A 115343-nucleotide genomic window follows, 5' to 3' on the forward strand; every position below is an offset into this window, starting at 1 on the left:
TGTTGTAGCTTCTTGTTTTGGCTGTTGTGTTTGCTCAGTTTGTGGCGCAGCTTGTTGAACTGGTTGTTCAGTTGATGCTTGCTCAGTTTGTTGTGGTTGTTCTACATTAGTAGATTGTTCTGATGAAACGTCATTTGAACTAGAACCTTCACCATAGCTCCAAGACCAAGTTTGACCATTAGATTCAAAATTATAGTTTAAACCATTTTGATTAAAGTTATAGCTATATGAACCTTCATGTACTGGTGAAGCATTTAATTGTTCTGGATTAGATTGTGCTAATTGAGCTAATTGTGCTTTGTCTACACCTTGTTCAGCTGCGTCTGCTGAGTTTCCTGCTGCAAATCCTGTTACACCTAATCCTACTGCTAATGTTGATGCTACTACTGTTTTTTTCATTTTTAAATAAGTCCTCCTACAAGTTAATTTTTATATTTTTAAGAATTTATTTTCGCATGATATTGAAATCCAACTTTTGTAAAAAACAATGTTGTTTCAACCAATTTCCAGTAAATACTATAACATCTATAAAATACTTGTAGGTTACAATGAAATTAAAAAAACCTTATCCGTTTTACATACTAATTACATTAAATTGTATTTTAAAACAAAACGTTTCTTTGAAAAATCCCATTGCAAAAGTCAACAAAGATATTTTTGTATGTATACACTCTGTAATATAAATGTAATTAGTGTGACAACTATCTCCAATTAAAAAATATATATTCAATTAATTTTACCTTGTACATTTCAATTTACTTATTATAACGCTCTCTCTAAAATATATTTTGGCACATAAAAACATCACTCAAATAATTATATTTGAGTGATAACATAACTCCCTTTAATTTGATAATGCTATTTTAATATGTGCTAAATGATGTGCTTCATGCCATGCTAACTTAGCAATCTGTTCGGAAACTTGATTCTTACCTTCTCCTTTAAGCGTAAATGTACGTTTCAAATCATCAGTAGTTAAAGTATGACCAACAGCTACAATACGTTCATTGATACCTTCCATTATTCTAAGTGAACATTCCACTGGAAGGTTATTATCTTCCAACTCGACCCATTCATCTTGTATAAAAGGCTCCACCATTGGATTATTATCTGTTAAAGATAGTTTTAACCGTTGATACATATTTATTTGTGAATCAGCAATGTGGTGAACAAGTTGACGTACTGTCCAACTTCCCTCACGATATTGCTTGCTTAATTCTGATTCATTTAAATCATCTACAACTTGTCTTAAACGGTGTACATACCCTTCAATGTCTCCCAGCCATTCTTGAACATCTTCTAATGTCACATTATTAGGTAATTCTAATTCACCAATAGGAAATCTAACATTCATATTTATCACCTTTTTTAATTTTAAATATTTCTATAGCAACATTACTCTTTTTCACCATTAGTATTGCTATTACCTTTTCAACAATATTTAAACTTGATTCTTTATATGGTTATCTTAGTATCAGTTTATTCGAGTGAAATTTTATCTATTTCTATATTAGATATAAAGTATCTATTCATATCCAAAAATATTATTTCAAATTATATGATCAATTCTGCTTTTTCAAACAAGTATGTGCTACAGAAGTAAACTCAATGCATCAAAATTGTAGTTAAAAGGAAATGTTTCGTTGTTAATAAAACCCTATTTATTTACATGCAGAAATTCACAGTATTAGTATGGGGTTGTATCTTAAATAAGAGAGGATGTCTGTCATGACAAATAAATCATTTTTCTTATCAAGTAATAGTGGCAAAGGTATATATCATTATTTTAACAATGAAGCTCAATCATTAAATTATATATACATTTTAAAAGGTGTGCCTGGAAATGGTAAATCTGAAGTATTAAAAAATATTGCAAATTACCTTGAGGGAGAACAAAGACCTATAGAACTCATTTATAGTTCATTTGATTTTAAAACGCTAGATGGACTTATTGTTTTAGATAGAAATATAGGTGTTTTTGACGGTAATTATCCTTATCCTATGGAACCAGCGCTGCCTTATATTTCAGGTGAAACCGTAGATTTAGCCACTGCAGTAGACCATTCAAAACTTCAAAACGATTTAAAAGATATCAAAAGTCTGTTTAATGAAAAAGAACAATTATTAGAAAATTATGCTACTCACATTAAAAAATCAAGACAATTACATGACAATGTAGAATTCTATTTCAGTACTTCCATTGATATTGAAAAAGCACAAGCGCTTAACAATCAAATTTTAGAAAATATTTTCGGAAAATCTTATCAAGAGAAAGAAAGTATTGTTAAACACAGATTCTTTGATACCATTACTGAAAATGGTAATTTTGATTTTGTACAAAACCTAACAAGTAATCTAACCAAACGTTTCTTTATTAAAGGTCGCCCAGGTTCAGGTAAATCCACGTTGCTTAAACAAATTGTGTCTCAAGCTATTGAAAATGGCTTTGATATCGAGCTATATCATTGTGACTTTGATCCTGATAGTTTAGATATGATTATTATACCCGAATTAAGTGTTGCTGCCTTTGATAGTACAGCACCACATAATTATGACCCTGAACGTTCTGGAGACGAAATCGTAGATACTTACCAATCAATTATAGATAATCAGATAGATGAAAAATACGCAAATGAAATCGCTGAAGGTACTAAGCAATGGCAAGATGCTTGGAAAGAAGCCGCTCATTTTCTAAAAGAAGCTAAAGAAAAGCATAAAGCTATCACTAATCTCTATAAACAAACCATTGACGATGAAGAAATTAAAAATAAAGAAAAACACATTATTGAAAGTTTATAAAAACTTCAACTATTTCTTTGTGCTAAATTTTATATTAATGACAGGCGTAATAAATAATTATATATAAATAAGTACGATGTTATAAATGATAAATTCTAAAGTATAATCACTGATTCTCTATTTTTTATTTCACTTTAATTTTGATAATTAGATATCATTCAAAAATATCATAATAAGCTTAGGATATAAATATAAGGCTAGAACGTTCATGTTCTAGCCTTATATTTATATTAACCATAGATGCCTAAATTAAAAATAACCTTACAATAAAATTTTTAAAACCTTTTAAATTGGCATCACAGTACACTATAAAATAACGTATGATTATTCATTTTCATTATTAAACTTATTTTGGTAATGCTTATTACTTACTGGCCTCTTCGTAATTTTATTAATATAATTATCAATTACTGTTACTCAACTTGAAAAATTTTGCTTCTCCTGGTCACTTCCTAACACCAACATCCTATTTTCTAAATAACTTTACTATCTAATCAACATTTGTTAGCCAATCTGAGTTAACTTATTATCCTACAATTACTAGCACCCCACGTTGTCTAATACTTATGTTCGGTCATGCCTTCAACGACGTTTCACGGAAAAAATGAATAAAAACAACCGAACGGTATCATCAATAAATCGCAAACTTTTATGAATTTTTCTCAAATATAATGAAACAACTTAATAATATTTGTATCCTTATTGTGAATACTTTAACAAGGGAGGAAATATTTGTGACTAAAAATGCAGCAATAAAGACAACACCTCGTTTTAAGCCTTTTTGGTTAATAACAAGCATTGTTGTATTAGCAATCGTGATGTTTTTACCAACACCAGAAAACTTACCGTTTATGGCTAAAAGCGCGTTAGCTATATTAATATTCGCAGTTATATTATGGGTAACTGAAGCAGTCGCTTATCCAGTTTCTGCGACTATGATTGTTGCCTTAATAATATTGTTATTTGGTTTCAGCCCTGTACAAAATTTATCTGAATCTTTAGGAAACCCTCAATCAAATGGCGTATTATTAAAAGACGATGCACTTTTTGGAACGGGAAACGCTTTAAAACTGGCCTTTAGTGGGTTTGCAACAAGTGCACTCGCATTAGTTGCAGCAGCATTGTTTTTGGCAACAGCGATGCAGATTACACAACTACATAAACGTCTTGCTCTCATCATTTTGTCTATAGCAGGCAATAAGACAAACCGTATTGTTCTCGGAACAATATTAGTAGCTATATTTTTAGCATTTTTCGTACCTTCCGCTACTGCACGAGCTGGTGCAGTTATTCCGATTTTATTAGGTATGATAGCAGCATTTGGCGTTTCTAAACAAAGTAAACTAGCCGGCCTTTTAGTCATAACTGCTGTACAGGCCGTCTCAATTTGGAATATTGGTATTAAAACAGCAGCAGCACAAAATATCGTTGCTATCAGTTTTATAAACGATCAACTCGGCACTGACATTTCGTGGGGACAATGGTTCTTATATGCAGGGCCATGGTCAATTTTAATGTCTATTGCACTTTATTTTATAATGCTTAAGATTATGCCACCTGAAGAAAAAGAACTCCCTAGGGGTAAAATATTAATTCAGCAACAATTAAAAGAAATGGGACCAATAACAGGAAAAGAATGGCGATTAATCACCATTTCTATTATGTTATTAATATTTTGGTCTACTGAAAAAGTCTTCCACCCTATCGATTCGTCTTCCATTATACTGTTGGCTTTAGCTATTATGTTAACGCCCAAAATAGGCGTTATGACTTGGAAAGAAGCCGAGAGCCGTATACCCTGGGGCACCATCATTGTTTTCGGCGTAGGTATTTCATTAGGTAATGCACTATTAAAAACGACAGCTGCACAATGGCTAAGCGACCAAACTTTTGGCATGATGGGGCTCAATCAATATCCCATCGTGGTTATAATTGCATTAATTGCGCTTTTCAATATTTTAATACATTTAGGTTTCGCTAGCGCGACAAGTTTAGCATCAGCCCTAATTCCAGTTTTCATTTCGCTAACTACTACACTAGATTTAGGAAATCAATCTATTGGTTTTGTACTAATACAACAATTTGTTATTAGTTTTGGATTTTTATTACCTGTAAGCTCACCACAAGCCATGTTAGCGTATGGCACAGAAACTTTTACTGTTAAAGATTTCTTAAAAACCGGCATACCTATAAGCATTATTGGCTATTTACTTATTATTTTACTGAGTGTGACTTATTGGCATTGGCTTGGGTTAATTTAACACACAAATCATGTCTTTTTGGTATAAATTATAAATATACTAAGGGTAGCTATGAAGAAAAGAGGGGGAAACATAAACAATGTTTTAACCTTAAACTCCGTGATGACAGTAGATAATCGAATGGAAAATATGCTTATACAAGCGTTTCAGCTTTTGTATTCTTTTTTCCTAGCTATTCTTACCAGGAGTAGGCCAATGAACACATTTTATAAAATGTGTTCATTGGCCCGCTTCCTTTTAGTATTATTTTAAAACGCATTCTGATTGAGCCACTGACCGCCATCCATCGTCATACAAGCACCATTAATGTAACTAGCTTCCTCTGATAATAAGAATTTAGCTAATCCTGCAATTTCTTCAGGTTCGCCCATACGACCTAACGGCACGCTATTCAGTGTTTGTTGTCTCGCCTCTTCTGATAAACTTAATTTTCCTGAACCCCCTGTATTATCTATAGGCCCTGGTGCGATAGCATTTACAGCAATACCATATTTAGCTCCCCACTCTACAGCTAGTGTTCTAGTCATAGCTAATACACCTGCTTTAGCACTGGCGGAATGTACAACACCCGGACCAGAACGCCAAGCATAAGTCGCTACCATATTGATAATTCTTCCTTTATGTCCTTGTTCAATCCATTTTTTACCAACAGCTTGCGTACAATACCACGTCCCATTTAAAACAATATCTACAACAGAATTCCAACCATTCGTTGATAAATCTTCTGCAGCACAAATAAAATTTCCAGCTGCATTATTGACTAAACCATCAATTTTGCCATATCGTTTAATGGTTTCATCTACGGTATATTGCACACGTTCAATATCACGTACATCCATATCAATACACAAAATTTGTCCTTTTCGTTGTTCAATTTCTTCTTTCGTAGCTTTTAAACGTTCTAACGATCTACCTGTTATAACTACATTAGCATCTTCTTGGGCAAACCGCTTCGCCATTGCTTTCCCCATACCACTACTACCACCTGTAACCATAATCACTTTATCTTTCATGTGTAGTCTCCTTTACAAACTGATTTAGTAAGCGCTTACATTTTAATGATAAGTATAACAAAGTTTAGTGTGTTTTACTTATAAAATAATATCTAAATTTAGCTATCGGAAAATACTTCATTACCTAGAACCAGTTCGTAACACTAACCTTAAGGTCTTTTTAATATATTACCTTTTAGATTGATTTATCCTCCAAAGAATAAATCAATCATATCAGTCGTTCTGTTTTTATCTTTTTTATAAAATTCCGTATACCCACACTTTGAACAAGTAATCGTCGTAAAGTTGTTATGTTGAACATCAAATATTTTAGATAACCCTGAACCGGTAGCAGATAACGTGCCTTCTTCAATTTCAGTATTACCACATTTAATACAACCTTTTGTATCTTCCATTATTATGTCTTCCCTTCTCAATATTATGTAATTTCTATAACACTTCAAACATTGCGCTAAACATTTCATCTACTTAAAACTTTATTATTTTTTAATAAATTATTTCATTTGCTCAATTGCTTTTCTGCTTTTCACAATTTTCTCCTAATCTTCAATAATTTTTACTGTTAATGTATTCACTTGTACTCTCCTGACAATATAATGTAAAATTACTATACAGCACTTATAAATGTCTATACTATGATTTATATGCATAATATAGGGTAAATATTTATATGTATATCGACGTATTCCATAGTAGAATATGTTCTATGACTAATATGTATTTTTACATGTAAGAATAGCGTAATATAATAGTAAATAAAGACATAAGATGAGTGACAATGTGTGACACACTGTTACTGATGTTATTAAGAATGAAAGGTGAGGAACTATGGCTAAAACTGAGTCAAAAGACGTCATTCTTATTGGCGCCGGCGTATTAAGTACTACATTTGGTTCTATGCTTAATGAACTTGAACCGGATTGGAATATTAAATTATACGAACGTTTAGATCGTCCTGGTGAGGAAAGTTCAAACGAGCGTTATAACGCAGGTACAGGGCATGCTGCACTTTGTGAATTAAATTATACAGTTCAGCAACCTGATGGTTCAATTAACATTGAAAAAGCAAAAGAGATTAATGAACAATTCGAAATCTCTAAACAATTCTGGGGTCACTTAGTTAAAAATAAGTATATCGAAAATCCTAGAGAATTCATTCACCCATTACCACATATCAGTTTTGTAAGAGGTAAAAATAACGTCAAGTTTTTAAAAGACCGTTACGAAGCTATGAAAAACTTCCCTATGTTTGATAATATCGAATATACTGAAGATATAGAAGAAATGAGAAAATGGATTCCATTAATGATGCAAGGTCACAGCGCAAGCGATATTATGGCTGCCAGTAAAATTAATGAAGGTACAGACGTAAACTTTGGTGAATTAACTCGTAAAATGGCAGCAAACCTTGAAAAAGACCCGCATGTAGAGGTTCAATATCATCATGAAGTACTTGATTTCAATCAACGTAATGACGGTAAATGGGAAGTTCATATACGTAATGTGAATACTGGTGGAACACAAACACAATTGGCGGATTATGTATTTATCGGTGCTGGTGGTGCCGCTATTCCATTACTACAAAAAACAGGTATTCCTGAAAGTAAACACTTAGGCGGATTCCCTATCACAGGCCAATTCCTAACATGTACAAATCCAAATGTTATTGAAGAACATGGTGCCAAAGTATATGGTAAAGAACCGCCAGGCACGCCACCAATGACTGTACCGCATTTAGATACACGTTTCATTAATGGTCAAAAAACACTATTGTTTGGACCATTCGCAAGTATCGGTCCTAAATTCTTAAAATATGGTTCAAACTTAGATTTATTTAAATCTGTTAAACCATATAACATCACAACATTATTAGCAGCGGCAGCGAAAAACTTACCGCTACTTAAATATTCATTTGATCAAATTTTAATGACAAAAGAAGGTTGCATGAATCACTTGCGTACTTTCTACCCAGAAGCACGTGATGAAGATTGGCAGTTATATACTGCAGGCAAACGTGTTCAAGTAATCAAAGATACTGAAGAATACGGCAAAGGATTCATCCAATTCGGAACAGAAGTTGTAAATTCTGAAGATCACTCTGTCATTGCATTACTTGGTGAGTCACCAGGTGCATCAACTTCTGTATCAGTTGCATTAGAAGTATTAGAGAAAAACTTCTCTGAATATAAAAATGACTGGGAACCTAAAATCAAAAAAATGATTCCTTCTTATGGTAAATCATTAATTGATGACGTTGATTTAATGAGAAAAACACGTCGTCAAACTTCAAAAGATCTTGAATTAAACTATTACGAATAGACTTTTGATTGCTTAAGTGTGAAAATCTAAAATGAACTTAGACTAAGATACGATTAAACACCTATTTATGAACCTACACTCATAGGCTCATTTCTGATACATCTTGTTCTAAATGTCTCTAGAAATTGAGTCATTAAAGTAATCATATCGGTTTCTTATGTCTATTGTTCATTGGCATTTTTTAAAGATACTTTGTTATCATTGATTCACTTAAAGGAGCGAAATTTATGAAAAAATTATTAATTGTTGTGGCCATAGGTGCATTAGCATTCGTAGGCCTTAAACGTTATCAACAACATGTAAACCAAGCGCCAAATATTGAATATTAATAAAGCTTGTAAGCCGTCACAAGGTAGTTTCACCTGTGACGGCTTTTTTATACTGTACCGCAAAAAGATGGCTATAAACTTGTGGTCGTCTATAGCCATGCTTTTTTTATAATATACGCCCTATTTATCTCTCACCTTTTAACTCTCTTTCTTTTAATACATAACTCAATAAATCCAACATAATACGTGCGGCAGTCTGACCTGTCATACCAGTTGGGTCATAAACAGGTGCCACTTCTACTAAGTCAAACCCGACTACTTCATTGTGTTTTGCTACTGCTTTTAATAATTCATTCACTTCGTCATAAAGTAAACCGCCGGGAGATGGTGTACCAGTGCCAGGTGCAATAGAAGGATCAATACCATCGATATCAATTGTAATATATAATTTTTCGCCTTCCGGAATTAATGCAGCTAAATTTTCAGGACCCTTTTCACGCATTTGTTTCGGCGACAAAATAGTTGCACCATAATCACGAGCCGCATCTACATCTTCTTTTAAACTACTGCTAATGCCTCGGATACCATATTGGTATATGTTTTTTACATGATCCATTTCAGACAACCTTCTAATACAACTGCCATGACCGTATCTTTGTCCTGAACGATGGTCAGCCCAATCTAAATGTGCATCGATTTGCAACACATGGAATGGTCCCAAAGCTTCAACACCTTTTCCTGTAGCAGCAGTAATTGAATGATCTCCGCCGATAATGACTGGCATGACACCTTTATCAACAATTTTTTGTAATGTTGCTTCGGTGTTATCATGACTTTGCATAATGTCTCCATGCACGATATCCACGTCACCTACATCAAATACTTTCCATTTTGGCCCTAAATATGTGATATCATTTTCAATATCATAAGCACCTTCTAGACCAAAGCTATATAGTGTAGAACCTTCTCTCACGCCACGTGGCCCCATACGAGCGCCTGATTTCCATTGTGTTCCCATATCGTTAGGCACACCAATTACTGCCACATCTGCGTTAATATCTGATAATTTTTCAATATTATCACACACTGGATATTTACCAAATGTACAAATACCTGTAAATGGTAAATTTAATGTTTGTTTTTCTTCTGGTTTCATCATAATAAAATACCCCCGTTTAATTAAAATGTGTTTATATACAATCAGCTTTCATAGACTTCTCATACATTGTCACCATCAAAATAACAATTGAAATAATGCCGAAACCTAATGGTGTTAACATACCAAGTGCGCCCGCCAAGTGTTCATTGTGAAACAGTTCAGCAAATGAAGTATATATTGCGGTAGAAATAGCAATACCAAATGAATAACCTAAAGAACTAGCCATTTTGTAAATACCTGAACCAATCCCTACTTTGTCGTCGTTTACGTTAACCAATAATGTATCTAATGAAGGCGTTGCATACAAACCAATACCAATACCTGCAATTAAAAATCCAATAAATACAACGATAATGTATGGTAAATTAGGCAAAAATGTTAATGCTCCAAAACTCATACCTACACTCGCTATAATAATTGAGATAAACATTGGTTTATAAGGGCCAATTTTCTGTAATAATCGTTCTCCTACGCGTATCATCAACAATAAAGCTATAATATTGCCCAACGTCAGTAACCCTGTTTGAAAAGCCGTAAAGCCTCTTCCAATCTGAATATATGTGTTCGCTACAACAATGGTTCCAGCAATACCATTTTGCAAGAAATTGGTAAGTACAGCACCAGTAAATGGTTTAGATTTAAATAACTCAAAATCTATAAATTGATGTTTTCTTGTTCTTTCAAAAAAGATAAATATGCATGTTAATATGATAGATGCAATGAATAATGCCACAATAGGAAAGCTTGTCCATCCTAAGTCTTGTCCTTGTGTCACAATAATATTAATAACTAATAAGGTAACTACAAAAATTGAAAAGCCAATAATATCAAATTTTTCTTTATTTGCTTTAGCAACTTTCGTTTCTTCTATATTTTTCAATAAGACCATCGCAATGACTGCAATCGCAATAGAAAGAATAAATATCATTCGCCAATCAAAATAGGTAGCGATTAATCCACCCACAAATGTAGTTATACCGCCACCGCCCCAAGAACCAAATGACCAATAACTCAAGGCACGTTGTCGTTCACTTTCTTGAAATGTTGTCTTAATCAATGCTAATGTAGCTGGCATCACAAGTGCCGCAGATAAACCTTGAAGCACCCTTGCAAAGATCAATAAAACAGGTTCTCTTGCCAAAATGACAAGTAATGAACCGACGATGCTAATAACTAAACCAACGTAAGTCATTTTCTTTCTACCAAGTCTATCTGAAATACCTCCGCCGACTACAATAAACAACCCACAAAATAACGAAGTTAGACTCGTGGAAATATTTAAAATACCTGACGAAACATTTAGATCTTTTTGCATTGTTGGAATGATATTAATCATTGATTGTGCAAAAAGCCAAAATGTTAATATTGCCAAAACCATGCCTAAAATATACAAATCTATTTGTCTTTTAGCTTTCATGGCAATCCCCCTTTGATTTGAAGGTTCCTTCAAATTAGTTGAAGTTTAGCACCATGTTTGCAATTCAGCAACTTTGTTTCTGAATAGTCTGACAAATTATAATCGGATATTTTTTTAAAAAGTATTGATATCATAGTGTTTATTTAGGTGATTTTGTTATAAAGTACAGAGGGTTATAAAATTTCTTTATGCGCTTATAAAAACGATTACAAATAGTAAAAAATAAAACGCTAAGCAGCTTAAAAAACCACTTAACGCTATTTTAAATTACTCTATTTCAAAATATATCTTACAAAATGATATAAAGTTTTTTATATCATTATTCATTGCTTCTTCTCTATACAATAACCATGTATTTCTTGTGATACTATCACCGTTTTTAAATTTCAAATCCTTAGTATAAAACGAATCATTATCTAAAATACATGATTTAGGAACGATAGCATATCCCATACCTTTCTCTACAAATTTTTTACATATTTCAATTTTATCAGCTTGAAATATGTTTCTAGCGTACGTATCGTAACGTTCATTCCACCAATCATTGATTGATTTAGTAATTGAATTTTCTAGCTCAATATAGGTGTTGAAATTTTGATGTGATTTATAAACAATTCGGTATTCTTGATGTAAATGTTTCAAACTTATCGGTTTTTTACTAATAATTGTTAATGGATCACGTTTCAATAATATTTTCTGACCATACCAATCATAGTCACCTGTTAAAATCCCCACATCAAGATCATTATTTTCCATTTGTTCCAAAATTTCGATACTCCAACCACTTGTCATAGATATATAAATATCTGTATAGGCTTGATAATATTGTTGGATTAATTCTGGCATTGTATATATAGCAAAATTTGTATTTGCTCCTAGTTTCATATTACCTTTCAAATTTTCTCGAAGTTCATTAATATTTGATTTTAAATTTTGAATTTCAAATAAAACTTTATTAGAAAATTTGACTAGATACTCTCCCTCAGGTGTGAACTTAAATTGATTTCCCATTTTTTCAACTATATTAATCCCAAAATCTTTTTCAATTTTTTTTAACCTATAGGAAAGTAATGGTTGAGACATAAATAATCGTTTGGCAGCTTTAGTAAAACTTTGTTCTTTATTAAGCATCGCTAAAATTTTATAATCTTCTTCTTGCACAAAGCAATCCCCCTTTGCTTAAAACACTTATACTCATTCTACATTATTATTATTATATTTTCTTTTTTTATAATATCCGAGTATTGGCTGAGAATTAAAAACATATTTTTATCGCTATTCGATAAAAAAGTATTGAATAACGATAAAATTAGGATATAATGTAGATAGAAAATTAAAAAGGAGAATTGATATGACTACAATTAATAACAAACATTTTAATATTTTAGTAAAAACTTTAACTGTTATCGCTACTATCGCTTTAGTATTAACCACGCTTATTATGTTACCAATTTTTATAGCAATAATCGCAATTTTAATCATCCCCTCTTCATTTATCAATACGCAACTCGATAAAGCAGATAAATCTTTTTGGGTTGATTCATTAGGCGTAACTGCGCAAAATATTACAAATTATGATTTAAATAGTATTACTTTTTCAAAACCATCTGTTATATTAATACTATTATTAATGGCTCTATTAACCGCTTTGTATATTGTAATTATTGATCAAATAAGAAAATGGCTTAAAAATGTGAGTAGAGGTTATATTTTTACATATAAGAATGCTAAGATAATTATTTTAATTTCATACTGTTTCGTATTATTAGGCCTCTTTGAATCCATTATTAAACTAGCTGGCAATTTTGCGATGTATCATTTTTTAGGACATAATAGTAAATTATATGCACTCATCGATAAAGATATCGAAACTTTCAGTGATTTCTTTTTTAATTTCAATTTCACGCTTATATTTGCTGGTATTATTATTTGGGTGATTGGTAATGTATTTAAATATGGTGCATTTTTGCAAGATGAATTTGATTATACTGTTTAGGAGATTTTATAAATGATTGTAGTTCGATTAGATCGCATATTAGCCGATAGAAAAATGAAACTTAGTGAATTAGCAAGCGAAATTGATATTACAGTAGCAAATTTATCCAATTTAAAAACAGGAAAAGCAAAAGCAATCCGTTTTTCTACTCTAGATGCCATTTGTAAAGCACTAGAATGTCAACCTGCTGATATTATAGAATATACTGATAATGAATCATGAGCAACGAATAACGAACAGAAATCTTATTCTCTTTGTAAGGGCTGGTCATTCTACTATGGCGGACTATAGTTTGATAAGACTTATCATAAATTTTTCTTTAAAAAGCGATTAACAAGGAGCATATTATATGTGCAGTTAGATTACACGTTGCTATACAGCTTTATATCTTAACTGGTAGGCTCACGTGTGTATGGCCTCAGACTCCTCACCTGCTTATAATGCTTTTTATAAATAATAAGCGTGTCTCAAGTATTCATGCTTGGACACGCTTATACTTACTTACCTTTAATTTTTAATCCTCTATAGCGATTAAGGGCGCCACAGAACTCTTGTTTTCTAGGCAATGCTAAGTTACCAGGATGTCCATCATGAGGTGAGATAACCTCTAATCCTGTTTCATCAATAAGTTCAAAAATTTTATCAGCTGCTTGAGACACAGTGTCTTGTTCATTTAATAAATTACTTTGATAATAATCAATCATCATGGCTAAACAATTGGTTTGGCTTGAGTCGACAAGTTGCTCCAAACCAGAAATATCGATACGTGCTTTACCGTATAAAATTGTATGCATACCTTTCACTTTAAAACGTTGGTCTCTGCCTTTATTAGAAAAGCTAGATTTTAATGGAATTCATTTGGGTATTTCACCAAATTGATAATGAAGATAATGTCCTGGTTGATAGTTATCTGTCTCAGCAATTGCTTTAGCTTTATCTGTAACATCTTTTAGTATATATTCATCCATCATAAGTACTTGATCAGCTACTTCAAAATAATCACCTGAACCGCCTACGATTAAAATCGTTGAAACCTGATGATTTTCAAACAAAGGCTTAACTTTATTAGCAAAGGGTGTAATAGGCTCTTTGTCCGGCGCTATTAATTTTTGCATTCTAGTATCTCTAATCATAAAATTAGTCGCTGAGGTGTCTTCATCTATTAACAATAATGATGTTTGTGATTCTAAAGCTTCCATTACGTTCGCAGCTTGTGATGTACTACCACTGGCATTTTCAGTAGAAAATTGCGTCGTATCTTTTTTACCTGGTAAATTATTGATAAATGGTTCTATATTCACCTTTTCAATACTACGGCCATCTTCTGCGCGAATCTTCATTGCGTCTTCACGTGTAATTATCATTTCACGACCATCCCCAGGTACATGATGGTATACACCACGCTCTAAGGCCTCAAGTAATGTAGACTTGCCATGAAAGCCACCGCCTACAATCAACGTTATACCTTCAGGTAAACCCATTCCTTTAACTATTTTACCACTGGGTAAAGTCATTTGAATTTCAAATTTTTCAGGGCTTTGGAATAAAACAGCACCAGGTAATGGCTTGCCAGATACACCACTTTTTCTCGGTAATATTGAATCATTAGCCACAAAAGCGACTAAATGTTGATGTTCAAGTGTTTCACGTATAAATACTTGGTCTGTAAACAAAGTCACTTGTTCATTTAAGGCCGCTTGATTCACATGTTTATATAATAATGATTGTTCTACTATTTTGGGTAATAAATCTAGAAATATATGATCAGCTACTTTTCCTAAAATCTTCCTTCCAGCAGCTGGTAAACCAACTTCAAAACGGACTTCAATATCACATTTATTGATGATTACAGAGGACCGTTTTAACATCTCTTGCCCACAATGATCTATAACAATATCTGGAGTTTTTTTCGAAAATTGATCAGATTTAAGGATGGATTTAATGCGATCGCTAAACGTTCTTGTTAAAAAATCAGAGACAGCAATGATTTTAGCCGATGAGTCTAATAATTCATTAGGTATTTTAGCAATATCTCGCTTCATTTTGACACGTACTTTAGATGGTGGTGCGTATGGATCTGCTTGTATATGATCTATAGCTAAACGAAAATGGTCAAATTGATATTCACCTTTGAGCCGTTTATATGCGCCATATTTTTGCCCATCTAACGATTTTAATAATTTTTCAAATTCCAATGCATTTTTCAACACGCACACTCCTTCAACCTATGTTAATGCTTTGTTATTTTATACCCATGTTAGCAATTAGTTGAAACTATCTATCGTATCAAAATCATTACATTATAGTGCAAATGTGAATCGTTTAAAAATTTTAATTTAAAAATTAAAAGATGTAATTTATTTCAATTTCACACAATATTTTCGTCAGTTTTACCAAAGCCTATTTCCCAGAAAATAGTTACTATCAAATTGAATAAACTTATGAAAGGAGTATCTTATATGCAACAAGAAACAACACCCATCCATAAAACATATTGGATTAAGTTAGTTACTATTTTCACGTTTGGTTGGCTCGTGATTTATACTGCCCGAACTATTCTAAATCCTATTATGGGAGACATCAAACAGGCATTTTCATTAAACAATGCACAGTTAGGTTTAATTATGAGTATCTTCTTTATTGGTTACACATTAACGCAAATTCCTTCAGGTATTTTAGGAGATAAAGTCGGTCGTAAGACAATACTTGTACCTAGCATGCTTATTTTCGGTATATTTACCGCCGTTACCGGTATGATGCCATCTTTCTTCCTATTCATGTTTGCTTGGCTCATGGTAGGCCTAGCACAAGGTGCGTACTATGGGCCACAATATGCCCTATCTTCGGAAGCAATCCCTGAAAAACATATCACATTAGGTAGCGCACTGATTAATAGTGGCATGGCTTTTGGGACATCCATTGGATATTTTATCTCAAGTTATACGGTTCAAGAGTTTGGTATGCATTGGCGTGTACCTTTCTTTATTATGGGCATTCCAGTGCTTATCTTAGCTTTGCTTATGTATAAAGTAATCAAAGAACGCCCGAAGCAAATCACCATTTCTAATGAATCGGTTCAAGAACCATTTAAATTTTCAAGTTTGTTTAAAAATCGAAACCTTATTTTAGCGTATATTATTATTTTCTGTTCTATTTATGGTTTTTTTATGATTATCACATGGTTACCTTTTTACTTAGAAACTGAACGAGGTATTAGCGGCGCACAAGTCGCTTTTGTCGCGTCACTTGTACCTTGGGCAGCGATACCTGGCTCTTTATTCTTTAGTTGGTTATCTGATCGTTTAGGTAGACGTCGTCCAGTGCTCATTATCATGTTACCATTAGCATTTATTTTCACAATATCTATAGTGATGTTTAATAATTTATGGGTTTTATATATCGCTTTAATTGGGTATGGTGTTGTTGGAAAAATAAGTACTAACCCTGTGCTCATCGCTGTGGTATCAGCCAATGCGCCTAAACATGCATTGAGCACTTCTTTTAGCGTCTATAACTTTATTGGTATGACCGCTTCTATATTAGCGCCTTATTTAACAGGTTACTTAACCGATTTAACTGGCAAAATGGCAACTGGCTTCTACCTAGCAGCTGGCCTACTCATTATCGGATTTATTTGTGCTCTTTTATTAAGAGAGCACAATAAAATAAAAGTAAGCTAATTTTAAGCATTGGGCTATACTCATAGTCTTCTCGTTTAATAAACATAGTATTTTCATATGATGACTAGGTTTTAGAGCGTTTTGATACATCTTATTCGAAATCTAGTCATTTTTGTTGTTCATCACTTATTATAATTATATATAAATAATATATTCGATTGACTTATTTCAAATTAGGCTAATTATAATCTTCAATAAAATTGAGTTGAATCTCTTGTCATTCTTCTATTTTCACTTTGTTAATTGCTTGATTAATTGCTTTGGCCATATCTAACATAGTCGCACTATAATTAGACTCGTCACTTCTCGATTGGCTACTTAAATCATTATTAGAGAATAACTGTTCTCTTAAAGCAGTTGTCATTTCAATTTGTACGCCCTCTCCTTTTTCATTCATATTGGCTGGATTACTATTTGCACGACCTTCAATTAAATCAGGCGCTTCTTCTGCTTTAATTCCTTTGGATTTTAATTCATCCGTTATCTCTAAACGTAATGCTTTATCCTTACCTCCTATATAAGCAATCGCTTTATCCCCTTTATAACCATGGATCATTACACTATATTGCTTATCTGAAACCATGTTGTGCAATACGTCATTATTATAATTTACTGATGTGACATGTAATTCAGAGTTATTTTCACTTCTAATACCTTCAAACGAAAAATAATCATAGTTGCCAAGTCGGGCAGTATATTTTGCTAACTCTGTAGTACCTGGTTCAATTGCGCCTCCATGCATAGCTGCAATAATTGTATCGCTGTCATTTTTTTCTGTGTTGATTTTCCAATCAACACCTTCATTTGTTTCTTTTTGGAGCTCTTCCATAGATTCATATTTATCAGGATTTCGGTTAGCAACTTCATAATTAATATGGTATGCATTTATGGTGTTTGGATTTTCAATGTTGTGTGTTTCAGATGCATTACTTTTATTTGAGTTAAAAATCAAAATACCTAAAACATTTAATATAAACAAACTACTCACGATAATCATTTGATTCAATTTAAAATACTTCTTTAAAATATTTCTCCTCATGGTTAACCCCCTTATTATAGATACAGATATGTTGAATGTGAATTTAAATCAAACTAAAATATTTTAGTTATTTTATATTTATGTATTACCACTTACTTTATTAAAATATCTAAACCATAATTAAATTTTTCAATTAGACGTAGAGATTATAAAAATACAAACTCCCCACAAAATCAAATGTGTTTTGTGGGGAGTCTTACTTCATTTATTTAAATCTCAATTCAAATTGGAAGTGGATATATTTGTCGTTTAAACGGTAAGCTTCGCTTAATTCTGGTCCGCAACTATTCGAGCCGATACCACTTTGCGCGTAATCAATATATAGATAAGTATCGCCTTCTACTAGTTCATCTTTATGCGTTGTATGCGTTAGTTCTTCTAATGTGTAATGTGTTACATTGAAGCTGAATGGTTGTTCGCTGGATACCACAATTTGATGTTGGTCACTTGAAATGTTTGCATAAGTTGTACCGTTATGACTGCCTGTTTCTTGTGGTTTGATATGATTACCACCGTTATCTGTAACAGTTGTTTCGAAATAATCTAAATAGTTCGCTACGCCTTTGTCTGGGTAACCACTAAATGGTCCACTGCCGTAATAAGTTACTGATTCAAATGCTTTTGGCAAAACCATAGCTAAACCAAACCTAGGTAAAAATGGCCCTTTTGTATCTTTTTCTAAATCGTAATTCACGTTAAGACGTCCATCATTATACACTGTCCATGTCATTGCCCCCTGTAGTATAGGAGGGACGACATCATTAATTATTACAATTTCAAAAATAACACTGACCGCATCATCAGTTTCTACAATTTTATAATCACGTATGCGAGTGATTGCGTCATAATACCCTAAATACGCCCAATCTTTTCTAATATTAATATCATTATCTATAGGCGCACGCCAAACATTGTTTTTTGTAGGTTGGGTTAAAATAATCTCATTTTTATGGGTAACAGATGCTAAGCTACCATCTGCTTTATTCAATACATATTGGCTATCATTTGTTGCAATGGTAATACTTTGATTATTTTCTTTATAACTTAATTCACCACTTTCTCGAGTAGTATCATATCCAACTGGTTGTCGTTGGTAGACAATTTGGTCATGACCTAGTTCAAAATGATTGTGGCGTAACGGTTCTTCATTTTTCAATTTATAACGTAATAACACATCACTTAATTCACTCATTTCAATATAGTCACTTAAATCAACATCTTTTATACTATGTGGTCCAAAGTTATTCATCATAATTTCAAACGGCTTTTTGTCACCACTTAAATAAGTCGCTGTACCTTCAATAGTTAAATAGTGCTCTACACTACTGAAATCTAGTTGATTACGTAATTTTAAAATACCGTCCGCTTCATGTATTACTTTGACAGGCCTATGTTCGTGTTTAAATTCATAATATCCTTCGTGCGGTATACGATCAGGAAAAACAATACCATCAACACAGAAGTTACCGTCATGCAGTTTTTCTCCAAAGTCTCCGCCATATCTAAAGATAGGATCACCATGATGTTGACCAACTTGGATGCCATGATCACACCATTCCCATACAAACCCGCCAATAAAACTATCATATTGTTCTACAAGTGTTTGATAAGCGTGCAAGTCACCAGGGGAATTCCCCATTGCGTGTGCGTATTCGCAAAGAATAAATGGTTTATCTAAACTGGGGTCTGTCAGATATGTTGTTTCTATTTCTTCTGGTGAAGGATACATTCTACTAATCATCTCAACATTTGATAAATCATATGATTTTGACTTGTCTCTATGGAAAGTGCCCTCATAATGTAATGGGCGTGTCGCATCTAATGTTTTTGCGTGTGCCATAGCTTTGACCATATTCACACCAAAGCCTGATTCATTGCCCATAGACCAAGATACAATCGAACTATAATTCTTTAACGGCGTAATCGATGCTTCAATGCGTTCAATTATTGGTATTTCATACTGCGGGTCATCCGTAATAATGTTAAAGTTATCTGTATTTTCATCACCATAAAGCCTAACAACACCATGGGTTTCTAAATCTGCTTCGCTCATCACATAAAATCCATATTGGTCTGTTAATTCATAGAATAATGGCGATTTAGGGTAATGTGCTGTACGAATCGAATTAAAATTGCCTTGTTTCATCAATGCTAAATCCTTCATAAATTGTGATTCACTCATCACATAACCTGTTTGAGGATCACTATCATGATAATTAGTACCTCTAAATTTAATAGATTGGCCATTGATATAAAATTGGTTGTTTTTGATTTGTATTTCTCTGATACCAACTTTTTGTGTAATAACTTCTGTTTCCGTAGAAAGTGTCACAGTATATAGTGTTGGATTTTCAGTTGACCACAATTGTGGTGTTTCAATTGTAAAGCTATAGTTGCTTGAAATATCTTCTTCTTGAATCAGCACGCCTTTAGGATTATATACGTGTGCCTTAACTTTCTCCAAATCTTGTTTATCTTCTAATTTAACGTCAATTGCGCCTTGAGTTAGCAATTCATTGACACGTGTTTCAATTTTAAAATCGTTAATACGTGCTTTTGCACGTTTTAAGATATAGACATCTCTAAAGATACCTGAATGTCTAAACATATCTTGGTCTTCAAAATACGTGCCATCTGAATATTTTAAAACAAGTACTTGAATCGTGTTGATACCATCATGAATCAGATTGGAAATATCAAATTCAGAAATCGAGTGAGAAATTTGGCTATAACCAACAAATTGATTATTGATCCATACATAAAACGCACTATCTACGCCTTCAAAATTTAAATGATAGTCACCTTTTTCATCATATGTTGTCACTTCAAATGAGCGTGTATAACGGCCGCATGGATTCTCTTTAGGTACATACGGCGGTTCAAATGGTATCGGATATTGTGTATTTAAATATTGTATTTGATCATACCCATATAAATTCCAAACTGACGGCACGGGAATATGATGTTTATCCACTTCCCTCGTCGCATTCAAACAGTCTGCCAATGTATTAAAATATTCAAAGCGCCAATCTCCATTTAATAACGTTACATTATTAGTTTGATAACGTGTTTCTAGACGATAAGCGGCCTCTCCTGGTTGATAAGGTATATAAAATGCACGACGTGGCAAAGTATTTACATGTTGAATATCTATATTTTCATGAAATTGTTGTTCTATCATTGATTATTTCCTCCTTTATTTACTCATACGTTCTTTGTGTTCTCTCTGACGCTTGTTTTGCAGTGTCTTTTCTATATCCGTTAAGAAATCACCTTTTAAATGAAAAGCTTTATGATATAAAAATGCAGCTAAAATTACGAAAATGATAGGCAATACGATAATTAAAATACGTAGCCCATTAATTGTCAGCGCTGTTTGCGCTTCATTTGGTGTATAGCCTAAAATGGATAATCCAAGGCCTACAATAAGCGCAGCTACAGCTTGTGAAGTTTTTGTTAAAAATGTATTCGCTGACGTAATTACACTTTCATTACGCTGTCCAAATTTAACTTCACCGTAATCGATAACATCTGCTAATGACACCGTTGTAATACCAATCATAAATCCTGACCCAATGCGTAGTAAGCCTGCGCCTACAATTACAGTTATTACGTTTTGTGGTGCGACAAAACCTGAAATTAAAATAAATAATAAACCTACAATGATGAGTGTAATTGAAGTATTAAAAGCTTTGGTTCTCCCTACCCATTTGATATAGCGTGGTAACATTAATAAACCGAGCATTTCACAAAGAATCATTGCATTGAAAATAGCAAATAAATGCTCTGCATTTACTACATATTTAAAGTAATAGATAATAGAACCATTTAGTGTCTGCAAACAAAGGTTAAATGTTAGTAAAACACCCATAATTGCTAATAATTCTTTATTTTTAAATAAAATTCTACCAATATCTTTAAAATTCACCTTAATACCTGTTTGTTGTTCCATTTCTTTATCTTCGGGTACTTTCCATACTGTGACACCGATTGTGAATATAAAAACAGCACTACAAATAACCGCAAATACAAAAATACCTATTGAATCACTACCTTTACCAAATATATCACCGAGTTTATGTATAAAAAATAAACCAAATGTCCCTACAGTAAATGCAGCTAAACTTGCGAAAAATCTTGGTATTACGGATATTTCCTCACGTTCTCTAGGATTATGCGTTAAATTAGGCAACCAAGACCAATACGGTATATCCATCATCGTATAAGTCATGCCCCATGCAATATATATAATTGATATATACACATACATCGCAGTTTGTGGTAAATCAAAGTTTGTGAATAATAAAATTGTAACAATAGCATTCACTATCGTTCCGATTACTAACCAAGTTTTAAATTTACCAAAATTATTCCGTGTATTATCGACAATCACCCCCATAATTGGGTCATTAATCGCATCCCATATTCGTGCAACAAAAAGCATTACACCCACAAACGCTGGGCTTAAACCGACAATGTCTGTGATATAAAACATTAAAAATACACCAACAATGTTGAAGATGGCGTCCTTACCTATGGCACCGAACCCAAAAGAAAATTTTTGCATGCCTGTTAAGTGTCTATTCATTTTTTTCACCCCTGAAATTTATAGAATATAAAACGCTTTCATAATGTGTTAACTTTATTTTATCAATCATTTATAAAAGTTATGAATAGCATTATGATGATAAAATATGGCAAAATGTTTCATTTATACTTAAAATGTGATTATATAAACTATATAACTATAATTTACGAGGTATTCTATGCAAGTGTTATGGAAAAAATTTCAAAAAAAGCATATTGATGCAGATTTAGTAGAATGCGGCATTGAAATTGGCGTGCCAAATGTTGGTTATAAATATTCAGTAATCAAAGAATTTGTTTTACATATCGTAACCCATGGCGAGGGTGTGTTTATATACAATGGTAAAAAACATGCATTAAAAGAAGGCGATATGTTTTTATTAGAAAAAGGGATGGATGTAGAATATAGACCGTCGTTTTCTAACCCTTGGACATACTATTGGATTGGCTTAAGTGGTAAACAAATTTTAGATTATTTACAAAGGTGCCATATTGTAGATAAACATGTCATTATGAATCAAGAGACGTCCGAAATAAGTCATACTATCCAAAAAATATGCAACCTTTCAAAATCAATTGATACAAATAATTCCAATGATATTTTAATTATGCAATACTTATATGATTTAGCTTACAAATTACAAAAACAATTTCCTAAAATATTTTCAGTAAATGTCGATATTATTAATGAAGATATTCAAAACGCGGTTACCTATATCAATGCAAATTATCAAAATAATATTATGATTGTGGATGTAGCGGATTATGTCAATGTAACACGTAGCCACTTATTTAGACTGTTTAAGAAAAACTTAAATTGTTCTCCTAAGGCATATTTAACTTATATTCGAATGTATCATGCTTCCCAATTATTAATTCATAGCAATATTTTAATAAATGAAATAGCGCGTCAAGTTGGTTATAAAGATCCACTCCTTTTTTCTAAAAGTTTCACGAAACATTTTAAAATTAGCGCTTCTGAATATCGAAATCAGTTTGCTAATCAATGCGCTTGGAAAACTTAACGTATTTAATTACAAGCATAGCAAATCACCGACATTTCAACATGGATGAATTTTTATACTGACTTTAATCTTTTTTATCTATTCCATATGCTTAGTTATATAAGCAAACGATGTGCTTTATTTTAATTGCCCTATATGTTTTGGAAAAGCGAGTTATTTATAAAATTATAACGATTATGTTATAATTATCTCAATTTTCAAAATTTAAAAAGAAAGGTGTTTTAAGTATGCCATTGCAGGTATTAATTATCGGAGGCGGTGTCGCTGGGCTGCGTATCGGCACTTTACTTTCAGAAAACAATATCTCTTTCAAAATTGTAGAATCACGAGAAAGATTGGGCGGAAGAGTGCTAACTAAACACGACAATACCGAAGACTATTTTGATTTAGGCCCCACGTGGTATTGGCCAGACACCGAAAAGCATATCGAATCCCTATTAAATACATACAACCTTTCTACAATCGAGCAATATAATAAAGGCGACAGTTTACTAGAATTATCTCAAAATCAACTACCCAAACGTATTGCTGCTTCTAATGTAAATAATAGAAGCAAGCGAATTGTAGGCGGTGTTAATGCGTTAGTAACAGCATTAAACAACCATATTTCTGACGATCATATTATTTTAAATCATAAAGTTGAGTCAATTTACCAAGAAAATCAATCATCTTATTCTGTTGTTACTTTAAACCAATATAGCCAGACACATGAAACATTTCATGCTGATATCGTTGTCTTAACTGTGCCACCTAGATTAGCCCTTAATTCAATTGATTTTAGACCGCCTCTCCCAGAGCCATTACAAATGGACTTACTTAATAAACCGACTTGGATGGGTGCGCAAGCTAAAATAGTGGTGACGTATCAATATCCTTTTTGGAGAGATGAAAATCTTTCTGGTAATGTCGTCAGTTGGGCAGGCCCATTAAGAGAAATTTATGATGCTACTACATCTTCTGGCAAAGCTGCATTATTTGGTTTCTTCAGTCTTCCTCCTGCTGAAAGAAATTCAAAATCTGAAGTATCGATTAAAGAGGAAGTCATTCAACAATTAACCAAACTTTTTGGTAGTCAAGCACAAGCATATGAACAGATTTTATATAAAGATTGGTCTCAAGATGGTCATACTGTAACTGAAGGCGATAAACTTAATATCGAAAGTTTTCCGAGTTATGGTCCGCCGCCAAAATATTTCAGCAATATGCTTTTTGCTGGCACAGAGTACGACGCTGTCCATGGTGGCCATATTGAAGGCGCATTGTCCTCAGCAAATCAAATTTCCCAGGAAATTAGAAATATAGTTAGCTCATCATCAAAATAAAAAGCGGGACAAAAATCATATTTTTATAAAATGATTTCGTTGTCCCACTTCTTATTTATAATATAGTTCAAACGTATTTGGCGTTTTTAGATCCTCAATATGCGTTTAGCTATTAACTTCCCCTTGAATACGAATAGATACATCTGCTTTTTTTAATAACTTACCAATCGTACATCCTCTGTCAGCTATCTCAAAAAGTCGATTTACTTCTTCAAAATCTTTTTTGTCTGCGTTTTCAGGTAAAGTGATTTTAGGATAATGTATAAATTCGAATGCTTTGTTTTCTAATTCTTTAATTTCAGTGTCCATTTGTACATCTACTACTGAAATCGTTCTTGCTTCAATCGCATACATTAATGTAATGATATAACATGATGCTGCTGAACTTGCTAACAATTCTTTTGGTGTCGCGCCTTCTCCAGTGCCACCTGATTTATTTGCTACTGCAATCTTTGCATCTAAATGCTCCGTTTCTACTTTTCCAAACCCTTTAATGTCACCGTTCCAATTTGTTTTTATTACAGCCATGATAATGTCCTCCTTTTTATTATTTGTAAAGCGTGGCATACCATAAATTTAATACAAAATTCATTTATTAGTAATAAAATTTGTTTTATTATCATATCAGCACGCATTAAGCTTAAAATTTCATTGCCTTTATCACATATTGAGTAATTATAAAGGCTATTTAGATAGTCATTTATATCATAATTAAAATGAAACTACTTACTATTACTTATATTATTCCCATTAAATCATTTACCAATCTTTATTATTCATTTTTTAAACATATATATCTATACATAAAAAAACGCTAAAACGATTAATCAAAAAGCGTTTTAACGTTTTTATGCATTATAGATTAAGCAAAATATTAAATTTTATGATGGCACCTCTGTACGTTTGGTACTATGCTTTCTAATTGCTGCAGCTATCACTGTAGAAGCAGCGCCAAAAATCATAAACCCAATAAACATCCACATCGTTGTATCTAATTGGATACCTTCATGTAAATATAAAATCTCTCTTAATGAATTGGCATAATGCGCAAATGGGTTCCATCCAACAATATATTTTTGATAGAAATCAGGTAACATTTGTTTTGGTAATGTCACTAATTGCATACTGAAAAACATTAAAAGGAAAAAGATTGGTATAGATTTTAAACCGAGCCAAGTCATCGTACCTAATATAAGCCCTACAAACCCCATAATTGCTAGAGCAACAAATGTAGCTGTCGTATTTGTGTTGTTAAAATCAAAGCCCAGTACAACTTCCATAAAGTAAATATATGCAAACGCACCTACAAATGCCGTAACGATCGTCATAGCAATTTGTCCTAATGAAGCAATTATGCGGTGATGTATTGCAATATTATTACTCGTTCTAAATGCAAAAAAGAGCAATACTGAAATGAGAATAGAACCCATCCATACTGGCATAAACATTAAGAATGGACCATTGCCACCTGCTTGATGACTACTTATTTTATTTATTTTTTCACTACTTACGTTAACTGGATGCGTTAAACTTTGAACGTCTGATGCTTTTACATCAACATCTTGTTTTTGTAGTATAGACAAGCTTTGTTTTGTAATTTGTTGGTTTACGTTATCACCCATGCCTTCCAATATTTGAGAAGCCATTTGCGATATTTGTGTCCCTCCGCCATCATTGACCATTGTTTTAAAACTCGCTTTTTGAGTTGTTATTTTCTGGTCGCTTCCAGATTCTGTCATTTTTTCCTGCATTTTTTTCGCTTGCTCTGCTGGTACCTCTCCAGATTGAACTTTATCTTTCATTTCTTGTTTTTTAGCGTACATAACTACATTTTGTGTTTTACTTAGTGCATGTTTTGAAAAATCTTTTTCAATAATTGCTGCACCATAATATTTTTGATCTTTCATGCCTTTTTTGATATCTGCTTCACTATCAACTTGAACCCATTTAACCGCACCTGAATTGCTGTCCATTAATTTATCTTCTAAATGCTTACCTATATTAATATTTTTTCCTTGTATGTCAGTACCTTTGTCTTGGTTGACTATTGCCATCGGAATATCTTTAGGTTTTGGATTAAATGCTGGGTAAAAAGCAATTGAAAAAATAACAAATATTAGAATAGCTACAATAGGTGCAAGCCATAGTAATTTACTTTTAAAAATATTCATCTATCGTCCCTCCTATTTAACAAACACAGTGTTGAATATTTATCACTTTGTCTATTATAATAGGAAATAAGCCGTATACAATAAGCAATGATACGCAAGTCGTTCATTAATGAACACTTTATCTATAAATGTCTATTAAATATAAAGGAGTTTCAATTTATGCCAGAAGATAGACGTGTCCGGAAAACACAAAATGCGATTAAACAAGCGTTGATTCAATTATTAAATGAAAAAGATTTAGATAAAATAACGATTAGTGATATTACTCAAAATGCTGATATTAACCGCGGGACTTTTTATCTTCATTATGAAGATAAATATATGCTTTTAAATAAGATGGAAAATGAATATATTGAATATTTATCAAATACACTAAATACAAAGGATAAATTCTATGTTGGTATGGATGCTAAAGCATTTGCACGTATCTTTACCGAAGAAAAATTAAAAAAAGTTGTACTTCACATCGATGCCAATTTCGAGTTTTATAAAACCATCTTTTCATTAGAAAGACGTAGTCAATTAGAAACAAAATTAAGCCAAGTGATTTATCAAAATATGAAAAAACATATCGCAACTAAAGATACGATAGACGGTATTCCGCTAGACTATTTTCATAGTTATGTCTCAGGTGCGACGATATCTTTTATTAAATATTGGGTCAAAGATAATCGTAGAATCGACCCTTACACGTTAATAGACAGTCTAGTCAAAATTATTTTTAATGGCCCATTAAGACTAATGGCGAAAGAACAATATAACGTTCGCGAATGATAAGTTAGATTATTGTTGAAAGCCAATGCTCCAGTTAATTTCATTATTATAATTAACTTGAAAATAGTAATAGCATTTTGATTCAACATCATAACATATAAATTATTTTAATAAGTGCTGTTTAAGGACTTATTATTTATCTATGTACACTTTCAAACTTGAAACGAAGCAAAAAACACTTTTTTAAAATGGTTGCATCGACCATCTTATTAATATGACTAGTAAAAAGAATACAAGCACTAGCTTCATGATAAGCATCTTTAAAATTAAAAAACGTGTTTTAAGTAAAATGGTTTTTAAAATTCGTACTTTTAATAAACGCATTTTCATTGCAATCAGCAATTGTCTACACGATATTCACGGCTAAGTGACTATTTATAGCTCAATTTTCATGCTCAAAATATTTTGACTACTGATCATATTCTCGGCTATATTTAATGTATTATCATTTCAAAATCACATAACTAAGGGAATGTTTTTATGAAAATCACTAAAATCTTAAACAATAACGTTGTATTGTCCAAGATTAATGGGGAAGAACGTATCGTTATGGGAAACGGATTAGCGTTCGGCAAGAAAAATGGACAACAACTAGAACGTTCAAAAATTGAAAAAGTTTTTCGGTTAACGAGTGAAGATCAAGAACGCATGTTAACTTTATTAAATGAAATCAATCAAGATGTGCTTTTAATTACTGAAAAAATTATAAAATCGGCAAACCAACTTTATGAGTCACCCGTTTCAGAAACGATTTATATTGCACTAACTGATCATATTAATTATGCAATTGAACGTACGCGTGATGGTTTTGATATTAAAAACCCATTACTTTATGAAATACGTTCACTATATCCAAAAGAATATGAAGTAGCTCAAAATGGATTACACGAGATTAATCATTATTTCAACGTTACGTTACCAAAAGATGAAATTGGATTTATTGCTATGCATATTGTGAATGCCAGTTTAGATGAAAATATTGCCAATATTTATGAAATCACTAAAATCACTAAAAGTATGCTTGATATCGTTCGTTATCATTTCAATCTTGCTATCAACGAAGATGAGCTAAATTACTCTAGGTTTATGACACATCTTAAATTTTTTAGCCAAAGGCTAATTAGTCATCAATCTTTAAACGAAGTTACAGATGAAAGTCTACTAGAAGCTTTAAAGCAAAAGCACGCTAAATCAGATGCTTGTGTAGATAAAATTGCAGACTTTTTACTCAAACATTATCATCACCAATTATCTAACGACGAACGCGTTTATTTAATATTACATATTGCGAGATTGCTAAAGTAATCGATGTAAGCGTTGACATATTTTTTTATAGAGGCTATACTGTATTCAAACTTATATTTTGTTACTTTTGACGTTGCTATCAACGTTTGGGGTTGTAACTTTAAGTAGGCAAAACCCAGAGTAATGCATTACGAACCTAACTAGAGGTCCGTATGTGTATTATTCTGGGTTTTTTTGTTTTTATTTAGCTAAAGCTAGCCTAGCTATTTGTTTTTAAATAAATTACGTTAATTGATTGGCCACAATCGACGTATTAAACTTATTTATCCTTTAAACAAAACGAAAATTGAGGTGAATTTATCAATGAAATACGAAGATTTAGCAAAAGATATCGTAGAAAAAGTGGGAGGAGAAGAAAATATTAATTCTCTTACCCACTGTATTACACGTTTACGTTTTAAATTGAATGATGAAGATAAAGCTGATACAGAATATTTAAAACAGCATGATGAAATCGTCACAGTAATGAAATCAGGCGGACAGTACCAAGTGGTGATTGGTAACCATGTCCCTGATGTATACGATGCAATTACTAAAATAACACGTTTAGGCTCAGATAATGAAAATCACACACAAGAGGCTAATTCAGGTAATATGTTAAATCGATTTATTGATTTAATATCTGGTATCTTCCAACCTATTTTGGGCATTCTTGCAGCTGCTGGGATGATTAAAGGTTTCGCTGCACTATTCTTAGCACTTGGTTGGTTAACTGAATCATCTGGTACCTATCAAATATTATTTGCATTGGGAGATGCATTATTTTATTTCTTCCCTGTATTTTTAGGTTTTACTGCTGCTAAAAAATTTGGCTCAAATCATTTTATTGGTATGGCCATAGGTGCAGCCATTGTATACCCTTCATTAGTATCTGCAATGGAACTAGGAGCTAAAGGAGCGCATATACTTTTTGCTGGTACCATTTTTGAAGTAGAGTCAAATTTATCATTTCTAGGTATACCAGTTATATCTATGACCTATACATCAAGTGTTATTCCTATTATTGTTGCGATTTATTTTGCAAGTATCCTTGAACGTAAATTGAAACGTATTATTCCAGATGTTGTTAAAACATTCTTTGTTCCATTTTTCACTTTACTCATTATTGTTCCACTGACTTTTATAGTGATTGGACCTATATCTTCTTGGATCGCTAATTGGATTGGTTCAGGAGCAATAAGTATCTATGAATTAAGCCCTATATTAGCTGGTTTATTGCTAGGTGCTTTTTGGCAAGTATTTGTTATATTTGGAATCCATTGGGGGCTTGCTGCAATTATGATTAACAATGTTTCTACCATTGGGTATGATATTATATTCCCACTTATTTTTGCAGCATCTTTTGCTCAAACTGGTATTGTTATTGGTATTTTCTTAAAAACAAGAAATACTAAACTGAAATCAATTTCTTTACCAGCTGCTATTTCTGGCTTGTTTGGTGTGACTGAACCTGCAATTTACGGTGTTACATTACCTAGAAAAAAACTCTTTATTTATAGTTGTATTATTAGTGGCTTATTTAGTGGATTTGTTGGTTTCGCAGGTACAAAATTATACTTTATGGGCGGACTTGGCATTTTTGGTTATACCACATTCATTGGCGATAATGGCTTAGATTCTACGTTCTGGGCTATTGTAGTTGCTTCACTATTAGCCGTGGTTGTCGGTGGTATCGTTGGTTATATTGTCCATTCTGATAAAAAAGAAACTAAAGTACAAGCTACCGCACCAGAATCAGAACAACCTAATAATGATCAAAATAGTAATGATACAGTCAATGCCATAAATGAAAATATGCCAGAACCCAAGGATGACTTTATTGTTGCACCTGTGCCCGGTGAGATGAAAAAGCTTGAACTTGTTGATGATCCAGTATTCTCATCTCTTGCAATGGGTAAAGGCGTCGCTATTAAACCTTCCTCGGACATCATTGTGGCTCCGTTTGATGCAACTGTAGAAAGTCTATTCCCTACTGGGCATGCAATCGGTCTGAAATCAAAAAATGGGACAGAATTACTCATTCATATAGGTATTGATACAGTGAAATTAGATGGTTTAGGCTTTGAACCATTAGTAAATCAAGGCGATATCGTTCAAGTCGATCAACCGCTTATACAATTTGACTCAGAAACAATACGCAACCATTCATACGATGACATCGTCATGGTTGTAATAACCAACACAAACGAAACAAAAGACGTCGTTATACAAGCACAAAACACAATTAAAGAAAAAGACTCGCTCATCTCTGTTATTTATTAATTTCAAAAATTCAAGGAGGTCAATGATATGTCAGTATTAGGTAAAGATTTTTTATGGGGCGGCGCTATCGCTGCCAATCAAGTTGAAGGTGGATATGATAAAGCTGGTAAAGGACTAAGTCTTGTAGATTTACTTCCTGCAGGAGAAGCACGAAAAGCACCACTATTTAATCCAGCTAAAGGGTTAAATAACAGTTTTGATTTTTACCCTAGTCACCAATCTATTGATTTTTACCATCGTTATGAAGAAGATATCAAATTATTTGCTGAAATGGGATTTAAAGCATTACGCTTTTCAATTTCTTGGCCTAGGATTTTCCCACACGGTGATGAAACTGAACCGAATGAAAAAGGTCTAGCATTCTATGATAAGGTATTTGACACTTTAGAAAAATATGGTATTGAACCGATTGTTACTATTAATCATTTTGATACGCCCTATTATTTAGCTGAAATTTATGGTGGATGGTATAACCGTAAAACTGTAGATTTCTTTTTAAATTACGCTACTGTCCTATTCAATAGATATAGTCATAGAGTTAAGTACTGGATTACACATAATGAAATCAATATGATTTTGCATATTCCTTATATTGGTGGCGGTTTAATTATCCAGGAAAATGACAATAAAAACCAAATCATGTACCAAGCTGCCCATCACCAACTTATTGCCTCAAGTCTTGCTACAAAAATTGCTAAAGAAATTGATGAAACAAACCAAATTGGCTGTATGTTAGCAGCTGGTGACGTGTATCCCAATACGTCACATCCAGATGACGTCATGGCTGCACTATCAAAAAATAGAGAACAATATATATTTATAGATGTTCAATCTCGCGGTGAATATCCTAGTTATAGTAAACGTATGTTTGAAGATTTGGGTGTATTTATTGAAAAACAGACTGGTGACGACGAAATTTTAAAAACATACACAGTAGATTATATTTCATTTTCTTATTATTCAAGCCGACTCGAAAGTGGAAATAAAGAAATTAACCAAAACAAAGAAGCTGGGAACGCCTTTGCTTCACTTAAAAATCCTCATTTGGAAGCGTCAAATTGGGGCTGGCAAATCGACCCAGTGGGGTTAAGAGTAACAATGAATCAGATATACGATCGCTATCAAAAACCATTATTTATCGTGGAAAATGGCCTAGGTGAAATCGATAAAGTCGAAGAGGATGGCAGCATTCATGATACTTATAGAATTAAATATTTAAGCGAACACTTAAACCAAATGATTGAAGCGGTGAAAGATGGCGTACCATTGCTTGGATATACTTCGTGGGGTTGTATAGATTTAGTTTCAGCAGGTAGCGGTGAAATGAAAAAACGCTATGGCTATATTTATGTTGATCGAGATAATAAAGGGCATGGCTCTTTAAATAGATTACGTAAAGATTCATTTTATTGGTATCAACGTGTTATTCAAAGTAATGGAGACAACTTATCATACTAATTTAAATATAAAGGAGTATTAAATATGGGAAAAATCAAAGGATTTAAAAAAGGATTTTTATGGGGCGGCGCTACAGCTGCTAATCAAATCGAAGGTGCGTATAATTTAGACGGTAAGGGCTTATCTAGTGCGGACTTCACAGAATATATTCCTAAAGACCAGCGTCGCGGAGATAATAATATGGAAGTAACATCCGATTTCATTGAAAAAGTTACTTCCGGACAGTATCAAGGTCGCTTCCCTAAACGTGATGGTATAGATTTTTATCATAACTATAAAGAAGATATTAAACTATTTGCTGAAATGGGATTCAAAGCATTTAGGATGTCCATCAATTGGGCACGTATTTTTCCAAAAGGCTACGAAAAAGAACCTAATGAAGCCGGTCTCGCTTTTTATGATGATGTATTCAAAACACTAAAATCATACAATATCGAGCCTGTTGTAACGCTAAGTCATTATGAAACACCTTTTGGTTTAACAGAAAAGTACAATGGTTGGATAAATCGTAATGTCATTAATCATTTTGTTAATTACGCTGAAACTGTTTTTAATCGTTATAAACATGACGTAAAATACTGGATAACATTTAACGAAATCAATGTTATTAATATTTCGCCTTTCACAGGTGGTGGTATTATTTCAGATAAATTAGATTATCCTTTAGCAGCTTCATACCAAGCGCTGCATCATCAATTTGTAGCGTCTGCACTAGCTACTAAAAAACTAAAAGAAATAATCCCGAATGCCAAAATGGGTTGCATGATAGCCCGTATGAAACATTATCCATATACTTGTAACCCACAAGATGTTTTAAAAGCGCAGCAAGAAGATCAAATGAATTTAATGTATACTGATGTACAAGTTAGAGGTGAGTACCCTAACTATTACAAACAATTTTTAGCAGATAACGGAATTGAATTGGATATTCAAAATAATGATTTAGATATCATTAGACAGCATACAGTTGACTACTTATCATTTAGTTATTATATGTCTATGTTATCTTCTGTTTCTCCTGAAGGACAAACTACGCAAGGTAATTTAATGAACAGCTTAAAAAATCCTTATCTAGAAGCGTCTGATTGGGGTTGGCAAATTGATCCGATTGGTTTAAGAATTGTGTTAAATGAGCTATGGGATCGTTATCGCGTGCCATTATTCATTGTAGAAAATGGTTTAGGCGCAGTCGATGAAGTGGTTGATGGCGCAATACATGATGACTATCGTATAGATTACTTAAGCAAACATATGAGTGAAGCTAAAAAAGCTGTTCAAGATGGTGTAGATTTAATTGGTTATTTATCTTGGGCGCCAATCGATTTAATTTCTATGTCTACAAGCGAAATGACAAAACGTTATGGCTACATTTATGTTGATCAAGACAACTATGGTAATGGCAGTATGAAACGAATGAAAAAGGATTCATTTGAATGGTATAAAAATGTAATTTCAACTAATGGCACATCATTATAATACATTCCATTTATGAGCGGGCACTGTTCTAGTGCTCGTTTTTTTATAAAAAATACCAACGACTTAAGCGTTGGCATTATCTAAAAATTAAAAGTACGTATATTATTTTGTTTTGCGATCAATATCTAATTCGGTTGTAAATTTGGGTGTTTCTTTTTTAAATAAATATGATCCATTTCGAATAGATGCAATACAATCCACACGTCGACGTTGTGCTTCAAATACATTTGGGGCATCCAGTACAATAAAGTTCGCTGGTTTCCCTTCAGATAATCCATAAATATCACCCAATCCCATTAATTTTGCTCCGTTATAAGTAATTAAGTCAAAATTACGTGGAAAATCTTCTTCGCGCATTAATTGTGTCGCATGTAAGCCGTTATCTAAGATATTCATTAAATTACCAGAGCCAGCTGGGTACCATAAATCAACAATTGAATCTTGCCCAAAAGCGACATTAATCCCATTATCTACAAATTCTTTAACACGCGTTAATCCTCTTCTTTTTGGATAAGTATCTTGTCTACCTTGTAAATATAAATTTTCAGTTGGACAAGAAACAAAATTCAACCCAGATTGACGGAATAACCCCATCATACGAAATGCATAAGCATCATCGGCTGAACCAAACGAACAAGTATGTGAAGCTGTGGTTGATTGACCGTAACCTTGTTTCATCGCTTCTGCATTTAACTTTTCTAAGAAACGCGCTTGTGTATCATCCGTTTCGTCACAATGGACGTCAATTAATTTATCATATTTAATAGCAAGCCTAACGATTTCTTTAATGGATTCGACCCCTTCTTCTGGGCTCCATTCATTATGTGGGATACCTCCAACACAATCTGCACCTAACCGTAAAGCTTCTTCAACTAAGTCACGCCCCGTTTTACCTTCTTCTTTAAAAGAGTACATACCATTTTGTGGAAACGCTACGACTTGAATTGTAATATTATCTTTTAATTCATCTCTTACTTCAAGCGCTGCTTTAATACCAGTTAAGTTTGGATCCGTACAATCTGTTTGTGCACGAATGTACTGTGTTCCATAACCTGCAACATCATTCACTGCTTGGCGCATACGCGATTTCATTTCTTCTTTTGTCGTGCCTTTCTTATAATCATTCCATAAATCAATAGCCTCAAACAATGTGCCAGAGGTGTTTTTGATTTGCGGATCTTGTCCTGTAAAGTAGTAATCTAAATGAAGGTGAGCATCAACATACGGCGGCAAGACTAATGCCCCTTCTAAATCAATAATTTCATCGGCTTTACCAAGATTATTGCCAAAAGCCTTGAACTTACCATTTTCTACTAAAATTTCTGACGCCTTATCATGTTTATAAATTGATACATTAATGAATTTTTTACTCATTAATCAAACCTCCTATGCTTTTCTACCATAAGCCTTAAGAGACATTTAAGCAATTGATTTCCCAGGCAATATATTTTTTGTCCCTCTCTCAGTTTCCTCGTACTATAAATGCTTTAACGACTTAGGATATAATAAAATGCTGACACATACCATCGTTAAGATGGCGTATCAACGTTTTATTTAAATGGACGGCACAGTTTTATAAAAATAAGTGCTTACTTGAATCATCATTTAATTATCATCTGTGATATACGCTTTAATTAACTAGACGTTTTCATAAGGAACCTTACGTTTTATAACGGTATGGGCGGTTAGTATATTTTTTTAAAACTACAATGTTTCTAACATACATTATTTTGAAGTTTACTTTGTAATGTTTAATTCATGTTTTATCTAAATAAATTTTTGAAAAAAGCCGTGAATTTGTTTTCCTCTTTCTTCAATGAAACATCTACCTTTGGCGCGTGTGTACCCTTAATAAATTGCCGTTTATAAGACACGTATGCTTTGCCTTTTTTATCCACATTCAATTTCACGTTCTTCATCTTTTTAGGGACAACGTCGTACAAATCATTTTTGACATGATATGTTTTATCGTTAATTTCATGTTCGCCTTCGCTTAATACTTTTCTATATTCATATTTATCAAATTGTTTATTGATATGTTTATTAGCTATTTTATGACGTTCGTTTTTTGCTTTATTGCTTGGGAAAGGCTTAACATTTAAAATAGCTTCATTAAGACGCAAACCATCACGTTTACTCGTTAACGCTAGACTGTAGCCTTCATCACTGGTCCCCGTTTTTAAACCATCCGCCCCTTTTAAGTCAAACCGTTCTCCTTTTAAAGAAAGATTTTTAGTTTTCAATTCTGTATCAAATTGATTATCTTTCGTCTTAGAACTATACGTTAAAACCTCAGGATGATCTTTTAATAAGTGTTGCATTAAAATTGTCATATCTTGTGAAGTTGTCTGAGTCTTACGCTCTTTTTTATATTTTTCAGGCGCATATTGATGTAATAGTTGATTATCTGCACCTGTAGGATTTACAAAATGCGTATGTTCCATACCAATCTTTTTAGCTTTATCATTCATTTGATTTGTAAATCTCGACGTTGAACCAACTATTTTTTCACCTAAAATCAGTGTCGCTGCATTACTTGATTCTAAAGTGATCTGTCTTAAAAATTGATCAATAGTATAAGCCTGTTCTGCCTCTAAAGGGACGCTTGCTAAATTAGGTAACTCAGACATCTTTTCATAATCTGGCGTTATCTGTATTTTGTCTGATGCTTTTATATCCCCATTTTCTATAGCATCAAAGGTCAAATACATGGTCATCATTTTAGTTAGAGAAGCTGGGTCTGTTACTTTGTCATCATTAGATTGATAGAGAATTTGACCAGTTTGAGTTATCACACTAACGCTTTCTGGTTTATATTGGTCACCATATGTATCTTCGGGCGTTGCTGATTGAGCTATTGCTGAAGATGTTGGTATCATCATAGTTAAAGAAAGTATACAACTTAGAATCACCACGCTTATTTTGTTTAACACTTATGTTCATCCCTCTCTCAATGATTTATAATAAGTAGCCAAAATACCTTAAATGTGAACCATATTATTTTGGGTATAAATCTAAATATTCCTCTAATGTTTCGCGATGATTATATAGCGTTTTAGCTGTATCTTTTCCTACATATCTTATATGCCAAGGCTCATATTGATAACCAGTTATATGCGTTTTGTCCTTAGGATATCTTACAATAAACCCGTATTTATGCGCATTACGTTTTATCCATTGTCCTTCTTCTGTTTTACCAAATGATTCTTTGAAGTTGGTATCTGTGTTCTCAGAAACAACATCATATGTCAAACCAGTTTGATGTTCTGAATGACCTGGTTTAGCACTATATTTATTGGCAGCTTCTTCTCCATCTCTTTGAACATAACGATTAAATAATTGTTCTTGAGTTTGATAACTTCTAAAACCACTTGCACTTGATAAATGATATCCTTTCTTATTACCGGCGTTTAATAATTTATGTAATGCTTCACGGGCCACTTCGTTCTCACCCGGGTTAAAATGTTCTGGTAAGGAAATATCTTTATTTACAATTAAAATCTCGTCGATATAAGTAACACCGTTCTTAACTGTTTTATTATGTTCATTTTCTTTTTTTTGACTTTGCTGTTTTTCATGTTTTTTGCTATCTGTATGACGGGGTTCACTCTCTTGGTTCGAGCATCCAACTAAAATTAAACACAACATGATAACCAATAATTTAAACTTATTCATTGTTACTCCTTCAGAAAATAAATTTAAAACTAATATAATACACAATATAATAGTTAAGCAATTAATTGCATTCACCATTAATATAACACGCGGTACATAAGAGACAAAGTTTTTGCTAGTATTTTTATCTTTTATTATTAATAATAGCAAAACTATAATGGTTAAAACGTTATTTCTTTTTTAATAACATATGATTTATGAAGACAAAAGAACTTTGTAGCAATAGCACAAAAATGACATAAAATATACCAATCTCTTGTATGCTAAAAAACAGTTACCATCCTGAGTTTGAGAATGGCAACTGCTTTTACGTTATATATTCAAATTGTTAATAAGTAGACTTTATAAAAAATGTCTATAATATTTATTTAGTATACTCTATATCTTGAAATAGTTTATTATAGTTTTCTACAGCTTTTTTATGACTTAGTTCTGATCTGGTCTCAACGTGGTCAAATGGCTCTTCTACAGTTTTCACCATATATTCTGTAAAGGCGGTAATATCGTCCGGTTCAACTAGATAACCATTTTCCCCATGTTTAATAATTTCTGACGGCCCATACCTCACATCATAAGAAATTACTGGACAGCCAACTTCAATACTCTCCATTACAGTTAACCCAAACCCTTCAAATTTGCTTGTTAACAATGCAGCTTTTGATTTTTGGAACTCTTTTAAAGGCGTATTTGTATATTCATTAACCTCTACTTTATCTTGAATACCAAATTGCTCGATTAAGTCTAACAATGCTTCTTTCTGACCGTCTTCATCTTTTCCAAATATTGCTAATTTCATATCATATCCATTGTCTAAAAACTGTTTATATGCCTTAATTAAATGATCTATTTGTTTAGCTTTACCTAACCGTCCTAAATAGATAAATCTATTTAATTGCTCAATATCATTATCGCGCGGATAGGGCTCCATGGAATGGGGTATAATTGCAAAACGATGCTGATCAATCGCTGTTTCTTTTTGGATATCATAGGTTTGCTTATGTGTTAATATAATATACTTTTCAACTTTGTCAGAGTGTTCTAGTGCAAATCTATAAGAACCTTTGATTTTTTCTCCATTTAGATGACTACTATGAAATACTAGAATATTTTTCGTAGCATTGGATTGCGTTAATAATGGTTTATCTAATAATCTTGCATCATTAAATACGATGTCGTTATCATTAAAACGTTGTCCAAAATAATATTTAAATAAATCCCTCTCATTACTAAAAGCTAAATAAGGTCTGCTATTGTTGTATATTTGTATATAGTCTAACGTGTTATCTTTATCATTTTTAAAAAACTTTTTACAATATACATTTTCCTGTGTGTCAAAATATACTTCGTATGATTTTGCAAACGGGTTATGTATATAATAGATTTTTCGATGTAATTGACCAAACATATTATATTCCCAGCGTTCTAATCTTTTTTCACTAATTGGCGACATAAAATCTTCAAATTGTAGAACATCACTAGACTGATAATATTTGCGATAAAGTACAAATTGATTTTCATTAAAATAGCGTATGACACTTCCATTTTTTGACGGTTTATCCGTTAAACCTTTGATTTTACGATTTGTCGTTTGATATTTTGGTTGATTTTTAAATTTCTTTTTAGGTGTCTCTAATAGTTTAAAACCACTCAACCAATCATATAAATTTTCAAACTCTGTATTTTTGGTTACTTTTCCCTCATTAATGAATTTTTCATATACTGAAGGATAATTTGCGTTATAGTTCGTCGTAAAAATTTTATTGGTTATACCTAATTCCGTATCCATTAATTTAATACGGCTTAACAACGCTTTCGTTCTACCACCATGTACTGGCGGCAATGTACTTGTCACTGTATAAATCATGCTTTTCCCTCATTTTCATCCCTATTATTTATTACTTTATACTATCATTTTACATTTTTTAATACGACAATATCAGAAAAGTGTTTTCTTTTAATCGATAGTAATTACTAATCAAAATAATTGAGTTTAATATGTTTATACTGTATTAAAATGCTTTTATTTAGTATAGCCGATGTCTTGAAAAAGCTTTGTATAATTTTGAATCGCTCTATCATGGCCTAGTTCTGGTCTTGTGTGTACATGAGTGAGTGGATTATCTATTATCTTAGCCATATAATCTGCAAATGCTTTAATGTTATTAGGTTCAACCAAGAATCCGTTTTTATTATGATCGATAATCTCTGAGGGCCCATACCTAACATCATAAGAAATTACTGGACAACCAACTTCAATACTCTCCATTACAGTTAATCCAAAACCTTCAAATTTGCTTGTTAAAAGTGAGGCTTTTGATTTTTGAAACTCAATTAAAGGGTTATTTGTGTATTCATTAATATCTACTTTGTCTTGAATACCAAATTGTTCGATTAAATCTAACATTTTCTTTTTCTGTCCCGCTTCATCTGGCCCAAAAATTGCTAATTTTGTTTCATATCCATAATCTAAAAATTGTTTATAAGCTTTGATTAAATGATCTATTTGTTTTTGAGCCCCTAGTCTGCCTAAGAAAATAAATCGATCTAATTTCTCTACTTTGTCAAGAGATTTATAAGATTTAATAGAGTGCGGAATCACATTCAAACGATTTTGTTCAAGAGATAGCTGATTTAAAATATCTTCTTTTTGTTTTTCCGTTAATAATATATATTTTTCTACTTTTTCAGAATGGTTTAAAGCAAATTTATAAGCATTTTTAATATGTTTACCATTTATATGACTATTATGAAAAACTAAAATGTTTTTAGTAGCGTTCGTTTGATTTAACAACGGCCCATCTAATAATCTTGCGTCATTAAACACTACATCGTTATCACTAAAACGTTGTTCAAAATAAAATTCAATCAATGCTTTTTCATCACTAAAAGCTAAATAAGGCCTGCTATCCTTATAAATTTGAATGTAGTCTAATGTATCAGTATCAGTATCAAAATACTTTTTACAATATATATGTCCCTTCGTATCAAAATACACTTCGCATAATTTTAAAAAAGGTTTATGGGTGTAGTAAATCTTTCTATGCAATTGACCAAATTCATTATATTCCCAACGTTCTAATCTTTTTTTACTAATGGGCGACATAAAATCTTCAAATTTAATCACATTACTATCTTCGTAGTATTTTCTGTATAATACATAATTTTCATCATCGTAATATCTCATAACATTTCCATCATCATAGCTTTTATTTTCTAAGCCTTCAATTTCACGATTCATTGTTTGATATTTTAAATTTTTTTTAAATTTCTTTTTAGGTGTCGTTAATAAATTAAAACCACTTAACCAATCATATAAATTTTCAAACTCTGTACTTTTCGTTACTTTTCCTTCATTAATGAATTTTTCATATACTGATAGGTAATTCGCATTGTAATTTGTCGTAAAAATTTTACTCGTTATACCTAATTCCGTATCCATTAATTTAATACGACTTAATAACGCTTTTGTTCTGCCACCATGCACTGGTGGCAATGTACTCGTTACTGTATAAATCATGCTTTCCCCTCATTTTCACTATTGTATTTACTTAAATCGTTATGTTTCATGTTACGATGCTAGTAAATTAATTATTTATTTTGAATGATTTAATAATTATGTCCTATATATTATAAACTACTATGTATAAAACATCTAATATTATTTAAGCTTACATTTATTTTCAAAAAAGTAATATTTGAATATCTAATTAAATATTTAAGTAATCCGTCATTTTATTTTTTGCGTATACTACTCATTTAATTTCTATTACCTTACTTTTAAATTCTAATAAATAAGCAACGCTTTTCATAAAAAACACTCTCGTATCAATTCATTTTAATATGAATTCAACGAAAGTGTTTTTAACTTCCTTCTCCAAATAGGATTTAGTGCAACACATCTATCATGTATTAAGCAGATTACTTATATTATTATAATTTAATTAAAACTTCGCCTAGATCGACTGTGCCATCATGTGATGATTTAATGTCGTGTTCCCCAGAATTTGTGACAATAACTGGTGTAACATCGCTTTTCGCATTTGCTTTAATATAATCTAAATCAACTGTCATAAGCATTTGACCTTTTGTAATCTCTTCGCCTGACTCTACATGAACTTCGAAACCTTCTCCCTTTAATCCAACCGTTTCTAGACCGAAATGAATTAATACTTCTATACCTGCTTCAGATTTTAAACCTATCGCATGTTTGGTAGGGAATACAAGTTCTACTGTTCCATCGAATGGTGCAACAACTTCCCCATTTTCAGGGTAAATGGCAATACCATCCCCCATTAATTTATCACTAAATACTTGGTCAGGAACTTCACTTAACGGTACTACGTGACCCTTAAGTGGCGCATAAATGGTTTCCCCTTCAATAGCAACTGTTTGATTCGTATCTTCATTTTCAATTGTCGTCTCTTCAGGTCTGGTAATGTTACCCGCCATAATTTGTGCCATATCGTGTTTGATTTGATCTGATTTAGGCCCAAAAATAGCTTGCATATTATTACCGACTTCTAATACGCCCGAAGCGCCTAATTGTTTTAACGCTTCCACGTCGACTTTAGATTTTTCATTAACTTCTACTCTTAAACGTGTAATGCACGCATCAAGATGTTTAATATTTGCATTACCACCCATTGCATCTAATACTTTAAATGGTAACTCATTTACTGATACGGTATTACTTTGCAGTTCTTTATCTTCTCTACCGGGTGTTTTATAATTTAATTTTTTAATAATGAATCTAAATATAAAGTAATAAGCAAACGCATAAACGATACCTACTGGAATGACAAGCCACCATGCTGTCTTATTTGGTAAAATATTCAGCAGTAAGAAATCAATAAATCCACCTGAGAATGTATAACCTAAATGAACATTTAACACATACATAATCAAGAAGCCAAATCCGTCTAAAACTGCATGAATAAAGAATAAAAGTGGTGCTACAAATAAGAATGAGAATTCTAATGGCTCCGTAATACCTGTTAAGAATGAAGTTAAAGCACCTGATAACATCAGCCCACCAACTACTTTACGATTTTCTTTCTTTGCTGAGTGATAAATCGCTAGTGCTGCGGCTGGAAGTCCGAACATCATCACTGGAAATTCTCCACCCATAAATTTACCAGCAGTTAATGGCACGTTTTCAGTAATTTGAGCAATAAAAATACGTTGGTCCCCATGGATGATTTGTCCTGCAGCAGTTTTAAAGCTACCAAATTCAAACCAAAATGGTGCATGGAAGATATGGTGTAAACCAAATGGAATCAATAGACGTTTAATAAATCCAAATAAAAACACTGCTATACCAGTATTTGAATCTAATAAACCTTCACTAAACGCATTTAAACCATGTTGAATCGTTGGCCAAATCCACGCCATTGGAAACGCTAGTATAAACGCGCATGTTGCCATCATAATGGGTACAAATCGTTTACCAGCAAAGAATCCTAAATAACTCGGTAACGAAATATTATAGAATTTATTATAACACCATGCAGCAAGCGCGCCGATAATGATACCACCGAAGACACCTGTTTGGAGTGTTGGAATACCTAATACGCTTGCATACCCACTTGCTGCGTCATTGACATTGTCAGGTGTAATACCTAAAAATGCGCCCATTGTCTTATTCATAATCATAAAACCAACAAACGCAGCGATTGCAGCTACACCATCGCCCCCAGCTAGACCAATGGCCACACCTAACGCAAAGATCATTGGCAAATTATCAAAAATAACAACACCAGCGCCCTCCATCATTTGCGCTACATGTTGGAAACCATCCGCTTTAACAAAAGGTATATAGGATTGTAATACTTCTCCTTGTAAAACCGTACCAAATGCTAATAACAAACCAGCAGCTGGCAAGATTGCCACAGGTAACATGAGTGCTTTACCTATACGTTGCAGCTGACCAAAAAATTTCTTCCACATACTGTATAATCCTCCATTTTCAAGAAACTCTATTTATTTCATATACTGAGCTATGAATTTATGTGCGTTTCTATGTATTTGCGTCAAAACAAGTTTAAAGACACAAAAAAAGGCATGAGTAAATAAACTGAGCTTTTGCTCGGTCTAAGTACTCATGCCTGATCGAATCAGTTACACGTGCTTCATTTATTATTGTGTTAAGTGGTTGATATGAAGTGTCAGATATACAACTTCCGCTTCATATACTGTTACACCTAATTGTTTTTGCATCATTTTCATTATCTTGACCGCTATATTATAGCACAAGGGGTAATGCGCTTTCAACATATTCTCAAATTCAGTTTGTGACTTGATCGTCTCGCGTTTACTAAGTCTTCTAATTAAGAATTGAACATGCCTAATAAAGCGTTGATATTGTATAGATGACATATCTATAGATTGATGTAAATCATGCTCTATAATTTGAATGCATTTGCTAATTAAATCATTAATATGATTCATTTGGCTAATCGTTAAATTTTCCATATTAGACGCAATATGTAATGCAATAAAACCAATTTCGTCTTCTGGGAATTGAATTGGTAACACTGAATTAAGTTGGTGAATAACTGAAGCGGATATTTTATATGCTTCAGGGTACAAGTGTTTGGTTTCCATCGTAAATGGATTACTAATATATTGGTTTTGTTTCAACCGTTTATATGCAAATATAATATGATCTGTTAGTGAAACAACTAAATGATTGCCGTCAATTTCTATATCTGAATTGGTAATCATATTAATTGCATCAATAACCGCTTGGATAACAGCGTCATCTGCTTCTTCAATGAGCGCTTTATAATGTTCTTGTTGTGTCTTATGTTCCAATGCATAAATTTTTTCTATCATTGCTTCGTCATCCACGACCATCCCAGGTTTCTTATTAAAACCGATACCTTTGCCAATAACTACTACTTCTTTTTGCTGACGTGTACAAATAATAACATTATTGTTTAATGGTTTTTTAATATGATATTGTCCCATCATAAACACCTTTCTTGGTTAATGCTTAAAATTATATAGTTTATTTTAATCAATTAAAACTATGATGATGTACGTTTTTATTAAAATGAAAGATATGCCATAAAAAATACCCAAATCGCATACATAAGTGCAACGTTAAACTCATTTCCATCTTTACACTTAATAACTATTTGAGTAGTTATCTGTTAAAAAGTAATCGTTTTAAATACCATATTAAACGTTTATTTCTCCAAATTCTCAAAATACTTTTGGAATGACTATTAAATTTAAGATTCTCAATTTGTAACGTGGTATGTTTCATGTGATATTGATGCTCTAATAATCGAGATATATTATTATATGGTTTCATATGCTTTCTCTTCAGAAGCGCTATCAAACACTACATGAGCGCTCAAAAGGAGGGTGTTCTGTGGTGATAACATGGTTAGTGCTAAACATTCAAAAAAGCAGCTCGTATTTTCAATCTAAGAAAGCCAAAGATAAGCGAACAGTTGATTTTTCCAGCCGCAAAATAAATAGCTACCATAGACAAGCTCAATGCTAAAACGTCACTTAACATATGAAATGAATCTAATATCAACGTTAAAATGTTGGAAACCATGCCACCGATAAATATTACTACTATAAATATTAATGTGATAATTAAAGTTATCCATATTGTAAATTTAGAGTTTTGCTTTGTTTTTCTGTGATCAAAGTGATGAAAGTATGCTCCTCTACGCTTTACATACCCCTCCTATTGGCTTTATACAACAAACTATTTTTATATGTATATATACAATTGTTACAACCCATTTATATTATAGAACGTTTTAAAAATCAATTATACAATTATTTTAAGTTAAAATAAATTTATTTTCGAATTTTCAAAATCACTATTATCATCATTTTTATAAAAAAGCGAAAACACAGTTACAATAAGCATCTGCATTCTCGCTCTAAAGTGTATGATCGCGTTTTAAAAATCATTTGTCATACTATTATATTATTTATTCTGGCCAAAGTTTACCATACACCGTCCCAACACTCGCAATATAATATACATGTTCTCCAATCATTTAATTATAAACTGTTTATTAAATATAGCAGGTAATATATTGTCATCCATCTGTTCAATTATAAGGATTGGGATTGTTCTACTTTACGTGTATCAACGGAAATATCTCTGTCCGCAAACACTTTTTTAGCTACAGTTAAGGCATTTAATACACGTGGAAATCCAGTATATGGTATTAATTGTGTGATGACTTCGACAAGTTCTTCTGCTGTCACCCCTGACGTCAATGCGGTATTCATGTGTAACTCCAATTGCGGTTCCGTACCTTGTGTAATCAACGATGATACTGTCACCAATGCACGCTGTTGGTTGGTTAGCCCGTTACGTGAGTATATGTCACCGTATGCGAATTCCATGATATATTTTGATACATCTGGTGCAATATCTTTAAGATTTTCAGCTATCTGTAAATGTGTTGTGCCTGTTTCTGATGTATATGTCATTAATTTATCTATACCTTGTTGGTATCTTGTCTTTTCCATCGTTTATCACTCCCATGTATTCATTCAAATCTATCTCTGAACAATTAATACTATAAGATTGAACAAACGATTTGTTAAATACATAATCGTCATCATTGCTATAACTCATAGTTATAGTACATCTAAAGATCACTATCTAATATATAATCAATCAAAGCTTGAGTAGCAAAAGAACGATGACTACCTTTTTTTACAATAATACCTACTTTCCAAGGTATATAAGGATCGGTGATGGGTAATGAAATGATTTTCTCTTTATTTATTTTGCGATTAAGTGAGCCAGGAAAAAAAGTAATCCCCAAGTTATTCTCCACCATATCTTTGATAAAATCCCATTGCGAACTTTTATATGCAATATGCGGTTGAAAACCGAAATCATTACATTCCTGAATAATACGATCATGCATTGTAAAGTCTTCAGTAAATAAAATCATGGGCTCATCTTTAACATCCGTCATTGAAATCTCAGAATGATTTGCAAGTACATGAGACTTGTGCAAAAACAACATCAATCTATCTTGAGTCAATGGAATAACATCAAAATCATTTTGATCCACAGGTAACATCACAATACCGCAATCTAAATCTCCTTTATCTACAAGATGAATTACGTTGTTTGTCCCCTCCTCTGTTAACGCCACTGTTATACCTGGATAGGCTGAAGCAAACCCCTTCATAATATTAGGGAAAAACATAATTCCAATGAGGGAAGGCAAACCCATTTTAATGTGACCGCTTTTAAGCATTGCATTATCTTCTAAACTTGAAGTTAACGTTGAAATTGTATTAAGTATTTGTTTACCATATTGATAAACAATCTCTCCAGAATCAGTCAGTCTTACACGTTTATCTGTACGGTCTAACAATTCGACACCAAGTTCTGTTTCAAACGCCTTAATTGTTTTACTTAACGCTGGCTGGGAAATATGTAATGTTTGAGATGCTTTGGTAAAACTACCTTGTTGTGCAACTTCTAAAAAATAACTGATTTGGCGTATTTCCAAGTTTGTTTCCCCCTTTCACTATTACTAAAAGTTATACCTTTGATTATATTTATTCATTTTACTTATCATTTTTATAGATGTAAACTAAACATTATAAACAATGATGGAGGGATAGATATGTTAAAAGATAAAGTAGCAATGATTTCAGGATCCGCTAGTGGCATCGGGTTAGAAATTGCTAAAGTCTTTTTAAACGAAGGTGCAAAAGTCGTGTTTACTGATATTGATCAAGATAAATTAGACCATGTCGTTCAATCATTTCAAACAAAAAACTTTGAATGTATAGGTATTGTAGCTGATGTTTCCGATGAAGAAGATGTTAAAAATTTAGTAAATCAAACTGTAAAACATTATGGCCGTATTGATATATTAATCAATAATGCAGGTTTGCAACATGTAGCAAATATAGAAGATTTTCCAACTGATAAATTCAAACAGATGATCGATATTATGTTGGTTGGCACTTTTATTATGACTAAATATGTGCTACCTATTATGAAAAATCAGCAATATGGGCGTATCTTAAATATGTCTTCTATTAATGGACTTGTCGGCTTTTCTGGCAAATCTGCTTACAACAGTGCCAAACATGGTATTATAGGTTTAACAAAAGTGACTGCTTTAGAAACCGCACAAGACGGCATTACTGTCAATGCAATATGCCCTGGTTATATTGATACGCCACTCGTGCGTGGCCAGATGGAAGATCTTGCTAAAACGAGAAATGTCAGTATCAATCAAGTATTGGATGAAGTGCTATTTCCGTTAATTCCTCAAAAACAACTAGTTGATATACAAGAAGTAGCTGATTACTCTGTATTTATTGCCAGTGACAAAGCTAAAAGCGTTACAGGTCAAGCCATCGTTATTGACGGCGGTTATACAGCACAATAATCTTCTCAACCTAAAAGTCTATTGGCATAGTTCGAAACAGCATGCCAATAGACTTTTTTATATATTTTATTTTTTCACGTGAAACACTTCGTTCATTTTAAACTCATATAATCAGTTGTTTTCATTAATTGACTATAGTGAACTCAGGCATCTGAATACTGCCCCGTTGGTTTTCAATCTTACTTCTTCAATCTATGCTTATTCTATCTCTATCCTAAAATGGATCAAGCTAGTTTTCGTTTAATCCAATAAAGGTCATACCATGTAACGTGTTTCCATTGTCTCTCTTTATTATTCTACTTCGCCTGTGGATGGGTTAAACTGTTTAATAGATTCTTTTCTTAATGCGTCTTTTTGTTCATCGCTAATATCAAAGTCGTTATTATACAATGTGCCTTCCCAACTACCATACATAGGATTTGGGAAAATAATGTATTTCTTACCAAATTCGTCTTTGTGTTTTTGCACAAATTTTTCACGTTCTTCAGCAGTAGGTTTTTTAGGTTCTCCAAAATCTAACAAGTTATCACCAAATAACATAACTAACTTATGGTCTTTTTCTACTGCTTGTCTACGTGATTCTTTACTTTTATCATTTTTACCTTTTAACAAAATATGATCTTCTGTTGCTTGTGGAATACCCTGCGCTTTTAAATTCTTTTGTGTCGCTTTAAAATCTTTGTCTTGGTCTCTATCAGAAATATAATAAATAGCTATCCCTTTTTGATCAGCGTATTTTAGAAATTCCTTTGCACCATATACAGGTTTCGCTGTTGCAGCTTCTACCCACTCGTGCCAACCTTCTGGATGTACTTTGTTATTTAAGGATGCATAACCTTGATAAGGAGAATTATCTAAAACTGTTTCATCTAAATCTAATGCGATTGCAAGTTTATGATCCCCTTTATTCTTTTTAATTTCTTTATCTAATTGGACTTGGGCGCTGTTATACCCTTGCAAATACAATGCTTTTGCTTCAGCGGAATTTTGATACCATGAAACAGCCATCGTATTTTCAGTACCTAAATTCACTTTTTCTTGCTGCTGATCCTGTTGTTCAACGACCGGTGCACTGCCCCCACTAGCGTTAGCAATTGATGTGTATGTAGAGAGTGGCGCAGCAACTGAAAATACCGCTGACAGTGAAAATGTCACAACATATTTTGAAAATTTATTCATATACTCACCTCATAAAATTTGATATATATTATATTTTAAAGAATATATTAATTTAAACAAAATGTGAATAGTTACTTTAACTATTATATTTTTTACATTGCCATAAGAAATATTTCATAGCTCTTTTTTGTAAATACACGTTTGCGTTGATCATTAAAAAAATCATTGCTAAATATATAATTTTTTTCCATTCTTTTTCTTTACAGCACTTTTTTATAAGGGTAGATTGATAATTGTAATGAGTAATCTGTGTAGAAAGAAGGAAAGTTCAATATGCAAAATTCAATAAGATACCGCAAATTCATTCTCCCCCTTGTCATCGGTATACTGATTTGGGCGCTGACCCCCCTTAAGCCAGAATCATTAAGCATACAAGCTTGGTATATGTTTGCTATTTTTGTATCAACTATTATCGCTTGTATTACGCAACCTATGCCAATTGGTGCTGTATCCATATTAAGTTTTACTTTTATGGTGTTGACTGGTGTTGCCGATATAAAAACGGCTGTGCAAGGGTTTGGTAATAATAGCATTTGGCTTATTGTCATAGCCTTTTTTATCTCAAGAGGCTTTGTAAAAACAGGACTAGGACGTCGCATCGCTCTAAGATTTGTGAAACGATTTGGTAAAAAAACATTAGGTCTCGCCTATGCGCTTGTAGGTGTCGATCTTATATTAGCCCCTGCTACACCAAGCAATACGGCCCGTGCGGGTGGTATTATGTTTCCAATTATTAAATCTCTATCAGAATCATTTGGTTCAGACCCTAAGCAAGGATCTGAGCGAAAAATGGGCGCGTTTCTAATTTTCACAGAATTTCAAGGTAATTTAATTACTGCTGCAATGTTTTTAACTGCTATGGCTGGTAATCCCCTCGCTCAAAACCTTGCAGAAAGTACTGCTCAAGTACATATAACATGGATGAATTGGTTTTTAGCTGCCCTAGTCCCTGGATTACTTTCTCTCATTATTGTTCCATTCATTATTTATAAAATATACCCGCCAAGTATTAAACAAACGCCTAACGCTAAAAATTGGGCAGATAATGAGTTAACTAAAATGGGCAAAATCTCAATGCCAGAAAAATTTATGATTGTCATCTTTATCATAGCATTGACGCTTTGGGTTACAGGCAGCCTAATTCAAATTGATGCTACATTGACTGCATTTATCGCACTATCATTATTACTCGTTACTGGCGTATTAAACTGGAAAGATATTTTAAATGAAACAGGTGCATGGAATACATTAATCTGGTTCTCAGTACTTGTATTAATGGCTGATCAATTAAATAAACTAGGCTTTATTCCATGGTTAAGTAAACTGATTGCAACAAGTTTAGGTGGCTTTAGTTGGCCAATCGTACTGGTTATGTTACTCATTTTCTATTTCTATTCACATTATCTATTTGCTAGCGCTACTGCTCATGTTAGCGCAATGTACGCTGCACTGTTAGGCGTTGCTATTGCAGCCGGTGCGCCACCGTTATACAGTGCGCTCATGTTAGGTTTCTTCGGTAATCTATTGGCTTCGACAACACATTATAGTAGTGGACCTGCGCCAATATTATACGCGGCTGGTTATATAAGCCAAAAACGTTGGTGGACAATGAATTTTATTTTAGGTATCGTTTATTTTATTATATGGATTGGTTTAGGATCTCTTTGGATGAAACTCATCGGCATTCTGTAATACACTGTGCCGGTTCTAATTGAGTCTAGAACAAGTCAAACACTAAAAGAATTAAACAGTATAACCATTAGCTAGATAGATTGCCTTCCACTCATAATCATCATAAAAAACGCTGTATAAATGTATACAGCGTTTTTTCAAGTTATTTTTCAAGCGTTTAATCGTTGTAGTAAGACGCTCTATTAATATATTTTATTTTTTAATCATACTAGCTGTCCCATTATTCATTAGATTATAAAAATGATCAATCAGATCTTCTTTAGAAATAGGTGTGCTATCTTGTACCCAGTGCTTAATGAGTGAAATGCCTGCTCCCGATACATAGCTCATAAAATATGAAAAAGGCATTGTTTCAATGGTGTCATCTGTACTTTTATATAAACTTAAATGGTTATAAATCAACATATAAAGTTTTTCTTGTATCATAGAAGCTTTACCTATACTAAACAACATATAATAGCTTTTTCTATTTTCTTCAATATGTTCAATTAGGTAAACCATAATATTTTTAACAACATCTGTAGGTATACCTTTCTTCTCTCTATGATGTTGGTCACTTATAAACTTCTGTAAATCGTCTATTATTTGATTTTCTATTTGTTCTAACAAATCATACTTATCTAAATAATAACTATAAAATGTACCTCTATTAATATCAGCTTTATCTGCCAATTGTTGTACTGTCAGTTTTTCAAATGATTCACCTTTTAACAACTCTAAAAAAGCAGACTGGATTGCTTGTTGTGACTTTCGTACTCTCCGATCTTGAACCATAACCCTTTTCCACCTCCGACATTTCTATTTATTGAACAATATTAACTCAATTGTTGTTTTTCGAACAGTTATCACACGCTTGATTGTTGTTTATTACTTGATTCGAATATAAGGTAAAAGTGTATTAAAAAACAAGTATTACCTTATGCGAAAGGAATGGTTTATATGACTAAACAAATGTTAGGTAATTCAAAATTAACTGCAACTAGAATTGAAGATATTAAAGAAGGCGTAAATCATATTGTTATAGATAGCATACAATACGGTAATCAAGAAATGATTATGGAAAAAGATATTGCTGTGCCCATGTCAGATGGTGCAGAATTATACGTCAACGTCATCCGTCCTAATAAAGAAGGCACATTCCCCGTTGTAATGTCTGCAGACACATACGGTAAAGATAACAAACCAAATATTAATAATATGGGCCCGCTTTGGCCAACACTTGGTGCAATTCCAACTTCAAGCTTAACACCAGAAGAATCTCCAGACCCTGGGTTCTGGGTGCCTAATGACTATGTCGTTGTCAAAGTTGCGCTACGCGGTAGCGCTAAATCAAAAGGATCTTTATACCCTTGGGGGCTTTCAGAAGCAAAAGACTATGCCGAAGTAATTGAATGGGCTGGAAAACAGCCATGGAGTAATGGCAACGTTGGTACAAATGGCGTTTCTTATTTAGCTGTTACACAATGGTGGGTAGCCTCATTAAACCCGTCTCATCTGAAAGCAATAATTCCTTGGGAAGGCTTAAACGATATGTACCGTGAAGTGGCTTTCCATGGCGGTATACCTGATACAGGCTTTTACAGATTTTGGCACGATGGACTTATCAATAGATGGCCAGATTCAGACATTGAAGATTTAAAAGGTTCCCAAAAAAATCATCCATTATTTGATGATTATTGGAAAGGCAAACAAGCAGATCTTTCTGCTATTAAAGTGCCAATGTTTGTTTGTGCAAGTTGGTCTACCCAAGGTTTGCATAACCGTGGTACATTTGAAGGCTTTAAACAAGCTTCTTCTCAAGTTAAATGGCTTAAAATACACGGACGTAAAGAATGGGAAACTTACTATGCACGTGAATCTCTTGAACAACAAAAAGATTTCTTTGATTATTATCTCAAAGGCATCGACAACGATTGGCAAGATACACCTAAAGTGAGCTACGAAGTCAGGGATAAATTTTATCAAGGCTATACAAAATATGCGTCTGATTTCCCAATCCCAAATACAAAAGAAACAGCTCTATATTTAGATGGTCAAACAATGTCACTCGACATTTCAAAACCTCAAGAAACAGCTAAAGTTTCTTATGACAGTGAAGCTGAAGGCAATGATGAAGTGAGATTTAGTACAACATTTGATCAAGACACAGAAATTACAGGCAATATGAAATTGAAGTTATGGGTTTCAGCAGATGAAGCAGACGATATGGATTTATTTGTGGGTATTAAAAAATTAAATCGTCAAGGCGAAGAAGTGCATTTCCCTGATTTCAATCATATTGAACATGGACAAGTTGCGACAGGTTGGTTACGTGTATCTCACCGTGAATTAGATCAAGATAAATCTACGCCGTTACAACCATGGCATACACATGAAAAAGAAGTTAAATTAAACGGCAATGAAATTGTACCTGTAGAAATCGAAATTTTACCATCTGGCACATTATTCAAACAAGGTGAAAGTGTCCAAGTCGTTGTTAAAGCAAGCGAAGTTGTTAAAGGTAATAGTACACCTGGACTCAAAACACGTTATGAACATGACGAAACAGTAAATCAAGGGACACACAATATTTATACTGGTGGTAAATACGATTCACATTTACTTGTACCTATAGTGCCTAACAACTCATAATTTATGGCAATACGAGGAAGTAAGCCATAGTGAAAATGAATGGCACTCAAGCAGACTAATAATTAAAATTTAATATGGCTTTTTCTAAAGCCGCCTATTTAAATTATCTAAAAAGTCAACTGAAGCTTTAGACCATAACCAATGCATATTGATGAAATAAGAGGGAAATATCTAACAAGAAATGCAAATCACACACATCCCCAATTCTTAACATTAGGAGGACTCAGTCATGAATAGATTAAAATTAAAAGGGGCGACATTAAATTATTATAAAGTAGGCCAAGGTCCTATACTTATTTTAGTGCCAGGCGCCAATGGTACAGGTGATATATTTTTACCTTTAGCAGAGCACTTGAAAGATAACTTTACCGTCGTAGCTGTAGACCGTCGTGACTATGGTTATAGCGAGTTAACTGCACCTCTTCCTGAACGAGCACAAAAACCTGATGACGATTATCGTGTTAAACGTGATGCTAAAGACATCTCAGAACTTGCTAAACACTTAAGTGACGAACCTGTGTATTTACTAGGTTCTAGTTCTGGCGCTATCGTTACCATGCATGTCTTAAAAGATTATCCTGAAGTGATTAAACAAATTGCTTTTCATGAACCGCCAATTAATACTTTTTTACCAGATAGTAAGTATTGGAAAGATAAAAACGACGAGATTGTAGAACAAGTTTTAACTGAAGGACTACAAGCAGGTATGAAAACTTTCGGAGAAACGCTAAATATTTCAGCCATTGACGCAAAAAGTATGGCTCAACCTGTTTCCGAGGATGAAAAAGCGCAAAAAGCACAATATGAACGCATGATGTTTTGGGCAGAATATGAAATTAGACAGTACACACATTCTGATATTAAATTAGAAGATTTATCACAATATAAAGACATCATAACGTTATTAAATGGGAATGACTCTAAAGGATCGTTTCCTCAAGATGTCAATTTTTATATCGCTGAACAAACGGGTATCAAAATCGTCGACATACCTGGCGGACATTTAGGATATATTCAGAAGCCTGAAGGTTTTTCAGAAACAATATTATCGATATGGACGTAATATTTTGATTAAAAAATGAGATGAAAGTTGATTACGATGGAAAATAATAAAAACATTTTAGTAATGGGCGCTTCCGGAAACCAAGGCAATGCAGTTGCAAAAAGTTTACTATCCAATGGTTGGATTGTGCATGCTATGACGCGGAATCCTAACCAATCTGCGATAAAAGAATTAGAACAAGATGGAGCTGTTATTGTACAAGCAGATATGAATGATAAACAGTCTCTTGTCGAAGCAATGGGAAATGTTTATGGTGTTTACAGCGTACAATCATTTGATCCTAAAGACCCTGATAAAGAAGTACAACAAGGAAAAATGGTGGCAGATGTAGCTAAGCAAGTAGGTACTACTCACTTTGTATACGGGTCAGCAGCTGGCGCTGAAAAGTATAGTGGCGCTGATAACTTTGCAAGTAAATGGCAAATTGAAGAATATATTCGTGCATTAGATTTACCGTATACAATCTTACGCCACACATTTTTCATGGATAATTTCACTGGTTTTGCGAAAGTGCAAGATGACAAAATAGTGATGCAAGGCTTTATGGATTCTGAAATACCATTACAGATGCTTGCCGTACAAGACATCGGTACTTTTACCGCTATTACTTTTAGCCAACCAAAACAATATATAGGCAAAGCTATGGAATTAGCGGGTGAAGAAATTACTTTAAATGAAATAGCTAAAAAGTTAAGTGAGAAATTTGAAGTATCTTGTGAAATAGTAGATGTGCGTAAAAAGTTCCAACAAATGATGAAAATGTTCGAATGGTTTGAATATGAAGGCTATGAGGCTAATATAGCTGAATTACGTAAGGTAAATCCTCAACTACTTAATTTTGATGCTTGGCTCCAACAATTAGAATGGAAGGATTTCACTTAGTTCAAAATAATATTTTTACTTGGAAAATATATGAAAAGAAAGTTGTGTTTATATGAAGAGTATTACCTTTGAAGAACATTTTATATTACCAGAAGTTAAAGACGAAATGGCAAAACTTGTACAACCTGACCCAGAAGGTGTGCCTTTAAAGACTATGTTAGAGGCTTTAGAAAGTAAAACAGGGTTCACGGATGATGATGAGATACAGAATCACGAACAACGAATCAAATTTATGGAAGAACATAACGTAGCAGTCCAAATATTATCTTATGGTAATGGGGCGCCATCTAACCTGACAGGAGAAAAAGCAATTGAGCTCTGTCGGTATGCTAACGATAAATTGTATGGTTATATTGAAATGTATCCAGAACGTTTTCTTGGGTTTGCCTGTATACCAATTAATGAACCTCAAGCAGCGGCTGAAGAATTAGAAAGGGCAGTTACGCAGCTAGGTTTTAAAGGTGTATTAATACCTGGACGACCTCATAATGGCTTTTTAGAGCAAGAGAAATATGATGTTATTTTTGCTAAAGCTGAAGCATTGGGCGTGCCTATATATTTACATCCTGCTCCAGTGAATGCGGATGTTTATCAAGCATATTACAAAAGCGATGCATATACAGACGCTACTGCCGCTTCATTTGCCTCCTTTGGCTATGGATGGCACGTTGATGTCGGTATCCACGCCATCCACCTCGTTTTAGGTGGTGTTTTCGATAAACATCCTAATTTGCAAATGATTATTGGACATTGGGGAGAGTTTATACCATTTTTCTTAGAGAGAATGGATGAAGCACTTCTTTCAGACCATCTTGTTCATCCTATAAGCCAATATTTTAAAAACCATTTTTATATTACACCAAGTGGCATGTTAACCCATCCCCAATTCGAGATGGTTAAAAATGCTTTTGGCATCGATAGAATACTCTATGCTGCGGATTATCCTTATATTAAACCTGAAAAACTTGGTACATTTTTAAACGACTTAGGTTTATCGCTCGAAGATCAAGCCAAAATTAATTATAAAAATGCGCAGCACTTACTCAAACTGAATAATAATCATGTATCGGCTAAAAAAAATTAAATACTTGAGCAATCAGCTTAAGTGACCATGATTGTAAATTATAATAAAACTTAAAAATATTGAGCCTGTGATAAATCAATATCTCAGGCTTTAATTTGGAAAGTATGTTATTATCGGGCGTTTCTTTAATTAAAACTATACTTATATTCACTTTGCACAGAACTACTTTCTTTATTTATGAAAACGAGTATTACTTGCGCAAGCGTTTCAGTGCTTTTATACCTCTTCTTATGTTAGTAATACTTATGCATGAGCCTCCTACTCATGCAATTACCTTAACTTTAAATTTTTTATACACAAAAATTCACTCAATAATGTATTCCATTTTGGAACTATATACTTAAGTTAAAGAAATGAGGATCAATGATGCAAATTCAAATAGAGCAAGGCACAATCGAAGGGATATTGAATGACTCTATTTACAAATTTTTAGGTCTACCATATGCAGAAGCTCCTGTAAAAGAACGAAGATGGCGAGAACCTTTGCCTCCAAAAAGATGGAAAGGTGTTTATAAAGCCATAGAATTTGGCCCAGTGTGTCCGCAAAAAGGTGGTGCGAGCTTTGACTTAAGAACCTTAAAACAAAGTGAAGATTGTCTATACATCAATGTATGGACATCTGATACCGATAAAATTGCACAGCAACCCGTTATGGTTTGGATTCATGGAGGCGGTAATTTAGGTGGCGCTGGTTCAGAAGACGCTTTTGATGGAGCTGAATTGGCAAAACAAGGTGTAACCGTAGTTACCTTCAATTATCGTCTAGGCGCTTTTGGTTTTTTAGCACATCCAAATATAGGGTGTAATTTTGCTGTACTTGATCAAGTTGCTGCATTAAAATGGGTTACTAATAATATAGAATATTTTGGAGGAAATCCCAATAACGTGACGATATTTGGTGAATCAGCTGGTGCCCAAGCTGTGAGAAATTTATTGTCAGTTAAACGCGCTAAAGGATTATTTCACCGAGCTATTATACAAAGCGCTGGTTTTGAACCTTATGTTTTTGCGTCAGAACCAACTTATGAAAAGGTGGAAAATGTTACTGTAGATATGTTAAATAAATTGGGCTCAAGTGATTTGGAATCATTACAACAGCTTTCAACCGATACAGTGTTAGAGGCTTCGACAGAATTTTCAGGTGTATTTCCGCCTCCTGGCGAAGTTCATACACCAGCGAATCTAATTTGGAACCCAGTACCTGATGGGGATATTGTAGCTAAACAAGATTGGGAAAATTGGAACACAGATATACCTATTTTAATCGGTTGCGTTGAAAATGAAGCCCGCTATTTTATAAAACCTGATATGGAATACAGTGTTGATACGCTTAGTAATATGATAACAGCGTTGACGGAACCAGTAAGCGACCGTGTACGTCATATATTAAAGGCAGATAATTTAACTACATATGAAGCTTTAGATAAATTATTCACTACTGCAGTATGGTTTGAACCTTGCTATGCAACGGTCAAACGTTTTGAAAAGTTAGGCCACAATATCTATTATTATCATTTCTCGAGAGTTTCTCCAGTGGCGCATAGAACAAAAGAATTAGCTAAACATACATCAGAAATTAGATATATTTTTGGTAACTTAAATCCCAAAGGAGACTACGACGAAAAAGATATAACTATTTCAAAAGCCTTACAACATGCATGGGTATCATTTGCGCGAAACGGCATTCCTAGTAATAAAGATAGTTCGTTATGGCCGCGTTATGATAGCAAATTACCTTATATGACTTTGATAAAAAACGAAATTTTGAGCTGTCCAATAGAGCTTACATCACTTACCAGAACAATCCATTCGTTGAGAGTATAAGTTATGGCACGCTATATTTATGTATTTGGGTAAGCCCCTAAAAGTTGGGTATAGAAATCTAACTTTTAAGAGGCTTTTTTATTTTAAAATTTGTTTGTTTTATACAAAACGAAACTTTGAGTTCATCATTTTAGACATACCTAATCACTAGATAGATGCTACACTTAAGATAAATATTGTGAATATTTTCACATAATAAAAGGAGACGATTTTTATGAAAAAGGTTTTTATCGCAGGCGCAATCCCTGAAATGGGACTTAGTCAACTTGAAAAACATTTTGAGGTTGATATGTACACAGGTAAAACGTTAATTTCTGAAGCATTATTAATTCAAAAAGTTCAAGATGCAGATGCATTAATCACTTTATTGTCTACTAACGTGAGCCGGAAAGTCATTGAATCGGCGCCAAAACTAAAAATCATAGCTAACTATGGTGCTGGTTTTAATAACATTGACATCCAAGCTGCCCGTGAACGCCATATTGATGTTACGAATACACCGATTGCTTCCACAAATGCAACAGCAGATTTAACGATGGGCGTTTTATTGGCTGTCGCTCGCCGTATTCCTGAAGGCGATCAACTTTGCCGTAACGAAGGATTCAATGGTTGGTCCCCTTTATTCTTTAGAGGACGTGAAGTATCAGGTAAAACGATTGGTATTATCGGCTTAGGAGAAATCGGTACGGCAGTTGCAAGACGTGCTAAAGGGTTTGATATGAGTGTGCTTTACACAGGGCCAAATCGCTATAAAGATAAAGAAGCTGAATTAAATGCTGAATACGTCACACTCGATGCACTTTTAGAACGTTCAGATTTTGTAACTATAAATTGTTCGTATAATGAACAATTAAAGCATATGATTGATTACCAAGCGATTCAAAAAATGAAACCAACTTCATACTTAATCAATGCATCTAGAGGGCCAATTGTTTATGAGGCCGAATTAGTCAAAGCACTTAAAAAAGGCGTGATTGAAGGTGCTGCACTGGATGTATTTGAATTCGAACCACAAATAACAGAAGCGCTTAAATCAATGAAAAATGTAGTCATTACACCACACATTGGTAATGCAACTTTTGAAGCAAGAGATATGATGGCTGATATTGCAGCGACAAACGTAGTGAAACAACTTAGCGGTGAAACACCCAATTATATTGTGAACTGACAGGAGTGAAAGCTATGTTACACACATCTAACCGTTTTTTTAAAATTAATGATTTACAACATTTTTCTGATGAAGCAGCGAAAAAAACAATATTCTATGAATCAACACATTCAGCCGGTGCTGTTTGGTGTCTAAAACCAGGTCAAACATTGCCTTGTCACACACACAAAGATGCAGATGATGTTTGGATTGTTCTCCAAGGCAAAGGTACATTTTTCACAAACAATAATAATCAAAAAACCATCCAAGCAGGTGATATATTTGTATCATTTCCAGGCGATGCCCATGGTATGACCAATACAGGCGACGAAGACTTTGTGATGCTAGGATTCGCTGCCCCTATGCCACTCGACTTTAACCCCTATGAATGCCCTCAATAGCCATTATACAAATAAAAACCTAAGATGATTTGTTATACTAAAAAGGATTGGCGAGTACCGTAGCTCCCAATCCTTTGCTTCAATGGTGGGTAGACTAACCTCTCTCCTGCAGTAAATACGTTTCCTATTTTTTAAATCATACTTTGTTGCTTTCCTTTTAACAATTCGTAATATAATCGGTAAGCTTTAAACAGGCAACTGCTCTGTATCCTTTTGTGACATCGTTCGTAATTCAATGACATGGTTTTTAAGATATTACTTTTAATTCAAATGGTTGCCAAGGTTCAAGTAAATCTAATAAAAAATGCTCTTCTTTTCTAACATGGCCTATGACATTTTTATAACCTTTGTTTACCATATCTTGTAATGCGATTTGCATTTCACCTTTGTAATGCCCGTATGCGTCATTACAAATCATAATATCTCCTTTAACAATTTGGTTTGTACTATTTGGAGGGAAATCTTCATTTTTATAATGCACACGACTCATAGTTGAACGTATCACGTAGTCTGATACATCCCCTCGGTTAAAATGAAATTCTTTTTCGATGACTTTTCTATCTAATGACGTAATATCATCACTCAAATAAACATCAAAGCTAGGCATAGTCAAATTAATTTCTGAGAGCGCTCGCAATTCTGATTCAGAAGCAAATGCGTTACCAATCAATAAATCATCTATTACATTTGTCATTAATAAATGCTTGGCTTGTACTGTTGTAAGTAAATTTCTATGGCTTTCTAAAGTAGGCAAACCTTCCATAATCTTCCACGGCCCTATCTTTCCTTCTTGTGAAGTCACAAAAGCTGCAGTTTTAATAGCATTTTTTTTATAAGACTCGCTCGTAGTTATCAAACGGTTGTAAGATAAACCAGTGTATGTTTGAGGATAAAAGTTATGGCAACCTATAAGTTGGTTCAAATTGGGTTTATAACTTAAGACATCTTCAATAAAAGTTGCGCTCACACTGATATTTAATTCTACAAACATATGCTCTTGGTTATAACTCATTTGTGCTATTTCTTGGGCTGAAAACCCAGCGTCCACGCGTATGCCTGATACACCTAATGATTTAAAAAAGGATAAATCTTTAGGCGTTAAATTCAAATCTTTAAACACTTTATGATTAATATCTGCAATAACTATCATATTGTTTTCTGTAGCAACTCTAACAACTGATTTAAACTTTTGAAATACCGCTTCATCATCATTTTTTACTGATAATAAATTTGTGAATACACGTTTAAACCCATATTTCGCACTTAATTCAATATAATGAATCATTTCTTCTAAACAAGATTGTGTCGGATAAACTGATATTCCTAATTTATGCATATACATTTACTCCTTATCTGATTTATACAAAATGCCTCTCATTTGTCGTTTATCAATAAGTACACGTGATTTTTCAAAAAAGAGAATACTTGCAAATATTAATAAAAACAACATAGCGCCCCACCCCAATATATTAATCTTTTCAAATATCAATACTGGGACAACAATGATAAATGGAATCGCTACAAGTAATACCCACCTATTAAAATTGAATTTGTTTACTATAAAATGAGCTATTTTGTAGCAGCAAAATACAAGAAAAAACAATAATATAATATAAACAAATCGTATCATATCAACACTTCTCTTCTAATTTTTTATATAAAACAATCATTTTTTCAATTAAATTTTTCTCACTAATGGCTGTCATCAAGTGATCTTGAGCATGAATCATTAATAACGATGTTTCTACTTTGTCACCATTTATTTCAGATTGTATAAGCTCTGTTTGTATATTATGTGCTTTACTCATTTCTTGCTTCGCTTGTTCCATAAATTGGTTGGCTTGTTCAAAATTAAATTCTGTTGCCGCATCAAGCGCTTCATATGCTAAGCTTCTTGCATTTCCACCATGTGAAATGATTTCGAATATAGACTGTTCATTTTGCTCGCTCATCTAATCCCCCATCTCATTTAATCATCGTTTAACGGATCGTTTATGTTACCTTGTTCTTGTTCTATCATTTTACGTTCATACATTTTGAAGAATGGATAATAAATGATAACTGCTACTATAAGGTTAAATACTACCAACACAAGGGCTCGCCAATCACCGTTTGTGGCAAATAATGCACCCAAAGGTCCGGGTAACGTCCACGGTGCTAATATTGTAATCTTTGCAATCAAACCTAACTTAAATACAAAATAAGTAATCGTTGTTAAAATCAGTGGAATGCCTATAAATGGTAAAGCAAGAATCGGATTCATTACTAATGGCCCACCAAATATAAGTGGTTCGTTAATATTAAATATGCTGGGTATAATGGAGAAGCGACCGACCTTCTTCAAATATTCTGATTTTGAAAATATCATCAATATACACAAACTAAGTGTTGCGCCTGCCCCGCCTATCCATACAAACCATTGGAAAAATGGTTCAACAATAATATGTGGTAACGGCTCACCTGCAGCTTTAGCATCGATATTTTGGTCTAATAAAGAAAACCAAATGGGTTGGAATACTGCACCCATGACAGCCACGCCATGTATACCAGCTGACCATAAAAGCACTATGAAGAATACTGGGATTAAAGCGCCTAATAAACTGTCACCCGCAAAATTGCCTAATGGTTCAAAAATTTTATTAATAATCGCATTTAAATCTATATTTAATATGACTCTTACAAACCAAGATATAACGATAATCACTATCGCAGGTACCAAAGATTCAAAAGAACGTGCAACTGATCCCGGTACTTGGTCTGGCATTTTAATTGTAAAACCTGATTTCACTACTAAACGCATCATTTCAACAGCAAATATCATTGATATAATCGCTACAAACAACCCGGATCCACCTAAGTCAGCCATAGGTAACACGTAACCCATTGCATCCCTTTGAGGTAATTTATCATCCAAATTAACCGGTAAAGTCATCATTAGAAATGTGGCAAGTGAAAGTAAGCCGCCTGCCTGCCCATCCATTTTATAGGATTTCGCCAGACTATACCCCATTGAAAACGCAGCATAAACTGCCATTAATCCTAACGTCATCCTATTGGCTATCATTATTTTTTCAGCATGTGGTTCTACTAATTTTTCCAAAGCAGGTATCGGTGGCGATGCAAATAAAGTAAAAAATGAACCAACAATAATTAAAGGTAGTGTTGCAATAATACCATCGCGAATAGAGGTCAAATGTCTCTGTTCGGATGCTTTAGCCATGGGTGGCATCAATACTTTTTCAATCCATTTCAAAAATTTCTGCATAACATACACCCTTTGTTCACTTATTTAGCTTAGCGCTTATGCATACGTTTGTATTTGCTTTAAAATCTTAGGCGCCCCTATTGGCGTATATCCCATTGGATCTATGACATCTACAGGTTTATTTGCCGCTGCTCCCACCTCTTTGAATTTATCTAATCGATGTCTCACTTGAGGCGCTACTAAACCTAAATCATAGTCAATTATTTGATTTTCAAATGTTTCCGTTCCAACTGCTTTAATTTCTAAATTAAAATTTTCTTTTTCTGCTTCTTTCTTTACAGCGTCAACAATCATAGAACTAGACATACCACCTGAACAAACCATTAATACTTTCATATCAATACACTCCTCTAATATTTTCTTTTTTTAACTTTAACTGCTTGTCGTGTGTTCTCTAACAACTTCGTATACCTTTCATAATTTCTACTAGCTAATGATATAAATAAAATATCTATAACATTTAACATTGCGATGCGTGAACTCATAGCTGCACTCCTCACTGGCTTTTCTACAGAACTAAAAAACAAATTAATATTTGCTAAATCAGCTATGTAATTCTTACTATATTTAGTTATAGAAATAATTTGCGAGCCTTTGTCACGAGCTAATGACAGAGACTGTATCATATCTTCTGTTTGCCCCGTGTTCGAAATGGCAATGACAACATCTTCATTCGTTAAATTAGCACTCAATGTCGCTTGTTCATCGTAGCTCTTACCAACCTCGCACCATTTATCAATACGTGTTAACTTCTGTTTCAAATCTTCTGCGATAATAGATGAAGCTCCAATACCAAAAACACAAATTTTCCTAGCTTTATTTAATATTAATATTGCTTGCTCTAGTTCCTCAGGTGATAAAATTTGAGCAGTATTTTTTATAGATTTAATGTTACTTTGAGAAATGCTATTAATCACACTTTCTTTTGAATAGTTCATGTTTAATTCATCATAATCAGGGCCTCTTTCGTTGGCGTTATTAAGTTCCATTGCAATTTTCATTTTCAAATCTTGAAAACCCTTACATTTAATTTTTTTAGATAACCTAACAATCGTCGCTTCACTGACGTTTGTTAGGTTTGCTAGATGTTGTATTGAACTATTGATTGTTTCATGCGGGTGATCTATAACATATTGCGCCACCCTATATTCCGATGGATTCAAATTCGTTAACGATGATTCCAATAATATTAAAGTATTTCTAATAACCATCACCTCTTTAAAACAATATTTCGTATTATTTATAATCTACAAAATATTGTTTCGTGTGTCAAATTAAATTATTAATGTATATTCACACTTAGATATGTCTGCTTATTTTGTTAATACATTTGGTTATGCTATAAAAATCTCCTATTAATATAATTGTTTCTCTAATCAAGCTACGCTCTTTTTTGTATTAAGTGTACATATTCATCCTTGTGTTACCATTGCTTTTTCATTAAATAAAAATGGATTACAGGGTGAAGCAGGCTTCGTGATTACCAATTTTTTAGTAATGAGTTATTAAAATAGTATTGATAGCGTTATGATTCATGACTTTAATTCAAAGAAGCTCACACTAAAAGCATGTTTTAATTTCACGAAATTTTTTTATAAAAAAGTGAACTTATCACGTTAAACATACGTATATATTAGTGAATAGCATAAAAAGGGGGCCTTACGTACAAAGTGAATGTGATGAAACGTTAATTTGTTACTTGTTTTCAGGCGATTCGAAATTGATTATTAAATATAAAAAGGGGCGAAAGTTTATGAATAATAAATTATTATTATTTTCATCATCAGCAATAGCTACAGGTTTATTGTTAGGTGCAAGTAGTACAGCGCAAGCGAACGAAGGTATGAACATGAACCAAGATATGCAGGCCGATATGAATCAAAACGATATGAACATGAACCATGACATGAACGGTAATATGAATCAAAACGATATGGGCATGAACCATGACATGAACGGTAATATGAACCAAAACGATATGGGCATGAACCATGACATGAACGGTAACATGAATCAAAATGACATGGGCATGAACCATGATATGAACGGTAACATGAATCAAAACGACATGGGCATGGATCATGACATGAAAGGTAACATGAATCAAAACGACATGGGCATGGATCATATGGCTCAAGAAACTATGATGCCTTATTACAACTATAATGGCTATACAACTTATGATGGCCAATTTACTCAAGACTATAACTTTGTAAGAGCACTAAAATACGACAACGTGATGATTGATGGTTATAAAGTTAATACAGCCGCATCTGATAAAACGGTTGATTCTAGTAAAAAAGTTGATAGTACAATGGTAGATATGAATAAAGACGGCCAAGTCGTTCACATTACTTTTGATACAAAACCGAATACAGTAAGTAAAGACATGTTCAAAAAAGCACATATGTCTAACCACATGACTGATGAGGGCAAAACAGATAATGGTTCATATATGGCTTATGAAACAAACAATGGTATGTACAAAGCTTTCTTTGACGACCAAGGCTATCTGATGAAAGTGATGATTAGCTAATTTAACGAATCTTAGTTAATATGCACCCTAAAAGTTGGATTTAATAAATCCACTTTTAGGGTGCTTTTTAATTATATTTTAAAAAGTATACCGTTTTCATAACATCACATTAAGCAAGCATAAAAGGAAGCGGAACAGAAATCGTATTTTTATAAAATGGCTTCGTTCTCCCACTAGGAATAAAGCATACGAACGCTAAGACTGTTGAGGACTTTACATTTCCATTTTAGCCACCATCTGCCAATACAATGTTAAAGGCTGAAACATCGTTTGCCTCAGCCTCTTTTAAACATAATACTCCTTTTTAAAAATAAACCATTTATACCTTACCTCTATAATAATGCTTTAATATACTGCTCATCATCATGCTCATATTTTTTACCTTTATAATTTTGCGGCTCATTAATGCCTGTAAGTAAAATAATTTCTTTTTCCTTATCTGTTGCGTATAAAAGTTCTTTTATCCCTTCTTTTCGAGAAACACCTTTCAAAACATCATTCACCTTATAACTTGAAGGTAAATGTTTAACCATCATATTAATAATTGTTTTAGGCTCTACATACCCTACTTGTTCAGCAGCAAGCATTAATTTATTAATACCATCAGGCACATTTGATATCGTTCTTTCTACTTTATCGAGCCCTCTAAGCCCAATACCTGTAACCATAACATTCAAATTTCTTTCTATACTTTCACTATATTTCAAAGCATTGTTAATCGATTCTTTGATTGCTAAAGAAGTGTGCGCAAAATCTAAAATAATCACATAATTATTTATTTTAATAATTTGAAAGCGATGTAACGGCGATTCAATTACCATTGCAGCTTCAACTATCTTTTGAATATCGAAATTCAATTTATGCAAAGCAAATATACTTGCAGCCAAATTAATGTAGTTATGTCCCCCTTGAAAACGTGGTTTAACTGTATATTGTTTTTGATTAATAACGATATTAATTAAATCATTCTCCATATGATAATGATAATAGGCCGATGGATGACTTGAAAAATGGAACTGGTCTTTTACAATACTGTGATATGATTTTGTATCTAAATTAACTAAATTGGATAAGCTCAAGTCATCTAATCTTAATTTGGCATTTAAATAATTGCTTATACTACCATGATATTCTAAATGTTCAGGGCTAAAATTCGTAAAAACTGCTAAATCATTTTGAATAAAATCTGTCCGTCTTTGGTCTAATGCTATAGATGTAGCTTCGTAAACAATATAATCATAGTTTTTATTATAAAAATAATTTATGATCTCAGCCATTTCAAAATACATCGGTGTGGTCTGCGTTGTATGATTGAAATTAAGTTTATGATAATAACAATCATATACGCCCATTGTTCCGATAATAGCAACTTTTTCGCCAAGTTGTGTTAGTAAATTACCAATCATGTGGCTCGTCGTAGTCTTACCATTAGTCCCTGTGACAGCAATAAATTTCATCCCTTTTATAGCTGGATTATAAAATAATTTTACCAAGTTATTAGCAACTTTAGGGAAATCATCGACATAAACGATAGGTATATTCAATTCAAAATGTTTAAGTTTAGACGGGTGTGCATCTGTAATTATAAATAGAGGCTTCATTTCGTAAGCTTGTTGCATATAATAAGTTGCATTCTTTGAGTCTTTTAATATAAAAATAGTTTCTGGGTCTATATCTTGATACATTGAAGTGATTTTTTTACAAACTTTGTTGGTATCTAACTTTACACTTTCAGAAGTTTTTGATGCGTTTTTTCCAATACTTAATAAAACTTCTTTAATAGTTATTTTCATTGTTCTCCCCCACCTTATTTAATAATTTGCTAAATTAATTAAAACGTTTAGTATTTTTATAAAAAAAGTAATTACAAAATATACGTAGAAAAACACGAAAAGGATCACATCAATTTGTGATCCTTTGAGAAATTTTTAAAATTTTATTTTATTAAATTTTATTACTCGCCATAATCATTTGTCCCTTAGGCTCATTATTATTTGGTGAAGGTTCTAACGTAAGTGCAATCGTGTCATTCTCATCTACATCCATATCACTTAAATCAAATACAACCATACCTTTATCATTCTTCGTTGCAAATGTGCCTGCAGGATAAGGTTTATTATCTTTGATTACCCAAACTTGATAGACTTCATTACCTTTTGTAGCTTCAATGTCGTTGGCTTCAACCATTAATTTACTATGTGTTTTATTACTGGATACGTAAGCTTGACCTTGTGTCTTATCTTCATCCATAGATTTCAAATTGATGGATTGAGCGTCATTCGTATTAATCATTGGAGTAGATTGGTTTTGCGATTCCTTTTGTTTAAAGTATTGAACACCATTTCCTATCAAAGATAATAATAATAATGCCGCCATAATGCCTACAGAAATCCGTCGGAACAAAGGTATTTTAGGTTTTTTATCATCGTTTTGTTTAGGTGATGTCGTTGGCTTTTTATATTGATGTGTTTCGCTTGAATCGCCCATACCACCTTTATATGATTGTGCAGCAGTTAAATGGTTATCATCCTCTTTATCCTGTTGTTTTTCAACTTCTGAATTTGTATCGGCACCATTTTCTTCGTTTAAAACTGACTCTAAGATTCTTTGTTTCATACCCGTCGGAGGGTCAACTTCTTTATTACTGTAAGGAAGAGTTTGATGAAGAACATTAATACTATCTAAAGTTTCTTTGCTTTCAGATGACATATTCAATTCTTGTTCAACTTGCGCTTTTTCACTTTCACTTAACTTATCATTGAAATATTCATATATTTTATCAACTTTGTTATCTTTCATTTTCTTCACTCTCCCTTCTCAAAAACTTTTTAATATAGTTATTTAAATGTTGTATTGATAATCTCAGTCTACTTTTCACAGTACCTAAAGGCATTTTTAATTTATCTGCAATTTCTTGTTGGCTCAACCCCTTGTAATAAAATAAGGATATAATCTTCTGTTGGTCTTTGTTCAAATATGAGAGCATTTTCTGTATTTCCTCAGAACATTCCTTATCTAATAAATCATATTCAGGTAAACTACTCGTTTGGATACCTTGAAATGTTTCATCAAATTGGCTTTCTACGACCTTTCTTTTTCTAACAATATCAATCGCTCCATTACGACATAACGTAATAAGCCAAGTTGATAACTTGCCCCTTTCTGGTTTAAAAATTGCTTTTTGATGCCAAATTTTCATGAAAATATCTTGTAAAATTTCTTCACTAGATTGCTTATCTTGTGTAATTTTGTAAGCCAAATTAAATAATACTGACTCGTAACGATCGTATAGAATTTCTAGACACTTACTATCTCTTTTTTCTACGATCATTTTATATAGATCATTTTCATCTTGCATGCCTTCCCCTCCTTATTATAAAACCATCTGCAATACGCATTTTAATGAATATATTACCTTTCAATAAAAGTACGTAATTTTAAAACAAAAAGTTCATCTTAATAGATGAACTTTTGCTTATTTCTGATTATCAAAATAATTAACATTTGATACTCACTTTAATAAATCTACATTTCATCATAACTTATTATAAGAAATAATGTGTAGATATTATTTTCAAAATTTTTAAATTTTTTTGTGCAATATTATATATTTTTTAGGACTGTATTAAGTAGGCTTTCATAACTTAATATATTTTTTTATAATACTATTTAACCTAACTGCTGAATCACTTTATAAAAATCATTATTTAAAATGTATTTACTTTTAATTTGTCTTTATATCCCATATAAAACATTTATTATTGTGCTTAGCTTTCTGACTCGTTTTTTACTTAACGAACAATAATTAACGCTAGAGATGTCATTGTTTCATAAACAATAGTTTTTAACTTTAATATATGATGTATTTAACGTTTAAAAAATCAAATAATTCTGAATTTTATCTGTTATAATAATATCTTAATTTAATTTTTATGGGAGGTTCAAAATGATATGATGAAACGAATATCTATTAATATTCTAACTAGAGTTGAGCGTGCAGGTAATAAATTACCTGACCCTAGCATGCTTTTCTTCTTGTTATGTCTCATTGTGCTTGGTTTATCTTGGGTTTTATCTTTATTTAATGTTCAAGCCACACAACCAACAAATAATAAAACAATTCATGTTGTCAATTTGCTAAATTGGGAAGGTCTAACGAAAATATTAACAGAAACCATAAACAACTTCGTAACCTTTCCAGCCTTAGGTATGGTCTTAGTTGTTATGATTGGTATGGGACTTGCTGAAAAGACTGGGTATTTTGAACATTTATTACATAGTGTTGTCGATAAGACGCCACATAAACTTGTATTACCATTTTTAATTTTAATATCTATTTTAGGCAACGCTGCAGGTGGCGCTGCGCCTATGATTATGCCAATGCTTACGGCAATGATTTTTATTAAACTAGGCTATCATCCAATTTCTGGATTAATTATGAGTTATGCTGCAGTTGAAGTAGGTTATGGGGCAAATTTAATCATAGGCCTAGACGATGCGTTATCATTTTCATTTACACAATCTGCACTAAAATTATTTGAGGGCGATATATCAATTAATGTAGCAATGAATTGGTTCTTTATGTCTATATCGACTTTTTTATTAGTCCCAATTATCTATATCTTAGCGAAAAAAGTGACCATACCCCGTTTTCAAAATTTAAGTATAGATAAAGATACAGACGTTAGCGTAGATAAGAAAACATTTACTACGCAAGAGGGTAAAGCACTGTTATGGTCGAACTGGATGTTAGTGTTATGGTTGGTATGTATCGTTGTTATAGCCATACCTAAACATAGCTTTTTAAGAAATAATGAAACTGGACAATTGCTCGTAGACTCACCTTTAATGAACGGCTTTGGTGTGATACTCTTAATTACTTTTGCTATTCCTGGTATTATTTATGGAATTAAAAGCGGAAAAATACAAAATAGTAAATCATTAGGTAAAATACTGACACAAAGTATGTCTGATATGAGTAGTTTCATTATTGTTATTTTCTTTGCCGCACAATTATTGGCTTTCTTTGATTGGAGTCATATCGGTCAAGTTATTGCGATTAATGGCGCCAAATTACTACAACACCAAAGCGGTGTCACCTTAATTATTGGATTAATTCTACTTACAGCAACAATCAATATTTTTATGGGTAGTGCTTCCGCCAAATGGGGCGTCTTGGCGCCGATATTCATCCCAATGTTTGCAACTTTAGGTTTTCATCCTGCATTTACCCAAATGGTTTATAGAATTGGTGATTCGATCACCAATCCGATTACGCCTATGATTCCGTACCTTCCCTTCTTATTAACTGTCGCACGTAAATATAATAAGAAAATTGCACTCGGTACCTTAATTGCAAATTTATTACCATATAGTATTATTGGCGGGCTCATTTGGACTATCTTTATGATCATTTGGTATTCACTCGGTATACCTGTAGGGCCAGGCGGACCGATTCATTTAGGTGATTAAATATTTTAATAAGATCGGTTTAACCTAAATTGTACTAACAAAAGTGATTGAAATTCTTAGCTTTTGGTTTAAAATCATTAGTATAACTATCGGGAAAGAAGTGGTTTTATGAAAAATAATAAAGTTACTCATTATTTAAGTAAAATTGAATACTTAGGTAACAAACTCCCTCATCCTGTAACTATATTTTTAATTTTTACTGTTATCTTATTTATTTTGTCACATATTTTATACACCTTAGATATAACGGTTGATTTTAAAGGTATCAATCCAGACAACAATAAAGTAGAAAGCCAAACCATTCATGTTATTAGTCTACTTACTTCCTCTGGTATTTCTCATGTATTTACGAATGTCGTTGAGAATTTCACCTCGTTTGTTGCGCTTGGCCCCGTGCTAGTTGCCATGTTAGGTGTTGGCGTAGCAGAAAAAACCGGTTATCTTGGTGCATTTATCCAAAAATCTGTAGCTAATGCCCCAAAATCGCTCATTACGCCTACGATTGTATTACTAGGTATATTATCAAATATAGCCGCTTCAGTAGGGTATGTTGTTTTAGTACCACTCGGGGCCATGGTCTTCTTATCATTTAATAGACACCCTATCGCTGGTTTGGCAGCTGCTTTTAGTGGAGTTGCTGGTGGGTATTCTGCTAACCTATTTTTAGGTACTAATGACCCCATTTTAAGTGGTATGACAACAGAAGCAGCACAAATTATAAATCCAAATTATATTGTCAATGCTACGGACAATTGGTTTTTTATGTTTGTATCTACTTTTTTAATCGTTATCATTGGTACATTCATTACTGATAAAATAGTCGAACCTAGTTTAGGGAAATACGATTCACCTAAACATACAACGTTTAATGAAATTAATAACAAAGCTTTCAAATGGGCAAATATCTCATTAGCAATTGTGCTTGTTATAATAGGGTTGATGGTTGTGCCATCCAACGGTATTTTAAGAGGTGACAACGGGAATTTTATAGACTCTCCGTTTATACATAGTATTATATTTTCTATGATGCTGATCTTTTTAATACCAGGTATTGTTTATGGCATCATTGATCACAAGATTAAAAACGATAAAGATGCTGTTAGATTAATGAGTGATTCGTTAACAACTATGTCTGAGTTTATTGTCTTAATCTTTTTTGCTGCTCAATTTGTAGCTTTATTTGAATATACAAATATTGGCACAGTGCTATCTGTAAATGGCGCTGAATTATTAAAATCCTTGCATGTTAATGGGTTAACAGCGTTAATTATATTAATATTGATGACCACAATGATCAATATACTGATGGCTGCTGATTCTGCAAAATGGGCTTTAATGGCACCAATTTTTATACCAATGTTTATGCAGTTAGGTGTTGCTCCAGAAGTAACTCAAGTCGCCTATCGTATTGGTGATTCGGCTACGAATATCATTTCACCATTAATGCCGTTTTTCCCTTATATCGTTTCTGTAGCTGAAAAATACAATAAACATAACGGCATTGGTACTGTGGTATCCGTTATGCTACCGTATTCAATTGTTATTTTAGTTTTATGGACAATTTTATTTATCATTTGGTATCTATTAGGTATACCTGTGGGGCCTGGTACAAATACTACAATATAAAAACTAAGATATATTTATATTTTCAAAAATTGACGTAAGTGTAATCAAAGGATTTGCAAAATTCGGTCAGACGTTACTATTCTAATGGAGTGATAGACATGAATCAGAAAATTGAACAATTAAGGGGTATTATAGATAATGCTGATAAAATCACGTTTTTCACAGGTGCAGGTATATCTGTGGCAAGTGGCATCCCTGACTTTCGTTCTATTGGCGGTTTATATGATGAAATTTCAAAAAATGGTTACTCCCCAGAGTACCTATTAAGTGAAGATTATTTTAAAAATGAGCCAGAAGGTTTTATTCGTTTTTGTCATCAGTATTTACTATTTGCTGATAAAGAACCGAATGTCGTACATCAATGGATTGCTCAACTTGAAAGAGATCATCAATCACTAGGTGTTATTACACAGAATATTGATGGCTTACATTCGGATGCTGGCAGTACCCAAACGGATGAACTACATGGCACATTAAATCGATTTTATTGTCTGCAATGCGATCAAAAATATACAAAACCCTATGTCATTGATAAACAATTACATCAATGTGAAATGTGTGGCAGTATCATTAGACCCGACATCGTGCTTTACGGAGAAACGCTAAATCAAGACGCTATCTTTGATGCGCTACACAAGATTAAAGCGGCAGACACTTTAGTAGTCTTAGGTTCTTCGCTTGTCGTTCAGCCTGCCGCTGGTCTTATTTCAAATTTTGATGGCAAAAACTTAATCATTATTAATAGAGACCCTACACCTTACGATAACGATGCAGATTTAGTGATTCAAGATGATATGATTTCAGTCATAAACAATCTAAACGATATATCATAGTTTTTGTAGAAATCGAGCAAAATCGTGTATTCTAAAATATAATCAATTCGTAAATGATAACTATGTTAAAGATAAGGCATCATCAGCATCTTGCATTTAGCGAGTGATTACTGATGATGCCTCAATTCAATTTTCTTTTCCATATAATACGCTGGAAACAATTATTCTAACCAATCATATATTTTGGGTTATACCTATTGAAGAATTAAGTATCATAAACGGTAAATTTTAAAGTTACTGTAAAGCACTCTTTATAATATCGACACAAATTGACATATCTAGCGCATTACCAGTCAAAGTATCTGAATTCAGACATAAGTCATATTCACTTAATTCAGCTCTTGTGATATCTGTATATTGTTGATAAAACGCTGCACGTGATTGCTCTTGTTGTTGAATAAATGCTTTTGCGTTTTCTTCACTTTGGCCTGCAATTTTAACTGCTCGTTCAATTTTCTTAGCAATATCAGGTGCGTAAACATATACATTTAAGAATGAAACTGCATCTTTTAATATATAATCTGCGCCTCTTTCCATTAGTATACATGGCCCTTTATGCACGATATTTAAAATGACCGTCTGGTAGCCATCAATGATTTTTTCTATATCTATTTCCGCTACTTCACCATATTGATCAAAGTTATGTAGAACCTGTGTGTCAATTTCAAGGTATTTAGCAGTTTCATTTAATAAATCTACCTCGCCATAAAATGGAATGTCTAATGTTTCTGCTAACTGTCTAGCAATTAAACGCGCGCCACTTCCGTATTCACTTGTGAATACTATATATTGTCTTCCCATTTTTCCACCTCTATGATTTCATGTTATTCAAACTTTAATGAAGCTCCATTTGTCTCAATTACTTTTTGATACCAATAAAATGAATCTTTTTTATATCTATTATAAGTGCCGTTGCCATCATCATCGACGTCTACATATATAAAGCCATACCGTTTTTTCATTTCACCGGTGCTTGCAGAAATAATATCGAAAGGACCCCACATCGCATATGCCATGACAGGTACCCCGTCTATCTCAATTGCTTTTTCCAGTTCTAGAAGATGTTTTTTTAAGTATTCTATACGATACATATCACGTACACTACCGTCTTGTTCAACTTTATCTACTGCACCTAAACCATTCTCTACAATCATTAACGGCAATTGGTAACGATCATACAATAAATTTAAAATATATCTTAAACCTGAAGGATCGATAGACCATCCCCAATCGCTTGTATCTAAAGTCGGATTTTTATAACCTGTTTTCACACCGTTTAACCCAACAAATTTTAAAGGTGTATCTTCTCCCACAACGTGACTTAAATAATAACTAAATGAAATAAAATCAACAGTACCAGCACGAAGTTCGTCTAAGTCTCCATCTTCAATTGGCAGCGTAATATGGTTTCTTTCAAACTCTTTTATTTTATAATTTGGATAGTAGCCACGGCATTGAACATCAGCGTAAAAAAGCATCTGATGCATAAATTGGGTTGTACGAATGACGTCAGCAGGATCGGGACTCGCTGGATATGCAATATGTCCGTTATACATCATACCAACTTGATATACTCCGCTCATATCGTGAGCAAGTTGGACTGCCTTGGCACTTGCCAGAAACTGGTGATACGCAGCAGTCATCCTAGCTTGTTCAGTATCTTCTTGAATGCCACCAGCCATCCAAGGTTTCGTTGACATCACATTAATTTCATTAAAGGTAATCCAATATTTCACTTTTCCCTGATAACGTTTGAACACTGTTTCACAGTAATTCATAAAATAATCTACAACCTCACGGCTCAACCATGAACCATATTTTTGTAAACCTAATGGCGTTTCAAAATGGGACAACGTGACAATTGGTTCTATATTGTACTTCAAGCATAAATCAAATATATTATCATAAAATTGCAACCCTGCCTCATTCGGTTCAGCATCGTCGCCGTTTGGAAAAATTCTAGACCACGCAATAGACATGCGATAACATTCAAAACCCATTTCAGCAAAGAGTTTAATATCTTCTTCATAACGTTCATAGTGATTTACACCATGATGACTAGGGTAATGTTTTGTCTCATCAATAGTTTGAGTTACTTCTCTTGGCTGTCCATATTTCGATGACGTCATGACGTCAGCAGTGCTCAACCCTTTACCATCTTGATTATATGCGCCTTCGCATTGATTTGCAGCAGTCGCCCCGCCCCACATAAATGATTTAGGAAAACTCATAATATACCTTCTTTCTATTATTTTTATATCTATTTCAGCTAATATTTATTATTTTTTCGCCATGTGTCATAGTTTGATTTACTATGGTTTCCACATCATCAAATTCAGCAGTATTCGTGATAATAACTGGCGTTGTCGTTTCGTAACCAGCATCATTGATTTGTTTAGAATCAAATTCCAATAATAGCTGTCCTTGCTTAATTTCTTGACCGTTTTCAACTTGTGGAAAATAAAATTGGCCATTTAATTCGACAGTATCTAGTCCCACATGTATTAAAATTTCTACACCCTCATCACTCGTAATACCTATCGCATGATGACTATCTAACAGTGCTGTAATCGTGCCGTCAACTGGCGCATAAACCTTACCTTCTGTCGGCTTAATCGCTACGCCTTTGCCTAACAGTTCAGCAGCAAACGTAGGGTCATTGACTTCATTGAGTGGAATAACCTCCCCAGTTATAGGTGCATTTACGTGAGCTCCTGTAAATGTATCTTTATCAGCAATTTGGTTATTATCTGAAGCGTTGTGCTGTTCTTCTACGTCTAAAGTTTCTTCATTAATACCAAGGGTTAATGAAATTAAAAATGCAACGACGAAGGCAATGATAATACCGATAATGGCATGAATTAAAACGCCAAAACCATCTGGTCCAATATAACCTGGTATCGATAAAATGCCTGGTGGTATCTGCGCAAATCTTCCTACTCCTGTGATACCATAATACAAACCACCTACACCGCCACCAATCATAGCAGCAACCAGTGGTCGTTTATATCTTAAATTGACACCATAGAGTACTGGTTCAGTAATACCGAAAATCGCAGTGAAACTTGTTGAACTAGCTAATGTTTTTAATTCTTTATTTTTAGTTCTAAAAACAATTGCAAAAGCAGCTCCTGCCTGTGCTAAATTGGATACAAACATACCAGGGCCAGCGATTGGGTCAAAGTTTTTAGAAGCAAGTTCGTTAATTCCTAATGAAATTAGAGCATAATGCATACCAGTCATAACAAGTAGTGGCATAAATAATCCAACTAATGTAGGAACTAACCAACCTACATGAACATTCAACGTTGCAAAAACGTAACTTAAACCAATTCCTAAATAGTTCCCAATCGGTCCTAGGATAATCAGTGTTACGATGGCTACAATAAGAATCGTAAACATAGGCACTAATACAATCTTAATGGCTTTAGGTATAAACTTATTAAGTTGTTTTTCTACAAAACTCATAAACCAAATAGCAAGTATGATTGGAATAACTGTTGAAGCATAATCAACTAAACCCACAGGCATCCCTAAAAAGGAAACACCCTCTCCTGAAGATTTTCCTTCTTTCACTATTTGAATAAATGCTGGATGCAGCAATACACCTCCGATAACAATGGCAATATATTGATTAACATTAAATTTTTTCGCTGCAGAAACAGCTAAAATAACCGGTAAGAAATAAAATCCAGCATCGCCTAGTATGGTTAATATTCTATGCACAGCTGTATCTGAATTGGTTAACTTAAAGGTGTCAATAATCGCAATTAATGCTTTGATCATACCTGAACCAGCTAATACAGGGATAATAGGTGTAAATATGCTAGCAATCACGTCTAACAATTTAATAAATATATTTCTATTATCTACTTCGTCTTCCCTGTCATTGTTATGATTGTCTTCCAAGTTACCTTCTTTCATTAAATTCTTATAAACATCTTCTACCTCGTTACCGATAACTACTTGATATTGCCCTCCCTTATCTACAGCATCAATAACTTCTTTCATTTGTTTAATCGATTCATTGTCTACCTTGCTTTGTTCATACAATGTAAACCTTAGCCTTGTAGCACAATGTGTTACATGTTTAATATTTTCTTTACCGCCAACATGTTTTAAAACATCTTTGGCCACTTTTTGATAATTCATATTTGCACCACCTAGTTGTTAACGCTTACAATTTCAATTAAAATTTTTTCCCTTAATAAAGTCATTAAATTGTCTTACAATTTGTTTCCTAAATTCTGTATCTTTTTGTACAATCCAAAAATCTCTACTTAAGTTTAAGTTAGTCACATTAATATTTCCTAGAACACCTAATGCTAATTCACGTTCTACTGCAATTTTCGGTAGAAAACTAATCCCTAAATTTGCTTCTACCGCACTTTTAATTGTTTGTATGCTGCCTAATTCCATAAATGATTGAGCATAGGTCATATTGTGTCTTTCTAACTCATTCTTTATAATTTTCCTCATCCCAGACATTTTTTCCCTAACTATAAATTGTTCTTTAAGTAAATCGCTTAATTCTACTGAATCTTGTTTCAATAATTTATTTTGACTTGAGCATATTGCGATTAAATTGTCTTCTGCAAATTTATATACATCATATTTTTCTATTTGGAAAACACCTTCAACTAATGCAACATCTACTTCATTTAAGTTTAATTTTTCAAGAACTGATGGTGTATTACCAATGGATAATTCAATTTGTATATTCGTATTTTGCTTTTTAAACTCACTGATAACTTGAGGTAATAAATATTCTCCTATAGTAAAGCTGGCTCCAATAACCAGCCTATGATTTTGCTCATTGAGTTCATTCTGTATTGCTTGAAATGCAATTTCATTTATTCTAATTAATTCTTTCGCAAACGGGTAAAATGTTTCTCCTGCTTTAGTTAGTTTTAGTTTTCGCTCATTACGATCAAATAATGTCACGTTATAATAATTTTCTAACTGCTTCATTTGTTTCGTTACAGCTGGTTGAGAAATAAAATAGTTTTGTGCAGCTTGAGTAAAACTTTTTGTTTCAGCAACATCACAAAATATCTTTATACTTTCAAGATTCACTTTCTCCCCTCCTCTTTAACCTTATATAAATTCTAACACGAGTTTGATACTATATAGCATTCCTTCTAGTAATAGGCTATAACTAATCCTTATTTGAGTTTTGTCAAACCTACATGAGAAGATTAAGAAAAAATGATAGGGATGACAAAATGACTTTAAGTGTAATTTTGGTATTACTGTTGATCAGTATCTTTGCTGGCGCTTATGGCACTATTATTGGAGCTGGTGGGGGATTTATCTTTGTACCGTTCTTATTGATATTATTTGGTTTAGAACCTCGTATAGCTGCTGGTTCAGGACTTGTAATTGTTATGATTAACGCTATTATCGGTGCTATTGGTTATACTAAACAAAAAAAGATTGCTTTTAATCAAGGCATCACAATTGGTGTGAGTGCCATACCTGGCACGTTTATAGGGAGCTGGTTATTACAACACTATTTTTCTAATGCTTTTTATATAATTTTTGCAATATTATTAAGTGTGCTAGGATTCTTTTTACTTTTTAAAAATTTACCTATTAAATTTAACAAAAAGAAACCCGCACACACGTCTACTGCTTCACCTCCTTTTAGTTATTGGTATATACCTTTAGGGTTTTTGATGGGCGTTATATCTAATTACCTAGGAATCGGTGGTGGTTGGCTATTAGTACCTGTTCTCATATATGTTTTTAAAATGCATCCAAAAGAAGCCACCTCAACATCTGTATTTTCATTACTTATATATACAACTGTAGGCGCTATAACACAAATTTCGATTGGTAATTTAAACTGGATGATCGTGATTATTGGGGGGATAGGCATTGCTGTCGGTGCCAAAATCGGTCTGAAAATTGCCGAATTTATACCTGAAAGACGCATCATGCAACTGCTCTCAGCTGTTCTTATTATTATGGGTATTCGTATGTTTTTCATGTGATTTTTTAAATAAAGTTAAAAAAATACAACTAACTAAAAAATGATGGTTTCTACTGTATGTCAGTAAAAATCATCATTTTATTATATTTATATCTCATAGCAGCTCACTCATCTATTTTTTGACGATATTAATGAACATAGGAAGTCAACTGCGTTTTAGCTTACTATTAAACATCCTTATAACATAACTAACTATACATCATTTAAATATTGTGCAAGTTCAATAAGATCCAAACTTTGTTCATTTCTTAAAAAGTTTACATTTAAAGCACCGCTTCCTAACCTATAACGATCTAAGGCATCAGCATCTTTAAATATTTTGTATAGGTACAATGCTTTTTCCGGATCCTGTAATTCCGATTTGAAGGAGGCCTGCGCTTCATTATCATCTTGATCATGATAAGCCATAATATAAGCAACTGTGTCATTGTATAGCAAGCCATGTTTTAGACAAGATGTTTTATAATATTTAGCCGCTCTCAAACCATGCCCTTTGTCCAGACCTTCGTCTAATCTTCTTGTATCATGGAACACTGAACACGTTGCAAGTTGCTCACACTGATCACTATCCAACTGCAATCGGTCAGCTAATATCAAATTATAAAACATAACTCTAGCGCTATGCTGTTGTGTATGCCAAATGCTATCAGTTAGCCAAAAATCCACAGATTGCATCATAAATCTTTCCCATTTTTTAAAGATATCACAACTACGTTGGCTTAAATACGTTTGTAAGGGTAAATTAATATTCATTTGTACACCCCTTACCTTGACGTTTGAAAGTCACTAACTCACTTAAATTGTGTGCTATATCCCCAGGTACAGATAACGATTTATCTTGAATTGCTAGTGGTATAAATATTTCTTGTGCTAAATTAAAAGTAATGTACACTACATTGTCCCTTTGTTGAATCCATTGCATTATTGGCGCTTTGATTAATTGATTCCGACTGCCTATGCCTAACTCTAGTACTACAATTTTCTCTTCCTTAGTCGTATGAATAAAATGTTCAAACGCTTGGGCTTGCAACTTCCAATCTTCTTGTTTGATAAAATAATGATTTGTCTCTATATGCATTGCCATTGGCCCGTGACATCGAGGGCATTTTGGTAGTATATTTAAAATCGTTTGATCATCAAGATTATTATTTATCTTTAATAACAATTCACTTATATCGTATAATTTGTTATGACATGCGCGCGCACATTGTGCCGTCTTACAGTTACCTTCAATTTCAAAAATTTTTGAATTCTCAAAGCCTGAATATTCAAAGTGATTATCTATATTTGAAGTAATTACAAAATAATTTTTATCACTAATTAATTCATATAAATGTTTCATAACTTCACTTAATTGATAATCTGCTAAAAAATACTGATATAGTTTACTATAAAATTTCCAGTAAATAAGCTCACTCGGATAAGGGTAAAATAATCCCTCTACAATATTATGAATTAGATACTCCTGTTTGAATGATGAAAAATAAGCATTAAAATTTTTATCGTCAGCAAAAATATGAAACCCTTCTGCTATCGACAAACCATTACTTGCGCTTATAAGTACTTTATCTGCAGATTCCAAATGTTGAGTAATATTTTCTGTAATCATATATGCTCCTTTAAAGTTAACTATAAATTAACGCTGTTTTCTAACGTTTGTCGATACTTTACACTATCTCCAAGCACTTGTTGAATATCTTCATGAATAGCCTGCCCTTTATTCTCCAATTTTTCCGGTAGAATAGCATCTTTAGGATTGATGGTAATATAATAAGCATTAGGCCACATATAAGTTAAATTCCAAAATGGTTCTTTTATAAACATTGGTGTCATTGGCCCCACACCCAACTCTAAAAACAATACACGTTTATGTTTTACCATTAACAAATACTCATTTAATTTTTCTAATTCATTTTTATATTTTGTACCTTCTAAAAAGACAAATGATCTTACCCATAATTCCATATTTCCTCCACAAGAAGGGCATATTGGAATATCATCAGAAGGTATTTGAGTGTCTATTATTTTAGTGCATAAGTTATGTGCTTCTTCTGAAAAATCATAAACATGATCATGACAGCGTTGCGCACATTGGATATGTGTCCAATCACCTTGTATGGCGCTCACCTTCGTTTCAGGAAATACATGGTAAAATTGACGATCTTGATTGGTAGTCAAAATATAGTAATCCTTATTCTGAATTAATTCAAATAAATTTTCATATGGTTTAGCCATCGGAGCTTGTGAAACAAAATTAACTAACCTTGCTAGATAAGCCCATCTTTCCTCCAACGTTTGAAAACGATAATAAAACCCACCAAAAATACTATCTATACCATATTTAATAGCAAAATCTCCGAAATGTTCTCGAAAAGCAGCATTGTCTTCATACCAATTATAACCACCTGCAGCAGACATTCCTGATGCACCGCCGACAACAATAGCATCAGCTTGTTCTATTTTTTCAACTAATGTTTTTATATGCTGTTGGTATCTTTCAGAATACATAATTTTTCCTCCTTATACTTTACCGATTAGCAATTATAGTCTAAACTTTGGGTATCAACTCAACAAGTATGCACTTTTTATATATATACTATCTTAAAAGGAAGTGTAACCATGGAAAACACTCATCACCATAGTCATTTGAACGATACGTATTTTGATTACACGCTGTCGATTATCAATGGAAAATGGAAGCTAACCATTATTTACTATTTATCTACGTATGAAGTGGTACGTTTCAATCAACTCAAACGCTATTTAGGTAAAATCACATACAAAACGCTTAGTGACTCTTTAAAAGAATTAGAGCAAGATGGACTCGTAAACAGAAAAGCTTTCCCTCAAATCCCGCCTAAAGTGGAATATAGTCTAACTGAAAAAGGTAAATCCTTATGGCCAATTATTGAAAATATGTGTAGTTGGGGCGAACAAAACAAATACTAAATATTATGATTTAATTTTGCATATACAAATGGACGCTAACACTGTAAATAAATGTTAGCGTCCATACTATTTTTCCAAATGATTTAAATAATATTGCTCATTAAATTGTTCATCTTTTTTGAGTTGGTTAACTGATAAATACAAGGAGTAATTTCCATACTCTAACAATTTTTGTAATAACGCATTCAACTTTTCATTCGAAGATACTTTAAACTTCAAATGATAACAACCATCGCCTGAAATGCTATGTGCTTCAATGATATCATTACAAGTCGTTACAAAATCAATAAAATGACCATGTTGCGTGGTCTTCATATATATTATTAAGAAACCTACCATTCCATTTTTGATGCTTTCTTCGCTAATGTTTATAGTGTATGATTTTATAATACCTTCATCTTCCATTTTACGAATACGGTTACCTACTGCTTGACCTGTCATGTATATCTGTTCTCCTATATCTTTCCATTGAGTACGTGAATGGTTGGCTAGTATTTTCAATATTTGTATATCAGTACTATCTATTTTCATTATTGAATCTCCTTTCATCAAGCAAGTTTTATCACCTAATTCATTTCATAACCTTATCGATAACATCTTGTTTTTAATATATCATTATAACTGTACATTAAATTCAGTAAAGGATGGATAAACATGAATACAGCTTTAATTATTGTAGATATTCAAAATGATTATTTCCCAGGTGGTAAATACCCATTAAGTAATCCTGAAAATGCAGCAGAAAATGCTAAAAAATTATTAATGTGGTTTAGAGAAAATCTTAGTGAAAATATTTACCATGTTCAACATATTGCACCTGATGAATCATTAGGATTTTTCGCTCCTGATACGGAAGGTGCAGAAATTCGAGAAGTTGTACAACCACAAGACAATGAAACGCTGATCGTTAAACAATTCCCTAACAGCTTCGTTAATACGGGACTACATGATAAATTGCAAGCTCAAAATATAGAACATGTTGTAATTGTTGGTATGATGACGCATATGTGTATTGATGCTACCGCTAGAGCTGCAGCTGATTTAGGTTATAAAGTATCAGTCGTTGAAGATGCATGCGCTTCACGCGAATTAACTTATAACGAGCATGTCGTTAAAGCAGAAGATGCCCACTATGCATTTATCAGTGCGCTAGACTTATTATATGCTGATATTTATACGACAGAAAATTTTATTCAACAACAATAATGTCAGCTTACAGATCCATTCAAAGCGAAAATATATAAACTAAAATTTTACTATTTAATATCTGTTTTTATCATTTTCTTTATTAAAACGATATTATATCGATGTTACAGTACAAAGATATTAGCATGATATACGACTATATCTATAAAAGCGTATCTGCATTTATTATTATGCTGATACGCTTTTCCATTATTTACAGTTAAATACGATTCTACTTTTGACGCTACAAATTTAACCATGTTTTTAAAAACGACACATTTACCACCATACGGTTAGTATCCGGTTAGACAACCCGAACACTGACCCGTTAGCATATAGTGCCTTTCACTATATGCTTTATCTACATCTCAATATTAAACTACAAAAGATACTTATTTAAATTGTTTGAATTTATCCATAACATAATCTCTACTGTGTTTATGGTTTACGATAGCTTCTGGGTAATCTTTACCAATTTCAACATTATAATTTTCTTTCAACTTGTCTTTGTGCTTTGTTGGATTATGAATATATTGACTAGGCACTTCATTCAATATTTCTAACTGTGTTTTAATAAAATATCCTTGCGCATCGAAGCGTTCGCTTTGACGTATCGGATTAAACATTCTGAAATATGGTGCTGCATCTGTTCCTGTTGAAGCAGACCACTGCCAACCATGTACATTGGATGCATTATCATAATCAATAAGGTACTTTCTAAAGTAATCTTCACCCCAAGTCCAATCTATAAATAAATTTTTCGTTAAGAATTGAGAGACAACCATCCTTAATCGATTGTGCATATATCCAGTACAATTTAATTTTTTCATTGCAGCATCAACGATAGGGTAACCTGTTTGTCCTTGTTGCCACGCCTTAAAATGCGATTGATTATAGGACCACTGCATATTGCGGTACTTTTCGGAAAAAGATTGAGTTGCAGTTTCAGGGTATTGCGTCATTAATATATAATAAAATTCACGGAACATCACTTCTCTGATAAAAGATTCATAGCTGCTTTCATCACTATCATAACCTTCAAGTAAGTCATTTATAATGGCGTGAATATCGAGCAAGCCATATGCTAAATATTTTCCTAACCCACTGACAAAATCTTGTGATACATCATCTGCCAATTGCTTATAATAGGATATATCTTCATCTAAAAACCGATGCCATGCTTTACGTGCTGATTTTTCCATATTTTCATTATTATCTAATCGCAACTCGCTTTGATTGAAACCTTTTTCTGCACTTTGGCTTAACTGCTTATATTGATAACTTTTAGCAGGTGTATGTATGACATTTTTGCGGTTCGCTTTGTAAAAACGAGTAAAAACTTTATAAGGTTGCTGTTGCTTGTTTAATGTCATTAAAGGCGTAAAATAATGATTCACACGTTGCCCAATCACTTTGATTTGATGTTTTTCAAAGGCTGTTTTTATATGGGGGTAGTCGTATGTTTCTTTGTGATAACTCATAATATCTTTAGCGATTAACACATGAGATAAATCTAAATCATCGACTAAAGATGCTAACTTTTTGTATGTAATAACATAGGGATAAATGTCACGCTTTTGTAAAGCAGTTATAAAACCTTTGACTACTTTATAATAATCATTACGTTTCACCTCTGCTGCATCAGATAAATCCTCTAGAGGTAAAATAAAGTATAATTTGTCTAGTTCATTTTGATGCTCTGCTACAAAATCAAATAATGGGTTATCTTTCATTCTAAAAACGCGATTAAGTATAACACCTAGCTGCATGGTAACATCTCCTCATTTTATAAATATATTTCTGAACACTTTGCAAAACATGCTCATTCATATTAAATTGCTGGAATATAGGGTTAACACCCGTTATTGTCTCTCAATAAATATCGCAATATCACAAATGTTTTACCTCATGCTTGCACATTACAGATATAGGGTATGTATTATATAGAGGTGATTGTAATATGAATAAAGAAGCAGTACAAAAAGAAATTGAAAATATTTTAAACCATTCTAATGTTGGCGTGTTATCCACGGCTCATAATAATATGCCAAATAGTAGATACATGATTTTTTATAATGAAGGTCACACACTATACACTAAAACAAGTATTGATTCTAACAAAGTGGCTGAATTTAAAGACAACCCCAAAGCGCATGTTTTAATAGGTTATGACGAAACAAAAAACCGTAGCTTTCTTGAAATAGAAGCAGATGTCGAAATTCTAAAAGATAAAGAAACGATTGATTGGATTTGGCAAAAACAAGATAAGACATTTTTCGACTCTAAAGAAGATCCTAATTTGTGCGTACTAAAAGTAACACCAAAAGCGATTAAAATAATGAACGATAATGCGTTAGATACCCCTCAAACAATTACGTTTAATTAATTTAAAATAACACGGGCGCTTAAATTTACTTCAAAATAAAAGTAAATTAAGCGCTTGTTTTTTAAATACCGTTGTTGATATCCTTTAGCATTGCATCCACTGTAATTTTAGCGCTCGTCAAGACGATAGGAACGCCTGCGCCCGGATGCACACTTGCCCTAGCAAAATATAAATTTTTGTAATCTCTACTTACATTAGGTGGTCTATAGTAATTACTTTGTGCTAATGTAGGCATTAAACCAAAGGCAGCCCCAAATTTCGCATTATAATCGCCTTCAAAATCTTTAGGCGTATAAATCATTTCAGTGACCACGTGTGCTTTTAAGTTTTCCAATGCTTTAATGGTAGAAAGTTTATTATAAATAATATCTTTCACATATGCGATTGTTGTCTCATCAGACCAATTTGCATCACTTGTTTTCAATTCTGGGACAGGCATAAGTACATAAACACCTGTCTGACCTTCTGGTGCTAATGACTTATCCTCCACGCTTGGCGCATATACATATATGGAAGGGTCAGCTGGTATTTCCCCGGAAAAGATTTCATTTATATTATTATCAAAATCCTTAGAAAATATAACATTATGTAACAAAATTTCTTCAGATAGATCTTTATCAACACCGATATACATTAAAAAGGCGGAACAAGAATAGTCCATGCCGTCAATTTTTTGTGTTGTGTATTTTGTAGATTGATGTTTTTCTTTAATCAAATTGGTTGCAGCATATGGAAAGTCGGCAGTACATAGTATTTTGTCATATTTCTTGATCTCTCCATTTACTTTTAGACCTTCCGCACGCTTAAAACGTGTATCAATGATAATTTCTTCAACACTCGCTTCTGTATGGATTCGAGTACTTAACTCCTCATTCAATGTTTGAAGTGCTTTGACGAAGCGATACATACCACCCTTAATAAAATGTACACCAAACATTAGCTCAATCATTGGGATAATAGAATATAAGGAAGGGCTCCGTTTAGGATCAATACCTATATACAATGTCTGGAATGCTAAGATTTTTTGTATTTTTTCATTATCAACATACTTTTCAATCAAGTTATCTGCTTTATCAAATGTTTTTAATTTCATTCCTTGATATAAAGTAAAAGGATTGTAAAAATCTGTAGGTTTTCTAAATGTTCGTTCTAAAAAGTGTTTCCGTGCAATTTCATACCTTTCGTATATGTCTGTTAAAAATGACATAAAGCCATGTGTTGAGCCAGGTTCAATTGCTTCGAGCATATCCCTTAATTGTGCAAGATCTGTAGGCACACGGATTTGGTCAGATTCGCTAAAATATACGTCATATATATGAGATAATTGTTTAATTTCCAAGTAGTCGTTCATATTTCTATGTGCATAATTAAAAACATCACGATAAATTTCAGGCATCATTACAATGGTTGGTCCCATATCAAACGTAAATCCGTCTTTCTTAATTTGGTTCATTCTGCCGCCTATCTGTTTATTTTTCTCATATATATCTACTTGGTGTCCGTTTGCTGCTAACCTTGAAGCTGCAGCTAAACCCGAAACACCGCCGCCTATAACTGCAATCTTCATATTGTTTCACTCCTATTGTATTTTGCAATAATATCTCTATAAATTTTTAGTTTTTTCACTTTACTTACATATACCTTTTTGTGTAACGTATAGCCTGACTTTCTCACTTCTTCAAGAATTTCAAGGTAGGCATAAGCCGCTAATTCAATAATGTAACGAACATCTTCATCAAAATGTACAACACCATTTAATGCTATGTTATACAGTTGCATTGCTTCATGGGCGTAACTTTCCCATAAGTCTATATAATCTTGTGTGATGCCCTCACTGTAGATAGCTTGAACATCGACCTTATATTGAGCTAATTTAGTTTCACTGAGATAAATTCTACCATTCTGGAAATCTTCGCCCACATCTCTTAAAATATTAGTTATTTGTAGTGCTTTACCTAAAGCAATAGCAGCGGCTTCAGCTTGTTTAGGGTTTGCTTCTCTTTGTGATGCTAAAATAGGTGTTAGACATTCACCAACAGTACCAGCCACGCCATAACAATAATGATATAAATCAGTATCTGTGCGCATCATTGTTAAATCAGAGTCTTCTTTTACATATTGAATCAAGGTCCGTAATGGTTTTTGCGGGATTGCGTAAGTATCCAAAGTGTCATTAAATGCGTTCATAATCGCCCCATCACTTTGATAACTTTGAGCATGATGACTATAAATACTTTCTAAATCATGCGCTATATCACCTAATCGTTCAAGGTCTTTATACTTATCTATACTGTCATCAATCATTCGACACACTGCATAAATGGCCCATATCGCTTTTTTTCTTTTAAGTTCTAAAAAATCAAAGGCATAAGAAAATGTCTTTGAATGTATCTTCATAATATTGTGACAGTGTTTATAATCTCTCTCTAATTGATTCACTTGTTGTCCTCCTCGAAAATACGTCGGCATCCCTTTCCGTTAATATAAAAATTAATCTATAAATCTATTTTTCGGCCTTTCCAGTGTATGCGTTTGAAAATGTTGATATCTAACCACGATTTAAAAAATATTCCTACAAAACATACCAAAAGCAATGGATGACAAATACTCGCAATAAAATTAAAATTGCCAGTTCTTCGAATAAATATGTGGAATTGCCACGCATACATAAGATATATAATGATAGCTAACATTATATATATGAAACCTAACTTGGTAGCAAATAAGATAGTCAAAGTAGATATAATGGATCCAAATAACCATAAAAATACTAAAGCAAGTGTAGAATTTTGGGTCGCTTTGGAACCAAGGGCAAAATGTTTACTCCAACCTTCTAATAGTGTTACGAACCCTTGCGGATACATTCTAAAATTAACTGCCCCTTGCCCTTCAAACAAATCAACAGGTAAATTAAAATCATGATATGCGTTACTTAAGGCAAAACCTTCGATCACTTTATCTTTTGCATTTAAATGACCACGTGTCAGTTTATAATCTTGCTTATTAGTTAAAATTAATGGCCCGAACGCACTTTGCTTATTATTCAAAGTCTCCGTTATTGAAAATTTGTTCATTCCTACAATAGTCATCAAATTAAATATTGCAGAGCCATTCTCATATATTTGTTTTATCTTATGGAAAGGTTGGATAGAAAGTAATCCTTTATCTCCTTGTAGATGATATTGGTTTACTATGCGCCATATGCTCGTTTCGCTTGTAAATTGAATATCAGCATCCACAAACATCAATAAATCATTTGTTGCATATCGGCTTCCTTCCCAACAAGCATGTGATTTACCTTTCCACGCCTTATCATTGTTAACCGTATATGCTTTTGCGCCGTAATGTACTGCAATGGCTTGCGTATTATCTGTCGAATCATCATCCATGACGATAACTTCTATACGCTCGTTCTTAGGTATACTGTTAAGCAATTTAGGCAAATTTGCCGCTTCATTTCTCGCAGGAACAATAACACTGACGGCTGTCTTATTTTCCTTTATTTTACTAGTAATCGTAGCGCGATACATGTACATACACTTTCCGCTTAACATGGAAGCTAAAGTGAATACTATCGCTATGATATAAGATATCATCTGTTATCAACTACTTTCTTCAGCGATAATAGCTTCTGCAACTTGCATACCGCTTAGCGTAACCATCGGCATTCCCGCTCCAGGATTTACAGAACCACCTACAAAATACAAATTTTTGAAGTATTGGCTTTTTTTCGGAAACTTAAACCCTTTATTCTTTTTCTTATTCGATACTACACCATAAATGGCACCTTTATTAGAACTATAAGTGTTTTCTATATCATGCGGCGTCCACACATCTTCATAGACGATATGTTGTCTTAAATTTTTCAAGCCCATAGACTCTAATTTATCAAGTATACGCTCACGAAATTGGAGATATGCCTGTTCACTCAATGGCTGCGCTTGAATATAAGGTATATGTGGTAAAATTTTTATATTTTCATATCCTGTAGGGGCCTGTGAGTCATCTGTTTTATTGGTATTGACTACATAAATTGTCGGATCTTGAGGCAAAACATATTGGTGAAAGACTTCATCAAAATTATTTTTCGAATGGTTAGAAAAGAAAAAGTTGTGATGTCGGAGTTCTGGATAACTTTTGTCTATACCTAGATGCATCACATAACCTGAACTCGCGGGTTCAAACTTACGTTCTAACTTATTTATTTTATTTTCATCAAAATTCAATAAATTTTTATAGACAGGAATCACTTCCATATTGGATATAATATAATCTGCATAGATGTTTTTGTTATTTGCTAAGGTTATTCCAGTAACTTTATTTTCGCTATTATAATTTATACGTTTTACATATGCATCAAAATGTATAACCACGCCTAATTCTCGTGCTAGTTGCTCCATCGCACCAGCTAATTTATGAATGCCCCCATCTACATACCATAATCCTTCAGCATGTTGCATTTGAGGCAGTAAACTCAACACAGCCGGAGCGTCATAAGATGATGAACCTACATACTTGATAAAGTACCCTAACATTTTTCTTAAATAAGGATTATCTACTCTTTTATCAATAGCTTGTTGCATGGTATGAAAGTAATCAAATTTTTTCAATGCAGTCAATGGCCCATGATAACGAATTATTTCAGAAATCGTGTCTAAACCTTTATCAAAATAACTCTTTTCAGCCGTTTCATGAATCTGTTTCGCATAGTTAAAAAACGCAGTAAGCTGCTGTATATCCTTATCTGTGACTGTCTTATTATTTATCAATGTATCTTGCATAGATTCATATAAATCTATCATTTCACCATCAGGATAGACGTTTCTTATCTGCAAATCTAATTTACGAATGTTCACATAATCTGCTAGCCTTTTACCACATTGCTGGAATAAACGTTGAAATATTTTAGGCATAGTTAAAATAGAAGGGCCAAGATCAAAACCAAAATCTTCCGTCTCTAATCTATTCACTTTTCCACCAATGTGATTATTTTGCTCATATAAATCCACATGATAGCCTGCTTGAACCATTCGAATTGCACTAGCGATGCCGCCTAGCCCGCCTCCAATAACAATAACTTGCTTATTTACCATTTAATCTCCCTTTCTTTTTAACTTTCTCAAATAAATACGTTCCAATTTAGGGCGATTATAGCGTTGCACTATGATGCAAGGTACATTAGCTATAACGACATATACTAGATTTATCAGTTTTACGCTGCTTGATGACTTTGCAAATACAATAACAGGCACTATAGACAGCAAGTGGACAGACTCCGCACGTCTCGTTTCTAATATAAATTGGCGTACTCCGTCCGCATGACTCGATTTATCAAAGTTTGATTTACTGATAATAGTCGAATTTATACGTTGGCCATCCGGCAAATGATTTTTCCAATATTGGACTTTAACGACTTTTTGCCACAATTGGCCTTCTTGTTCAATTGGCCAACTTTTAAAATATATATGCCCGTTTTCTAAACATTTACGGCTTATATATGTGCCAAGTTGAGCAATAATCATTTGAATAACAAACCAGTATAGCGCATTATATATTATCTTTTTCATCAATTTAGTGCTCAGTTTTTCCTGTATAGTTTGGGTTCTCTTTATTTAAAAACCAGTTACCTGCTGTTAAATACGTCGCAAATGCGCTCCAAAGCACGTATGGCACAAGCAATATGCCAGCAACTTTCTTCACATTGAAAAATTTTACAGTTGTAGTTACTACTGCACCAAGCAATACAACACTCTCTACTAATGCACTAAAGCGCAACTTATATTTAAAGTACAAGATAGACCATAAGTAATTAAGTCCTAATTGCGTATAGTAAATGCCTTTTAAAGTCTTACGCTCTGATTGATTAGTCACTAGTACATAAGCGACACCCATCGTTGTATAAAGTATTGGCCACACGATAGGAAAGACATAGCCGGGTGGTGAAAAAGGCGGTTTGACATTTTTTTTATAGTCTTTACGTGCATTTTTCACTGCAAATTTGCCCATGAACTTACCACCGAAAATCGGCGTTATAACTTTAGTGGTTGATTTGATAATATCGATTGCTGTCATTGTTCATCCCTCTTTTTTTATAAGTGAATATCTTTATATATAACGGCTATAGTTCGGCGTTAGACATATTATTTTTTTTAGCTAAATATTTTTTTAATCCGTATAGTTTTAATACAATCACACCTACAATAACGACTGGTAAAATAATTTTTTTCATATTTACACTTCCTTTTCTAGTACTTTTTTTAGTTTCTAACTTGAATTTGAAAAGATTCATTACGCTTTTATGCACTTTAGCTTGTGTATACTTATAAACCCACCAAGGCAGCGTCGGCTCATATTCTTGTAACGCTATCATACATTCATTGCTATAAGGCAACCTTCTAAATTCTAATCTTGCGTTGCCACCATTTGAATCTAGCGCAAAATCTCCACCGACAATGCGATACAAAATGCTATCCTCATTAGATGCTACGCTATCTTTCCTTAGTAAAAGTAAATCTTTACCCAAACATGGTATTGTTATTGAGAAGTCGTTTTCATTAAAATCACTATTAACGACATTTAATGTGATTTTGTTTAAGAAATCAGCATACAATGCCGTCACTTGACTCATAGTCATATCTTTAGGCAAGGTTACTCTTGAAATTGCTCGAACATCTTTAATCGCACGCTTGCTTGATTTTTTACGCTTCTTCTGTACAGTGTTTTCTTCCGCTAAAGCGTTACGTACGCTCGTTTTATAATCGATTTTTCCAATAGAGACACCTTCGACGGTATTTTCTTCGTTTCTTACCATATCGTGAATCAAACTATCCATAAGCGGATAAACCATTTCTTTCGGCACCCCAGAAATTAATTTCACCCAATACTTACTTAACCAAATTGGAATAATAGGTAAGTCTAAAGTAGGTAAACGTTTATCTAATACTTCAGCCGTTTGTTTGAATAAGTCTTTATATGTCATATGATTTGGTCCACCAATATCAATTGATTCATTGGCTTGTGGATGACGCGCTACGATTTTATAAAGGCCATTAATCACATCTTCAATAGCCACTGGTAATGTTGTGTTATACGCCCATTGCGGCAATAGTAACCCAGGTAGACGTTCTACTAATTTTTTTAATATTGGGTAAGAACTACCTTTAGAGCCTATAATCAAACCCGCTCTTAAAGTACTGACTGGTACGCCATACGCCCCTAAAATACGCTCACACTCTAGGCGACTTCTTAAATGTGGCGATAATTCATTTGTCTCAGGAATTAAACCACTCATAAACACAATGTGCTTAACTTGATTAACACTAGCTGCTTTTGCAAAATTATCTGCTAACAACGCATCCATATCTTCAAAACTTGCTTGCGTTAATTTAGCTGAAGGCATCATAGAATGGACTAAATATATAGCGATATCCACGTCTTTCATTACTTCTGTTATCTCATTTAAATCAAATAAGTCGGCAGACTTCCAAGTTACATTTTGTTCGTTCGTTTTATGCTCTATATGTCTAGAAATAGCGATAATTTCATAATTTTCTTTCAATTTTTTCATTAAATGGCCACCAATATAACCCGAAGCGCCCGTTAACAGAATTTTTTTCATATATTTAGCCTCCGATTAAAAAAGACGAGCAGGGAAACTTTACTTCAGCTCATCTTTTACATAATAAGCTCACTTGCTCATTATTAAATAAATTTAGTATACATCATAAACACATCGTGTTTATTGGGTTTATTTTACCCTTTTACAACAAAATTAATCGTTTGAGATTAAATTAAGCACAATTCGACGACTTCAAAACGTCCTCACTCATTGTCTTCTATGACTTTTTCATTCTTACCACGACAATAATAGCAGTTATAAATAATAATAAACTTGCAGTGATTAATGTAACATCTAAACTTAAATAATAGTTGTTATTTTCTATATAGATACCATAAAAAGGCCATATCAATACCAGCGGGTATAGCCAATCTTTAAAAGATATTGCTATAAAGATACCAATGATCGTTGCTAATATCAACGCAATCATTGTCCAACTTAACTCATCTAAACCAAATATTGTTTGAATATGATTATTTAGCGCTAAAGAAAAAATATTAACAATTGTGGCAACCGTCGTCCAACCAAAGTAAATTGAAAATGGCAAACGGTTATACCCTCGATAGTCAGATAATATCACATACATTCGAGCAATATTATAAAGTAACGCTAAGATAACGATTACTGATACTAAGAACCATTGTTGTGTATAAACAATAATCCAAGCACTGTTTAACAGGAAGTTAATGATAGGAAGATACTTCAATCGACTTACGATTTTTTTATTATGCGAACGTATCATCAATAACTTGATTAGCCATGCTAAAATAAGCACATAAATTAAGCCCCAAATTGCAAACGCAAAACCAGCAGGTTGAATCATTGCTTGTTTGTCTTCGGCGATATTTCCGATATTGCTACCACTTAAATAATTAATTGCAATCATAATTAAAAATGCAATAACATATAAAAGCACCCATTTTCTTTGCCTTGTCATTATAAAGCCCCCTACATTGCACCTATTATAATCGTCCTTATATCATTATTTCTTATTTTATAATCACTATTTTTAGATGCGCATTGCGTTATCACTTGCTCATTATAAACAATGAAAAAGTGCGTAAAATACCACTTTATACTTTTCCCTAATTCCAAAAATTCATTCTTAAATAACATAGATAACACACTTTTTCTCTATACGCTTTTAAATACTATATTGCTTCACTTATTTTGGCCCAAAACATATCGCAAATAAGGTAACAATTACTTTCACTGAATTTGACGCTTTTTTATAAAAAACACTTCCATTTAAAATCCAAGATAATTTGGATTCAATGAAAGTGTGCATGGTTCACTCTATTTTTTGGAAGTAACTTAAATCACTGGCTGGGCTTAACAAAGCGCCCGAACATTAGCTTATCGGAATAAAAAGACCTTATACTAAGTTTTTAAAGAAGGTAACAATGCGTTTTCTTCAACATCATACAAATAGCAGGTAGCATAACAAACATTCGTCTATTTCTTTTTATTATCATCATAAAATTTTCTATATGATTTTTTAAAAGAGTTGCTGTCACCTGTCACGATCAACTCACACTAAATTGATATGTTAATTACATATTCAAATTTAGTTGGCAATCTTTATTTTAAAGTTCTTAATTAAACTAGAATCTTTTAGATAAGTCACATCGTAAAACATCGCCATGCAATAAATAAAATAAATAAGTGTGGTTGCCTCTACTTGATCCAATACATACTGTTCTTTTAGCTTTTTAAATAATTCCTTTTCTGACGGTTCACAAACCTTTTTAAAGTAACCCCATACATGAGAAAATGCGTTAACGACAGACCCTTTACTAGGTTCAATCAATAAAGCACTATGAATCATGTCTCTCACTTCATAGTATTCATATTTATCTTTCATCATTTTTCTGATACGGTTATAGCTGTTTTGATCATGCCACATAACTTCGTACTTGTACTTTTTCCATAACATCTCAATGTCATATCTATGCTTGATACTTATCACTCCTTTAACGATAGACTACAAGCTTTATAGAACCAAGTTGCTTTGGCTAATTTGAAATGTAGCAACCTAGTAATTAACCCATTTTATGTCTCTCTTTTACACGGGGGGAATTTTACAAATTAAATGGATTCCTCGCTATATCGACCTTTGTTATGATTGGTATTGCTTCAAGAGCGCTTGGTAAAAGTCGTTAAGTGCTTTATTGTCACTCACTTGGAACATTTCATTTGGTCTTAAGTTTGGATCTTTGCCATTATGATCTTTAGGTGCAAAACCAGAGGACAATGTAACATCTTCTGAGTGCGTAAACTCATATTCGTATACCTTGCCATTATCTGCAAATAAATATTTTGTGACAGGTTTGTTCGTATCCGCCACTTTATTATAACCTTCAATATTAGATAAAGTTTCTGCATCTTTATCTATACCCGTTGTTCCTTTATGGGATGTATAAGTTACCGCCCCTGTTACTGTATGCAAATCGAATGCTTTCGCCCCAGGTTTGTCTCTATTACTCACTTGAATTTCACCATCTTCGCTACCAGCGTACCAATCTCCATCAGACATACTACCATTACCAAAATAACGGTTTGAGACAGCTTTATGATTATCTTTTTCATGCTCATCAAGCCATGATAAGAGCTCTTTTTTAATCATTTTTTTATCTTTATCTGTAATAAGTTCTTTGGAAGATTGAGTTTTTTCAGTATGAGCGGCTTTCTCCTCCGATTGCTGCGTTGTTTGTTTGCTATTACTACAACTAGCTAAAACGAGACAGAACAATGTCATGAATGTGATGCATTTTACTATTTGTTTCACTATATATCAAACCTCAATTTCCCAAGAAATCAAACGACCTAAGCTAGGCTAATATCAGCTAACTTAGGCATTGATTTAATTATTTATTGTTTTTTTGAATACCAAATTCGTCTACTAATTCAATATTACGCTGTTCACCGTCGCTGATATCGCCATTTAATTGATAGATTTTAACTTTTAATGTATTACCTTCTACTTCATAAACTGAGAAGTTTTGCGAAGAAGAATCACGGTTATTTGAATGACTATCTTTAAATGCATCTGTTTCTTGAGGTTGTTTACCTACTTTAAATAGGCTGTTATAGTGTTCTAAATCTTTTTCAGTTAACCAACTCAATTCTGGTCTCACTTTTTTAATATGCTCTAATGAACGGTCATAAATACTGTCATACTCTTTTGTACCGCCTATATTTGGTAACACATACACTGAACCTTTTGGATTATTATAATAAGTTACGTTATCATCACCAACAAATTGCTTCGTATCTTCTTTTTTAGCATTAACGAAACTGTTTTTAGTTGAAGTATGTTCAAGTGGATGCGTACGAGATAATACATGATCATGGCCTTGTAACACTAAATCAACATCTAAATCATCTATTTCTTTTGTAAGTTCTTTTCTAATTTTCTTCACGTCTTCGTCTGATAAAGCGTGATAAGATTTAGAATACATTGGTTTGTGTAAATTTAACACAACCCAATTTGCCCCATTGTCACGTGCTTTTTTGATATCTTTCTTAATCCATTCCATCTGTTTTTTACCAATGGCTTTTTCATCTGGATTGTCTTTAGATTTTTTATTGTCATTGGTATTTGCAACAACCATGTGAGCACCATTATAATCAAATGAATAATAAGAGCCGCCATTAACCTCATCATTCTCTTTCGGCACGTTCACGTGTTCGTTGAACTTAGTTAATAATTTCTCATCCTCTTCGTTCAGCGCATATTCATCATGATTCCCTGCTGCAGCAACGACTGGCAATGACATGAATGAAGGTCTGGACTGCTCATATAAATCTTTCCATTCATCCTCAACTTCTGCTGTTTCTACAAAATCACCTGTGTGTAAAGCAAAGCTTGGATCTCCGGCAGTTTGAATTGCATTCATTAATGTATCAGCGCCAAATGTTGCTTCGTTTCTTACATGCTCATTCCAAAATGCGTTTTGTGTATCTGTATATTGTACGAAATTAAATGGGTCACCTTTTTTACCAGCCGTTTTAAATTGTCCTATCTGGCTCTTTCCCCCTTTTTCACTACCTACTTTATAATAGTATTTCGTATTCGGTTTTAAATCTTTTGCCTGCGCTTTGTATGTATATTCTGCTTCGCTTATTAAATTTGTTTTACCATGCTTATCACCACTCATCCATTCCGGTCCACCAGCATGTTTATCTGTATAATAACCGTTTACTTTTTCCTCACCATTTCTGTCTTTGATAGGTTCACCTTCATCATTTTTAGCAATGTCTTTAAAAATAATATGACCATGTTTATCTCTTTCAAGATATTTTGATTTCACTTTTTTAGGTTTCACATCAAATGTTTTTGCGTTTTTAAAGTTTTTTGACTCTGATACCCATACTTTTGAATCTTCAAATTTATCTGAGGTATACCAACTAAATCCCATTTCTGTCTGAGGGTTCCCATTTATATTTGTAATAACACGATTGGGTTTATTCTGTTTCTTTATATCTGCAACTTCAGGCTTTTTATCTAATAGTTTGATTTTATTATCATTTTCTTGTTGTGTTGTTGTAGTATTGTCTGCCGGTTTTCCAGCGCCACTAGCCTGTGCTGTTTGTGGGGTAATAATAAGACTAAATAATAAGACAAAACTCGTTGCAGCACGAAATGCAATCGATTGATGCTTTTTCATATGATATCCTCCTCTAAATATTTCTTTATGGTCTTGTCTCATCATTTTAGCAATACTCTTTTAACCCTATATTAAGTACGTATTTAATATGTAAATTTTACATTAAAGTTATATATTTATATGAACATAAAATTATTTTATATAACCAAAAATCAGAAGCGATTATTAAATAATAAGAAATAAAAATACGATTATAAAGCTAAACTACTATACATATATTTTAAAAAGATGGTTTTGCGAAAGAGGTAAATATATAGTTTATGAAAATAGGCTTAATTCATCACACGAAATCTTAAAAAACTAATAACAATCAAAAGGCTATATACAATATATCAAACTTTGTATATAGCCCTAATTTGATATATAAGTATTTTATATACCAAACGAATATTCAGTATTTTAAATTAATAAAACAATCATAAATTTATAATAGTCGAGATTTGATAGTAGTGATGAATAAAATTTCATATTGGTTAAAGCATTGATTCTGTGAATAAGTTAATTTATAGTAGCTCAATCTCTTATGTTGAAACTTTTCACTTGAATTTTAGCCAAATCGATACTTATTAGCGTATTATTTTCTTCTTGAACAAAATTGAATTCTGTTTTAAGGTAAGCCTTGCTATCAGAAAAATAATATTTAACCATATACTTATTTTTATGCTTAAAATATTCATAAGAATAATTAGGTGTAATAAAATGGAAGATTTTTGCTAAATAACTATTTTTTATATATTTATTAATGCTTTGGTAAGTGTCATTTGTATATAATTTTTTTCGAAGCGTTTCTAAATCTTTAGCACACAGTAAATTACAAAATCGTTGTACATCTCGTTGAATGATACTGGTTATAAAATCTTCAATACATTTTTCTATTTTCACGGTATCAACCCCTAAATATATCATTGTAATCTTTTAAACGTTAAATCAAAGTTGGAAATAAATATATCATTTTCTAATTTAAGACTTTAATATTTAGAGGAAATAATATATGCGGTACAAGAGGAATTAATTATTATTAGTTATATCTTTTATGAGCTACCTTAGCTAGCAATTAATCAACACTCTTTTTTTAAAATGCCTTAGTTAATGTGCTAATCATTAACTGAAAAAAGCTTAACATTTTTCAATACCATTTTTATACAAATTATTGTTATATGGTCTAAAAATTTTGTTATGGGGCAATAGACATCGGTCTGATTAATAATATTTAGTCCATTTCTAAGCAGTAATGTTTCAAATATTTATGGGTCATGTCACCGTTAGAAATCAAAACATCAGTGTCTCCAAACAACTTTCTTACTGTACATGTGTTAGAAATAATTAATTCAAATAAATATATAATAAGACGTAACAGATTTAACCCTGTTATCATATAGACTTTCTTCTAAAATACCTCCAAAAATTATAAAATAGACGGCGAGACCCTGGGAGTAATCTGATATAAATTTCTCTATATTAAATTTCTCACTTTTGATTTTAAAATCGTTTTGAAGTCCGTATTATTGGTATTTTATCTAATAATAAGTGTAGGAACTTCTGTATTTTTGGATATTTTATACGATGCATTTCCTAATGCATCTTTTGTTTTAAATTTAGTATTTCGGTTACTTAAAACTATTAAATCATAATCTTTTCTCTTTAATTCGTTGAGTACTTCTTTCTTAACGTTGCCACAAATATATTTTGTTTCGTAACGGAACCCACAAATTTCTAAATCTTCAAGAAAAGGTTTGAATTTCCTTTTTTCTTCCATAACGATTTTTTTAAAATGTTTATTTTGATAAGCGACAGATTTTTCAAGCAATTGCTGAGGGATGATAACGAGCACAGTTATTAAAGTATCCTCTTCTTTAGTGTCGTTACGCTTATTACTAATAAGGTTATTTAGTTCTTTTACGGCCGTTTCAAATTTTTCTTCGCAATCGTACGCTAATAGTATATTTTCATACATAATGACACAGACTCCTTTTTTCGCTTAAAGTAATCTTTTTACAGATCCCTCATACGAATCATATTATTTTTTAATTAATGGTTTTTATTTTACATATTACCTAGGACTAAGTCTTATAATTGATAGTCCTTTTCTATAGTTAGAAATTATATTTTGTTAAATTATTGAAATTTTAAATTCGCGTCGAGGGACAGTTTTTATGGCTTATCTTTTAATTAATCACTTTAAGCTACAAATTATAGACATCTTAGATTTCTATAATGTGGAGCCTTTATATATTCCAGTGGATTTTTAATTGGTTTGCTATTGGGAATTTATAAATCGTTGATAAAAGTTAATGTTTTATTAGGAAAGTTTGTTTACTTGAATAGTTCTATTTTTTAAAAATAAGAGTTTGAACTATCACGTGGAGCTTTATTATCAAAATGTGCGTTTTTTGCTAGTTTTTTTATATTAACTATTATGCGCATATGGAGTATCGATTAATTATTATATATTTTTAATCTTTTAAATTCGAACTGTATATATTTATTATAAAGAAGCATTGGAGTATTTCCTTACAATTAAATCTACTAAATTGTATGCCACCTTTGATTGTTATTAAACATCTAGGGTTCTTTACAAGTATTTTAGCTATCTTTACATAACCACTACTATATTTACGTGAAGCGTTACATATTTTTAAAAATTATAAAAAGTTATGGTTCAGCCTCAATAAATTATACATAAAGATATACTACATAAAATTGGTTAAATACTAATCATTTTGATTCACGTATTTACCATGCTTTGGCAAAATAATTTCATCTAAATGATTATTTAATTCATCTAGCTTTCTCTGTGCTTCATGATTTTTTAAAGGACGCCCATGTCCAGTAGTTATTATCTCGGGCTTTAATGCTAATAATTTACGAATTGAGTCTTTGACTTGTGCCCAATTGGTCGTAAAATATCTAGGGGGTCCATAAATAGCTTGTTTTTGTGTTAAAACATCCTTTAAATTATCTTGTTTAACTGTCGTTATTGCATCTCCTGCAACCAACAAACTATCCTCCGCTCTGTATAATGATATATGCCCTGGCGTGTGCCCAGGCGTATGCACCCATTTAAAATCTGGCATATAAGGGACACTAAAATCTTCTGGTAACGCTTTAATATATCCATCTAAATTAATTGCTTTATTCGGAAAAATTTTTGACATTTTTGAAATTAATCCACCATCTACTGTAGCATCTGGTGCCGGGTAATCTTTCGCTCCTGTTAAATAAGGCAATTCTTCTGGGTGTGCATAAACTGGCACATCCCAATATTTAATGAGTTCAATAATTGATCCAACATGATCAAAATGACCATGTGTTAAAATGATTGCTTTTGGTTTTGCATGACTTCCAAAACGTGCTTCTGCTTCGCGGATAATTTCTTTAGACTTTCCAGGCATACCCGTATCTATTAACACAAATGACTGAGAAGAAGGTTCGCCATAAAATACGATATTAACTATTTGCGTTGTATATTGGTATAAATCTGAGGCAATTTCTACGCCTTTTTTACTTTTAATAGATGAAACAGGCAGACTTTTATAATCTTTTCCATAGTACATTACGTTTTGCATATTTAACCGCTCCTTTGTCATTTATCTGTTTTCTCTTTGTTAGCGCCATTTAACATTCAAAAGGTTCAAAGTGTTTATAATATATTGCTTAGCTTTATGTTCCCCTTATTAAATTGATTTAATTTATTTAACGTCGTCGTCATATCAATTAATCCAAAACATTATTTAAGTTAACTATATCGGCGAAATATAAAATACAGTTTAAGAAATAAGCTGTTCTGTATAAATCAAAATAAGTTATTTTAAATATATTTTTAAAAAACATATTAGTCTTAATTTTGCCAATAATTCTTAAATTAAACACTTTAATCACTATAGATAGCAGCGTTTAATTTATAAATCAGTTACATATTTAGTTAATTGGCATACATATTATTTTATGAAGAAACGCATTGAATCATTTATAAAATAATTTCATTTAACCATCGTTTAAGTTCTTTTCAATGATTAAACGACCTATCAAACACAAAAAGCGAGTCAGAAATCTATGTCGCTACAAAGATTTCTGGCTCGCGCTCATATTAAATATCAATGAATGGGCTTGGTAATCGTATATATTATATCGTTACGGTACTATTCCATTACATCACTTTTTTCTGCTTTTTCAGTTGCTTTTCTCATCAATGGATCTGTAATCGGCTTAAAGATGACGCCAATTAATAAAAATCCTATACCAAATAATGAGAGTACGGTTAATTTTTCAGTTAAAATTTTAGGGACAGGTCCACCAACCGCTTCTCTTAATGCGTCTATTGCGTAAGAGAAAGGCAAATAAGGATGGATCGCTTGGAAGAACTCTGGTGTAACTTGAATAGGGAACGTTCCTCCACCACCTGCAATCTGTAGAACAAGGAAAATGATTGCAATTGCTTTCCCTGGGTTGCCTAACAATGATACTAAAGTATAAACAATTGAAACAAATACGATGGAAGAGAATACTGAGATGCCAATAAACCAACCAATTGATTCCACTTGCGCTTTCAGTATCACTATATCTCCAATAGATACGATAAGTGCTTGAATGATACCCAACAGATAGAACAATCCACTTTTACCTAAATATATTGCTCTTGTCGATAGATATGGCGCTAATGATTGGTGTTTATTATCTGTCGTTAATAAGCTCACCATTAGTAACGCACCTACCCATATGGCTAACGCTGTGTAGAATGGCGTACTCGCTGAACCATAGTCTTTCACAGGGAATATATCTTTTTGGTCTATATCGATTGGATTAGCAATCACGTTCGCTTGTTTTTTTAAATCGTTTTTCAATAAATCTACCATTTTATCTACTGCATCATCATCTTCGATCTCATCAAATAGATCATTCGCCTTAGCAAGATCTTTTTCAACGTCTGGTAATTGATTACGTGCGAAATCTGCTAAATTGTGTAAGCCTTCTTTAGCCCGTGGTTGATTCGCATCTAAAATATCTACTAATTGATCATAACGATTAAATAGTGTAGGTATTGTATTATTTACCGTCGCTGTTGTATCAGACAACTGCTGTTCTAAACCTGGCAAATCATTTTCGATAAATGACGCGGCGTTCGCAACACTTTGTTCAAATTGCGGGTAAGCATTTTGTGCAATTTCCATTGCATCCATATAACTTTGTTCAATAACTGGCAGTGCACTTTGAATCGTTTCTATTCTATCTTTGCCAGCAGTTAAAATACTTTCTCCAGAATTTATCACTTGATCTATCGTATTTAATTTCGATTGAACTGTTGATAGTCTCGTATCACCCTCGTTTAATACGGACATTATATCGTTAGATATGTTGAGCAATCTTTGGTTTAATTCGGTTTTAATATAGTGCCTTAAATCATCTAGGCTACTATTTACACGTGGTAGATCTTTAAGTAGTTCTACTGCTTCTGCTTTACCTGAACTTCCATTTGAAAGTGCGTCACTGAGTTGATTTTGGTTTTTAATTAAATTGTTAATCCTGTTATTTGCTGATTCTAATGTTTGAATTTCATCTGATAAATCCACGTTTTCTCTCTCTTCTAGCTCTGATAATATATCTATAAATTGCTGATTAGATTTGCTTGTGACTTCGAGCCTAGATTTAATATGATCTAACGTTTTTTGGAAATCTTTAGGTTTATCTGTAGATAAAATGCCATACGTAACATTTTTCAATGCTTCTATGTCTTCTTGGCTACTTTCAGCTTGTTTATCGGTGTAATTAGATAGCGATAATAGCGATTCTGATAAGGAAGATGTCATTGCACTGACATCTTTACTACTTACCGTTGTTTCATTCTGATCGTTTTCATTATTGTCGCTTTGATTGTTACTTATTTGCGAAGTTTTAATATTTGAATAACGATCTGATACCGTAGTACTTTGTTGCTCAGTTTGCATATTGTTTTGTAATCGATTATTAACATTTTGATTTGCATCTTGCGCATTATCAACGACTTCTTGATAGCTTTCAACACGTTGCTGAATCGCAGGTAAATAACCTTGTGCATCATTCAGCCCTTGTAAGCCTGCATCTACTCCAGCACTTGCAATGTCAACGCCACGATTTATTTTTGGAAAGGCTTCTGGCACATCGTTAGAGGCAACATTAAGCGCATTTTCAATATTTGGCATGTAATCATTTAATGCTAATATCAATTTGGCGCGCTCATTTAATGCAGGTATTGCAGCATTAACTTGATTTAACTTATCTGCCGCATCTATAACTTCGCCTTTATAGTCACCTAGTTCTCTAAATCGATCAGCGTAATCGTCAATTTGATCTTGGTTTTCATCTAAGTATATAAGCGTATCTGCAAAATCGTTAATTTTTGGCATAGCCTCATTAGCTTTAGAGACTGCGTCTTCAATTTTATTGATTGTTGGAATTTCTTCCTCAAGTTTCACACCTAGTCGGTTTGCTTCATCTAATAGCGCTTGTGTCACCGTTTCATTAAACTGTTCATTTGCTTTTTGGACAATAGCACTCGTACCAGCATCGGTCATTTTCGGTGCAATGGCATTAAGTTTTTGGTTTACTTTATATTCTACATCGGCTTGTTGCGGGTCTTTTCGAAGTGTGCCAGTAATTTGGTGTGTAAACTTATCTGGTATGTAAATGGCAGCATAGTACTCTCCCATCTTCAAATCATGATCAGCTTTTTTCCGGCTTACAAATTGCCAATCAAAGTTATCGTCTTTCTTTAAGGTATCGGTAATTTGATTACCCACATTCACCTTTTTATCTTTTACTGTATCTCCCTTATCCTCATTCACAACGGCAACTTTAATATTTTTAGTATTACCATATGGATCCCATGTCGCTTCCAAGTTAAACCAAGCATAAAATGAAGGAAGCAATGCTAAACCGCCTAAAATGACTAAAACACCAGGCGTCTTAGCAATCTTTTTTAAATCCATAAAAAATAATTTTATTGCGTTTTTCATTTATACACCTCTGAAACTGTATCTATTTATCTATTCTTATATTAATTCAAATTACTATTTGTTTATTACATATAAATTGATATACTGAATGCATTAATACAATTTATTCAATTTATGGTTGATAGGCGTCAACTAAATGCGAGACTGTTTCTAGTGTACCAAGACAAACGCTAGTTTGTACATAGTAAATAATATATTTTAGAAAAGAGGTATTTTCATGAAGCAACAAAAATTATTAGTCTGCTTGCTTTCAACTTCTTTACTTATTCCATCATTCCCTATCAACGATGTTAATGCCGAAACGTCAGAAAAAAGCACGACGGCTTCCCAATCAAATGATGCGCATAAGGATAAAGAGCAGGATAAGGAACAATCTAAACCATCTGAATCTGATCAATCGCATTCATCTCAAAACAGTCATACTGAAAAAGAGACATCTGATGACGCAAAAGATACGTCTAATGATGATGACAATGCGAAAGATAAATCTAATGATGATAAACAAAATAGTGAACAGAAACAAAATCGTACAAATAATGAAACACCTAACGACGGTACACGTAATGCCAGTCATAAAAACGATAGACATACATCTTCTGACAAAGTTACGCCCAATTCAACTGAAAATACATGGGACGTATCCGCATCTGATTACCGTTCAAATCTATTAGATATGTTTAAACCAGCGCCTTTGAAGCGTGATAATCACAGTTTATCTGAATTATTAGATCAATTATTTTCTAATAATGATACAATGCGATCAAGTTCCCCTATAGAACAAAACGATGCGCAAAATGAAGACAGCAATAACCAAACAACGTATCCTACGTCGATTGATCAAACAGATCCAGAAGATACAAATACGATAGATGCTAACGGTGATGACGATGGAAATGCAGATGATCCAGAAGAAAATAATGAGGATACATCACAAGAACAAGATAATACTAACAACAACGATATCGAAGATACAACGCATCAATCAGAAAACAATGATATGGATGATGGTAGTGACTCAAACAAACTGACAGATGCTAAAAACCAACAACACGACGATACTGAATTAGATTCACAACAAAAACAATCTCATGAGAATGCAAATCGTGACGATGATAATCTAAATGACCAGCAGAATGAAACACCTAAGCGCGATAATAACGTCAAAACGGGGGACCAATCAGATTCATCATCTGACGATAAAGTATTAGAAGCAATCTTAGATGAATACAGTGAGGATGCTAAAAATAATCAAAAACAGTATTACGCTCAAAAAGAAAGTGCATCGAATGAAGATGCTGACGATAAGAAAAGTAGCTCTGACAAACAAACATCAAACAACCAGGCCAATCCACAGTTACCTTCTAAATCACAATTAGCAAAAAAGGAAAAACCAACTCAATCATTTGAGCACGACATCAATCAATCTGATATACGATCTACTGCCGTTTTCCAACAATGGCCAAATTTATCAGACGATGATAATGCTGCAAACAACATAACCATAACTGAAAATAAAAACACACGTGATTTCATTAAAAACATCGCACAAGATGCACATGACATCGGGCAAAATGAAGACATTTACGCGTCTGTGATGATAGCTCAAGCCATATTAGAGTCAGATTCAGGCATGAGTATGCTTGCGCGTTCACCTCATTTTAATTTGTTTGGTATCAAAGGTACTTACGAAGGTAAGTCAGCTAAGTTCAACACACTTGAAGATAATGGAAACAATACATTCCAAATCTCAGCAAACTTCCGTAGTTATCCAAGTGAAAAAGAATCATTAGAAGATTATGCTACATTAATTAAACAAGGCATCGATGGTAATCAAAATATTTACAAACCGACGTGGAAAAGTGAAGCGCATAGCTACCGTTCAGCGACTGCCCATTTAGCTACCACATACGCGACTGATTCACAATACGCAGACAAATTGAACAGTATTATCAAACACTATGACTTAACACAGTTAGATCATAAACAAATGCCGAATTTAGATGATTATAAAGTGAATAACGACAATGATGATTCAGATTTCAAACCATTTTCAGAAACTACAAATGATACGCCTTACCCCCACGGTCAGTGCACGTGGTATGTTTACAATCGTATGGCACAGTTCGACCAATTTGTGAGTGGAGACTTAGGTGATGCAAGAAATTGGAATAATCGCGCCGAGAGAAAAGGTTATACGGTGGCTTCAACGCCAAAAGCACACACCGCCGTTGTATTTGAGGCAGGCCAACAGGGTGCAGATGCGATGTACGGTCATGTAGCCTTTGTAGAAAAAGTTAATGATGATGGTTCTATCATTATTTCAGAGTCCAACGTTAAAGGGCTCGGTGTCGTTTCTTATAGAACTATCGATGCAGATGATGCAAAGGAATTAAGTTATATTACAGGTAAAAACAATTAATTTAAAATGGCTTTTTCCGCCAAAATAAATATGCGCCATTCAAAAGTTTCACTTACAAGTGTTCACTTTGAATGGCGCATTTCACTTATATTATAGTGAACGGTCTGGCCCACGTTCCATATATTTATAATTTACGATTCTTTTGATTTTTTACGCTTAGCAAACCATATGAGTCCGCCACCTACAACTAGCAATACAACGCCAAATGGGATGGTTGATTTTTTAGCTACGGTGCCTGCATCAGGTAAAGAGAAATTACCCTCATCATCGAACAAACCACTTAAAAAACCTTCTGATCCACCCAGAGACAAAGCGCGGCCAGGTGAAGGGTTAGGTATATCTCGGACGCCATCTAATATATTGTGGCCACTGAGTAAACCGCTTAATAAACTTGGCGTTTCAAAGCGTTGTACATCGTTACCTAATGTCGGTATTTCTATATCTTTGTCTAACAAGCTGCCACTCAATGTATTCGAAAGATTTGGTGTATGTTTTAATGGTTCGAATATACCATGTATATTCTCTTTAAATTGACTTATATCTTTATCTACCTTTAATAAATCATTCAACTGCTGATCAACGCCAGATTTCATTAAGTCAACTAAGTTATGCTTAGCGTCTTCTTTTTTAGCAATAACATCAGCAAGCGCTTTAGCTTTCGCATCATTTAATTGAGTAGCCAACATCGTTTCTAAAGCTTTACGTTTATTTTGAGATTGGTCTAATATCTGTTCTAAAATATCATCACTTGTAACATTGTCGCCGAAATAATGTTTCATTAATGCTACAATTTGATCATTAGTGGGATTGTCATGCATGATTTTTTCAGCGATTTCGGATGCATCCGTATGGTCTAATTGTGTTGATAATATGGTTTTAATTAACGCTTCTTTATCAGTTGTTTCATTAAACATAGATTGTAAAATATCATCACTCGTAGTCGTAGATAAGTCATCTAACTGACTAATCACTTGACTTGCAATTTGTTGGTCTGTTTTACCATCTGTATCTATGCGTTCCAATATAGATTGGGCACGTTTTTCGTCAAATGTATCGTTAACAATATTCTTAACAGCTTGTTCTTTATTATCTACAGATTTTAAATGATTCAATACAATATCATCTTGTTCTTTTAAACTTTGCTCTGTTTGCTTTATTTCTGCCTTCAATTTCTCTTTATTTTCAGCCGATATTGAATCTCGCTCAGAAAGCTTAGATTCTAATGTTTGTAGATTCGCAGCTTTATTTTCGACATAATCATCTAAATGATCTTTTGCTTGGGAATGGCTTGTCATCACTTTATCAATATCTTTTTTAATTGCCTCTAATTGTGGCGTTGGGTTATGCTCAGCATAAGACGTATTTTTTAATACACCACTGTTTGGGTCGTTCCCTTCAACAGTGTTGTTATCCTTTTCTGAGATTGTAGTTGGATTGCCTTCCTCTTCACTATCTTTGGCCTCCTGTGATACTTTAGGGCGGTTGTTTAGTTTACCCCCGTCAACTTTATTAGACAAGGTAACCACATCATCAACCAATTGGTCTATGTTTTGTTTTGTATCTTTGCTAGGTGTACGCACATCAGACGTTTGCGCTTGACTATTATCTTGGTTTATTAGGGCTTTATTGTCTGTTGGTTCACTATGAGTAAAATTTTCTTTATTAGCAATTGGTTGTTTTCGGTCATCTAGCGCATACTCGACATTTTCCTTGCCTTCAGATGACGTATGTTTATTTTCCTCTTCTATAGTAGCATCATCTTGTCCTTCGTCTTTAGCAGATGCTTTATTTTCTTTATGTTCTTTGATGGTTTCATTGTTATCATTTTTGACTTTTTTCAATATTTCTTTAACTTCTTCTATACTTTTAGCATCCGTCATGTCTTGAATAGCAGCTTGCTTTTGACTGCCTTTAATATGCTTTAATTTTTCAATTTTTTCTTTACCTGCTTGAATGTGTTTTTCTAATGATTGTGCGTTATCCAAATGTGTTTCAATGTTCAAATCAGTCTTATCTTTTGCCTCTGCTGATGATACTGGGGTCAAACCATATCCAATTAAAGTAGTACTCATAATAAGTGCGATACTGGATAATTTAAATTGATGATTTAATCTGGCTTTATTATTTAAATGATGATTGCTTATCTGTTTCATTAAATTCACCTTTTCCCTAGTTATTCTCCCCCATTATATCGGTTATATCATTTTATTCAAAGGCCAATATCATCTTGATTGGTTTTATTAATAAAATCACTTTCCAAAAACCATTATTTGTTAATATTCCCGTTTAATAATTATATAAATTATATTCCTTTCTTGTGTCTATTAATGTTTTAGTGATATCGTTTTATATTTACACTATCAATACCATCTTTGAGCACAAGCTTTAATGGTTTCAATCATTGCTATTTCTGATGATGACAATGTCTTAGATTGATGATAGACCAAAAATGTCGCAATGCCTTTGTTATTTACATCTACTGCTTCTCCAGTAAATTGTTTACGCTCCAACTCTTTTTTTATTGAAAAATAGGGGAAAATTGAAATACCTAATCCGTGTTCTACACATTGTTTAATCGCTTCAATGCTTTGAAATTCAAAGCTATCTTGTACGTCCCAAGAATTAATTTTAAAGTATTCTTTCAGCATTGGCTGATAACTGCAAAATTGGTCTGAGTATAACGCTGTATTTAAATTTTGCTTGCTATTACTATAAGCTAAAATCATTCTTTCAGTATTTAATTTTTCAATATAAAAAAGTTTATTTTGCCAATTTTCATTTTCTAATATAAGTGCTAAATCTATAACACCTTTTTGAAGATGTGCTTTAATATCGTTAGGTGCTACGGATTTCAAAGAAATTTGGACTTTAGGATAATTTTTTTTATACATTTCTAAAATTTCTGGTATTCTACATATCATTAAAGATTCCGATATACCTATAGTTAGTCGGCCTTTTGGTGCATCATCTAAATCCTCAATTTGATAGTAGATTTGTAGTAATTGCTTCACATAAGGTAATAATTTCTCACCATAGTGAGTGAGCGTGACATGATTACCTAAACGATTAAATAATTCGTGTTCAAGTTCTTCTTCTAAATTTTTTATATGTGTGGTTATAGTAGATTGAGCATAATCTAGCTGATCCGCCGCTTCTTTAAAACCTCCATGTTCTATAATACTTTTAAAAGTAATTAATTGACGAAATTCCATTTGTGTTCCTCCTTCAAAAATATTGAACAGATGATTCAATGATTTCAATTTTACTAAACTCATGACTAAAGTTAAAATGGATTTATTGAATTTATTAGAGGAGGTCAAGAACTGAATGTTTTTTCAACCATTAGATACTTTAAATGTTAAAAACAGAATAACTCTCGCACCTATGACACGTATTAGCGCCACATTAAAAGGCATCCCTACATCTGAGATGTTGAATTATTATCGTTCTTTTGCTGAAGGTGGCTTTGGCTTAATAATTACTGAAGGTCTTTTTATAGATGAAACACATAGCCCTGGGTACCAACACCAACCTGGTCTTGTAACTCAAACCCAAATCGATGCTTGGAAAAATATCGTGGATGCAACGCATAAAAACGGCTCTAAAATGATTGCTCAACTTATGCATGCTGGCGCGCTCGTACATGGCAACGCATTTGGTTATACTTCTGTCGCACCTTCTTCAATTGTGCCTAAAGGAGAAAAAAGCCCAATGTATAATGGCGAAGGTAAATATCCAACGCCTGAAGCTTTATCTGTTGATGGTATAAAGGATGTTGTACAAAGTTTTGTGAAAACTGCTAAAAATGCTCAATGTGCAGGATTTGATGGTATTGAAATCCACGCTGCAAATGGATATTTATTAGATCAATTTTTAACTACGTATACCAATCAAAGAAATGATGATTATGGCGGTTCATTAGAAAATAGAATCAGAATGATATTAGAAGTTATTACAGCTATTAAGTCAGAAGTCTCATCGGATTTTATCGTGGGTATCCGTATTTCTCAAAGTAAGGTAAATGATTTTGACTACAAATGGGAAGGTGGCGAAAAGGATGCTCAAGTTATTTTTGAAAATCTAGCTGACTCCGGCATTGATTATATCCATACAACAGAGTATAAAGCTTGGCAACCTGCTTTCAATGATAATACGCTTTCGTTAGCTGCTCTCGCTAAACGTCATACTGATGTTCCCATTATTGCAAATGGGCATTTAGAGGATATTGAAACGGCCATAAGTATGCTTAAAAATAAAGAAGCTGATTTAATTGCGCTTGGTAAAGCTGCTTTAGCCAATCATACTTTGCCTCAAAAAATACATGCAAATCAATCTTTAAATGAATTCAATCCAGATAAAATTTTAAACCCTGACGCAACGCTTAAAGATTTTGAATTAAAATAATTTATTAATTATATGAAATTTTTCCAGTTTTAATATGGCATTTTTCATTGGTAAAAATTATTGTCATATAAGTTTGTTAAATTTAGTAAAGCATGTTTTTTGAAGCAGTATCTGCAGATAGCGTTCAGTATGCCAGCCAAATTTTAACCTGTGATATTAAGCTATATTATACGCCAAAGACAGTAAACTCACATGATTAGTAAAACAACTATATATTTAATCAATTACAATATAAAGCCAGAGATGCATTAGTTCTTTTGATCTCTGGCTTTTATAATTTAAGTGTCAAAAAAATTGATATAAATTAAAACGATACATAGTTAAATTTTAATACATTTTGTTTTTATCCTATTTAATGATCTAGGCCCCACTCACATATAGTTTCTAAAATTGGGATTAAAGATTTGCCCTTTTCTGAAAGTGAATATTCTACTTTAGGTGGTATTTGTGGGTATTCTGTTCTAATTATAATGCCGTTTGCTTCCAATTCTTTTAACTGTGTACTTAACGTTTTATAAGTTATAGTACCTATCATTCTTTTCAGCGCGTTAAATCGAACCTTTTCATTTTCAGCTATTAAATAGAGAATCACCATTTTCCATTTACCACCGATAATAGACATTGTATAACCAAAAGGCGTATCGTCAATATTTTTTACTTTCCCATGAAATGCTTGCATACTCATTAAATCACCACCCATATACATTATTTTAACACTAAAGAAGGTTGAAACATAAATCATGTTTCAACCTTAAATATCGTATTAGCAGTAAACAATAAAAATGCAAATATACTTATATCCAACTTTTAAATAGACATTGATACAATAACTTCAGCTTTTGTATTCTTTTTTCCTACACATACTTGATGGATTGGAGTGAAGAAATCATTTTATAAAAATATGATTTCTATCCCTTCCCCTTTAGTTACTCATTTTTTAACAACGGTAATTTGCTCAATAGATGACGTAACGCATTAGCATCCCAAGGCATATGTTCTGTAATACCTAAACCAACGACACTGGTATGCTTAGAAACATCGTCAATGAGCCTGCCAATTTGCCCCAAATTCATTTCACCTTCAGCCCAGTTGATAGAAATTGGTTCTGGACTGGCAAAAATCTGGGAACGGAATCGGTTTGGATCCAATATATCGACATCAAAGTGAACGATTAAATGTCTAATACTGTTATCATTTATCCATTTTATAACAATATCACTATCTCCTTCAAAATCTTCAGGATATGCTACTTGGATGCCTAATGCTTCAATCCGTTCAGCCTCATAATCTTTTGGCTTAATACCAGCTAACATAACATTTTGAGGTTTCAATGGCATTTTCACTTTGTCAGCAAATGCTTGATCTCCTTCTCCTAACAAATTACCTAATACCATTGTATTGGCATTTTCCATTTCTTTCGGGGATGAAATATCCCCATGCGAGTCTATCCATAACACACCGACATCCCCACCATAACGTTCATTAAGATAAGCATAAGGTGCTTGTCCAACTAAACAGTCACCACCAAATATTACAATATTATCTGGTTGATGTTGCTCTATTAAATGTTCTGCTGATTGCAATTGTTTTAATAGTGCCTGCCGTGCAACTACACCTTCCTCAGTTTTTAATAATTCAGGGTCTGATTCTATAGGTACCTCTACTAAAGGGTCATCGCTTTTTGGCGCTAACCACGATAAGAGTTCTGCTCCTAAAGCATATCCTGCCTCATTATTTCCACCTTGCCACTGTGGCATCAACATACGTAAAGTACTATTAGCCATTGTTCTTTCTCCCCTTTTCATATTTCGTTATTGATTATCTTAACCTACCTTTATTATATTACTCATATAATTTGATGTAAGTATGCACTTTTATGCCACCTACTATCTTAAATGATAGTAGACCCGTTTTGAGTTATTCGCTTTTTTAAAATTGAATAGGAAAAAGCGTTCAATTATGTCTATCTAACAATATTGAACGCTTTAAGTATATGAATGCATATGTGCTATTTAATTTTTAGATTTTATATAATGAATTTCCGTTCAAATCTATAATATATAGGGTACCTTAAACACGAACGTAATCTTGCTTTCCGAATAATGTTACAAGTAATAATATTATAGTTGAAAGTGGTAAGCCAATTAAGATTGGATGGAGGCCAAACGGATGACCAAGCAATTGCCAAACGACTGCCGATATCAGTCCACTCCACATTGATATATTACCTGCCATTTTTGAAGGTTTTTGCCAAAACAATCCAAAAACTACAGGCGCTAGCAAACCTGACACGGACATCGCAGTGCCTGTGACCATAAGATCTACTAACCCAGGAATCATGAGGGACAACACTAAAGCAATCACAGATACGATTAAAACCGAGATTTTGCTATATAATAGCATTTTCGTTTGACTAAAACTTTTAACGTTTGGTTTTATAATATCGTTAGCAATCGATGAAGCACCTGCAATAAAGAAGGAATCAGCACTTGAAATGACTGCTGCTAATAATACTATAATCATGATTACGACTACAGGAAATGGAAATACTTCTTGAATAACATGATAATAGACCAATGGTGTTTCAGTTATATTTAAATTCAAACCAAACTTACTATATACACCAATAAATACAGTCATGGCGCCTAATAACACAGCTATAATCATCGAAATCCAGTAA

Annotated in this window: 92 protein-coding genes and 3 pseudogenes (1 of these 95 running past the window's edge); 33 read left to right on the forward strand and 62 right to left on the reverse strand. The window is 33.0% G+C overall.

What is annotated here, in order from left to right; all coding sequences use genetic code 11:
- Both KA894_RS14740 and KA894_RS10530 read right to left on the reverse strand, forming a co-directional pair.
- Window positions 1–399: pseudogene (locus KA894_RS14740) on the reverse strand (transglycosylase); the annotation flags it as partial.
- Between the two features lie 445 nt (window positions 400–844).
- The gene (locus KA894_RS10530) at window positions 845–1354 is read right to left on the reverse strand and encodes a YfiT family bacillithiol transferase (protein ID WP_096808174.1); all 510 of its coding nucleotides are present in this window, start codon (window positions 1352–1354) and stop codon (window positions 845–847) included.
- 374 nt (window positions 1355–1728) lie between these two features.
- On the opposite strand from KA894_RS10530, the gene KA894_RS10535 reads away from it, so the two are divergent.
- Window positions 1729–2799 carry a hypothetical protein gene (locus tag KA894_RS10535; protein WP_119487837.1) on the forward strand — a complete coding sequence of 357 codons (1071 nt, stop codon included), beginning with the start codon at window positions 1729–1731 and terminating at the stop codon, window positions 2797–2799.
- Window positions 2800–3533: 734 nt separating this feature from the next.
- Entirely contained in the window at window positions 3534–5060 is a 1527-nt protein-coding gene (locus tag KA894_RS10540) for an SLC13 family permease (RefSeq protein ID WP_259340363.1), read from the forward strand.
- A 248-nt stretch (window positions 5061–5308) separates the two neighbouring features.
- Here the strand turns inward: KA894_RS10540 and fadH are convergent, their stop codons facing one another.
- Together fadH and KA894_RS10550 are read right to left on the reverse strand one after the other, a co-directional pair.
- Window positions 5309–6073: a 2,4-dienoyl-CoA reductase gene (fadH, locus tag KA894_RS10545; RefSeq protein WP_119488202.1), complete on the reverse strand. Its 765-nt coding sequence runs from the start codon at window positions 6071–6073 to the stop codon at window positions 5309–5311.
- A 185-nt stretch (window positions 6074–6258) separates the two neighbouring features.
- Window positions 6259–6468 carry a zinc ribbon domain-containing protein gene (locus KA894_RS10550; RefSeq protein WP_107644178.1) on the reverse strand — a complete coding sequence of 70 codons (210 nt, stop codon included), beginning with the start codon at window positions 6466–6468 and terminating at the stop codon, window positions 6259–6261.
- A gap of 433 nt (window positions 6469–6901) precedes the next feature.
- Here KA894_RS10550 and lqo point away from each other — a divergent pair, with 433 nt between their 5' ends.
- Window positions 6902–8392 carry an L-lactate dehydrogenase (quinone) gene (gene lqo, locus KA894_RS10555; protein ID WP_119488201.1) on the forward strand — a complete coding sequence of 497 codons (1491 nt, stop codon included), beginning with the start codon at window positions 6902–6904 and terminating at the stop codon, window positions 8390–8392.
- A gap of 227 nt (window positions 8393–8619) precedes the next feature.
- Window positions 8620–8721, forward strand: a complete 102-nt coding sequence (locus tag KA894_RS10560) for an SE2200 family small protein (protein WP_096808158.1) — start codon at window positions 8620–8622, stop codon at window positions 8719–8721.
- 124 nt (window positions 8722–8845) lie between these two features.
- Here KA894_RS10560 and speB read toward each other — a convergent pair whose 3' ends face one another.
- The 3 genes from speB to KA894_RS10575 all read right to left on the reverse strand — a co-directional run bounded on the left by speB (window position 8846) and on the right by KA894_RS10575 (window position 12398).
- Window positions 8846–9820, reverse strand: coding sequence for an agmatinase (speB, locus tag KA894_RS10565; protein ID WP_103373225.1), 975 nt, complete (start codon window positions 9818–9820; stop codon window positions 8846–8848).
- 31 nt (window positions 9821–9851) lie between these two features.
- Complete coding sequence (locus KA894_RS10570; RefSeq protein WP_390173760.1) at window positions 9852–11243, reverse strand: MFS transporter; 1392 nt, start codon at window positions 11241–11243, stop codon at window positions 9852–9854.
- Between the two features lie 261 nt (window positions 11244–11504).
- Window positions 11505–12398, reverse strand: coding sequence for a LysR family transcriptional regulator (locus tag KA894_RS10575; protein ID WP_096823736.1), 894 nt, complete (start codon window positions 12396–12398; stop codon window positions 11505–11507).
- Between the two features lie 190 nt (window positions 12399–12588).
- Here KA894_RS10575 and KA894_RS10580 point away from each other — a divergent pair, with 190 nt between their 5' ends.
- Both KA894_RS10580 and KA894_RS10585 read left to right on the forward strand, forming a co-directional pair.
- On the forward strand, window positions 12589–13233 hold the full coding sequence (locus tag KA894_RS10580; RefSeq protein WP_096823735.1) for a DUF2975 domain-containing protein: 645 nt from the start codon (window positions 12589–12591) through the stop codon (window positions 13231–13233).
- A 12-nt stretch (window positions 13234–13245) separates the two neighbouring features.
- Window positions 13246–13455: a helix-turn-helix domain-containing protein gene (locus KA894_RS10585; RefSeq protein WP_096808154.1), complete on the forward strand. Its 210-nt coding sequence runs from the start codon at window positions 13246–13248 to the stop codon at window positions 13453–13455.
- 275 nt (window positions 13456–13730) lie between these two features.
- Here the strand turns inward: KA894_RS10585 and KA894_RS10590 are convergent.
- Window positions 13731–15440: pseudogene (locus tag KA894_RS10590) on the reverse strand (ABC-ATPase domain-containing protein).
- A gap of 252 nt (window positions 15441–15692) precedes the next feature.
- On the opposite strand from KA894_RS10590, the gene KA894_RS10595 reads away from it, so the two are divergent.
- On the forward strand, window positions 15693–16913 hold the full coding sequence (locus KA894_RS10595; RefSeq protein WP_245337210.1) for an MFS transporter: 1221 nt from the start codon (window positions 15693–15695) through the stop codon (window positions 16911–16913).
- Window positions 16914–17130: 217 nt separating this feature from the next.
- Here the strand turns inward: KA894_RS10595 and KA894_RS10600 are convergent, their stop codons facing one another.
- The 3 genes from KA894_RS10600 to melB all read right to left on the reverse strand — a co-directional run bounded on the left by KA894_RS10600 (window position 17131) and on the right by melB (window position 22540).
- Window positions 17131–17952 (reverse strand): poly-gamma-glutamate hydrolase family protein, encoded by an 822-nt coding sequence (locus tag KA894_RS10600; RefSeq protein WP_232165045.1) that lies wholly within the window; start codon window positions 17950–17952, stop codon window positions 17131–17133.
- A 205-nt stretch (window positions 17953–18157) separates the two neighbouring features.
- Complete coding sequence (locus tag KA894_RS10605; protein ID WP_119488077.1) at window positions 18158–21133, reverse strand: glycoside hydrolase family 2 TIM barrel-domain containing protein; 2976 nt, start codon at window positions 21131–21133, stop codon at window positions 18158–18160.
- Window positions 21134–21148: 15 nt separating this feature from the next.
- A complete protein-coding gene (melB, locus tag KA894_RS10610) occupies window positions 21149–22540 on the reverse strand; it encodes a melibiose:sodium transporter MelB (RefSeq protein WP_096808150.1) in 1392 nt (463 codons plus the stop codon).
- Window positions 22541–22718: 178 nt separating this feature from the next.
- Here melB and KA894_RS10615 point away from each other — a divergent pair, with 178 nt between their 5' ends.
- Both KA894_RS10615 and KA894_RS10620 read left to right on the forward strand, forming a co-directional pair.
- Window positions 22719–23564: an AraC family transcriptional regulator gene (locus KA894_RS10615; RefSeq protein ID WP_096808149.1), complete on the forward strand. Its 846-nt coding sequence runs from the start codon at window positions 22719–22721 to the stop codon at window positions 23562–23564.
- A gap of 227 nt (window positions 23565–23791) precedes the next feature.
- Complete coding sequence (locus KA894_RS10620; protein ID WP_119488076.1) at window positions 23792–24886, forward strand: flavin monoamine oxidase family protein; 1095 nt, start codon at window positions 23792–23794, stop codon at window positions 24884–24886.
- Between the two features lie 105 nt (window positions 24887–24991).
- Here the strand turns inward: KA894_RS10620 and KA894_RS10625 are convergent, their stop codons facing one another.
- Together KA894_RS10625 and KA894_RS10630 are read right to left on the reverse strand one after the other, a co-directional pair.
- On the reverse strand, window positions 24992–25414 hold the full coding sequence (locus KA894_RS10625) for an OsmC family protein (RefSeq protein ID WP_182478049.1): 423 nt from the start codon (window positions 25412–25414) through the stop codon (window positions 24992–24994).
- Between the two features lie 353 nt (window positions 25415–25767).
- The gene (locus KA894_RS10630; protein WP_119488074.1) at window positions 25768–27057 is read right to left on the reverse strand and encodes a YhgE/Pip domain-containing protein; all 1290 of its coding nucleotides are present in this window, start codon (window positions 27055–27057) and stop codon (window positions 25768–25770) included.
- Between the two features lie 159 nt (window positions 27058–27216).
- Here KA894_RS10630 and KA894_RS10635 point away from each other — a divergent pair, with 159 nt between their 5' ends.
- The 5 genes from KA894_RS10635 (at window position 27217) to KA894_RS10655 (ending at window position 34332) form a co-directional block, all read left to right on the forward strand.
- Window positions 27217–27831, forward strand: coding sequence for a TetR/AcrR family transcriptional regulator (locus KA894_RS10635; RefSeq protein ID WP_096808145.1), 615 nt, complete (start codon window positions 27217–27219; stop codon window positions 27829–27831).
- Between the two features lie 480 nt (window positions 27832–28311).
- On the forward strand, window positions 28312–29136 hold the full coding sequence (licT, locus tag KA894_RS10640) for a BglG family transcription antiterminator LicT (RefSeq protein WP_107644288.1): 825 nt from the start codon (window positions 28312–28314) through the stop codon (window positions 29134–29136).
- 303 nt (window positions 29137–29439) lie between these two features.
- Window positions 29440–31398, forward strand: coding sequence for a beta-glucoside-specific PTS transporter subunit IIABC (locus tag KA894_RS10645; protein ID WP_107644289.1), 1959 nt, complete (start codon window positions 29440–29442; stop codon window positions 31396–31398).
- Between the two features lie 27 nt (window positions 31399–31425).
- Window positions 31426–32856: a 6-phospho-beta-glucosidase gene (locus KA894_RS10650; RefSeq protein WP_107644290.1), complete on the forward strand. Its 1431-nt coding sequence runs from the start codon at window positions 31426–31428 to the stop codon at window positions 32854–32856.
- A 24-nt stretch (window positions 32857–32880) separates the two neighbouring features.
- Window positions 32881–34332 carry a glycoside hydrolase family 1 protein gene (locus KA894_RS10655; protein WP_107644291.1) on the forward strand — a complete coding sequence of 484 codons (1452 nt, stop codon included), beginning with the start codon at window positions 32881–32883 and terminating at the stop codon, window positions 34330–34332.
- A gap of 102 nt (window positions 34333–34434) precedes the next feature.
- Here the strand turns inward: KA894_RS10655 and KA894_RS10660 are convergent, their stop codons facing one another.
- The 10 genes and pseudogenes from KA894_RS10660 to KA894_RS10705 all read right to left on the reverse strand — a co-directional run bounded on the left by KA894_RS10660 (window position 34435) and on the right by KA894_RS10705 (window position 47519).
- On the reverse strand, window positions 34435–35706 hold the full coding sequence (locus KA894_RS10660) for an amidohydrolase family protein (protein ID WP_103373071.1): 1272 nt from the start codon (window positions 35704–35706) through the stop codon (window positions 34435–34437).
- A 389-nt stretch (window positions 35707–36095) separates the two neighbouring features.
- Window positions 36096–37265 (reverse strand): penicillin-binding protein PBP4, encoded by a 1170-nt coding sequence (gene pbp4 / locus KA894_RS10665; protein ID WP_107644292.1) that lies wholly within the window; start codon window positions 37263–37265, stop codon window positions 36096–36098.
- Between the two features lie 64 nt (window positions 37266–37329).
- A complete protein-coding gene (locus KA894_RS10670; protein ID WP_103373073.1) occupies window positions 37330–38007 on the reverse strand; it encodes a M15 family metallopeptidase in 678 nt (225 codons plus the stop codon).
- Between the two features lie 364 nt (window positions 38008–38371).
- On the reverse strand, window positions 38372–39871 hold the full coding sequence (locus KA894_RS10675; RefSeq protein ID WP_210133955.1) for a glycosyltransferase: 1500 nt from the start codon (window positions 39869–39871) through the stop codon (window positions 38372–38374).
- Window positions 39872–40027: 156 nt separating this feature from the next.
- Complete coding sequence (locus KA894_RS10680) at window positions 40028–41524, reverse strand: glycosyltransferase (protein WP_119487988.1); 1497 nt, start codon at window positions 41522–41524, stop codon at window positions 40028–40030.
- 413 nt (window positions 41525–41937) lie between these two features.
- Window positions 41938–43953, reverse strand: a complete 2016-nt coding sequence (ptsG, locus tag KA894_RS10685; protein WP_103373691.1) for a glucose-specific PTS transporter subunit IIBC — start codon at window positions 43951–43953, stop codon at window positions 41938–41940.
- 189 nt (window positions 43954–44142) lie between these two features.
- Entirely contained in the window at window positions 44143–44976 is an 834-nt protein-coding gene (gene glcT / locus KA894_RS10690; RefSeq protein ID WP_119487987.1) for a glucose PTS transporter transcription antiterminator GlcT, read from the reverse strand.
- 436 nt (window positions 44977–45412) lie between these two features.
- Window positions 45413–45694, reverse strand: a pseudogene (locus KA894_RS10695) (cation efflux transmembrane domain-containing protein); the annotation flags it as partial.
- 398 nt (window positions 45695–46092) lie between these two features.
- Window positions 46093–46515: a carboxymuconolactone decarboxylase family protein gene (locus KA894_RS10700; RefSeq protein ID WP_096808133.1), complete on the reverse strand. Its 423-nt coding sequence runs from the start codon at window positions 46513–46515 to the stop codon at window positions 46093–46095.
- Window positions 46516–46637: 122 nt separating this feature from the next.
- The gene (locus KA894_RS10705; RefSeq protein WP_119487986.1) at window positions 46638–47519 is read right to left on the reverse strand and encodes a LysR family transcriptional regulator; all 882 of its coding nucleotides are present in this window, start codon (window positions 47517–47519) and stop codon (window positions 46638–46640) included.
- Window positions 47520–47636: 117 nt separating this feature from the next.
- On the opposite strand from KA894_RS10705, the gene KA894_RS10710 reads away from it, so the two are divergent.
- Window positions 47637–48413, forward strand: a complete 777-nt coding sequence (locus tag KA894_RS10710) for a 3-hydroxybutyrate dehydrogenase (protein ID WP_107644297.1) — start codon at window positions 47637–47639, stop codon at window positions 48411–48413.
- Window positions 48414–48704: 291 nt separating this feature from the next.
- Here KA894_RS10710 and KA894_RS10715 read toward each other — a convergent pair whose 3' ends face one another.
- Complete coding sequence (locus tag KA894_RS10715) at window positions 48705–49592, reverse strand: 5'-nucleotidase, lipoprotein e(P4) family (protein ID WP_096808130.1); 888 nt, start codon at window positions 49590–49592, stop codon at window positions 48705–48707.
- A 273-nt stretch (window positions 49593–49865) separates the two neighbouring features.
- Here KA894_RS10715 and KA894_RS10720 point away from each other — a divergent pair, with 273 nt between their 5' ends.
- Window positions 49866–51284 (forward strand): anion permease, encoded by a 1419-nt coding sequence (locus tag KA894_RS10720; protein ID WP_119487985.1) that lies wholly within the window; start codon window positions 49866–49868, stop codon window positions 51282–51284.
- Between the two features lie 192 nt (window positions 51285–51476).
- On the opposite strand, the gene KA894_RS10725 is transcribed toward KA894_RS10720, so the two are convergent.
- A complete protein-coding gene (locus tag KA894_RS10725) occupies window positions 51477–52058 on the reverse strand; it encodes a TetR/AcrR family transcriptional regulator (protein WP_103373293.1) in 582 nt (193 codons plus the stop codon).
- A 165-nt stretch (window positions 52059–52223) separates the two neighbouring features.
- On the opposite strand from KA894_RS10725, the gene KA894_RS10730 reads away from it, so the two are divergent.
- The 7 genes from KA894_RS10730 to KA894_RS10760 all read left to right on the forward strand — a co-directional run bounded on the left by KA894_RS10730 (window position 52224) and on the right by KA894_RS10760 (window position 60316).
- Entirely contained in the window at window positions 52224–53915 is a 1692-nt protein-coding gene (locus tag KA894_RS10730; RefSeq protein WP_119487984.1) for a CocE/NonD family hydrolase, read from the forward strand.
- Between the two features lie 229 nt (window positions 53916–54144).
- Entirely contained in the window at window positions 54145–54978 is an 834-nt protein-coding gene (locus KA894_RS10735) for an alpha/beta hydrolase (RefSeq protein WP_210133957.1), read from the forward strand.
- A 36-nt stretch (window positions 54979–55014) separates the two neighbouring features.
- Entirely contained in the window at window positions 55015–55860 is an 846-nt protein-coding gene (locus tag KA894_RS10740; protein WP_119487982.1) for an NmrA/HSCARG family protein, read from the forward strand.
- A gap of 52 nt (window positions 55861–55912) precedes the next feature.
- Window positions 55913–56944 carry an amidohydrolase family protein gene (locus KA894_RS10745; RefSeq protein ID WP_210133959.1) on the forward strand — a complete coding sequence of 344 codons (1032 nt, stop codon included), beginning with the start codon at window positions 55913–55915 and terminating at the stop codon, window positions 56942–56944.
- Between the two features lie 366 nt (window positions 56945–57310).
- Window positions 57311–58768 (forward strand): carboxylesterase/lipase family protein, encoded by a 1458-nt coding sequence (locus tag KA894_RS10750; RefSeq protein WP_182478038.1) that lies wholly within the window; start codon window positions 57311–57313, stop codon window positions 58766–58768.
- A 214-nt stretch (window positions 58769–58982) separates the two neighbouring features.
- Window positions 58983–59936: an NAD(P)-dependent oxidoreductase gene (locus KA894_RS10755; protein ID WP_119487979.1), complete on the forward strand. Its 954-nt coding sequence runs from the start codon at window positions 58983–58985 to the stop codon at window positions 59934–59936.
- 14 nt (window positions 59937–59950) lie between these two features.
- Complete coding sequence (locus tag KA894_RS10760; protein WP_103373286.1) at window positions 59951–60316, forward strand: cupin domain-containing protein; 366 nt, start codon at window positions 59951–59953, stop codon at window positions 60314–60316.
- 247 nt (window positions 60317–60563) lie between these two features.
- On the opposite strand, the gene KA894_RS10765 is transcribed toward KA894_RS10760, so the two are convergent.
- The 5 genes from KA894_RS10765 to KA894_RS10790 form a co-directional block, all read right to left on the reverse strand.
- A complete protein-coding gene (locus tag KA894_RS10765) occupies window positions 60564–61652 on the reverse strand; it encodes a DUF871 domain-containing protein (RefSeq protein ID WP_119487978.1) in 1089 nt (362 codons plus the stop codon).
- A gap of 295 nt (window positions 61653–61947) precedes the next feature.
- The gene (locus KA894_RS10775; protein WP_096808124.1) at window positions 61948–62268 is read right to left on the reverse strand and encodes a PTS lactose/cellobiose transporter subunit IIA; all 321 of its coding nucleotides are present in this window, start codon (window positions 62266–62268) and stop codon (window positions 61948–61950) included.
- A gap of 17 nt (window positions 62269–62285) precedes the next feature.
- Window positions 62286–63581: a PTS sugar transporter subunit IIC gene (locus KA894_RS10780; RefSeq protein WP_210133961.1), complete on the reverse strand. Its 1296-nt coding sequence runs from the start codon at window positions 63579–63581 to the stop codon at window positions 62286–62288.
- Window positions 63582–63617: 36 nt separating this feature from the next.
- On the reverse strand, window positions 63618–63917 hold the full coding sequence (locus KA894_RS10785) for a PTS sugar transporter subunit IIB (protein WP_096808122.1): 300 nt from the start codon (window positions 63915–63917) through the stop codon (window positions 63618–63620).
- Between the two features lie 14 nt (window positions 63918–63931).
- Window positions 63932–64792, reverse strand: coding sequence for a MurR/RpiR family transcriptional regulator (locus tag KA894_RS10790; RefSeq protein ID WP_115341790.1), 861 nt, complete (start codon window positions 64790–64792; stop codon window positions 63932–63934).
- 542 nt (window positions 64793–65334) lie between these two features.
- On the opposite strand from KA894_RS10790, the gene isaB reads away from it, so the two are divergent.
- Window positions 65335–66117 carry an immunodominant staphylococcal antigen IsaB family protein gene (isaB, locus tag KA894_RS10795; RefSeq protein WP_119487977.1) on the forward strand — a complete coding sequence of 261 codons (783 nt, stop codon included), beginning with the start codon at window positions 65335–65337 and terminating at the stop codon, window positions 66115–66117.
- 332 nt (window positions 66118–66449) lie between these two features.
- Here the strand turns inward: isaB and KA894_RS10800 are convergent, their stop codons facing one another.
- From KA894_RS10800 to KA894_RS10810, 3 genes are all read right to left on the reverse strand, one after another.
- The gene (locus tag KA894_RS10800; protein ID WP_119487976.1) at window positions 66450–67910 is read right to left on the reverse strand and encodes a Mur ligase family protein; all 1461 of its coding nucleotides are present in this window, start codon (window positions 67908–67910) and stop codon (window positions 66450–66452) included.
- 151 nt (window positions 67911–68061) lie between these two features.
- Entirely contained in the window at window positions 68062–68916 is an 855-nt protein-coding gene (locus tag KA894_RS10805; protein WP_103373280.1) for an anti-sigma factor, read from the reverse strand.
- Window positions 68906–69475, reverse strand: a complete 570-nt coding sequence (locus KA894_RS10810; RefSeq protein ID WP_103373279.1) for an RNA polymerase sigma factor — start codon at window positions 69473–69475, stop codon at window positions 68906–68908. Before KA894_RS10810 ends, KA894_RS10805 begins: the two co-directional genes overlap by 11 nt.
- 593 nt (window positions 69476–70068) lie before the next feature.
- On the opposite strand from KA894_RS10810, the gene KA894_RS10815 reads away from it, so the two are divergent.
- From KA894_RS10815 to KA894_RS10825, 3 genes are all read left to right on the forward strand, one after another.
- On the forward strand, window positions 70069–71589 hold the full coding sequence (locus KA894_RS10815) for an AbgT family transporter (protein WP_119487975.1): 1521 nt from the start codon (window positions 70069–70071) through the stop codon (window positions 71587–71589).
- Window positions 71590–71697: 108 nt separating this feature from the next.
- Window positions 71698–73215, forward strand: coding sequence for an AbgT family transporter (locus tag KA894_RS10820; protein ID WP_119487974.1), 1518 nt, complete (start codon window positions 71698–71700; stop codon window positions 73213–73215).
- Window positions 73216–73313: 98 nt separating this feature from the next.
- Window positions 73314–74048, forward strand: a complete 735-nt coding sequence (locus tag KA894_RS10825) for an NAD-dependent protein deacylase (protein WP_119487973.1) — start codon at window positions 73314–73316, stop codon at window positions 74046–74048.
- Window positions 74049–74282: 234 nt separating this feature from the next.
- On the opposite strand, the gene KA894_RS10830 is transcribed toward KA894_RS10825, so the two are convergent.
- Genes KA894_RS10830 through KA894_RS10845 form a run of 4 tightly spaced genes read right to left on the reverse strand, consistent with a single transcriptional unit; the run spans window position 74283 to window position 79124 of the window.
- Window positions 74283–74849, reverse strand: coding sequence for a cytidylate kinase-like family protein (locus KA894_RS10830; RefSeq protein ID WP_103372719.1), 567 nt, complete (start codon window positions 74847–74849; stop codon window positions 74283–74285).
- A 23-nt stretch (window positions 74850–74872) separates the two neighbouring features.
- Window positions 74873–76279, reverse strand: a complete 1407-nt coding sequence (locus KA894_RS10835) for a glycoside hydrolase family 1 protein (protein WP_096808112.1) — start codon at window positions 76277–76279, stop codon at window positions 74873–74875.
- Between the two features lie 34 nt (window positions 76280–76313).
- Complete coding sequence (locus KA894_RS10840; RefSeq protein WP_119487972.1) at window positions 76314–78200, reverse strand: beta-glucoside-specific PTS transporter subunit IIABC; 1887 nt, start codon at window positions 78198–78200, stop codon at window positions 76314–76316.
- A 33-nt stretch (window positions 78201–78233) separates the two neighbouring features.
- Window positions 78234–79124 carry a LysR family transcriptional regulator gene (locus KA894_RS10845; protein WP_119487971.1) on the reverse strand — a complete coding sequence of 297 codons (891 nt, stop codon included), beginning with the start codon at window positions 79122–79124 and terminating at the stop codon, window positions 78234–78236.
- 149 nt (window positions 79125–79273) lie between these two features.
- On the opposite strand from KA894_RS10845, the gene KA894_RS10850 reads away from it, so the two are divergent.
- Window positions 79274–80044, forward strand: a complete 771-nt coding sequence (locus KA894_RS10850; protein ID WP_119487970.1) for a sulfite exporter TauE/SafE family protein — start codon at window positions 79274–79276, stop codon at window positions 80042–80044.
- Between the two features lie 191 nt (window positions 80045–80235).
- Here the strand turns inward: KA894_RS10850 and KA894_RS10855 are convergent, their stop codons facing one another.
- From KA894_RS10855 to KA894_RS10865, 3 genes are read right to left on the reverse strand one after another with little or no spacing between them, the layout of a single operon-like run.
- Window positions 80236–80796 (reverse strand): HD-GYP domain-containing protein, encoded by a 561-nt coding sequence (locus tag KA894_RS10855; protein ID WP_103372714.1) that lies wholly within the window; start codon window positions 80794–80796, stop codon window positions 80236–80238.
- Entirely contained in the window at window positions 80786–81652 is an 867-nt protein-coding gene (locus KA894_RS10860; protein WP_119487969.1) for a Sir2 family NAD-dependent protein deacetylase, read from the reverse strand. The genes KA894_RS10855 and KA894_RS10860 overlap by 11 nt, the downstream gene beginning before the upstream one ends.
- 20 nt (window positions 81653–81672) lie before the next feature.
- On the reverse strand, window positions 81673–82551 hold the full coding sequence (locus tag KA894_RS10865; RefSeq protein ID WP_119487968.1) for an SIR2 family NAD-dependent protein deacylase: 879 nt from the start codon (window positions 82549–82551) through the stop codon (window positions 81673–81675).
- A gap of 111 nt (window positions 82552–82662) precedes the next feature.
- On the opposite strand from KA894_RS10865, the gene KA894_RS10870 reads away from it, so the two are divergent.
- Complete coding sequence (locus KA894_RS10870) at window positions 82663–82992, forward strand: winged helix-turn-helix transcriptional regulator (protein ID WP_096808105.1); 330 nt, start codon at window positions 82663–82665, stop codon at window positions 82990–82992.
- A 66-nt stretch (window positions 82993–83058) separates the two neighbouring features.
- On the opposite strand, the gene KA894_RS10875 is transcribed toward KA894_RS10870, so the two are convergent.
- Window positions 83059–83523 carry an Lrp/AsnC family transcriptional regulator gene (locus KA894_RS10875; RefSeq protein ID WP_115341784.1) on the reverse strand — a complete coding sequence of 155 codons (465 nt, stop codon included), beginning with the start codon at window positions 83521–83523 and terminating at the stop codon, window positions 83059–83061.
- A 123-nt stretch (window positions 83524–83646) separates the two neighbouring features.
- Between KA894_RS10875 and KA894_RS10880 the strand changes: the two genes are divergently transcribed.
- Complete coding sequence (locus KA894_RS10880) at window positions 83647–84198, forward strand: cysteine hydrolase family protein (RefSeq protein ID WP_096808103.1); 552 nt, start codon at window positions 83647–83649, stop codon at window positions 84196–84198.
- Between the two features lie 371 nt (window positions 84199–84569).
- Here KA894_RS10880 and KA894_RS10885 read toward each other — a convergent pair whose 3' ends face one another.
- Window positions 84570–85946: a cryptochrome/photolyase family protein gene (locus tag KA894_RS10885; protein WP_119487967.1), complete on the reverse strand. Its 1377-nt coding sequence runs from the start codon at window positions 85944–85946 to the stop codon at window positions 84570–84572.
- A 191-nt stretch (window positions 85947–86137) separates the two neighbouring features.
- Between KA894_RS10885 and KA894_RS10890 the strand changes: the two genes are divergently transcribed.
- Window positions 86138–86563 (forward strand): pyridoxamine 5'-phosphate oxidase family protein, encoded by a 426-nt coding sequence (locus tag KA894_RS10890; RefSeq protein WP_096808101.1) that lies wholly within the window; start codon window positions 86138–86140, stop codon window positions 86561–86563.
- 61 nt (window positions 86564–86624) lie between these two features.
- Here KA894_RS10890 and KA894_RS10895 read toward each other — a convergent pair whose 3' ends face one another.
- The 15 genes from KA894_RS10895 to KA894_RS10965 all read right to left on the reverse strand — a co-directional run bounded on the left by KA894_RS10895 (window position 86625) and on the right by KA894_RS10965 (window position 105840).
- The gene (locus tag KA894_RS10895; protein ID WP_210133963.1) at window positions 86625–88130 is read right to left on the reverse strand and encodes a phytoene desaturase family protein; all 1506 of its coding nucleotides are present in this window, start codon (window positions 88128–88130) and stop codon (window positions 86625–86627) included.
- Window positions 88127–89002: a phytoene/squalene synthase family protein gene (locus tag KA894_RS10900; protein WP_107644024.1), complete on the reverse strand. Its 876-nt coding sequence runs from the start codon at window positions 89000–89002 to the stop codon at window positions 88127–88129. The genes KA894_RS10895 and KA894_RS10900 overlap by 4 nt, the downstream gene beginning before the upstream one ends.
- Window positions 89003–89058: 56 nt before the next feature.
- A complete protein-coding gene (locus KA894_RS10905) occupies window positions 89059–90099 on the reverse strand; it encodes a glycosyltransferase family 2 protein (protein WP_245337211.1) in 1041 nt (346 codons plus the stop codon).
- Window positions 90100–90165: 66 nt separating this feature from the next.
- Entirely contained in the window at window positions 90166–91656 is a 1491-nt protein-coding gene (locus KA894_RS10910; protein ID WP_119487964.1) for a phytoene desaturase family protein, read from the reverse strand.
- Complete coding sequence (locus KA894_RS10915) at window positions 91657–92130, reverse strand: glycosyl-4,4'-diaponeurosporenoate acyltransferase CrtO family protein (RefSeq protein ID WP_119487963.1); 474 nt, start codon at window positions 92128–92130, stop codon at window positions 91657–91659.
- 4 nt (window positions 92131–92134) lie between these two features.
- A complete protein-coding gene (locus KA894_RS10920) occupies window positions 92135–92635 on the reverse strand; it encodes a TspO/MBR family protein (protein ID WP_096808095.1) in 501 nt (166 codons plus the stop codon).
- 46 nt (window positions 92636–92681) lie between these two features.
- Window positions 92682–94181, reverse strand: a complete 1500-nt coding sequence (locus KA894_RS10925; RefSeq protein WP_096808094.1) for an NAD(P)H-binding protein — start codon at window positions 94179–94181, stop codon at window positions 92682–92684.
- Between the two features lie 217 nt (window positions 94182–94398).
- Window positions 94399–95118, reverse strand: coding sequence for a TspO/MBR family protein (locus KA894_RS10930; protein WP_096808093.1), 720 nt, complete (start codon window positions 95116–95118; stop codon window positions 94399–94401).
- A gap of 630 nt (window positions 95119–95748) precedes the next feature.
- Window positions 95749–96117: a DUF1722 domain-containing protein gene (locus tag KA894_RS10935; RefSeq protein WP_229719071.1), complete on the reverse strand. Its 369-nt coding sequence runs from the start codon at window positions 96115–96117 to the stop codon at window positions 95749–95751.
- Between the two features lie 183 nt (window positions 96118–96300).
- Window positions 96301–96969 carry a hypothetical protein gene (locus KA894_RS10940; protein WP_119487962.1) on the reverse strand — a complete coding sequence of 223 codons (669 nt, stop codon included), beginning with the start codon at window positions 96967–96969 and terminating at the stop codon, window positions 96301–96303.
- 79 nt (window positions 96970–97048) lie between these two features.
- Entirely contained in the window at window positions 97049–98851 is a 1803-nt protein-coding gene (locus KA894_RS10945; protein WP_210133965.1) for a purple acid phosphatase family protein, read from the reverse strand.
- A gap of 513 nt (window positions 98852–99364) precedes the next feature.
- Window positions 99365–99733 (reverse strand): hypothetical protein, encoded by a 369-nt coding sequence (locus tag KA894_RS10950; RefSeq protein ID WP_103373619.1) that lies wholly within the window; start codon window positions 99731–99733, stop codon window positions 99365–99367.
- Between the two features lie 631 nt (window positions 99734–100364).
- Window positions 100365–100805 carry a universal stress protein gene (locus KA894_RS10955; RefSeq protein ID WP_182478037.1) on the reverse strand — a complete coding sequence of 147 codons (441 nt, stop codon included), beginning with the start codon at window positions 100803–100805 and terminating at the stop codon, window positions 100365–100367.
- Window positions 100806–101562: 757 nt separating this feature from the next.
- Window positions 101563–102417 carry an MBL fold metallo-hydrolase gene (locus KA894_RS10960; protein ID WP_103373711.1) on the reverse strand — a complete coding sequence of 285 codons (855 nt, stop codon included), beginning with the start codon at window positions 102415–102417 and terminating at the stop codon, window positions 101563–101565.
- Between the two features lie 573 nt (window positions 102418–102990).
- A complete protein-coding gene (locus KA894_RS10965; RefSeq protein WP_096808087.1) occupies window positions 102991–105840 on the reverse strand; it encodes a YhgE/Pip domain-containing protein in 2850 nt (949 codons plus the stop codon).
- Between the two features lie 217 nt (window positions 105841–106057).
- Between KA894_RS10965 and KA894_RS10970 the strand changes: the two genes are divergently transcribed.
- Window positions 106058–108259 carry an amidase domain-containing protein gene (locus KA894_RS10970; RefSeq protein ID WP_119488164.1) on the forward strand — a complete coding sequence of 734 codons (2202 nt, stop codon included), beginning with the start codon at window positions 106058–106060 and terminating at the stop codon, window positions 108257–108259.
- Between the two features lie 131 nt (window positions 108260–108390).
- On the opposite strand, the gene KA894_RS10975 is transcribed toward KA894_RS10970, so the two are convergent.
- Both KA894_RS10975 and KA894_RS10980 read right to left on the reverse strand, forming a co-directional pair.
- Window positions 108391–110412 (reverse strand): hypothetical protein, encoded by a 2022-nt coding sequence (locus tag KA894_RS10975; protein ID WP_119488165.1) that lies wholly within the window; start codon window positions 110410–110412, stop codon window positions 108391–108393.
- 207 nt (window positions 110413–110619) lie between these two features.
- Window positions 110620–111471, reverse strand: a complete 852-nt coding sequence (locus KA894_RS10980; RefSeq protein ID WP_119488166.1) for a LysR family transcriptional regulator — start codon at window positions 111469–111471, stop codon at window positions 110620–110622.
- 115 nt (window positions 111472–111586) lie between these two features.
- On the opposite strand from KA894_RS10980, the gene KA894_RS10985 reads away from it, so the two are divergent.
- Window positions 111587–112663 carry an oxidoreductase gene (locus KA894_RS10985; RefSeq protein WP_119488167.1) on the forward strand — a complete coding sequence of 359 codons (1077 nt, stop codon included), beginning with the start codon at window positions 111587–111589 and terminating at the stop codon, window positions 112661–112663.
- A 352-nt stretch (window positions 112664–113015) separates the two neighbouring features.
- Here the strand turns inward: KA894_RS10985 and KA894_RS10990 are convergent, their stop codons facing one another.
- The 3 genes from KA894_RS10990 to KA894_RS11000 form a co-directional block, all read right to left on the reverse strand.
- The gene (locus tag KA894_RS10990) at window positions 113016–113348 is read right to left on the reverse strand and encodes a winged helix-turn-helix transcriptional regulator (protein WP_103372470.1); all 333 of its coding nucleotides are present in this window, start codon (window positions 113346–113348) and stop codon (window positions 113016–113018) included.
- A 241-nt stretch (window positions 113349–113589) separates the two neighbouring features.
- Entirely contained in the window at window positions 113590–114447 is an 858-nt protein-coding gene (locus KA894_RS10995) for an arginase family protein (RefSeq protein ID WP_096808082.1), read from the reverse strand.
- Between the two features lie 286 nt (window positions 114448–114733).
- Window positions 114734–115343, reverse strand: the end of a protein-coding gene (locus tag KA894_RS11000) for a sodium:solute symporter family protein (RefSeq protein ID WP_119488168.1). Its footprint extends 809 nt past the window's final position; only the last 610 of its 1419 coding nucleotides appear in the window; its start codon lies beyond the right edge, outside the window — the gene reads right to left on this strand; the stop codon is at window positions 114734–114736.

Source organism: Staphylococcus sp. GDY8P131P (genome assembly GCF_017891975.1).
GTDB lineage: Bacteria > Bacillota > Bacilli > Staphylococcales > Staphylococcaceae > Staphylococcus > Staphylococcus nepalensis.

Bases quoted from the DNA above. Each gene is read 5' to 3' on its own strand.
- KA894_RS10760 (WP_103373286.1), top strand. From the start codon at position 59,951: ATGTTACACACATCTAACCGTTTTTTTAAAATTAATGATTTACAACAT.
- KA894_RS10655 (WP_107644291.1), top strand. From the start codon at position 32,881: ATGGGAAAAATCAAAGGATTTAAAAAAGGATTTTTATGGGGCGGCGCT.
- KA894_RS10740 (WP_119487982.1), top strand. From the start codon at position 55,015: ATGGAAAATAATAAAAACATTTTAGTAATGGGCGCTTCCGGAAACCAA.
- KA894_RS10885 (WP_119487967.1), bottom strand. From the start codon at position 85,946: ATGCAGCTAGGTGTTATACTTAATCGCGTTTTTAGAATGAAAGATAAC.
- KA894_RS10805 (WP_103373280.1), bottom strand. From the start codon at position 68,916: ATGAAAGATAACAAAGTTGATAAAATATATGAATATTTCAATGATAAG.
- KA894_RS10850 (WP_119487970.1), top strand. From the start codon at position 79,274: ATGACTTTAAGTGTAATTTTGGTATTACTGTTGATCAGTATCTTTGCT.
- KA894_RS10625 (WP_182478049.1), bottom strand. From the start codon at position 25,414: ATGGCTGTAATAAAAACAAATTGGAACGGTGACATTAAAGGGTTTGGA.
- KA894_RS10800 (WP_119487976.1), bottom strand. From the start codon at position 67,910: ATGAAAATAACTATTAAAGAAGTTTTATTAAGTATTGGAAAAAACGCA.
- KA894_RS10595 (WP_245337210.1), top strand. From the start codon at position 15,693: ATGCAACAAGAAACAACACCCATCCATAAAACATATTGGATTAAGTTA.
- KA894_RS10840 (WP_119487972.1), bottom strand. From the start codon at position 78,200: ATGAATTATCAAAAAGTGGCCAAAGATGTTTTAAAACATGTTGGCGGT.
- KA894_RS10930 (WP_096808093.1), bottom strand. From the start codon at position 95,118: ATGACAAGGCAAAGAAAATGGGTGCTTTTATATGTTATTGCATTTTTA.
- KA894_RS10835 (WP_096808112.1), bottom strand. From the start codon at position 76,279: ATGAGTTTTCCTAAATCATTTATGTGGGGCGGGGCGACTGCTGCAAAT.
- KA894_RS10775 (WP_096808124.1), bottom strand. From the start codon at position 62,268: ATGAGCGAGCAAAATGAACAGTCTATATTCGAAATCATTTCACATGGT.
- KA894_RS10820 (WP_119487974.1), top strand. From the start codon at position 71,698: ATGAAAAATAATAAAGTTACTCATTATTTAAGTAAAATTGAATACTTA.
- KA894_RS10720 (WP_119487985.1), top strand. From the start codon at position 49,866: ATGCAAAATTCAATAAGATACCGCAAATTCATTCTCCCCCTTGTCATC.
- KA894_RS10670 (WP_103373073.1), bottom strand. From the start codon at position 38,007: ATGAATAAGTTTAAATTATTGGTTATCATGTTGTGTTTAATTTTAGTT.
- KA894_RS10550 (WP_107644178.1), bottom strand. From the start codon at position 6,468: ATGGAAGATACAAAAGGTTGTATTAAATGTGGTAATACTGAAATTGAA.
- KA894_RS10955 (WP_182478037.1), bottom strand. From the start codon at position 100,805: ATGTATGAAAATATACTATTAGCGTACGATTGCGAAGAAAAATTTGAA.
- KA894_RS10975 (WP_119488165.1), bottom strand. From the start codon at position 110,412: ATGAAACAGATAAGCAATCATCATTTAAATAATAAAGCCAGATTAAAT.
- KA894_RS10865 (WP_119487968.1), bottom strand. From the start codon at position 82,551: ATGTATTCTGAAAGATACCAACAGCATATAAAAACATTAGTTGAAAAA.
- KA894_RS10970 (WP_119488164.1), top strand. From the start codon at position 106,058: ATGAAGCAACAAAAATTATTAGTCTGCTTGCTTTCAACTTCTTTACTT.
- KA894_RS10725 (WP_103373293.1), bottom strand. From the start codon at position 52,058: ATGGTTCAAGATCGGAGAGTACGAAAGTCACAACAAGCAATCCAGTCT.
- KA894_RS10735 (WP_210133957.1), top strand. From the start codon at position 54,145: ATGAATAGATTAAAATTAAAAGGGGCGACATTAAATTATTATAAAGTA.
- KA894_RS10935 (WP_229719071.1), bottom strand. From the start codon at position 96,117: ATGTTATGGAAAAAGTACAAGTACGAAGTTATGTGGCATGATCAAAAC.
- KA894_RS10825 (WP_119487973.1), top strand. From the start codon at position 73,314: ATGAATCAGAAAATTGAACAATTAAGGGGTATTATAGATAATGCTGAT.
- KA894_RS10635 (WP_096808145.1), top strand. From the start codon at position 27,217: ATGCCAGAAGATAGACGTGTCCGGAAAACACAAAATGCGATTAAACAA.
- KA894_RS10630 (WP_119488074.1), bottom strand. From the start codon at position 27,057: ATGAATATTTTTAAAAGTAAATTACTATGGCTTGCACCTATTGTAGCT.
- KA894_RS10855 (WP_103372714.1), bottom strand. From the start codon at position 80,796: ATGAATATTAATTTACCCTTACAAACGTATTTAAGCCAACGTAGTTGT.
- glcT (WP_119487987.1), bottom strand. From the start codon at position 44,976: ATGGGACAATATCATATTAAAAAACCATTAAACAATAATGTTATTATT.
- KA894_RS10605 (WP_119488077.1), bottom strand. From the start codon at position 21,133: ATGATAGAACAACAATTTCATGAAAATATAGATATTCAACATGTAAAT.
- KA894_RS10710 (WP_107644297.1), top strand. From the start codon at position 47,637: ATGTTAAAAGATAAAGTAGCAATGATTTCAGGATCCGCTAGTGGCATC.
- KA894_RS10765 (WP_119487978.1), bottom strand. From the start codon at position 61,652: ATGCATAAATTAGGAATATCAGTTTATCCGACACAATCTTGTTTAGAA.
- lqo (WP_119488201.1), top strand. From the start codon at position 6,902: ATGGCTAAAACTGAGTCAAAAGACGTCATTCTTATTGGCGCCGGCGTA.
- KA894_RS10585 (WP_096808154.1), top strand. From the start codon at position 13,246: ATGATTGTAGTTCGATTAGATCGCATATTAGCCGATAGAAAAATGAAA.
- KA894_RS10880 (WP_096808103.1), top strand. From the start codon at position 83,647: ATGAATACAGCTTTAATTATTGTAGATATTCAAAATGATTATTTCCCA.
- KA894_RS10645 (WP_107644289.1), top strand. From the start codon at position 29,440: ATGAAATACGAAGATTTAGCAAAAGATATCGTAGAAAAAGTGGGAGGA.
- KA894_RS10600 (WP_232165045.1), bottom strand. From the start codon at position 17,952: ATGAGGAGAAATATTTTAAAGAAGTATTTTAAATTGAATCAAATGATT.
- KA894_RS10560 (WP_096808158.1), top strand. From the start codon at position 8,620: ATGAAAAAATTATTAATTGTTGTGGCCATAGGTGCATTAGCATTCGTA.
- KA894_RS10580 (WP_096823735.1), top strand. From the start codon at position 12,589: ATGACTACAATTAATAACAAACATTTTAATATTTTAGTAAAAACTTTA.
- KA894_RS10615 (WP_096808149.1), top strand. From the start codon at position 22,719: ATGCAAGTGTTATGGAAAAAATTTCAAAAAAAGCATATTGATGCAGAT.
- KA894_RS10925 (WP_096808094.1), bottom strand. From the start codon at position 94,181: ATGAAAAAAATTCTGTTAACGGGCGCTTCGGGTTATATTGGTGGCCAT.
- KA894_RS10785 (WP_096808122.1), bottom strand. From the start codon at position 63,917: ATGAAAGTATTAATGGTTTGTTCAGGTGGTATGTCTAGTTCTATGATT.
- KA894_RS10535 (WP_119487837.1), top strand. From the start codon at position 1,729: ATGACAAATAAATCATTTTTCTTATCAAGTAATAGTGGCAAAGGTATA.
- KA894_RS10620 (WP_119488076.1), top strand. From the start codon at position 23,792: ATGCCATTGCAGGTATTAATTATCGGAGGCGGTGTCGCTGGGCTGCGT.
- KA894_RS10700 (WP_096808133.1), bottom strand. From the start codon at position 46,515: ATGGAAAAGACAAGATACCAACAAGGTATAGATAAATTAATGACATAT.
- KA894_RS10895 (WP_210133963.1), bottom strand. From the start codon at position 88,130: ATGAAGATTGCAGTTATAGGCGGCGGTGTTTCGGGTTTAGCTGCAGCT.
- KA894_RS10905 (WP_245337211.1), bottom strand. From the start codon at position 90,099: ATGTACATGTATCGCGCTACGATTACTAGTAAAATAAAGGAAAATAAG.
- isaB (WP_119487977.1), top strand. From the start codon at position 65,335: ATGAATAATAAATTATTATTATTTTCATCATCAGCAATAGCTACAGGT.
- KA894_RS10890 (WP_096808101.1), top strand. From the start codon at position 86,138: ATGAATAAAGAAGCAGTACAAAAAGAAATTGAAAATATTTTAAACCAT.
- KA894_RS10745 (WP_210133959.1), top strand. From the start codon at position 55,913: ATGAAGAGTATTACCTTTGAAGAACATTTTATATTACCAGAAGTTAAA.
- KA894_RS10990 (WP_103372470.1), bottom strand. From the start codon at position 113,348: ATGAGTATGCAAGCATTTCATGGGAAAGTAAAAAATATTGACGATACG.
- KA894_RS10675 (WP_210133955.1), bottom strand. From the start codon at position 39,871: ATGATTTATACAGTGACAAGTACATTGCCGCCAGTACATGGTGGTAGA.
- KA894_RS10810 (WP_103373279.1), bottom strand. From the start codon at position 69,475: ATGCAAGATGAAAATGATCTATATAAAATGATCGTAGAAAAAAGAGAT.
- KA894_RS10730 (WP_119487984.1), top strand. From the start codon at position 52,224: ATGACTAAACAAATGTTAGGTAATTCAAAATTAACTGCAACTAGAATT.
- KA894_RS10965 (WP_096808087.1), bottom strand. From the start codon at position 105,840: ATGAAAAACGCAATAAAATTATTTTTTATGGATTTAAAAAAGATTGCT.
- KA894_RS10780 (WP_210133961.1), bottom strand. From the start codon at position 63,581: ATGCAGAAATTTTTGAAATGGATTGAAAAAGTATTGATGCCACCCATG.
- KA894_RS10650 (WP_107644290.1), top strand. From the start codon at position 31,426: ATGTCAGTATTAGGTAAAGATTTTTTATGGGGCGGCGCTATCGCTGCC.
- KA894_RS10680 (WP_119487988.1), bottom strand. From the start codon at position 41,524: ATGATTTATACAGTAACGAGTACATTGCCACCAGTGCATGGTGGCAGA.
- KA894_RS10995 (WP_096808082.1), bottom strand. From the start codon at position 114,447: ATGGCTAATAGTACTTTACGTATGTTGATGCCACAGTGGCAAGGTGGA.
- ptsG (WP_103373691.1), bottom strand. From the start codon at position 43,953: ATGTGGAAGAAATTTTTTGGTCAGCTGCAACGTATAGGTAAAGCACTC.
- KA894_RS10875 (WP_115341784.1), bottom strand. From the start codon at position 83,523: ATGAAAATAGATAGTACTGATATACAAATATTGAAAATACTAGCCAAC.
- KA894_RS10945 (WP_210133965.1), bottom strand. From the start codon at position 98,851: ATGAAAAAGCATCAATCGATTGCATTTCGTGCTGCAACGAGTTTTGTC.
- melB (WP_096808150.1), bottom strand. From the start codon at position 22,540: ATGAATAGACACTTAACAGGCATGCAAAAATTTTCTTTTGGGTTCGGT.
- KA894_RS10860 (WP_119487969.1), bottom strand. From the start codon at position 81,652: ATGATTACAGAAAATATTACTCAACATTTGGAATCTGCAGATAAAGTA.
- KA894_RS10750 (WP_182478038.1), top strand. From the start codon at position 57,311: ATGCAAATTCAAATAGAGCAAGGCACAATCGAAGGGATATTGAATGAC.
- KA894_RS10920 (WP_096808095.1), bottom strand. From the start codon at position 92,635: ATGACAGCAATCGATATTATCAAATCAACCACTAAAGTTATAACGCCG.
- KA894_RS10830 (WP_103372719.1), bottom strand. From the start codon at position 74,849: ATGGGAAGACAATATATAGTATTCACAAGTGAATACGGAAGTGGCGCG.
- KA894_RS10915 (WP_119487963.1), bottom strand. From the start codon at position 92,130: ATGAAAAAGATAATATATAATGCGCTATACTGGTTTGTTATTCAAATG.
- KA894_RS10755 (WP_119487979.1), top strand. From the start codon at position 58,983: ATGAAAAAGGTTTTTATCGCAGGCGCAATCCCTGAAATGGGACTTAGT.
- KA894_RS10790 (WP_115341790.1), bottom strand. From the start codon at position 64,792: ATGGTTATTAGAAATACTTTAATATTATTGGAATCATCGTTAACGAAT.
- KA894_RS10660 (WP_103373071.1), bottom strand. From the start codon at position 35,706: ATGAGTAAAAAATTCATTAATGTATCAATTTATAAACATGATAAGGCG.
- KA894_RS10870 (WP_096808105.1), top strand. From the start codon at position 82,663: ATGGAAAACACTCATCACCATAGTCATTTGAACGATACGTATTTTGAT.
- KA894_RS10815 (WP_119487975.1), top strand. From the start codon at position 70,069: ATGATGAAACGAATATCTATTAATATTCTAACTAGAGTTGAGCGTGCA.
- speB (WP_103373225.1), bottom strand. From the start codon at position 9,820: ATGATGAAACCAGAAGAAAAACAAACATTAAATTTACCATTTACAGGT.
- KA894_RS10530 (WP_096808174.1), bottom strand. From the start codon at position 1,354: ATGAATGTTAGATTTCCTATTGGTGAATTAGAATTACCTAATAATGTG.
- KA894_RS10715 (WP_096808130.1), bottom strand. From the start codon at position 49,592: ATGAATAAATTTTCAAAATATGTTGTGACATTTTCACTGTCAGCGGTA.
- KA894_RS10910 (WP_119487964.1), bottom strand. From the start codon at position 91,656: ATGGTAAATAAGCAAGTTATTGTTATTGGAGGCGGGCTAGGCGGCATC.
- KA894_RS10985 (WP_119488167.1), top strand. From the start codon at position 111,587: ATGTTTTTTCAACCATTAGATACTTTAAATGTTAAAAACAGAATAACT.
- fadH (WP_119488202.1), bottom strand. From the start codon at position 6,073: ATGAAAGATAAAGTGATTATGGTTACAGGTGGTAGTAGTGGTATGGGG.
- KA894_RS10980 (WP_119488166.1), bottom strand. From the start codon at position 111,471: ATGGAATTTCGTCAATTAATTACTTTTAAAAGTATTATAGAACATGGA.
- KA894_RS10960 (WP_103373711.1), bottom strand. From the start codon at position 102,417: ATGCAAAACGTAATGTACTATGGAAAAGATTATAAAAGTCTGCCTGTT.
- licT (WP_107644288.1), top strand. From the start codon at position 28,312: ATGAAAATCACTAAAATCTTAAACAATAACGTTGTATTGTCCAAGATT.